Source organism: Serratia ficaria, from assembly GCF_900187015.1.
GTDB lineage: Bacteria > Pseudomonadota > Gammaproteobacteria > Enterobacterales > Enterobacteriaceae > Serratia > Serratia ficaria.
In genome coordinates this window covers 3,969,584-4,082,284 of sequence record NZ_LT906479.1, presented here as the reverse complement: position 1 = coordinate 4,082,284, position 112,701 = coordinate 3,969,584, and the positions used below count along the sequence as shown (strand labels likewise).

Sequence of the window (112,701 nt, the reverse complement as noted above, 5' to 3'; positions counted from 1 at the left end):
AGGGCGATGTTGGCCTGATACTGCTTGCTGTTGATGATCAGCTGGTGGGTCTGACGCACGCTGTTGGCCAGGCCGGTTTTGGCGCGCTCAAACGCCTGCTCGGCATCGGTCGGATCGAGCGTCAGCAGGACATCGCCCTGTTTGACGTAGTCGGTGTTATCGAAATTGACGCTGTTCACGCTGCCGGACACCTGGGCCATGATCTGCACCTGGTTGCCGGACACGTAGGCATCATCGGTTTCCTGATGATGACGCAGCACCAGGAACCAATACACTAAATAAGCCACCCCAATAACAATGAAAATAACCGTCAGCAACAGCAGCCAAAATTTGCGCTGCTTCTTTTTGCCGTTCGGCTGCTGCGGGTTTTGAGTCTCCGCGCTTGCGCTCATGGTGTTCTCCAAGCTCTCTATTTTATTATGCTTTTGAATCCGCTGCGGCCGGGGCCTGGTAGCCACCGCCCAGCGCGCGGATCAGTCCTATCTTCGCCTGCAGCAAGTTGCTGCTGGCATTCAACTCCGCCTGTTGCTGCTGCAATAGCTGCGTCTGGCTGGTCAACAACTCGTCGCGCCCGATAATCCCTGCCTGGTATCGGGCGTTAGCGACTCGGTACACCTGCTGCATCGATTGGGACGCGGATGCCGCCTGCAGCTGCTGTTGCGCAGTGCTCTGCTGGACGGTGATGGCATCGGCGGTCTCTTGTACGGCATTCAGGATGGTTTGGTTATAGGATTCCACCGCCTGGTCATACAGCGCGGACTCCTCGCCCAGCTTGCTGCGCAGCGCCCCGGCGTGGAAGATTGGCAGCGAGATCGCCGGCATCACGTTCCAGGCCTGGCTGGCCGCTTCAAACAGGTTCGGGCTGGTGCCACTGGTGTTGGTGGTCATCAGGCCGGCGAAGGCTGAAATGGTCAGGCTGGGGTAAAACTCTTTGCGTGCGGCGCTGACGCGCTGGCTGTAGGACTCCACCAGCTGTCGCTGCGCGGCGATGTCCGGGCGTTTGCCCAGCAGATCGGCCGTCAGTTCGCCTTGCGGCGCCATCAGGTTATCGGCGGGCAGGGCGACCGCCCGCAGGTGCTGCATGGCGTTCGGCCCCTGGCCCGCCAGCGCGGCGAGCTGGTGCCTGAGCTGTTCGATCTGCGACTGCAGCTGCAGGATCTGCTGTTTGGCCACGTCGGCCTGCGCCTGCGTTTGTTGCGGCACGTCAACGCCGGTAATGCCGGCCTGGTACTGCCGTTGGCGCAGGGAGGTCAGGCGCTGGTTGTTGTCCACCTCCTGCTGCAGCAGTTTCTCCAGCGCCAGGTTGCTTTGCAGCTGGTAGTAGGCGGACGCCACCGAACTGGTCAGCGTCAACGCCGCCTGTTCCTGATCGGCGCGCGCGGCATCGACCTGCGCTTTGGCGGCGTTCACCTGGTTGCGGTATTTGCCCCACCAGTCGAATTCGTAGGCCAGGTTCAGGCCCAGCGAGTTCGAGCTTTCGTAGATGGGCTTATGCGGATACCCCAGCCCCATATTGACGTTCTGCGGCACGCGCTGACGCTGGGTGCTGGCGTTCAGGTCCAGATTCGGCCCGTTGGCGGCATTGGCTTCGCCCACCACGCTTTGCGCTTCGCGCACCCGGGCGGCGGCCTGGCGCAGCGTCGGCGAGTTTTGCAGCGTTTGCGTCATCAGGGCGTCCAGCTGCGGATCCTTGAGTGAGCGCCACCACTGCGGGCTGACGGCCAGCGAACTTACGCGCGGCTGCGCCAGCTGCAGACTCTGCGAGTCCATCAGCGTGGATTGCGGAGCAATATTATCGGTAGAGGCACACCCGGCCAGCAGCAATACGGCGAACAGCGGGGTGAATCTCCGGTTAAATGGGGATCGCATAAGTAAGTACCTGAACAGAAATTGTGAATTAGGATAACTGTTCTGTGATTTCCATTTGATCCAGACGTGCCAACAGTTTGCGCGTCAGCTGCTCCAGCTGTTTTTGCTCATCGTCGTTCAGTGTGGACCACAGGAAATGCAGACATTTGTGCTGCGGCGGCAGCAGTTGACTGAGAAACTCTTCTCCCAGCGGCGTCAGGTGGAGATGCAGGCAGCGGCGATCGTTGTCGCTTTCCCGGCGTTCAATCCAGCCGCGTTTTTCCAGCTCGTCGGCGATGCGGGTGGCATTGGTGCGCGAAGAACCGAGGGCAGAGCTGAGCTCAGAAGGCTGGATGCTGTGACTTTCCTGCGCATCCAGGGTAATCAGCGCCATAAACAGTGTTTCGTTAATTCCCTGTGCTTTAAGCATTTTATTGCGATTTTCCAGCAGTTTGCCCTGCATGTGCATGCAAAGCCGGGTCAGCAGGATTTCCTGGTAAGGGAAGTCTTTCTGCCGCTTGGCGCGGAAATTCAGCATGTGTTCTATGGGAGTAAACGAGCTTTCCATAATTTAGGGCCTCATTAATTTCGTTCGAGATAGTAACGATAGTGACTAATAATGTAAATCTTCAGCCGTGCGAATAATTTAGCAATTCGTGTCATTTGTCAGTTGATTGTAAAGAGCCGGAGGCGGCTCCGGTTGGCGCGCCGCGGCGGCGAAACCGGTGGAAATCGCCCGCTCTCAGCCAAAAAATATTAATATTTTTAATGTGATGCCGAACGCGGTCGCACCGATCAGCGTGGACAAGATGATGCTTTTGCTGCGATAAAAACACAGCCCCAGCGCCGCGAAGCCGACCAGGGTCGGCAGCAGCTTGTCGGGCTCGCGCATCACCACCGGCGTGCTGGAGACCACCAGCAGGGCGCAGATTGAGGCGATGCCGATGCTGTCGAGCAGCAGGGCGGTTTTGCCGCGCTTGATGCCGGGCTGGGCGCGAGAGGGCGCCAGGCGCAGCGGCAGATAACGGAACAGATAATTCGCGCAGCCGACCACTAGGCCAATGATCACCACATCAGCGTTCATCGCGGGCCTCCGCGGCGGCGGGCTGGAACAGCGAGGCGACACAGCCTGCGCCGATACCGGCCAGGATGGCGACCGGAATGGAGAACAGCACCAGGCCGAGCAGCGCGCCGGCCAGGGCGGCGGCGATGGTCAGGCTCTGCGGGCGTCGGAACGCCGACAGCAGGAAGCTGAGAAACAGCGCCGGCAGCATAAAGGACAGCGACGCCTCGACAACCGGGAATTGCTCCAGCGGCCCGTTGCCGAACAGCGCGCCCAGGGCGGTGCCGGCCACCCAGGACAGCCAGGCGCACAGCGCGATGCCGAGCATCCAGTTTTCGCTCCAGCTGCGGTTATTGCGCATCAGCTTGGCGGTGGCGGCGGCGAACACTTCGTCGGTCAGGCCAAACGCCCAGATCGCCGTTTTGCCGGGCGACATGCGCGATACGATGCGGTGGCGCAGCGCCGGGCCGTACAACAGATGGCGCACGTCCATCGCCATCACCGTCAGCGCGGAGACCCACAGCGACATGCCGGCGCTCAGCAGGGCGGTAATCACGAACTGGCTGGCGCCCGCATAGATGATGCAGGAGAAGAAAATGCTCTCGATCGGGCTGAACCCCAGCTTGACTGCGCTGAGGCCGAAGGCGAACGCCACCGGCACATAGCCGATGACGATGGGTAAACTGTCGACGATGCCGTTGGCGAAAGTAGAACGGACGGCAGGGGGGTTGAGGCTATCTGCAGCTTGGCTTTGCATTTTTATTTGGGTCGCAGGGTAGATAGGACATCAATAGTTCATGGCCAGAACATTACCAGAGAGTGAGTAATGATTATACCCTGCGCGGCTAATAAATTTCTTAAGTTACTATTTGCACGATAATCAGATTGTCGCCGGTCCCTGCGGATCGTGGCGCTTGCCGAGCCACCAGGTCAGCAGGTTCAGCAGGCACAAAACGCCCCCCGCCGCGGCCACGCCGTACCATCCCGCATGCTGATAGGCAGAGGCGGAAAGCAGCGAACCGAGCGCGCCGCCGATAAAATAGCTGGTCATGTAACCGGCGGTCAGGCGGTTGCGCGCTTCCGGCATGATGCGGTAGATCACGCTCTGGTTGGTGACGTGCACCGCCTGCACCGCCAGATCGAGGATCAGAATGCCGACGATCAGCGCCCACAGCGACTGTTTAGCCAGCGCGATGGGCACCCACGACAGCAGCAGCAGCACCAGGCCGACGCTGGTGGTCAAACCGGCCTTGCCCTGGTCCGCCAGGTGGCCGGCGCGCGAGGCGGCCAGCGCCCCGGCGGCGCCCACCAGCCCGAACAGCCCGATCACCCCTTCGGAATAGTTGAAAGGCGGGGCGGCCAGCAGGAAAGCCATTGAAGTCCAGAGCACGCTGAAGTTGGCGAACGACAGCGCGCCGAGCATGGCGCGGGTGCGCAGCAGCGGCGTGCCGCAGAACAGGGTGAAAATCGACTTCAGCAGTTGCGGATAATTCAGCCCGGAATGCTGCTTATAACGCGGCAGCGCGCGCCACAGGATCAGCGCCATCAGGATCATCAGCGCGCTGGCGACCCAGTAAATGGTGCGCCAGCCGCCGATCGACGCCAGCGCGCCGGCGACGGTGCGCGCCAGCAGGATGCCGAGCAGCAGGCCGCTCATGATGACGCCGACGGTTTTGCCGCGTTTCTCCGGATGCGCCAGGGTGGCGGCCAGCGGCACCAGGATCTGCGCCACCACCGAGAACAGCCCGGTGAGGGCGGTGCCGAGGATCATCATCGGCAGGGTGGATGAACTGGCGGTGATCAGCATGCCGCCGGCGGCCAGCAGCGTCATGAAAACGATCAGCCCGCGGCGTTCGAACATATCGCCGAGCGGCACCAGCAGCAGCAGGCCCACGGCATAGCCCAGCTGTGCGGCGGTAACGATAAAGCCGGCCTGGTTGACCGACAGCGAGAAGCTGTTGGCGATGGTCTCCAGCAAGGGCTGGGCATAGTAGTTGCTGGCGACCGCCAGGCCGGTGGCGATGGCGATCAGGACAATCAGCGCCGGGCTGAGCCCAGGAGGCGAGTTTTGTTGGTTCATGGTTTTTCATCACGGAAAGAAGTGATGCAAAGTATCCGGCAACGCCGGGCGTTAAACCAATGTATAATTTTCATTTGATCAATCTCATTTCGCGATTAATTCCATGAACCTGAAACAGATCCGTTATGCGCTGGCGGTGGCCGAAGAGCAGAGCTTTACCCGGGCGGCGCAGCGTTGCCATACGGTGCAGTCGGCGCTCAGCCACCAAATCGCCAAGCTGGAAGAGGCGCTGGGCTGCACGCTGTTCGAACGCACCTCGCGGCGGGTCAGGCTGACGCCCGCCGGGCAGGCGTTCATTCCCCCGGCCCAGCGCCTGTTGGCGGCGCAGCAGGCGCTGGTGGAGGAGGTGACCGCGGCCGGCGGCACGGTGTCGGGCACGCTGACCATCGGCACCATATCAACCATAAACGCGATTGATCTGACCGAAAAACTCGACAAGTTCCACCGGCATTACCCGGCGGTGAATATCCGGCTGTACGTCGGCATGAGCGAGGCGCTGCTGGAGGATGTGCGCCAGCAGCAGTGCGATATGGCGTTTGTCGGCATCTGGCCCGGCGACATCGGCCTGCTGCCGGTCTCGCATCGCCAACTGACCGACGAGCCGCTGGTGGCGCTGGTGGCGCCGCAGCACCCGTTGGCCAGCCGCGAGCGGGTGAACCTGCAGGCGCTGTCGGCCGTGCCGCTGGTGGATTTCTACAGCGGCACCGGCGCGCGGCGCCAAACCGACCGCGCTTTTCAGGCGGCGGGCATCAAACGGCACGTCAGTTTTGAAATCGATCACATCGAATGGCTGGAGAATCTGGTGCGGCGGGGATTGGCGGCGGGCATCGTGCCGGTGTCGACCGCGCAGCGGCTGAGCGCGCTGGTGTCGATTCCGATTGAAGACGGTCCGCGGCGCCAGGTGTTTTGCGTCTGGCCGGAGACGCTGTCGAGAACCGCCGAGCGCTTTTTACAGTTCAGCGGCATCGAGAGGGGGCAATAGGGGGCGCAGCAGGCGCTGCGCCCCGGTCGGTTTACTTCTTCGCGGCGTCGGCGGCGGTTTTCACCCAGCCGTCGAAGGTCGCCTGGTGGGCTTTGATCCAGCCGTTGACGTGATTCTGGATATCCGCTTCCGAAGCCTGGCCTTCATGCATGCGCAGGTTCTGCGCATTCACGTCGGCGATCGGCAGCTTCATGATGGCAAACAGCTTGGCGGCCGCCGGATTGGCTTCGGCCCACTGCTTGTTGGCGGCGATGCGCATGGTATTGACCGGGAAACCATAGTTGGCGCCGTTAGGCAGCTTGGTGTCGACATTCTTTTGCTCGCCCGGCAGGGATGAGAACGGCACCTGCAGCCAGACCACATCGCGGCCAGGCACCAACACGTCGCTCACCCAGTACGGCGTCCAGGTATAGTACAGCACCGGTTTGCCTTCTTTATAGCGGGTGATGGTGTCGGCGATCATCGCCGCGTAGTTCCCCTGGTTGTGCTCAACGTTTTTACCCAGGCCGTAGGCGCCGATATGGTGGTTGATGACCGCTTCGCAGCCCCAACCCGGGGTGCAGCCGGTCAAATCGGCCTTGCCGTCGCCGTTGGTGTCGAACAGCTTGGCGATTTTGGGATCTTTCAATTGCTCAACGTTGGTGATGTGGTACTTGTCGGCGGTTTTCTTGTCGATCAGGTAGCCCTGCGCGGCGCCGTTGACGTACACGCCTTCGCGATAGAATTTGGCGTCGCCGCCGGCGGCTTTGTACTGGTCGGCGTGCAGCGGATCCCAGTTAACCGCGATAAAGGTGGCGTCGCCCGAGGCGATGGAGGTATAGGCGACGTTGTAATCCACTTCACGCGGGGCCTTGACGTCGTAACCCAGCTTCTCCAGCGCCTTGCTGACCAGCAGCGTCTGGAAGGTTTCTTCAGAAATGGTGCTTTGTACCGGTTGTACCGAGATGCCTTTTCCTGGCAAATCGGCCGCGGAAGCAACCTGTGAGCCAATCAGTGTCGTAAGGGCGAGAGCCCAGATTCCGGTGGTACGCATAGTGAAATACCTTTTTATGTTGTGAAGTCGGGGTTATTTCGCTGCCGCAGCAGCGGTGTTTACCCAGCCGTCAAAAGTGGCCTGATGGGCCTTTATCCAGCCGTCTACATGGCGCTGTATATCTTCCGCGCTGTTCTCGCCGCGGTGCATGCGCAAGTTCTGCGCGCTCACATCCGCCAACGGCAATTTCATGATGGCGAACAATTTTGCGGCGGCCGGATTGGCCTGAGCCCATGGCTTGTTGGCGACGATATGTTCGTTATTGACGGCGAAACCGTAGTTTTTGCCGTTCGGCAGCGCCGTATCCTGGCCTTTCAGCGAGCCGGGGCTGGCGGAGAACGGAACGGTCAGCCAGACCACGTCGCGGCCGGGCACCAGCACGTCGCTGACCCAGTAGGGCGTCCAGGTAAAGTACAGCACCGGTTTACCCTGTTTATAGCGGGCCAGAGTGTCAGCGATGATGGCCGAGTAGTTGCCTTGGTTTTGGGTAACGGTGTTGCTCAACCCATAGGCATCGATATGGGTAGCGATCAGGTTGCCGCATCCCCAGCCAGGTTCACAGCCGGCCAGGTCGGCCTTGCCGTCGCCGTCAGCGTCAAACAGCTTCGCCAGCTTGGGATCTTTCAACTGGGAAATGTCGCTGATGTGGTATTTGTCGGCGGTTTTTTTATCGATCAAATACCCCTGCGCCGCATTGGTGATATAGGCGCCCTGGCGATAAAACTTGCTGTCGCCGCCAGCGCTGTTGTACATATCGGTTTGCAGCGGATCCCAGTTTACCGCCATATAGGTGGCGTCGCCGGAAGCGATGGAGGTATAGGCGACATTGTAATCCACTTCATCGGTGGGCTGGACGTTGTAGCCCAGCTTTACCAACGCGCGGTTGACCAATTCAGTCTGAAAACTTTCTTCTGCGAGGGTGCTTTGCAGCGGTTTAACGGTGACGCCCTTGCCGGGAAGCTCGGCGGCGAACGTTTGTGTGCTTAGCAATGAAGTCAGGGCTAAAGCCCAAATTCCTGTCGAGCGCATAATGTTTCCTTCGGTTCTAGCAGGCTATCGGCGCCCCCGGCGGTTCCGCCGGGGGCTGCGCGATTAAGGCTTTTTGATGAAAGGGCGGGTGAGCAGCCCGATCGGGCCGTGGGCATACCAGCGGCCGATGCCCTTGCTGCGGCGATCGCGCCCCAGCGACTGGGTAAGGCGGTCGAGAATGATCGCCAGGATCACGATACCGACGCCGCCGACGGCGGCCAGGCCCATATCCAGCCGGCCAATGCCGCGCAGCACCATCTGCCCCAGGCCGCCGACGGCGATCATCGAGGCGATCACCACCATCGACAGCGCCAGCATCAGCGTTTGGTTAACGCCGGCCATAATGGTCGGCATCGCCAGCGGCAGCTGCACTTTGAACAGCAGCTGACGCGGGCTGGCGCCGAAGGATTCGGCGGCCTCGATCAGGTCTTCCGGCACCTGTTTGATGCCCAGAATGGTCAGACGCACGATCGGCGGCAGCGCAAAGATAATGGTGACCACCACGCCCGGCACGTTGCCGATGCCGAACAGCATGACGATCGGCACCAGATAGACGAAGGCCGGGGTGGTCTGCATGGCGTCGAGCAGCGGCCTGATCACCTTGGCGGCGTGCTTGCTGCGCGCCAGCCAGATGCCGAGCGGCAGCCCGATGACGATGCAGAAAAACAGCGCGGTCAACACCAGCGCCAGCGTCACCATCGCCTGTGACCAGGCGCCGATGGCGCCGATGGCGATCAACGACGCCAGCGTGGCGGCGCCCATGCCGAGGCTGGCTACCTGCCAGGCGATCAGCGAGAACAGCAGAATGGCGATCGGCGCCGGCATGCCCAGCAGCAATTGCTGAAAACCGCTGAGGATAAAGTCTACCGGCACGCGGATGCCCTGGAACAGCGGGCGGAAGTGCAACACCAGCCAGTCGATGCCCTGCGTCACCCAGGAGTCGAACGGCACCCAGGCTTTGTGGAACGGATCGAGCAGGCTGAAGTGTTCCGGCTGCGCCGGCGCGCTGTTGAGCCAGTCGGAGCCCTGTGCGGCCGCGTCATGGGTGGCAGGCGGCGGCGCGCTGGACCAGGCGTCGCCGGCGTTGGCTGCTGCGTCGGGAGCGGGCGCAGCGGCAGCGCTATCGGCGGGCGCGGTGGCCCAGGGATCTTGTGTTTGCGTCGTGTCACTCATGTGCAGGTGCCTCCTTGTCCAGGGCCTGCAGCAGCATGGCCTTGGAGATGATTCCGAGATAGTTATGTTCTTCGCAGACTACCGGCACCGCGCAGGGCGCCTGAGCCACCAGGGAAATCAGCTCGCTCAGCGGCATGTCGGCCGGCACCGGGGCGGGCGCCTCAAGCAGGGCGTCGTCCAGCGTCAGGTTGGCGGACAGCGCCTTCTTCAGCGAATCTATCGACACCACGCCGATAAATTTCTTTCCGCGTTCAATAACATAACCATAATCACGGTCCTCATCGCGCAGCAGCTGCAGCGCGGAGCGGGGGCCAAAGCCGGGGGTTTTGCGGATCAGCGTGACCGGACGGCGCTGGGCGATATCCTTGGCGCTGAATACGTGGCTGATATCCACGCCGCGGAAGAAGGTACGCACATAATCGTTGGCCGGATTATTCAGTATTTCGTCCGGCGTGCCGACCTGGATCACCTCGCCGCCCTGCATGATCGCAATGCGATCGCCAATGCGCATCGCCTCGTCCAAATCGTGGGAAATAAAGACGATGGTGCGTTGATGCTGGGCCTGCAATTTAACCAGTTCATCCTGCATTTCGGTGCGGATTAATGGATCGAGCGCCGAGAAGGCTTCGTCCATCAATAATATGTCCGGATTATTGGCCATCGCCCGGGCTAATCCCACGCGCTGACGCATGCCGCCGGACAATTCATCCGGATAAGAATGGGCATAATTCTCCAGGCCGACCTGACGCAGCGCCTCCAGGGCTTTTTCCTGGCGCTCCTGCGGCGCAATGCCGGCTAATTCCATGCCGAAAGCGGTGTTGTTCAGCACGTTCATGTGCGGCATCAGAGCGAATGACTGGAATACCATGCTGATCTTATTGCGCCGCACGGTGCGCAACGCGGTGTCGGATATTTTCGAGATATCCTCGCCGTCGATCAGCACCTGGCCGCGGGTGGGTTCTATCAGACGATTGAGAAGGCGTACCAGGGTGGATTTTCCGGAACCGGAGAGCCCCATGATGACAAAAATCTCGCCTTCTTCAATGGCCAGAGTGGCGTCTTTTACGCCAAGCGATAATCCGGTTTTTTCAAACAGCTGATCTTTTGTCAGACCTTTGTCTATCAGTTTAAAAGCGCGTTCCGGATGCTCGCCAAATATCTTATACAGATTCTTCACTTCGAGTTTAATTGCCATGCAATTTGTTGTTTCCTTTGGTGTAATTAAAACGATATGAAACTTCCTAATCGAAAATAATAGTGCTCTATACCCTAACACAGTGAATATCTGAGACAACCCTCAATGTCCGCCGATGCGGATATTAGTGGTTTACATCAAGTTTTTAATTGGTTATGGTAATTTGGCCGATGTTCAATTATCACCGCTGATTATTTGCCGTAATTGACTGGTTTTTAGTGGAAATATCGGCGATTGCGCATCGCTATTATTCCCCCCCGCCGGGCGGATCGCCGGCAATAAAAAACCCGACCATAGGCCGGGCAAAAGTCATCAGTATTTCATCAGTTTTAACGACAGGTGCCGATATCGAGGGGACATCGCCAACGGCATTTTATCCGGCCAATGTGACAGCCAGATGTCAGCCTCAGGCTTTGCGATACAGCCGCCGCGGATGGCCGATGTTGCCGTACAGCATCTCCACCTTGACGAATTGCGTCGCCACGCAGTATTCCAGGTAACGGCGGGCGGTGGTTTTGCTGACGCCGACCTGTTCGACCACCTCCTCCACCGCGTGCGCCTCCTCCGGCCGATTGACGAACAGCGCCTGCACCAGCTCCAGGGTATTGGTCTCGATACCCTTGGCGCTCGGCTCGCTGGAGAACTGCTTGGACTGCAGGTTATACAGCGCATCGACGCTGTTCTGGTCGATGACCTTGAAGGTGCGCTGGGTCTGCACGAACTGCATGAAACGCTCGAGCGAATTGCGCAGCCGCTTGTAGGACACCGGTTTGATGATGTAGTCGAAGGCGCCGTTGCGGATCGCCTGGCTGCAGGTATTCATGTCGCTGGCGGCGGTGATGAAGATCACCGAACAGGCCGGGTTCTTCACCGCCGGCTCTTCCATCAGCGCAATGCCCTGGCCGTCCGGCAGAAAGTTGTCCAGCAGGATCAGACGCGGCTGGTGCGCGTTGACCTTCGTCCGCGCTTCGGCCAGCGTGGCGGCGTAGGCCACCACCCGCAGGTTGAAGTTTTTCTCGATGAATTCCGCGTGCAGCGTGGCCAGCTGCGGCTCATCTTCCACGATCAGAACGTCCAGTGCTTCGTGTGACATTATTCGGGTGCTCAAAACTATAGGGTTTTAGGGATAAACAGGGAAAATATCGCACCGTGCGGCTCGTTGTCCGACACTTCTATGCTGCCATGCGCTTGCGCCACGTGGCTGGCGACCAGATGCAGGCCGATGCCGTGATCGCTTTTATCGTCTTTGGTGGTGATGCCCTGTTCGAACAGCGTATCACGAATTTCCTCCGCGATGCCGGTGCCGCGGTCCGCGACCTCGATCACCAGCTCGTTGCTGCCGTCACTGATATAAAGTTCCACCGCCTGGTGCGGCGCCGGGCAACGCAGCGTCGCGTCTACCGCATTGTCCAACAGGTTGCCGACGATCGACATCAGTTCGGTTTCGTTCAGCGCCGCCGGAATTTGCCGCAGCTGGCAAGCCGGATCGAAGCGCAGCTCTACGCCTTTTTCCCTGGCGCTGGAATATTTGCCCAGCAGCAGCCCGCACAGCGCGGCCGAGCCGAAGCGCTGCGAAATGAAATCGAGGATCTCCTGCGCGCCTTCCGACTGCGCTTCCACGTAGCGAATGGCCTCGTCGTAGCGCTGCATGTGCAGCAGCCCGGCCAGCGTCGCGGTCCAGTTCAGCTGCTCATGGCGCATGATGCGCAGGGTATCGGCGTAACGTTTCACCTGACTGAGCTGGCTGCTCAGGGTGTTGATGTCGTTTTTATCGCGGAAGCTGATCACCCAGCCCTGCAGCTCATCTTCCTGCATGATGCGCACCCGGCTGGCGATCACCCGCACGTGATTGAAACGGCACACCTCATCGTGGGTGTCCTGCCCCAGCTGAGCGGTGCCGAAGAAGTCCGGCTGCGCCTGGATCACCTCGCCGATCTCTCGGCCCATCAGCCCGCTGGCGGGCTGCCGCAGGTCGAGCAGCTCGCGCGCCGCATGGTTGATGGTGATGATGCGCAGCTGCGGGTCGACGGCGATCACCCCTTCATAAATGGCTTCGAGCAGGGCCTTTTGTTGCCGCACCAGCAGGGCGATTTCCTTGGGCTCCAGCCAGAACATCTGGCGCTTGAGGTTTTTTGACAGCAGCCACGAGAAAATAAACAGCGCCACCAGCAACAGAATAATGGATCCGATAATTTGCGTCAGGGTTCTGGCGTTTAAATTGTCAATATGCGATTTCAGATAACCGACCGAAACAATGCCGATAACCTGATTATTTTCATCCAGGATCGGCGCCTTGCTGCGTAATGAAACGCCGATGCCGCCCTTGCGGATGGAAATAATGCTTTTGCCTTCCAGAACGTCTTTATTATCTCCGCCGACCATCGGCGAGCCGAGGCGCACGTCGTATTCTGAATGATAAAGGTGTCTGGCGCGATTATCGCCAATGACGATATAGCTGGCATCGCTGCTGGCGCGGATCTTTTTCATCAGGGCGGCGATCTGGCCGGCATCGTTTTTTTCAACCGCGGCGGCCAGCGAGGGGATCAGGGCGATTTCCCGCGCCTGCACCTGCGCCCGGGCGCCGAGATCGCGGTGCAGCTGGGCATCCAGCTGATAGTAAGTGTAAGCGCCGATCGCGGTCAGCAGCAGGCAGGAGAAGGCGACCAGGCACAAGAACAGCTTGATTTGGAATGAGAGTTTTATGCGCATCGCCGAGCTTCACCTGAAGAAATCCTGAGGGCTTACCCTACCATGAGAACGGGTTAGTGTAATATTGCGCCCGATCAACTTGTGATCGGCAACACGGGATTATATTTAAGCGGGCTGGCTATTGGGCTGCTGCGATAAAGTTGATAAGCTTTAAAATAAAAACGCTATTAACACCATTAACGCCACGCCGTATTTTACATAATTTCCATTAACACCATAAAAACCATAACCACCATTAAAAACCCTTTTTAACTTTGAACAAAATCACAGCGGTTTATCCGTGCGTTTCTCTATTATGGCTGAACAAACTAATAAGAGGCCAGATTATGAGCACAACAGATGATTCTTACCTCGTCGCCAAAGACAAAGCCGCCGAAGTTCCCCTGCGGGAAAAATGGTGGCACATACTGGACAATTATAAAGTAGGGATTATTCCGTTACCGTTCTTTATTCTGGCCGGCGTACTTATTTTACTCGACTGCCTCGAAGGGAAATTGCCCAGCGATATCGTGGTGATGGTGGCCACGCTGGCGTTCTTCGGTTTTGCCTGCGGCGAATTCGGCAAACGTCTGCCGCTGATCGGTAAAATGGGCGCGGCGGCGATCTGCGCCACCTTTATTCCTTCCGCGCTGGTGCATTACGGCCTGCTGCCGGACGTGGTGGTGGAATCGACCACCAGGTTCTACAAGTCGACCAACATTCTGTACCTGTATATCTGCTGCATCATCGTCGGCAGTATCATGAGCATGAACCGTCAGGTGTTGGTCCAGGGCTTCCTGCGCATCTTCGTGCCGATGCTGTGCGGCGAGATCGCCGGCATGGTGGCGGGGATGGCGGTCGGCATGGCGTTGGGGCTGGAGCCGTTCCAAATCTTCTTCTTCCTGATCCTGCCGATCATGGCCGGCGGCGTGGGGGAAGGCGCAATACCGCTGTCGATGGGCTATGCGGCGATCCTGCATATGGAGCAGGGCGTGGCGCTGGGGCGCATCCTGCCGATCGTGATGCTGGGCAGCCTGACCGCCATCGTCATCGCCGGCTTGCTCAACCAGCTGGGTAAACGCTATCCGCACCTGACCGGCGAGGGCAGCCTGATGCCGAGCAAGCAGGGCGACAGCGATATGGCCGCGGTGGAAAAAACCAGCGGCAAGGTGGACGTCAGCACCCTCGCCTGCGGCGCGCTGTTGGCCATCCTGTTGTATATGGTCGGCATGCTGCTGCATCGCCTGGTGGGGCTGCCGGCGCCGGTGGGCATGCTGTTCGCCGCCGTGGCGGTGAAGCTGGCGCACGGGGTGTCTCCGCGCATTCAGGAAGGTTCCCAGGTGGTGTACAAGTTCTTCCGCACCGCGGTGACCTACCCGATCCTGTTCGCCGTCGGCGTGGCCATCACCCCATGGCAGGAGCTGGTGGACGCGTTCACCATTCAGAACCTGATCGTGATTGTCACCACCGTCTGCACGCTGGTGGCGACCGGTTTCTTCGTCGGCAAGAAAATCGGCATGCACCCGATCGACGTCGCCATCGTCTCCTGCTGTCAGAGCGGGCAGGGCGGCACCGGCGACGTGGCGATCCTCACCGCCGGCAACCGCATGTCGCTGATGCCGTTCGCCCAGATAGCGACCCGCATCGGCGGCGCGATTAACGTTTCGCTTTCGCTGCTGGTGCTGGCCAAGTTCTTCGTATAACTAAAAAATCCTTAGCATCACTTTGCCTTTCCCCGCCCCCGCGGGGATTTTTTTGCCTGCGGGAGCGGGTTAGCGCCGGTCAGGCCGCCCGTTTGGCCGCTGCATCGTACCAGGCGAAGTAACGCTCCACGCCCCGGCGGCCGGATTCGATCAGCGCGCGTTTTTTGGCTGCGCTGATGCCGAACTCCAGCGTGCTGACGTCGAGGGTGTCGACATACACGGTGCGCTTCCAGTCATCGCTGTCCAGATGCACTTTCGTCTGTATATCCAGCATCACGTTGGCCAGCGCCATGGAGAAGTCGAACAGGTTGTTGAGCGCGGTTTTATTGGCCGGCTGGCCCGCCGCCTGGGCGATTTCGCCGGCGGAGTCCAGCCGGATGCCGAGGGTGCGGGGGTTGATCCGTTGGCTGGCGGTGTCGATGTAAGGCGGGGTGGCGGAGAAGTCATAGTCAAACAGCCGCACCGGGTAGTTATCGATCATCCCGCCATCGATACAGATTTCGCCCAGGTCGTTATTCTTCGCCACGAAGGCGAAGGGGAACGACATCGAGATGCGCAGCCCGTCCGCCACCTTCATGCGCGGCGTGGTTTGGTGGGAATACACCTCGCGCAGCCCGCTATTCAGGTTGGCGCCGATAAAATAGAGGGATTTGAAGCCTTTTTTCGTCTTCATCGCCTCAAAATTTTCAAAGGTGATATCCGCATTGCCGGTATATTTTTTGATGATGCCGCGCGACCAGGAATAAAAATAATCGCCGGGGGCGATGCCATACTGATTAAACAGGCGATAGGCATCGTGCAGGGAACCCAAAAAGCCGCCGTTATAATCGAGGAATTTTTTAAAATCCATCTTCGAGAGGATGTTGGTCACCTCGGCGGCGTTGCAGCCCAGCCCCACCAGCAGCGCGGCGATGGCGCCAGCGGATGCGCCGGAGGCCCGTTTGATCCGCGGCATGACGCCTTTGGTTTCCAGCAGTTCCAATACGCCGCCATAGGCAATGCCTTTTACGCCGCCGCCTTCAAATACCAGATTTTCGAATGGATAGTTCATGGTGTTTCCTTACTCCTCGTTTGGTGGAGTAAGGAAAGTAACGGATTAAAACCCCGTTCAATATTGATTGGCGTTGTGCGATTGCGCAAACAAAACTATTCAGAGTAAATATATTTTTTAAATTTATATAATTTAAATTTATCCCAACGGCAGGCGCATTGACCCTTTTGCGCTAATACTTAGCGCTGTCTTATTATCGCAAGGAGTGATCATGTTCTGGAAACGCTATCTGTTGGCGGCAACCCTGGCCGTAACCGCATTGCAGGCCACGGCGGCCGCGCCGCAGGTGAAGACGCCGAACCCGGGTTTTTACCGCATCATGCTGGGCCATTATGAAGTGACCGCGCTGTCAGACGGCATTATCCGCCTGCCGGCGGACAAGCTGTTGTTGAACAGCACGCCGCAGCAGATTGGCGCCGGGCTGGCTGAGCATCATCAGAGCCTGCCGGTCGTCACCTCGGTCAATAGCTATCTGATCAACACCGGCGACAAGCTGATCATGATCGATACCGGTGCCGGAACGCTGCTGGGAGACGGCCTGGGCAAGCTGACGGCCAATCTCAACGCCGCCGGCTACCGGCCCGAGCAGGTGGATGAAATCTATCTGACCCACATGCATCCGGATCACCTGGGCGGCCTGACCCAAAATGGCCGGGCGCTGTTCCCCAATGCGCTGGTGCGCGCCTCGCAGCAGGACGCCGATTTTTGGCTAAGCGAAAGTCGGCTGAACCAGGCGAAGCCGGGCGAGCAAGCCAACTTCAAGCATGCGATGGCGGCGATCAAGCCCTATCAGGCCGCCGGCCATTTCAAGCCTTTCGCCAATGACGGCGAGCTTTCGCCGGGCATTACCGCCTTTGCGGCCCACGGCCATACGCCGGGCCACAGCGTTTATCAGGTGGAAAGCCAGGGCAAGAAGCTGCTGCTGATTGGCGATCTGATCCACGTGGCGGCGGTGCAGCTTGCCCATCCGCAGGTGGCGATACGCTTCGACAGCGACGCCAAGGCCGCCGTGGCGCAACGGCTGCGGGTGTTCGGCGACAGCGCCCGGCAGGCGGAGCTGGTGGGGGCCGCGCACCTGTCGTTCCCGGGGTTGGGTTACCTGAACCGGCAAGGGGAGGGCTATGGCTGGGTGCCGCTGAACTACGGCGCACTGTAATCCGCCGGGCCGCCGCCGCGGGCGGCCTTAGGCGTAGCCGCTTGCCATCATCAACGGTTGTGCCCGCAGTCAGTGCCGTTTTCTGCACATCGTCATCTGCAAATAACGGCATCTCATATCGAGATTAGCTGCAACAATGCTCAGATTAATTGCAACGTACCTGTAAACCGCCGCCCGCGGTCACATTAAGTGAGCGCGGGCCGGGCTCTCCGCTGTTGTATCCGCTACCACACGGCAAGTGATAATGATTTTCATTTGACTTCAGTTTCTGATGACGCCATTGTACTGTTTATGCATACAGTTATCTGTGTGTTTTTAGCGGCTTTGGGCACATTCGATGCGCAAATCACTATTTTTTGCCTGCTGTACGGGTGGAACCCGACGCCGTTTAACCGTCGGAAAGGATGTTAAAAAGAGGGAATTATCATGGCAGAACAACAGAAAACCGCTCAGGTGCTTAGCGGCGTCAATGACGACATTACCGAACTGAAAACGCTGACCACGCTGCGCAAACGCGTCGTCAGCGACGGCGAAATCGTCTCCAAATCGGCCAATGGCTTCCGCCTGGCCAATGGCAACACCGGCGTGATGTTGCGTAACGACGGCACCGACTTTTACGCCCTGACTACGCCGGCCGGTCAGGCACAAGACGGACAGTGGAATACCCTGCGCCCCTTCTCGTTCAATCTGGCCTCCGGTCGGGTTGCGTTGCGTAACGGCGTAGATATCGCCGGCGGGGCGATGGTCTCGCACAATGCCGGCATTTCCACCGCAACCACCGGCCCGACCTCGCTTATCAACGGACAGGTCTATGATGCCGCGGCCGTGCATACCGATTTCACCAGCGGTAACGTCACCACCACGATGTTGATGGGCGCACGGGCTGTCGCCGGCAAGGAAGACTTCGGCCTGCTTTCTTACCGCGACAGGCAAGGAAACTGGAACGAACTTCAGGTCAAAGCCAACGCCGAGCTTTCCGTGGGACAACTAAGCAAACGTAATACCGAGGGATGGATTACCGCGGCGGGTGTTCGCAATGTGAACAACAATGCGGACAGGAAAACCAATGGGGTATGGTTCCAGGGGCAGAGCGATTTATCTGCGGATTTTTACCATTATGAACGAATCGGCCAGCACCACTTCCTGGGGCTGCATGTTGCCAATGGTGGAGCGCAGGGCTGGTACGAATTCCGCAATGGCGGCAACGCCTATGCCAACGGCGCCTGGCTCAGCAGCTCCGATGTCCGGATGAAAACGGATATCACGAAAATCGGTGGTGCACTGGACAAGCTGGCCCATATCGGGGGTTACACCTACCTCAAACAGGGGGTGCCGGAAGCCGGCGTGATTGCCCAGGAAGTGGAAGGGGTCCTGCCACAATCGGTCTCCCAGACCGAGCTGAAACTCAATGACGGCAGCGTGCTGGAAGATGCCCGCAGCATCAATATCAACGGCGTGGTCGCGTTGTTGGTCGAAGCCCTCAAGGAAGAAAGGGAAGGTCGACTCGAATTAGAGTCCCGGCTGGATACGTTGGGAAAAATCATCTCCAGTAAATAATGATAATAAATCGGCGATTTATTAAAACTTTCTGAGACAGAAATTGGTGAGTGAAATTCAGAGCGTGGGAAGCCTTTCCTGCGTGCCGAGCCTGTTAGATAAGTAACAAGTCGCCTTCTTAGTATCTGGTGAAGTGATTATATGAAGGAATCAATATATGCCACAGGAACTGAATGGTCATGGCCCTACAGCCGGTGACCCCATGGGCGGAACCGGCGCTAACCTCAATGAACGACCCGATAGCTCTAAGCCTGGCGGAAATTCACAGGGTAATGGCGGCCGCGATAGCGGTAATGACAATTCTCAATCGGCCGCATTTCAGCGTCAGATGAACGCAGTCAGGAATGACCCGGCGATAAAAGAGATGTTGTTGGGTTTGCTAAAGCGTGCCCGAGCCATTAATCCGACAGCGAAAGTCAATTTACTAAGTTTAGATGCAAGCGGCGCATTGCAAATAGATATTTCGGGAATGCGTAGCGATCAGGTGGATGCTTTTGGCCAAGCGATGAAATCGGCAAGCCCGGCAATGAAAAATGTTCTTGGGATGGACTTTAAAAACATTGAGAACGGTGCGAGTGTTATCGGCACGTTTGAAACAGGTCATAAGCTAGGAAGTTATCAGAACTCACCTAATGGCAATAATAATGGGGAGGGTATTGCTGGGGAAAATAAAGTCTCGTTAGAGATATATTCCGCAGTCCTTAAAGGTGAAATACCAAGTGGCTTTTGGCTCGATAATAATAAAGTCATGACTGAAGTTGTTATTGAATATGAGATTAACGGTGGAGGGAAAGGAGATAGTCGGACGGGGTATAGAAAAAGCAACGTAGAAGTGACTTCTCTCACCAATGCCTATCAACAGTGGCAGAAAATAGTAAAAGAAGTCGCAGAAGATCAACGGAAAGCGGAGGAAGCGCGTAAGGCTGAAGAGGCCCTCAAAGCCGAAGAGGTTCGTAAAGCCGAGGAAGCACGCAGGGCCGAGCAAGCCCGCAAGGCCGAAGAGGCCAGAAAAGCCCTGTTTGCCATGGCAGGTATTTTGGACGCCCCTGTTTACACGCCTGAAAAGGCAAAAGCGGCCAATGCGGCACTGCGGGCCACAGGTGCCATGGTGCTCAACCGAGCCCCCGCAATGCTTCAAATGTCGACGGCCGGACAAGGCGTGATGACGACATCGAGTGAACTGGCCGGCTGGGCATCGAGCGCGTTGTGGCGGGGAGCTAATGAGGTTGGCAGTATACGTGCCGGTACCGCTGTCGCCGCAGGATCAGTGCTCGGTGCCTTTGCTCTCGGTTTGTACTCGAATGAAGCCGGAGCGGGAAGTAGCCAGGTTCCAGGGCGGGATGTCAATCTGTTTGCCCTCCAGGCGAGTCTGGCGGCGGCAGGTATGGCGACAATTCAGCCCGGTATGACGTCTGTAAATTTGCCGGTACGCGGGTTTATCACTACTGACGACGATGGCAAACAAAGTGTAAACTTTGTCAGGACAGGTGTCGGCGGCGTGTCGCCGAGCGTACCGGTATTTCGACCGGTTCGTGATGAGCTGACGGGGCTGGATAAAATCACGCTGCCCGCGATGGCGGGCGTGCCGGCCAGGACGATCTTGATCAACCCAGTGCCTACCGGGCCGGCGGCTCCATCGCATACCGGCAACGGTTCACCGGTGCCCAGCACTCCGGTACATACCGGCACCAACGTCAGGCAGGCGGACAGCATCGTGGTCACCACCTTCCCGGCGGATGTGGTGCAGGATTTGCAGGATTTTATCCTGTGGCAGCCGGATGCGACGGAAGTTGGCGTAGAAGCCATCTATGTGATGGTGAGTAAGCCTTATGGTGAGACTAACGCCAAAGGGAAATACAGTGGACGTGATTACAACACGGATAAGGCCGGCGGGCCTATTCAGAACCTGGATTGGAAAGGTGCCAGTATTGATCGCGCCGGCGTGGACAAGGTGAAACTGCATACGGGACGGTTTGGCGAATCCCCCGATAACAAGGTGATGATCGACCGTCTGGAAAAAATCCTGAAGGGGGAACTGCAGGCTACCGATACCGACAAGCGTTTTTATACCCATGAAATCAGGGAGCTGGAACGCTATCGGGCATTAGGTGTGTCAGATGGCGTATCTGATGATTCCGTATGGAATAGCGCGCATACAGCCACGCTTGAAGATTATAAAATTAATGAGAAAAATCAACCTATGTATACGCCTGAAGCTTTAGAGGCGTATCGCAAAGCTGAAGAGGGTAAATAATGATCGATTTTGAAGGTATTTACAAAAACGAAAGTGTAGAAGATGTTCTTTTGCATTTTGCTCCACGAACTCCATATCCCAACATTGATCGCATGTATGTACAGTATAATTTCGATGTTGTAGGAAAGGATCAGCTCTACCCAGCATTAGCGAAGTTATTGAGGGAAGGGAAATTAGTCAAAGACGATAAAGGACATACGCTTAAAGGCCCTAACTGGAAAGCCCCCGCTTTCGTGACCGAGAAAAAATACGGTATCGAATAATTACCGGAAATTTCCGAATAAGTGCAGTTATCGCAACGTCCAACAAACGAGGTTTTGTTGGACGTTTTCTTTGGTGACTAATTCCCAGACAGGTCCGTGGTATAGGGCGTTTTCTTACTCTGCCCATATTTTCATATCTATGTTTAGCATTGTTGATGAGATTGCTGGATACGGCCCAGGTGAAATAACGTAAGTTATAAATGAACGTACACACCATAAATAATCAACCATTTTCTTTTAAATAAAAATATTATTCTTATTTAATGTGAGCACGAATGGTTGATTGCAAGCGGCTACGCTCAGAGATTGTGCGCGGCGAACACCTTGCTGAACCAGTCGATAAACACCCGCACCCGCGGCGAAAGTTGGCGGTTGCGCGGGTACAGCAGCGAGACCGGCATCGGCGTGGAAGGGTACTGTGGCAGCAGCGGCAGCAGGCTGCCGTTCGCCAGATCCTCACGCAAATGATAGCGCGGCACCTGAATGATACCCAGGCCGATGCGCGCGGCGGCGACCAGGCTTTCCGCCGCGCTGACCGACACCGTGGCGGGCAGCGCGATTGGCTGCGGCCGGCCGTTGACGTTGAACTCCAGCGGCATCAGCGCGCCGGTAACCGAGGAACGAAAGCCCACCATGCGGTGAACCTGCAGATCCTCCAGGCAGTGCGGCGTGCCGAAACGCTGCAGATAGGCCGGCGCGGCGCAGGTCACCTCTTCCAACTCGCCCAGCCGTCGCGCCACCATGTCGCTGTCGCGCAGTTTGCCGACGCGCACCACGCAGTCGATGCCTTCCCGCAGCGCGTCAACCAACCGATCGCCTTCGCTCATATAAAGTTCGATATCCGGATATTGCGCCAAAAAGTCGGGCAGGCCCGGCAGCAGAAAATGGCGCGCCAGCGTGCCGTGCACCTCGATGCGCAACAGCCCGCGCGGTTTGGCGCCGGCAAACGCCATTTCGGCGTCCTCAATTTCCGCCAAAATGGCCAGACAACGTTGGTAATAGGCTTCGCCGTCCAGCGTCGGGCTGACGTGGCGGGTGGTGCGCTGCAACAGCCTGGCCTGCAGGCGGGCTTCGAGCTGTTTGATGGCGTCGGTGACGGTCGAGCGCGGCAGGTCCAGCGCCTGCGCCGCCCGAGTAAAGCTGCGCTGCTCCACCACGCGGGTGAACAGACGCATGGCGTCGATTCGGTCCATGGGTATTGTTCGCTAATTTCGGATGGTGATGACGAATAATAGGGGATTATTCGCAACGGCGAAAGGTGCATGATGTCAGCACATAAACCCGATGAGGACAGACCCATGAACCACAAAACTCGGCAAGTCGCTATTGTCACCGGCGCATCGCGCGGCATCGGCGCCGCCATCGCCGAACGCCTGGCGGCTGACGGCTTCACCGTGATTATCAACTATGCCGGCAATCAGGCGCTGGCCGATGAGCTGGTGCGTAAAATTGAGCAACGCGGCGGCCGCGCGTTGAGCGCCAGAGCCGACGTCAGCGATCCTGCCGCCGTCGCTCAGCTGTTTGAACGCGCCGAGCAGGCGTTCGGCGGCGTCGACGTGCTGGTCAACAACGCCGGGGTGATTGCCCTGGCGCCGGTAGCGGAAATGAGCGACGCCGAGGCGGATCGCCTGATCGACATCAACCTGAAGGGCAGCTTCAACACCCTGCGCGAGGCGGCTAAGCGCCTGCGCGCCAACGGCCGCATCATTAACTTCTCCTCCAGCGTGGTGGGGCTGCTGCAGCCGGGTTACGGCATGTACGCCGCCAGCAAGGCGGCGGTGGAGGCGCTGACCAGCGTGTTGGCGAAAGAGCTGCGCGGGCGCAATATCACGGTAAACGCCATCGCGCCGGGGCCGACCGCCACCAGCCTGTTCCTCGACGGCAAAACCCCGGAGCTGATCGAGCGCCTGGCGAAGATGGCGCCGCTGGAACGGCTGGGCGAACCTGAGGATATCGCCGCGGCGGTGTCATTCCTGGCCGGTGCGGACGGCGCCTGGATCAACGGGCAAACCCTGCGCGCCAACGGCGGCATCGTCTGATCCGCATTCGCCGCAGGATCGGGTATCCTGCGGCGAATGACATCATGCGGGAGCGTTTTATGGCGGGCGACAATCAGCAACCACATCACGGCGTGAGATCGCCCTGCGTCAGCCTGTGCCGGATTGACGGTGAGACGCAGCAGTGCCGGGGATGCCGACGTACGCTGGCGGAGATCGCCGCCTGGTCAGGCGCAAGCGACGAAGAAAAGCGCGCGATTTGGCGACGCATTCGGCAGCGGGCGGAACAGGGTGATAAGAGAATATTGTAGAGCGCGGCGAGCCGCGCTCCCGATGATCGGCTAAATCACGGAGGTGAACGAATCAGCCTCGATGCCTTCCTCAGAAATCCCAGTCTTCATCCTCGGTATTGACCGCTTTGCCAATCACGTAAGACGAGCCGGAACCGGAGAAGAAGTCGTGGTTTTCGTCGGCGTTCGGCGACAGCGCCGACAGGATCGCCGGGTTGACCTCGGCCATCGCCGGCGGGAACAACGCCTCGTAGCCCAGATTCATCAGCGCCTTGTTGGCGTTGTAGTGCAGGAAAGTTTTCACGTCCTCGGTCCAGCCCACGCCGTCGTACAGTTCCTCGGTATAGCGCACCTCGTTGTCGTACAGATCCTGCAGCAGATCGAAGGCGAAGTTTTTCACCTGCTGGCGGCGCGCGGCGTCCACTTGCTCCAGCCCTTTCTGGAACTTATAGCCGATGTAATAACCGTGCACCGCTTCGTCGCGGATGATCAGACGGATCAGATCGGCGGTGTTGGTCAGCTTGGCGCGGCTCGACCAGTACATCGGCAGATAGAAGCCCGAGTAGAACAGGAAAGACTCCAGGAATACGCTGGCGACCTTCTTCAGCAGCGGGTCGTCGCTGTGGTAGTGCGCCAGAATGATGCTGGCCTTCTTCTGCAGCGCGCGGTTTTCCTCGCTCCAGCGGTAGGCGTCGTCCACGTCCGGCGTTTGGCACAGCGTGGAGAAGATAGAGCTGTAGGAGCGGGCGTGCACCGCCTCCATAAAGCTGATGTTGGAGTACACCGCCTCCTCGTGCGGCGTCAGCGCATCGGCGATCAACGCCGGCGCGCCCACGGTGTTTTGAATGGTGTCCAGCAGCGTCAGCCCGGTGAACACGCGGATGGTCAGCTGCTGCTCCTTCGGCGTCAGCGTGGCCCAGGAAGGGATATCGTTCGACAGCGGCACCTTCTCCGGCAGCCAGAAGTTGGAGGTCAGGCGGTTCCATACCTCCAGATCCTTGTCGTCTTCGATGATGTTCCAGTTGATGGCGCGCACCAGCGGCGCCGGTTTAACGATGGTCATAATTTGCCTCACAGCGCGCAGGACACGCAGCCCTGCACCTCGGTGCCTTCCAGCGCCATCTGGCGCAGGCGGATGTAGTAGATGGTCTTGATGCCCTTGCGCCAGGCGTAGATCTGCGCGCGGTTGATATCGCGGGTGGTGGCGGTGTCGCGGAAGAACAGCGTCAGCGACAACCCCTGATCGACGTGCTGCGTAGCGGCGGCGTAGGTGTCGATGATCTTTTCCGGCCCGATGTCGTAGGCATCCTGGTAATACTCCAGGTTGTCGTTGGTCATGTAGGGCGCGGGGTAGTATACCCGGCCAATCTTGCCCTCCTTGCGGATCTCGATGCGCGAAACGATCGGGTGGATGCTGGAGGTGGAGTTGTTGATGTAGGAAATCGAACCGGTCGGCGGCACCGCCTGCAGGTTCTGATTATACAGGCCGTGCATCATCACCGACTGGCGCAGCGCCAGCCACTCTTCGCGGCCCGGAATGGCGATGTTGGCGGCGGCGAACAGCTCACGCACGCGTGCGGTCTGCGGCTGCCACTCCCGCTCGGTATACTTGCTGAAGTATTCGCCGCTGGCGTAGCGGGAATCCTCGAAGCCGCCAAAGCAGGCCCCGCGTTCGATCGCCAGCTGATTGGACGCGCGCAGCGCGTGGTAGGCCAGGGTATAGAAATAGATATTGGTAAAATCGACGCCTTCTTCCGAGCCGTAGAAGATGCGTTCGCGCGCCAGGTAGCCGTGCAGGTTCATCTGCCCCAGGCCGATGGCGTGCGAGCTGCGGTTGCCTTCGGCGATCGACGGCACCGAGCGAATGTCGCTCATGTCGGCCACCGCGGTCAGCGCGCGGATCGCGGTCTCCACCGCTTTGCCGAAGTCCGGCGCATCCATGGTTTTGGCGATGTTCAGCGAACCGAGGTTGCAGGAGATATCCTTGCCGATGCGATGGTAATTGAGATCTTCATGGTAGGTGCTGGCGCGGTTGACCTGCAGGATCTCCGAACACAGATTGCTCATGTTGATGCGCCCGGCGATCGGGTTTTCGCGGTTGACCGTATCCTCGAACATCATGTACGGGTAGCCGGACTCGAACTGGATCTCCGCCAGCACCTGGAAGAACTCGCGGGCGTTGATGCGCGATTTGCGGATGCGCTTGTCGTCCACCATCTCGCGGTATTTTTCGCTGACGCTAATCTCCGAGAACGGCACGCCGTAGACCTGTTCCACGTCGTAAGGCGAGAACAGATACATCTCCTCGTTATTTTTCGCCAGCTCAAAGGTGATGTCCGGGATCACCACCCCCAGCGACAGCGTCTTGATGCGGATTTTCTCGTCGGCGTTTTCGCGCTTGGTGTCGAGGAAGCGCAGAATGTCCGGGTGGTGGGCGTTGAGATACACCGCGCCGGCGCCCTGGCGCGCGCCCAGCTGGTTGGCGTAGGAGAAGGCGTCCTCAAGCATTTTCATGATCGGAATAACCCCGGAGGACTGATTCTCGATGCGTTTGATCGGCGCGCCCACTTCGCGGATGTTGGTCAGCAGGAAGGCCACGCCGCCGCCGCGTTTCGACAGCTGCAGCGCGGAGTTCACCGCCCGGCCGATCGACTCCATATTGTCTTCGATGCGCAGCAGGAAACAGGACACCAGCTCGCCGCGCTGCTGCTTGCCGCAGTTGAGGAAGGTCGGCGTCGCCGGCTGGAAGCGGCCGGAAATCATCTCTTCCACCAGATCCTGCGCAAGCCGGGTATCGCCCGCCGCCAGCGTCAGCGCCACCATGCACACCCGGTCTTCGTAGCGTTCGAGATAACGCTTGCCGTCGAAGGTTTTCAGCGTGTAGCTGGTGTAATACTTGAAGGCGCCGAGGAAGGTCTCGAAGCGGAATTTTTTGGCGTAGGCCTGCTGGAACAGCTGCTTGATAAACGGGAAATCATACTGCGCCAGCACCTGCGGCTCGTAATAGCCTTCCTCCACCAGATAGCGCAGCTTTTCCTCCAGGTTGTGGAAGAACACGGTGTTCTGATTGACGTGCTGCAGGAAATAATGCCGCGCCGCCAGCCGATCCTTGTCGAACTGGATCCGGCCTTCGGCATCGTAAAGATTGAGCATCGCGTTGAGCGAATGGTAGTCCAGCGCGCCGGCGGCGGGCCTGGTCAGTTCTGTCGTTGCCAAAATGCGGTTACTCCCTGTCTAACGTTTTCAACGTCTTGCACGGTGCCGAGCAGCTCGAAGCGGTAGAGAAAAGGCACCTGGCATTTTTTGGCGATGATATCGCCGGCAATGCCGTACGCTGCGCCGAAGTTGGTGTTCCCGGCGGCGATAACGCCGCGCAGGTATGAACGGTTCTGCGGATCGTTGAGAAAGCGGATCACCTGGATCGGCACGGCTCCCACGGCGCTGCCGCCGCCGTAGCTGGGCACGATCAATATGTAGGGGCGTTCCATCAGCAGCTTGCTGCGGGCGCCGGCGATCGGAATGCGCATCGCCGGCAATCCCAGCTTTTCAACGAACCTGTGGGTGTTCTCCGAACTGCTGGAGAAGTAAACCAGCGGATTCATGGCCGGCCTCAGGAAACGAGGGCCAGAGCGCCGATCTTGTCCGGCCGGAAGCCGGACCAATGGTCGTCACCGGCGATAATGACCGGAACCTGCTGATAACCTAACGATTTAACATGGTTCAGCGCCTGCTGATCCTGGGTGAGGTCGATCACCCGATAATCAATCCCCTGTTTATCGAATGCGCGATAGGTGGCGTTGCACTGGACACAGTCCGGCTTACTGTAAATAATAATGCTCATGATTCGCATTTACCTTTTAAGCTGAAGGAAAGGCGGACAAGTCAGATAACGGAGCATTGTTCGGCGTTTCTGACGGCGTTATCAGCCGCGCTGCTGTCCCTGCGGTCGATACAATGAATACTATATGTTGATATTTATTTTATCAACCACGCTATATATGGTGTTTTGGCGGTTTTTGCGCGCAGGCCGCGGCGGGGCTGGATAAAGCATGAGGAAAATTTTTTTGCGGGCGGTTTTCGGGGGAAAACCCCTCTCGCGGCGAGAGGGGGAAAGCGCGGTCGATCATTGGCGCATGCTGACCGCCAGCCGGTTGAAGGCGTTCATGATGCTGATGGCGAAGGTCAGATCGGCGATCTCGGCATCGCTAAAATGCGTTTTCAGCGCGTCGAATGCGCTGTCCGGCGCGCCGGTGGCGGCGATCAGCGTGACCGACTCCGCCCATGCCAGCGCGGCGCGCTCGCGCTCGCTGAACTCATGGCTGACGCGCCAGCCCGCCAGCGTATCCAGCCTGGCGTTGCTGAAGCCGCTTTCGCGCAGCGCCTTGCCGTGCATGTCCAGGCAGTAGGCGCAGCCGTTGATCTGCGAAACGCGCATGAACATCAGCTCGACGGTCGCCTTGTCCAGCGCCCCTTTTTCCAGCGCCATCAGCGCGTTTACCAGGCCTTTGTAGGGCGCGGGAGAGAGTTCGGCGTACTGCAAGCGTTGCTTAATCATGGTCAACCTCAGTCGGTGGATAACGAAATCATGCGGCTACTTTAGCGTTGATATGGTCTATGCTATAGGGCCATAAAATGATTATTTGACCGGGCCATGATGCGCCAATTCCTTTCCTCTCTGCGGCTGGACAGTCGGCTGGCCGAACCGCTGTACCGGCAGATTTATCTGCGGATAAAAGACGGCATCGAACGGGGCGCGCTGGCGGCGGGCAGCCGCCTGCCGTCGGTGCGCGGGTTGGCCAGCGATCTGGGCGTGGCGCGCGCCACGGTGGAAAGCGCTTACGGTCAGCTGATCGCCGAAGGTTTTTTGCAAAGCCGCGGGCAGGCGGGTACCTATGTCTCGCCGCAGCTGCGGCCTTTGCCGCAGGGCGGCGCGTCGCCGGCGCAGCCATTGCCGATGCCGGTGGCCGATCCGCTGCATCCCCAGGGTATGCTGCAGCCGTTCCAGCTGGGCCTGCCGGCGCTGGACGCCTTTCCGCGCGCGCAGTGGCAGCGTATCGTCTCCCGCCTGCTGCGCAGCGCCACCGCCGCCTCGCTGGCGCTGCCGCCGGCCAATGGCCAGCCGGAACTGCGCGAGGCGATCGCCAATTACCTGCACCTGTCGCGCGGCATTCGCTGTCAGCCGGAACAAGTCTTCATCTGCGCCGGTTACCCGGCCATGTTGGATCTGGTGCTCGACACCTTGCTGCAGCCGGGGGATGAGGCGTGGCTGGAGGATCCCGGCTACCCGGTGACGTTGCCGCTGTTGCGCGCCGCCGGCATGCGGGCGGTGGCGGTGCCGGTCGATGGGCAGGGGATGGCGGTTGCCGCCGGCATCGCCGCGGCGCCGCGGGCGCGCCTGGCGATAGTGACGCCGACTCACCAAAGCCCGCTCGGGGTGTCGCTCAGCCTGGCGCGGAGAATGGCGCTGCTGGACTGGGCGCAGCGGCGTTCGGCATGGATTTTCGAGGATGACTACGACAGCGAGTTCCGCTATCACGGGCGGCCGCTGCCGCCGCTGAAAAGCCTCGATCGCCAGGGGCGAGTGCTGTATGCCGGCACCTTCAGCAAAACCTTGTTCCCGGCGCTGCGCATGGCTTACCTGGTGGTGCCGGCCGGGCTGACGGAGGCGTTCGCCCGCACCAGCCGGCTGCGCGGCTGCGGCTGTTCGCCGCTGCTGCAGGCCGGCGTGGCGGATTTCATCAATCAGGGGCACTTCTACCGCCACCTCAAGCGCATGCGGCCGCTGTATCGGGAACGGCGTGAATGGCTGGCGCAGGCGCTGGAGCGGCAACTGGGCGCGCATTTGACGGTGGCGCCGCAACCCGGCGGCATTCAGCTGCTGGTGCGCCTGCGCGACGAGGGGCAGGATGCGCGGCTGGCGGCGCGGGCCTGGCGGCAGGGGTTGGCGGTGCAGGCGCTGTCGGACTGGCGGATAACCCCCGGGGCGGGGCAGGGGTTGTTGCTGGGGTTCGCCAATTTTACCAGGCGCGAAGAGGCCGAGCGGGCGGTGGCGCGTTTGCAAGCCCTGTTCGACGGCGCAAATTAAACGGCCCGCGGTTTCCCGCGGGCCAGACGCACATCTGTTTTATCTTTATGACTGCAAGGGGTGTTAACGCCGGGCCAGCAGCACGCCGAGCACGATGCCGACGGCGGCACCGATCCCCACGCCCTGCCAAGGTTTGTCGCGCACATAGCTGTCGGCATGTTCGACGGCATCTCGCGCGTGCTGTGTCAGGCTGCTGGAACCGTTGAAGCGCGCTCTGGCGTCACGCAGTACGCCTTTTGCTTTGTTATGCAGCTCCTTCAATTCCTCTTTGGTCTTGTCGCCGGACTCGCGCAGCACTTCATCCAGCGTATCAGCCAGCAGGGTAACGTCCTGATCGATATCGCGTTCTGTCTTTTCCGTTTTCTTAAACATTCGGCTCTCCATTTCGACACATGTCTGTTAAGCATAGACCAGTTTCCAAACTGTGTTGCCGATCACGGAAAAAACCGCACGTTCGGCATCGTTCGCGACGCCGGCCCCCGTTGTACATTTGGTTACTCGGCGAAACCAATCACTCACGGAAGGGCGTCGGCGATTCCTCTATTCTCTGTTCAACGGCTCCACCGGGGCTTACCGAAACAACACTCTGAGGAATTAAAAATGAAAAAAGTATTAGCGCTGATCGTCGCCGCCACTATGGGCCTGTCTTCCGTTGCTTTCGCTGCCGATACCGCGGCTTCCGCGCCGGCAACCACGGCGCCGGCTGCGACCACCACTGCCGCCGCGCCGGCTGCCGCCGCTGAGAAAGCGCCTGCCAAAGCGACTCACCACAAGAAAGCGCACAAGAAAGCCAGCAAAAAAGCCCCGGCTCAGAAAGCCCAGGCCGCTAAAAAGCACCACAAAAAAGCGCCGGTGCAGAAAGCCCAGGCCGCTAAGAAACACCACAAAAAAGCCGCTAAAAAAGCGTAATCAGCTGAAGCGTGCGGGCCAGCCGGCTCCGCATGGTCTAGCCAGTGCTCAAACACCCGGTCCCCCCGGGTGTTTTCTTTTGAGGCCACGTCGGGATGATCAATCGCTATCTGTTCGAAGTGATTTTCAGCGCCGTCACCCTGTGCGGGCTGATCGTCGGCTGGGAACTGTTTTTGGCCGACGGCTTCCGGTGATTATGGTGCAATGGCGGTCTCATGCAGATGCCGCCAGCCCAGGCCGCCTGGCCGCTGTTCAAATACCACCGTGGAATGGCGCAGCGTCGGCGCCTGCCCGGGCAGGCTCTGCCTTTCCCGGTAGCTGACCACCGCCCCCGTCGGCCATTCGGCCACCAGCACCATCTCTTCAATGGCAATGGCCAATCCCGGTTTGGCGGCGCGATGCGCGCGGAAAAAGGCGCTCAGCGCGGCGAAGTTCAGCCTGCCGCCGTTCAGCGCAATCATGCTGAAGTCCGGTTCGAAGCGCGCCAGCAGCGCGTGTTCATCTCCCTGGCCCTTTTCCAGCCAGTTTTCAATCGCGAGATGGGCGTCGATCACTTCGGTAAAATAACGGTTCATCACTTTTCCTGTTGAGCATGAAGGTGGCGCACGATGGCGCGGTTGGCGATGCGCAGGCACAGCAGCATCGGGATCAGCGTGCTGGCGGCGGCGAGGTAAAAACAGTATCGATAGGCGGCGGCCGGCGGCAAGCCGCCCAGCAGCAGGTTCAGCAGCAGGCTGAGCAGCGCGACGCCCAGGCAAAAGCTCAGCTGACGGTTGATATTCCACAGCGCGCTGGCGTCGGCCAGCTGGCCGTCGGGGATGTGCAGAAAGGCGCTGCTTTGCGCGGTGCTGCTGCACAGGCTGCCGCCCAACCCCATCAGCGCGAAGGCGGCCAGCTGCAGCGCCCGTTGGTCGGCCGCGGTGATTTGCGCCAGCGCCAGGATGCCCAGCCCCTGCAGCAGGCAGCCGATCAGCAATAGCGGGCGCGGGCCGAGGCGGTTGAAGGTTTTGCCGGTCAGGGCGATGGCCAGAAACGACGCCAGCGACCAGGGCAACATCAGGGCGCCGACCTGGGCGGCAGGCATGCCGAGCTGGTTTTGCAGGTACAGCATCGCCACCAGGCTGACGCCGATAAACAACCCGGGAATGCACTGATAAATCATCATGGCGCTGCGCAGCAGCGGATCGCCCATCAGGCGCAGGTTCAGCAGCGGCTGCGGGATGCGCAGGCTGCGGCGCAGATAATAGCCGAACGTCAGCGCGCCGATCGCCAGCAGCAAGGCGCCGGAGCCCTGATGGCCTGATTCGCTCAGCCGGGTCAGGCCGAGCAGCAGCAGCGTCAGGGCGATGCAGGCGCTGAACAACCCGCCGGCGTCGAGCGGCTTGCGCTCCGCGGCCGGGGCGTCGGCGCGCAGCCACAGCGCGGCCAGCAGCAGCGCCAGCGCCGCCAGCGGCAGGTTGGCGAAGAACACCCAGCGCCAGTCCAGCCGATCGACGATCCAGCCGCCCAGCGCCGGCGACAGCGCCGGTGCCAGCAGGCCGACCAGCATAATGGCGGCCGAGAGCCCGGCGCGCTCATGGCTGCGGTACAGCCGGTAGGTCAGCGTCTGGCCGATGGGGATCAGCAAGCCGCCGCCCATGCCCTGCAATACCCGCCAGCCAATCAGCGCGCCGAGGGAGCCGGCGTTGCCCGCCGCCGCAGTAGCCAGCATAAAGAGGGCCAGCGACAGCAGGAACACCCGGCGTCCGCCGATGCGCTGCGCCAGCCAGGCGCTGAGCGGGATCACCAGCGTCAGGCCGAGGATATAGCCGTTGCTGACCCAGGCCAGTTGGCTGACCGACGCGCGCAGGGCCTGGCCGATGGCCGGGTAGGCGACGTTGGCGATAAACATGTTGATCAGATCGACAAAAAAGCCGAGCAGATAGACGATTGCCACTTTGCTGCGATAGGACATGAAGCCTCCGGTTGAAGGCGTGCAGTGTAGCGGCGGAAAAAGTGCGGATAAATCGGTTGCCGGCGATTACACTGTCAAAATAATTTTGACAATCAGGGCGAATGATATGCTGAATCTGCAGCGTCTGGCGATCTTTGTGGCGGTGGTGGACGCCGGGAGCTTTACCGCGGCGGCGGTGACGCTGGGGCAAACCAAGGCGGTGGTGAGCTTCAACGTCAAACAGCTGGAGAACGAGCTGGGGGTATCATTGCTGGCGCGCAGTACCCGGCGGCTGTCGCTGACCGACGCCGGCGCGCGTTTCTATCAGCGCAGCCTGCAGCTGCTGCAGGAGGCGGAAAATGCGCTGGACGACGTGCGACGCGATCACCGGGGCTTGAGCGGCGTGCTGCGCATCACCAGCACCCCCGAATACGGCGCGCGAACGGTGGTGCCGGCGCTGGCGGCATTCTCTCAGCTGCATCCGCGCCTGCGCATTCAGCATGTTTCTTCTTCTTATCATGCCGATTTGATCGCGGAGCGTTTCGACGTCGCCATTCGTTTGGGGCAGCTGGCGGACTCCAGCCATCGGGCGGCGCTGCTCGACAGCTTCGCTATTTTGCCGGTGGCTTCGCCGGCCTATCTGGCCCGACGGCCGATCGATTCTTTGCCGCAGCTGGCGCTGGCGCAATGGATCGCCCACAGCCGCCTCAGTTCGCCGCTCAGTTGGCAGGTGATTACCCCGCAGCGGCAGGCGGTACTGTTCAAGGTGGAGGGCGCCGCCATGCTGATGGGCGACAGCGCGGCGGCGCTGCTGGCGTTCGCCCTGCACGGCGCCGGCGTGGCGCTGCTGCCGGAGTGGCTGGTGCGGGCGGACATCGCCGCAGGCAGGCTGTGCCTGCTGTTGCCGGATCACCAGTTCCCCGCGCAGAGCATTTACGCGCTGTATCCGAATACCCGCCACGTGCCGGAAAAGGTGCGGGCGTTCATTGACTTTCTGCGCGAGCGGGCCGCCAGGGGCGAATAAACGCCGCCGTTTGCCGGCGCCGGCAACAAACTCTTAGTTAAATAATAATTCGTTATAATTCTCACGTTTATCATCGAATCTCCTCGGGGTATGCTGAACGCTGTTGCCTACCCCGTTCGATGCGAGCCCTCTGTAATGACCGCCATCGGTGCCAAAGAAAACCCCTTTCAGCTGAATAAACGCATTCTGTCGGTGGTGATGTTCACCTTCGTTTGCTATCTGACCATTGGCCTGCCGCTGGCGGTGCTGCCGGGATTTGTGCATAACCACCTGGGCTATAACTCGGTGCTGGCCGGGCTGATCATCAGCGCGCAGTACTTCGCCACGCTGTTCAGCCGCCCGCATGCCGGGCGCTACGCCGATCAGCTGGGGCCGAAAAAGGTGGTGTTGTTCGGGCTGGCCTGCTGTGGCGCCAGCGGCGTGTTTTACGCCCTGGCGTTCTGGTTCGACGCGTTGCCCTGGTTGAGTTTGCTGCTGCTGTGCCTCGGCCGGGTATTGCTCGGCATCGGGGAAAGCTTCGCCAGCACCGGCTCCACCCTATGGGGCATTGGGCTGGTAGGGCCGCTGCACACCGCGCGAGTGATTTCGTGGAACGGCGTGGCTACCTATGGCGCGATGGCCGCCGGCGCGCCGCTCGGCGTTTATCTGAACCAACATTGGGGATTGGCGGGCGTGGCGGCCCTGATCGCGCTGGCGGTGGCGCTTTCGCTGCTGCTGGCCAGCGGCAAGCCGAGCGTGTCGATCTCCGCCGGCCGGCGCATCGCCTTCAGCGCGGTGTTCGGCCGCATCTGGGCCTACGGCCTGGGGCTGGCGCTGGGTACCGTCGGCTTTGGCGTCATCGCCACGTTCATTACGCTTTACTATGCTGATAAAGGCTGGAGCGGGGCGGCGTTTTCGCTGACGCTGTTCAGCTGCGCTTTCGTCGGCATCCGTTTGATTTTCAGCAATAGCATCAACCGCCACGGCGGGCTGAAGGTGACGCTGGCGTCGTTTTTGGTCGAGATCCTCGGGCTGTTGCTGATCTGGCAGGCCGGCGATCCGCTGCTGGCGCAGGCCGGGGCGCTGCTGGCCGGCGCCGGTTTCTCGTTGGTGTTCCCGGCGCTCGGCGTGGAGGCGGTGAAACAGGTGCCGCAGCAGAATCAGGGCACTGCCCTCGGCACCTATTCGGCGTTTCTCGATCTGGCGTTGGGGATCACCGGGCCGTTGGCCGGCCTGATGATGAGCCACATGGGCGTGCCGTCGATCTATCTGGCCGCGGCGTTGTGGGTGGCGATGGGCGCATTGCTGACCCTGCGGCTGCTGCAGCGCGGCCGGGCATAGCCCCGGAATATTCCGAAACCCAGAGGCTTACCCAGAAAATTATTGTTTCGGCGAATGATTACGGTAAGGTCGCTCAGCGGTCCAGAATGAGAGGAGGAATCGATGTATTTACGGCCGGATGAAGTGGCTAGAGTGTTGGAGAATACCGGCTTTGAACGTGATTATGTCACCGATCAGGCCTATGGTTACCGCAAGGGTGAACACTATGTGTATGTGAACCGCGAAGCGCGAATGGGCAGAACCGCGCTGGTGATCCACCCGGCGTTGAAAGAGCGGAGCGTGCATTTCGCCACGCCGACTTCGCCGATACGCGTCAGCGAGCAGTATCTTGAGTTTCCCCTGGATTTGAGCGGCGATGCCGCCAGCGCCCGTTACGGCATTCCGCACGGCTTCAGCTCGCGCGAAGCGCTGTCGCGCTACCTCTACAGCATGTTCCTGTAATCGGTCCCCCGTCTGAGGGGGACGTCTTCAGCCGCGGGCGATCGCCTCGCGGTTAAAACGCTCGTTGTATGCGCGGCGGAATTGCGCCAGCTCGAACGCATCGATATCCAATTCGGCAAAATAGAACAGCGCCGCCTCGGTGTGTTCGGCGTGCAGCTCCGGCGACAAGCCGGCGCGCAGCAGCACGGTGCGCCATTGGCCAATACGTTCGTCGTCCGCCTGTTTGATGAAGGTGAGGTAGATGAACAACAGGTAGGCCGCCTGATGCATCTCTTCGGTGTAGCCGTTGTTCAGCATGCGGATGAAGGTCTGGCTATGGCGGCCGCCCATTTCCTGGATCATCGACTCGATCAGCATAGGTTTGACTTTCAGCAGCTGCGCCAGCGAGTCGATGGCTTTGCGGGTGTCTGAGGTCAGAATGCGGTAACCAACAATAAATACGACGATCAGGGCGGCGATGATGATCCAGGTCATTTAGGCTTTATTACACTCTCATATCGCCAGGCTTCGGCGGGAGGCGCTGTGCGGCAGCGCCCGCTATCAATGCTGTTCGCCGCTGAAATTATCGGCTGCCCGCTGCTGATGACGCAGGTGGTGGTTGAAGGTCGCGGCGTCTTTGGCCAGCGCATCCAAATGGGCGCCGAGCATTTTGATCTGCTTCACCAGCGCATGCTGTTCCGGTACGGAACTTGCGGTGCTCAGCTTGCGCGCCAGCTGTTCGTTTTGCGCCCGCAGCGCGGCCTCGCGCTGTTTGGCCTCTGCCAGAAGAGCGGCTTCACGCTGTTTGGCCTCTTCCAGCAGCTGTTGCAGAGCCTGATAGCTGTGCTGCCATTCGCGGTGTTGCCGTTCGAAGCTGGCCTGCAACTCATTCATTGCATTTTGAAACTGGATTTCCAGCTCGCGCATTGTCATGGGATCGATCCTCTGCGGCACTCAATAATGGCTAAGCAGTATAGCGAAAACTGTGCGGAAGCTCACCCGTTGACGACGATTGCAGACAAACTCCACTGACAATTCCAGGCTTGCAACCGCGCCGGGGCGTCTTACAATCATCGGCATCCCCAGTCATATCAGGCTCCCGGTTCAAGAGTGGCGGTGAAATGAACAATCAGGAAAAAGACTTTTTTGAACGGGCGATGGCGGATGTCACCCCGTTGGCGAGTGGGCGGCAGACGCTGTATCTCAAGCCGCAGGAGAGCGTCGACAAAAGCGCGCGCCGCGAAGCGCAGCGGCTGCGGCAGGAAAACTTTCTCAGCACCGGCTTTCTTGAGGTGATCCCCTGCGAACAGCCGCTGGAGTTCAAGGGCGAAGGCATTCAGCAGGGCGTGCTGGATAAGCTGCGTCATGGCCGCTATCCGCCGCAGGCCTCGTTGAACCTGCTGAAGCAGTCGGTCGAGGCCAGCCGGCAGGCGCTGTTTCGTTTTATTCTGCAGGCCGAAGCGCAAAACCTGCGTTCGCTGCTGATCGTACACGGCCGCGGGCGCGGCAACGAGAGCCACCCGAATATCGTGCGCAGCTACGTCGCCAAGTGGCTGGTGCAGTTCGAACAGGTGCAGGCGTTTTGCCGCGCCTTGCCGCGCGACGGCGGCGAGGGGGCTTGCTACGTCACGCTGCGCAAATCGGCGCAGGCCAAAGCCGACAACTTCGAGCGCCACGCCAAGCGCAGCCGCTAATCCGGCAGCGAATTGGCAATCTCGATCAGGTTGTTGTCCGGATCGCGCAGATACACCGAGACGATCGGCCCGCCGGCGCCGGTGCGCTCAACCGGGCCTTCTTCGATGATCACCCCGAGATCGTTCAGTTCCTCGATCACCTCCGCCAGCGGCGTGGCGGCGAGAAAGCAGAGATCGGCGGAGCCGGGCGTAGGCTGGTGGGCTTTGGGTTCAAATTCGTGTCCGGCCTGATGCAGGTTGATCTTCTGGTGGCCGAACGCCAGCGCTTTGCGATCGTCGCGAAAGGTGACGACGTCGAAACCCAGCACCTGCTGGTAAAACCGGCAGCTGCGTTCGATATCCGTCACGGTCAGCACCAGATGATCCAATCGCTCTATGTTCATTATTCCCCCTGTGCGGTCTGAAAGGCAGATTGCCACAAGGCGGCGGGACATGTCGATGCGGGAATGCGCGGGGAAAGCGGCCGGCGATGCCCCGCCGGCTGCAAGGCATTATTTATTGAAGAATTTATAATCCAGCGAGTAGCGCCCGGCGCCGGTGACCGCCAGCAGCAGCAGCCCGCCAATGATGCTGATGTTTTTGAAGAAGTTGATTTCGTTGCCCATCATTTCCATGCCGGTCATTTTCCAGAACTGATGGCCGATAAATGCGGTGCCCAGAACGTAGAGGGCGAAAATAACCGCGATAGGGCGAGTAAATATCCCGAGAATAAGTGCGATGCCAAAAAAGAACTCGACAACCACGGCGATAATTGCCGCTAAATAAGGCATCGGCGTGCCATAGCCTTCCATTGCCGTTACGGTCGCGCCAAAGTTTGCCAATTTCATCCAGCCGAAAATGATAAACAGAATCATCAGCAATATTCTGGACAGCAGAATAACGCCGTCTTTTGAGCTATCACCCATTTTAAACTCCTTAGCCACTGCCGGGATCGGATTGCATTACTGATTAAAGATTAGAACAACCTCAGGTTTTTTCTAGCACTGGCAGGCGGTTGCGCATCTTTTGCCGGAGAATGGCTATCTTCAGCAGGTTACCTATACTGGAGAGTGGAACAAAAACAACACAATAGGCGGCAATGGACAATGAATTGAGCCGGGCCGGCTAGCGTTGTTATTCCGGCGAAAGAATTGATGTTTATTTTAATGGTGCGATTTGCCAAGGTAAAACGCGTGATTGATACCTGCCCCAGCGGGCGCTTAAATATCGGGATAAATAACATGGATCTTAAAATTTTGGCGGATGAAAAGCGTTTCTATATAAACGACGAACAGGGCAAGTTGATCGCCGAGATCTCTTTCGTGCCGAGCGGCGACCAGTTGACCATTATCGATCACACCTGGGTGGATGAGGTGCTGAAAGGCCAGGGCGTGGGCAAAAAGCTGGTGGCGTTGGTGGTGGAAAAAATGCGCGCGGAAAACCGCAAAATCATTCCGCTGTGCCCGTTCGCCAAGCATGAATTCGACACCACGCCGGCGTATCAGGACATCCGCGCCTGAAGGCATCGCGGGGGAGGCGGCCTCCCCATTCATTTGGCGGTTAAGGTTTTGCTGCGGGTAATGGTCAGGCCGGCTTATGGGCGGCGAGAATAAAGATCATCGGGCGCTCTTTTTCTTCGTCCAACGCCGGGATGGCCGCAATTTGCTGCGGGGTGGGGCCCCATTCGTTCAGGTGGGTGATGATAAAACCCTGCTGCACCAGCAGATTGATGTAGGTGCCGAGCATGCGGTGCTGCTTGATTACCCCTTCCGCCAGCCAGTTGGAAACGCGCTCGCCTTCCCGCTGATAGCCGTTTACCGGCCAGGATTTTTGCCCGTTGCCGTCGACCAGCCAGCCCTGTTGCTGCGGCGCGGTGTAGATCGGGTGTTCGGCGGTGAAGATAAACTGCCCGCCGCTAACCAGCGCGCGATGCACCGTGGCGAACAGCCCGGCCAGATCCTCGATATAGTGCAGGGTCAGCGAGCTGTAGGCCAGATCGTAGCCGGCGGCCGGCAACTGCAGCCGGGCCAAATCCTGCTGCCGATACTCGATGCCCGCATCCTGCGTCATTTCCCGCGCCCGATTGAGCATCTTCTCTGAGAGATCTACCCCCAGCACGCTGGCGGCGCCCTGTTCGCGCGCGCTGCGGCAGAACCACCCGTAGCCGCAGCCGAGATCGAGCACTTTTTTACCCCGCAGCTCGGGCAGAATGCGGCGAATGGCGGGCCATTCCGGCGCGCCGTCGAGCCCGTTCACCGAACGGCCGAGCTGTGCATAGCCGTCGAAAAAGGCCTGGTTGTCATAGATATTTTGCGACATGAATGCTCCTGATTTTTGCGTTGGCCGCTCACTTTCGGCGAGAAAGCTGAGCTGGGATCATCATAGGCAAGCCATGCGCCGCTTTCTATAGCTATAGCAGCCTTTTCTGAAGGGGGCAGGCAAACCGGCGCGGTAGCCGTTGGGACGGGGGCGATGACGGGCATCAATTCCCGGCGATGGGGCGGATAAGAAAAGCCCGCAATGCGAATTGCGGGCTTTGAGCAGTATCCATTCGAACGATGTTATGCCAGATGCTGACCGTTAGGCGACAGCCAGGTCTGCAGATGAGGTATTGGCAACGCCGTTCACGCTGACTTCGGTATAGTGCAGGGTATCAATCAGGTTCTGGTGATTCTGATTGGTCAGGTAGATGACGCTGTCAGCGCTATCGAGAGCGCCGTTGTCGTTGTTATCGATAATGACATAGCTGGCGTCAGTGCCGTTATCGAATGCCACCGAGGCGACACCGACTTTCGAGGTCAACGAGTTGCTGTTGCTCAGGCCCAGAATGCCGCCCAGCAGGCCGACAACGCCGTTGGTTAATCCGCCCACCAGTGAACCCAGCAGACCGTCCATGATATCGGCTGAACGCAGGCCGTAGTTAGCGACAGAGCTGCTGGCGTCGCCGGCGATGGTCACGCCGGATACGCTATCAACGATGCTGTCTTTGGCGCTGCTAAAGTCGGTGATGGTAACGCCGGCCTGGCTGGTGCTGCCTTTCAACTCATAGGTATTGCTGCCCGCGCCACCGGTAATGGTGGAGTTGGCCGCCACGTTGAAGGTGTCGTCAGCCGCGGTACCGGTGATGTTCAGCTGGTAGCCGTTCAGGCCGAGGGTATTCAGCAACGGCGTCAGCAGCGTGGTGGTTACTGCGCTCAGCGGCAGAATATTCAGCAGCTGCACCAGGATGCCGTCGCCGGTACCGGCATGCGCAGAATCCAAATCGATGCCGGCGGTGTTGCTGGAGGCGTCGATGGTGCGAACGTTGCTGTAACCGCTGCCCAGCGTCAGATCCATCTTGTTGTCGCCAGTTACGTTGAGGGTGGTGATCTGAGCATTGGTGCCAATGAGGTTCAGAATGTTGGTGAAGTCACCGTTGCCGTCAGAAGCGATATTGACGTTGGCCAACGCTGTCCCGGCCAGCACGCTGCTGCTGCTGATCAGGCTCAGAGAGCCCGCATCGATATTGCCGGTGCTGGTGGCATCGAAGTGAATATCGAATTTGTTGGTGGCATTCTGGCGGAACGTGATTTCCAGGTTGCTGTCGGCGGTGGCATTGCCGGTGACGGTGAGCGCTGCGGCATCGCCGCCGGCGGCGTTGATCACTTTCACGTTATCGGCTTTGCTGGACAGCGCGAAACCGAGCGAACCCAGCCCGCTCTGAGCGGTCTGAGTGATGGTGCCGCCGGTCGTGCCTTCAACGGTAGAAGTGCCGTTCAGCACGCCGAAGTCAAAGGTGTGCGCGCCGGTAGTGACTGCCTGACCATTCAGCGTGCCGACGGATTTCCCGACATATCCCCCCAGATCGATTTTTTCAAAACCGCTGAACTGGCTGGCGTTGGTGGTGACGGTGCTGCTGCGCACGCCCAGCAGGCCGCTGGTTGTTGCGACGTTCTTGGTGATGAAGTTGGCTGAAATGCTGTCGGTGCCATCTCCGCCGTTGGCGGTGAAGGTGCTGGCGATGCTGTTGGCGCCGGTCGTGGCGTTACCCGCCCAAATCAGTGCGTCATCGCCTTTGCCCAGGTTAAACGTCCCGGTAGCGGTGGCGATATCGGCAGCGGAAGTGATCGTAGTGACATCGTCGCCTGAACCGCCGTTTAATACGATGTTGGCGTTGTTTGTGGTGATGTTCACACCGCTGTTCGCGCCGTTGTCGGACAGGTTAATCGTCGCGGCGGCGCTGCCGTTGATCGTCAACGCACTCAGGCTGTCGGCAAATTTCAGGTCCACGTTGCCGGCGCTGCTGGCGTCGAGCTGGACATTTTTCAGCACGGCGGTTTCAGCATTGCTCAGTTGGTGGCTGCTTTGCGTATTCACCGTGCCGGTTGCGTTGCCGCCACCTTCAGTAACGCTCAGCTTGGCGGCGGTTTTGTACAGCAGGTTTTCACCGACGCGGGCTTCAAAGGCGTGTTGCTGAGTGACTGATGTATCGTCAGTGCCGGTCGAGGTGCGCAGATCGTTGATAATGGCTTCAATGATGCTCTGCTTGTTTGGCAGCGCGCTGTAGGTGGCCAATTGCTCGGCGGTAGCGGCCGTGCCGTGCACGGTGGTAAAGACTTGTTGGATCAGCGCATCGCCTTCCAGTTGCCCAACGGTGCGCTGGAACTCAGGGTATGCAAGCAGCTTTTGGGTCAGGTAATTAAGGCTGCTCCCTTCGGATAACGATTTGCTCCAGGCTTCCAGCGAAATGGAGTAAACGCCGCGATCCGCAATACCCAGCGCCAGGGAAACCGCCTGTTCGCGGAGCTCTTGGGACGCCAGATTTTCAGGGTCCAGATACAGCAATTTATTGACGTTGCTTTCAAAAGCAACTTGCTGGGTCAGAGTGGCGTCGTCAAAACCCTGATAGTTCAGAAGGTTGCTGCTGATGGATGCCAGCGCTTGAGCAAGGGTGCCCGTGCCAATAAGCTGGGTGATTTGTTCTGCTGACGGGGTTTCACCATAGACGCGTTCATAAACCTGAGAGACGATTTGCTCATTACTCTGGCCGGCATACAGCTGCTGCCCTTTCGCCGAGTTCAAAAACTCCGCGGCCAGACTTTCCACCGTTTTCGCGCCGCTTTCCAGCTGTGTCGCATAAGAATTAAATGCGCTGTATGTCGTAACCGGTCCCAGGAGTGAGTAGTAAATAGACGCAGCTTGCTGCTGTGATGGTAAAGAAGCCATAATAAAATTACCTCATGTCAGTCAAATGGATACAAACTATCGTTACTTCAGTCACGCTGTTACATTTGCAACTTCCCGACGAGTTGCTCACCCCGAGATAGTGAAATTCTCAGAGCAACGAGTGGCAAAGGCGCACAAATGGCGTTATGGCCACTATGTAAAAGAAAGTTCAACTAATACGAACTGTCAATGTCAGTGTTAAAACTTATTTTTTCTATTGACGATATTGCACTGATGATGCAAGGGGTAGTGAAAAATTCCTTTTTATAAATAAGATAAGAGCCATTAGGAATAATGTTATTAAAATAGTTTCTGCTATGGGGTTGAAGGAGGAGAGTAGCCGGAAGGCACTGACTGACTGGGTTGTTGTTTTGTTATGTGGTTGTTTCTTAATGAAAAAAAATTTATTTTTACCAAGATGGTAAATCAAGTTAATAGTTGCAATTAAAATGGTTCGCATGTTTACCATTTCGCTGGTGTAATAAAACGCCGGTTATTACCATTTATTTAATGTGGTTAATGCGCTGTGTTGCCGTTTATAAATAATCCCATCGGTGGTAAAGACACATTTTGAACGGTGTTTTTATCCTGAAGGCGTCTTTCGCTAATTTCCCTTGTGATTTCAAGCTAAATAATAATTAATCTGATGGTTTGTAAAAATGCAATATAAGGTTTTTCTGATTCTGGCATTTCGCTGAAAGAGAAACGCGCCGGCTTAGAAAAATAACATCCTCATTGTTCAGACGGCGGTTTTCGCCCGGAAGCGGCGAAATGGAAGCGCATGAGACATGCCATAGCCGGCCTCTTTCATCCTGTTCCGCTCTCTATGCTGCGGCGTCGTTGAACCCGCGGGGGTCAGGGGCCTGGCTGCAACCGCCAGGCGTTTTTCCACCTAAAGGTGGCGAGATGCGGCATAATTTCACGCTGGCGGAAAACGAAAATAAACAGGAACGAATATGGACATTATTTCAGTGCGTCAGTCACCCGAGCTCGCCTCGCGAGCCATTGGCTACTTCCAGCAGCAGTGGGCTTCGCCGGAGTCCCTGATGGTGTATCAAGATGCCATCACCCGCTGTATCGATGCGGCTAATCCGCTGCCGCAGTGGTACCTGCTGATGGCCGGCGACCACATTCTCGGCTGCGCGGGCCTGATCACCAACGACTTTATCAGCCGCGGCGAGCTGTATCCCTGGTTGTGCGCATTGTACGTGGAGGAAGCGCACCGCGGCCGCGGCTATGGTGCGCTGCTGATCGAGCATGTGGCGCAAGCCACGCGGCAAATGGGCTTCCCGCAGTTGCATTTATGTACCGATCTGGAAGGTTACTACGAGCGGCGGGGCTTTGCCTTTAACGGGCTGGGCTATCATCCCTGGGGCGAGGCTTCGCGAGTGTATACGCGCACGCTGTAACCGCCCGATGCAGATTGAGCGTGGCGCATTCGTCCGCCCTGGCGGCGCTACAGCCGGCGGCGAGGGTAGCCGCCGCCGAGGGCGTGCCCCGCGCCCCAGGCATGATTCAGCGCGGTGGAAAAGCCCGCGTGAGAGGCGGCGAATGGCCGCGCATCGCGCTCCGTCTGGAACCGCGGCTGACGTACGGACGGCAACCGCGCCGGGCCGGGGGCCAGATGGCGTTCTCGCGGCGGCAGCGCATGCGCGACGCGGCGCTCCGGCCGTTTTGATGCGGTGCGGGTTGGCCCGGCGTAACGTGCGGCGTTGCGCTGCGGGCTGAAGGCCGGCGTCGCCGCGGCCCGCGGGGTAAAGTTGCTGCGCGCCGGGGCGAAGTGCGGTTCGCTGAAAGGGGCGCGCGGCGCATAGGCGGTGTGGCGCCAGTCGTGGCGCTGAATCTGAACGTTGCCGACGAAGGTGCGGTTGTTGTACACCACCGCCGGGCTGCCGCCCCAGCGCACCCCCCAGCTGTTATCGAACAGCGATCCCACCATCACGCCGGCGGTAAAGCCGATTAACCCGGTCGCCAGCCTGTCGCCGGAGCCGTAGGCCGGCGGCGGCGTATAGCCGGGATAGTAGGCCACCGGCGGGTTGCCGTAAACGGCGGCGCCGTAGCTGGGAACGTACACCACGTTGGGCTGCGCGGGTTTGATGACGATGGTCTGCGCCGGCGCCGCGCCGCTAACGATCACCTGCTGCTGCGCGTTGCTTTTCAGCGCGCCGCTGTTGCCGGCGCGTTGGCGCAGCAGCTGCACGGCGTTCATTACCTCACCCGGCGCTCGCGTGTAGGCGGCGCCAAGCGCCTGAGTCCAGCCCGGGTTCTGCGCCATTTGCTGCAGCACATCGGGGAAGCGGGTCAGGGATTTTACCGCCGGCGCCCAGGGCTGAGCGTTCGCCGCCTGCGCCAGCGCATCGCCGGTCAGGGTTCGGTGTTGCAACAGCCAGGCGTTGGCGGCGCTGACCTGTTCGGGCGCAGTACTGGCGGCCAGCACCTGCGCCAGCAGGCCGTCCGGAAACAGGGCGATCGGGCCGAGCAGCTGATCCAAGGGTTGCGCGTTGCCCCCGTCCGGCTGGCGGCCGCCAAACGGCGCCGTCGGCGTTTGCGCGGCGGAGGATGCCGGCGGCGCAGGGTTCTCCTGCGCGCGATCGCAGCCGCTCAACGCTAACAGCATCATCAAAACCCAGGGTAATTTCTTCATGTTGAACATGCTATTTTCCTCTCGTTGAACCGAGGAACGCCTGAGGCTGACAGGGGAGCCGCGCCGATGGGGGAAATAACGCCGCTCCCGCGCTCAGTTTTCTCGGATGCGTTCAGGATCCCATGTTCACCGCAGCGATAACACGCAAACCGGGTCCGGAATCGGACCGCGGTGATTCAGAAGCGATAAAGTTGGAGAATGCCTTTTTGATGGCGGGGCCCGAACGGCCCGCCAGGGTTAATCGGGCCGCTTGCCGCCGAAGCGGCGCAGCACCACGACAAAGAACACCGGCACCAGGAAAATGGCCAGCAGGGTGGCGCTGATCATGCCGCACATCACGCCGGTGCCGACCGCATTCTGCGCGCCGGAACCGGCGCCGCTGCCGATCACCAGCGGCAGCACGCCGAGAATAAACGCCAGCGAGGTCATCAGGATCGGCCGCAGGCGCATGCGCGTTGCCTCCAGCGTGGCGGCCAACAGGGGCTTGCCTTCTTTCTCCATCAGCGCCTTGGCGAACTCGACGATCAAAATGGCGTTTTTGGCCGACAGGCCGATGGTGGTCAGCAGGCCCACCTGGAAGTAAACGTCGTTGTCGAGGCCGCGCAGGGTGGTGCCCAGCAGCGCTCCGACCACGCCGAGCGGCACCACCAGCATCACGGCGAACGGGATCGACCAGCTTTCATACAGCGCCGCCAGGCACAGGAACACCACCGCCAGCGAGATGGCATACAGCGCCGGCGCCTGATTGCCGGCAAGCCGTTCCTGATAGGACATGCCGGTCCAGTCGTAGCCGATACCCTTCGGCAGCCTGGCCGCCAGCTTCTCCATCAGCATCATCGCCTGGCCCGAGCTGCGCCCCGGCGCCGGCTCCCCGAGGATTTCCATCGAAGGCAGGCCGTTATAACGCTCCAGCCGCGGCGAGCCGTATTGCCAGTGGGCGCTGGCGAAGGCGGAGAACGGCACCATTTGGCCGCGGTTGCCCTTCACGTACCACTGGTTGAGATCGTCGGGCAGCATGCGGTAGCGGGCGTCGGCCTGCACATACACCTTCTTCACCCGGCCGCGGTCGATAAAGTCGTTGACGTAGGTGCCGCCCCAGGCAGTGGACAGCGTCTGGTTGATGTCGTTGACTGAAACCCCCAGCGCTTCGGCCTTGGCCTGATCGACGTCCACCTTGAACTGCGGGGTATCCTCCAGGCCGTTGGGGCGGATCCTGGTCACCACGTCGGGGAATTTGCCGGCCATGAACAGCAGCTGGTTGCGCGCCTTGGTCAGTGCCGCATGGCCGAGGCCGCCGTTGTCGATCAGTTCGAAGTCGAAGCCGGTGGCGGTGCCGAGATCGGTAATGGCCGGCAGGTTAAAGGCGAAGGCGACGCCCTCCCTGATGGTATGGGCAAAGGCCATGTTGGCGCGTTTAATGATTGCCTCGACCTTGTTTTTCTCCCCTGGGCGGCGGCTCCAGTCCTTGAGGCTGACGAACGCCAGCCCGTTGTTTTGGCCGTTGCCGTTGAAGCCGAATCCGGCGACGGTAAAGACCGAGTTGACGTTGGCCTTTTCACCGTTCAGGTAGTAATGGGTCACCTTGTCCAGTACCGCTTCGGTGCGCTGCTGGGTGGCGCCGGCCGGCAGCTGGATCATGTTCATGAACACGCCCTGATCCTCGTCGGGCAGAAAGGCGCTGGGCAAGCGGATGAACAGCAGCGCCATGCCGATGACAATCAACAGGTAAATCAGCAACATGCGGCCGGTATGGTTGAGAATGTTGCCGACGCTGTTTTGATAATGCCGGGTGCTGCGGTCGAACAGGCGATTAAACCAGGCGAAAAAGCCGGTTTTAGGCGCGTGCACGCCGGGTTTCAGCAGGGTGACGCACAGCGCCGGCGTCAGGATCATCGCCACCAGCACCGACAGCACCATGGCGGAAACGATGGTGACCGAGAACTGGCGATAGATGGCGCCGGTGGCGCCGCCGAAAAACGCCATCGGGATAAATACCGCCGACAGCACCATGGCGATGCCGACCAGCGCGCCCTGTATCTGCCCCATCGATTTGCGGGTGGCCTCTTTCGGCGGCAGCCCCTCTGCGGACATGACCCGTTCGACGTTCTCCACCACCACGATGGCGTCGTCCACCAGCAGGCCGATCGCCAGCACCATGCCGAACATCGTCAGGGTGTTGATCGAAAAGCCGCAGGCAGCCAACACCGCAAAAGTGCCGAGCAGCACCACCGGCACCGCGATGGTGGGGATCAGCGTGGCGCGGAAGTTTTGCAGGAACAGATACATCACCAGGAACACCAGGATGATGGCCTCGAACAGCGTTTTCACCACTTCACTGATGGAGATTTTGACGAACGGCGTGGTGTCGTATGGGTACACCACCCGCATGCCGGCGGGGAAGTAGGGCTCCAGCCGCGAGATTTCGGCCTTCACCGCGTTGGCGGTATCCAGCGCGTTGGCGCCGGTCGCCAGCTTGATGCCCAGGCCGGCGGCGGGTTTGCCGTTGTATTCCGCGCCGGTGGTGTAGTTTTCGCTGCCGAGCACAATGCGCGCGACGTCGCGCAGGCGCACCTGCGAACCATCCTGATTGACGCGCAGCAAAATATTGCCGAACTGCTGCGGCGAACCGAGGCGGGTTTGGGCGATGATCGAGGCGTTGAGCTGCTGTCCGGGCACCGCGGGCAGGGCGCCGAGCTGGCCGCCGGCGATCTGGTTGTTCTGCGCCTTGATGGCGCGCACCACGTCTTCGCTGGTTAGCCGATAATTATCGAGCTTGGTGGGATCCAGCCACACGCGCATGGCGTACTGAGCGCCGAACAGCTGCACCTGGCCGACGCCGCTGGTGCGGCCGATCGGATCCTTGATATTGGCGACCGTATAGTCCGCCAAATCCGCCTGCGTCATGGCGCCGCTGTCGGAGGTGAAGGCGGCCACCATCAGGAAGCTGCTGGAGGCCTTCTGCACGTTGATGCCCTGGTTCTGCACCGCCTGCGGCAGCAGCGGCATCGCCAGCTGCAGTTTGTTTTGCACCTGCACCTGGGCGATGTCCGGATCGGTGCCGGTCGCGAAGGTGAGGGTGACGGTGGCGTTGCCGGCGGCGTCGCTGTTGGATGACATGTACATCAGGCCGTCCAGGCCGTTCATGTTCTGTTCAATCACCTGGGTGACCGTGTCCTGCACCGTCCTGGCGTCGGCCCCCGGATAGCTGGCGCTGATGCTGACCGCCGGCGGCGCGATGGTGGGGTACTGGGCGATCGGCAGTTTGATGATGGCCAAGGCGCCGGCCATCATGACGATGATGGCGACCACCCAGGCGAATATCGGCCGATTGATAAAGAAATCAGACATGCTTCAGCGCCCCTTAACCGTGATAGACGTCGGACAGGGCTTCGGCGGTGGCCGGAGTCTCTTCCGTCGGCCGTACCTTCATCCCCGGTTTCAGGCGCATCAGGCCGCTGACGATCACCCGGTCGCCGGCCTTCAGCCCCGAGGTTACCCGCCATTTGTCGCCAATCGCCTGAGCTGCGGTCACCCGGCGCAGCTGCGCCCTATCGTGGGCGTCGGCGATCAGCGCCGTCGCTTCGCCGCGCGGGTTGCGGGTGATGCCTTGCTGCGGCACCAGCAGCGCGTTTTGCTGCACGCCCTGATCAATCTCGGCGCGAACATACATGCCGGGCAGCAGGATGTGCTGCGGATTGGGGATGATGGCGCGCAGGGTGATGGAGCCGGTGGTTTGATCGACGGTGACATCGGAGAATTCCAGCGTGCCGACCGGCCGATAGGGTTGGCCGTTGCCCAGGATCAGGCTGACCGGTACGTTACCGGCGCGATGGGTGATGGCGCCGGAGGCGATGGCCTGCTTCAGCTTGAGAAAGTCGTCGCTCGACTGGGTGACGTCGACATACATCGGATCCAGCTGCTGCACCGTGGCCAGCGCGCTGCCCTGGCCGGCGTCGACCAGCGCCCCTTCGGTAACGCTCGACTTGCCGATGCGCCCGGCAATCGGCGCCAGCACCCGGGTGTAGCGCAGGTTGATGCGGGCGCTTTCCAGCGCGGCGCGGGCGGCGGCAACCTCGGCCTCGGCCTGCCTGGCCTTGGCCACGCGGGTATCGAACTCTTGCGGACTGACGTAATTTTTCGCCCGCAGCGGCCGTTCGCGCTGCACCGTCAGGCGAGCGATGTCGCTGTTGGCCAGCGCCTTCTGCAGCTCGCCCTGCGCGCTGTCGCAGGCAGCCTGGTAGGTGGCGGGGTCAATCTGGTACAGCGACTGCCCGGCCTGAACGTCGCTGCCTTCGACAAACTGACGTTTGAGGATGATGCCGCTCACCTGCGGTCGCACTTCCGCGGTACGGTAGGCGCTGGTGCGCCCCGGCAGCTCGGTTTTGACCGCCAGCGGCTGCGGCCGCAGGGTCACCACGCCAACCGGGTGCGGCCGAACCTGCGCGCTGGAGGTGGATGGGTCCTTGCAGCCGGTAAGCAACAGACCGCCGCACAGCAGCAGGCTGCCGGTTAAGCATAGTGGTTTTCTTTTCATGGTTATCCCGTTGGCCAAACAATATCGCAAGGCAGTCTGGCGGCTGATTAATTGCAGAAAGGTATTGCGGTGTATTTTACGGAATAATCAGCGCGGGAAGAGTCCGAATTCGGACCGAATAACGGTAGGTTTTAAATTCAATGCATTTATTATGGTCGGCGTGTGTGTGAACACGAATAAAGCAAGAAAGACCATATCAGTAGTGTCCGTTGCCGCTGGCGAAACCAGCGGCATTTTTTTAATATCTTTGCGGCAGGTTGAATACTTGCGTGAGATGTCCTTTCTCCATGGCGATATAACCGCCGGTCTTCAAGTCGCTAAGGCATTTTAATATGGTGCTGCGTGCCAGCGTGGTGCGCTCCTGAATATAACGCAGCGCCGAATATTGGCTGCGGGTGCTGGCCGGCGCATTCATCAACTCCAACAGCTTGCCGCGGATGGCGTCATAGGCATGGTTATTCAACAGGTGCAGGTCGCGCAGGCTGGCGAAATGCAGCTGATAGGCCAAAATGCGCGCGACGTCGGCCCACAGCCTCGGCTGCTCGTTGAGCTTTTGCAGCACTTTGGCGCCGGCCACGGCGTGGATCTCGCAGTCTTTGTCCAGATGCAGGTAGGTTTTCCCCACCGGATGCAGCAGCTCGGCCAGGCCGATGATGTGCGGCGCGTAGATGGTGGTCATCAGCAGATCGTCCGACTGGCGATGCAGATGAACCGCGCCGCGCAACAGCAGGTAAACCTGCGGATTTTTGCCGCTGAACTGGCGTGAGCGCCGGGCGGTGATCGCGCTGGCCTCCGGCTGCAGCGCCGCCATCAAGTCGGCGATGATGTCGTGGGGCTTGTGCGGCAGAATTTTTTGCAACGCGTCGTTGAAGTGGTCGTTAGCCTGGCCATTGCCGGTTGCTTGCGGATTGTCTGTCACCTTGATTCCCCATTAATCAGCGCGTTAGCCCGCCAGTTTATGCGTATTGCACCGGCTGAGTATAGAGGATTGGCGACGGATTGCGTGGAGCGGCCGCGCCGCCGAGGGTGCGGCGGCGCGGCCGGGCGGCGGGGATGGGGTTATTTGATTATTTTCTGCAGTTTGCCTTTTTGATCTGGCGTCAGGGTTTGCATCACGTCAAACAAGTAGCGGTAGCGGATATAGTCGGCCTGCTGCTGGTAAATGCCCATTTCTGCAATGCGCTTTTTTACCGTCGGTTCATCCCACTGCCCCGACTTCAGCACTTTCAGGATCGCGCCGCGGTCGTCTTTATCGGTTTTGATGCTGTCCAGCTGCAGCTGGGCCTTGTCGCGAATAACGTGAATTTCCTGGCGCTGCGTTTGGCTCAAATCAAGAACGCCGGCCAGGCGACTGGCGCTCTGCAGACCTTCGGCGGCGAAAACCGAGCTGGCGGAAAATAAACACATGCCGGCGATCAGCACTTTTATTCTATTTCTCATCATGCACTCCTTATATTTGTCTCAAGCCAATATTACGCATGGTTTAAAGCCGAGTGCACGGATGAAAATGTCCAAAATTGGACGACTGGCCGCTTTGCATTGCCTTTTTATGGTGCTAGGAGACGGAGAAAATAAGTTTTTCACCGGCCGGCGGTCATTCGCCGAATATTAACGGCGAGCAATGTTCCGCTGCAGTTTCCTATATGCGTAATCAGACAAGGGCGTCCAGCGCCCGGCCGATATCTTCCGTCCAGGGGAGCGTCGGCACCGCCAGATTTTCCCGCAAATGAGCCACGGAAGAGGTGCCGGGGATCAGCAAAATATTCGGCGAGCGGTGATACAGCCAGGCCAATGCGGTTTGCAGCGGCGTGGCGCCCAGGCGCAGGGCGATCGCGGACAGCGCCTGGGATTGAATCGGGCTGAAGCCGCCGAGCGGGAAGAACGGCACGTAGGCGATCCCGGCGCGGGCCAGATCGTCGATCAGATCGTCGTCGCCGCGATTGATCAGGTTGTAGTGGTTCTGCACGCAAACGATGCGGCACATTGCACGCGCCTCGGCGACCTGGGCCGGGGTCGCATTGCTCAGGCCGATATGCCGCACCCATCCTTGTCGCTGCAATTCCACGAGCGGCGCCAGCAGAGCCTCTATCGAGCCTTCCGCCGGGCGGTGCGTATCAAACATGATCCTGAGGTTTACCACGTCCAGCCTTTCGAGGCCGAGATTGCGCAGGTTGTCATGCACCGCGCCGGTCAGCTCCGCGGCGGAGAACGCCGGCAGCCATGAGGCGTCGCTTCCCCGACGGGCGCCGATTTTGGTGACCAGGGTCAGATCTTCGGGGTAAGGCGCCAGCGCCTGACGGATCAGCCGGTTGGTGATGTGCGGGCCATAGAAGTCGCTGGTGTCGATATGGTTGACGCCGGAGGCGACGGCCTCCCGCAGCACCGTCAGCGCCGCCTGCCGATCCTTTGGCGGCCCGAATACGCCCGGCCCGGCCAGCTGCATGGCGCCGTAGCCGAGCCGCTTGACGTTTCGGCCGCCGAGGTTGAATGTGGGATGCGTAGAGTGATTGGACATAGCCTGTTTCCTTTGAAGGTCGTGAACGGGTCAACTGCACGGGGCTATGATAGGCGCGGCTTTCGGTGGCGATAAGCCGGGTGACGCTGGACAGGTTGTACGGGGTGACGGACAATGAATACTGATTTAGAGGATCTGCACGCCTTTCTGGCCGTGGCGCGCGCAGGGGGATTCCGCGAAGGCGCCAGAACCCTGGGGCGCAGCGCTTCCGGCGTGAGCGATGCCATCCGGCGCCTGGAGAAACAGCTTGGCGTTCGGCTGTTTAACCGCACTACGCGCAGCGTGACGCCGACCGCCGCCGGCTATAGCCTGCTGGAGCGGCTGGGGCCGGCGCTGGATGAGGTGCGAAGCGCGCTCGACGTGGTGAACGGTTTTCGCGACAAGCCCGCCGGCACGCTGAGGCTGAACGTGCCGGTGAGCGTCGCGCGCCTGGCGCTGCCCGCGCTGATACCGGCATTTCTCGCCGCCTACCCGGATATCAAACTGGAAATACAGACCGAAGAAAGCTTCGTCGACGTATTGGCCGCCGGCTGCGACGCCGGCATTCGTTATGAAGAACGCCTGGAAAAGGACATGATTGCGGTGCCCATCGGGCCCAGAGTGCAGCGCTTTGCCGCGGCGGCATCGCCGGCTTATCTCGCCCGGTGCGGGCGACCCGCCCATCCCCAAGAGCTGCTTACCCACGCCTGCCTGCTGGGCCGTTTCCCCAGCGGAAAAATTTATCCCTGGGAATTCGAAAGGCGGGGAGAGACGCTGGAAATATATCCCGATGGACCGTTAATGGTGCAGGCCGGCGGCGCGACCGATCTGGCCGTCGCGGCGGCGATAGCCGGCGTCGGCATTATCTATTTGTTCGAAGACTGGTTAGCGCCCAGCCTGGCCAGCGGCGAACTGGAGCCGGTGCTCGAAGCCTGGTGGCCGCAATTTTCCGGCCCGTTTCTCTACTATTCCGATCGACGCTTTATCCCCTCGCCGCTGCGGGCGTTCATCGATTTCATCCGGCAGGCGCCGAAGGCCACGGCTTAAACCAGCCGATGCGCATGCAATTTGATGTTGGCCATGATGCTGTCCATCATCACCTGGACCCGATGAGGCAGCACGCCGCGCTGAGGATAAATGAGGTAGGCCTGCATATCGATGCAGCGTTCGCGCTCAATGCATGGCAGCAGCGAGCCGGACTCCAGCGCCGACGCGACCGAATAATAGGGCGCGTAGACAATCCCCAGCCCCTGCTTGGCCAGCTCGATGGCCGGCAATATATTGTCGCAGATGCTGGTTCCGGTGACCGCCATTTGCATCTGCTGCCCCTGCCGATCGTAGCAACTCCAGGTGTTGCGGCTGCCTCCCAGCATGCGCAGGGTAATGCAGCGATGCCGGTGCAGCTCCTCCGGTTCCGCCAGCGGGGTGCGGGCGATGTAATCCGGTGAGGCGAACAGCCCGACGCGAAAGCGGGTAAAGGGCCTGGCGATCAGGCTTTCGTTTTGCGGCTGGAAGAAGCTGATCAGCAGATCGCAGTCAGTGTCGAAAACCGCGCCATATTTTTTCTCTCGTTCGTCCGGATTGCGGGTAAGCAAATCGACGGTCAGCTCGGGCGCCTGATGCAGCAGCGGCGGCAGCAGATAATGCGCCAGGAATGAGTGGATGCCGATTGGCGCGCCGAGGGTGACCATGCCGTTCAGGCTGCGCTTGTAGGTGCCCGACATGTCCAGCAGGTCGCTATGCTCATCCAACAGCAGGGCGGCGCGGCGCAAAAACTGCGCGCCAAATTCGGTCAATGCCAACGCGCGCGGGCTGCGGATGAAGAGCTCCAGCCCGAGTCGCCGCTCCAGCGCGGTGAGGGCGCGCGACACGTTCGACTGCGGCATATCCAGCAGCTGCGCCGCCTTACTGACGCTGGCCGTTTCGGCGATCGCGCGCACTATCCTGAGCTCTTCGATGCGGAAGTCTTTTGGTTTCATCACGGCAGACAATATGGTTTTACATATCAAAAATGATATACCTGTTTGATATAATTGTCATATGACTTATCCCTGCCTGATGGGTATTATTTCGGCTGATTATTTGATATCAACTGCAAAATAAAGAGAAATAATTCAATGAAAGTGACAAGGGCAGCCGTTTTACCTGCGATGTTGCTGCTGGCGTCGTGCTCGTCTGCGGTAACCGAAAAAGAAAAATACGCCAAATTTCTTAATAACTACCAGGATATTACCAAAGGCGAATCCGCATCAGGCAGAGACGTATTGTATTGGAAAGATCCGAAGGCGGATTTTACGCGTTATCAATATCTGGTCTACCAGCCGATGATCTATTTCCCGCGGCCACAACCGAGCGAAATGGTGAGCCAGCGCGCACTTGATAATATCCTCAGCTATACCAATCGGCAGTTCAAACAGGCGATGGGCTCCCATTTCACCCTGGTGGATATGCCGCGCGAGAACACGCTGATTTTCCGCGGGGCGATCACGGCGATCGATACGCATAAAAAGGGGCTGCAGGTTTACGAAGTGCTGCCGATTACCCTGCTGATCGCCGCAACCCAGAGCGTGACCGGGCACCGCACCATGGAAAGCGCGGTGTATATGGAAGGGGAGTTTATCGATGCTTCAACCCATCAGCCGGTGATCAAGGTGGTGAGAAAGGCGTCCGGCGAAAACCTCAATAATGAGAAAACGCAGCTGACAGTGGGCGATGTGAAAAACGCCATCGATATTATTGCCAGCGATATAAAGCAATATAATACGCACCAGGCATAATGCAGCTGCCTGCGACTAATAACCAGGGTTTTACATGTTTCTTAATTACTTCGCCTTAGGCGTGTTGATTGCCGTATTTTTGATTTTATTTTACGGCGTTATCATTATCCACGATATTCCTTACCTGTTAGCCAAAAAACGCCGGCATCCTCATCAGGATGCCATTCATGTCGCCGGCTGGGTCAGCCTGTTTACGCTGCATGCCATTTGGCCGCTGCTGTGGATCTGGGCCACGTTATACCGGCCCGATCGCGGGTGGGGCATGGCGGAGCAAGCCGCCGAACCCGCCGCGCTGCAGGCGCGTATCGAGCAACTCGAAGCCGAACTGCAGCGGAAATCTGCAACCGCCGCCATGACGCCAAATATAGGTTGAGAAAAGGGTATGGACTTATTAATTATTCTCAGCTACGTTGCGCTGACCTACGGCATATTCAAACTGTTTCGCATCCCGGTTAATAAATGGACGGTGCCCACCGCGGTGCTGGGGGGGATTTTTATTGTCGGGGCTCTGATTCTGGCAATGAATTACAACCATCCTTATACCGATCGGGCGCAGAAGATTGCGATTTCCGTCCCCATCGTGCCCCAGGTATCGGGAGTGATTGTCGAGGTAACGGATAAAACCAATGTGTTACTGCGCCAGGGGGAGCTGCTGTTTCGTCTCGACGATACTCGCTACCGAGCCAGGCTGAATAAACTGCAGGCGGATCTTGCCGGCGCAGAGGCGGACGTACGCGCGCGGCAGGCGACGCTGGATGAGTCCGCGGCTAATGTGCAGCGGGTGAACGCCGAATATCAACGCGCGAGCAAAGATTACCAGCGCTATGCGAAAGGCGCGGCGATGGCGGTGAATCCTTTCTCGGAGCAGGATGTCAGCCATGCGCATCAGCAATATTTGGCGCAGTCCGCCGCGCTGCAGGCCGCCAGGGCGCAGCATCAACAGGCGCAGGAACGGCTTTCCGGCCATTACAACGGCGAAGACGCCCACATCGCCAGCCTGAAATCGCAGATCGCCGAGGCCGGCTACAACCTGGAACAAACCCTGGTGCGCGCGCCGAGCGACGGTTATGTCACCCAGGTGCTGGCGCGGCCTGGCACCACGGCGGTTCGCCTGCCTTTCAAGCCGGTGATGATTTTTATTCCTCAGCAGAAACGCCAGGTTGTGGCGGCGTTTCGTCAAAACTCGATCCTGCGCTTGGCGCAGGGTGACCAAGCTGAAGTGGTGTTCAACGGCCTGCCGGGGCAGGTTTATACCGGCGCGGTAACGCGGGTGCTGCCGGTAGTGCCCGGCGGCAGCTATCAGGCCAGCGGCGCATTGCAGGGGCTGAATACCGGTGCGGCTCAGGAGGGGGTTTATGCCGTGATCGATCTGGCGCCGAACCCGGAGCTGGATCGGCTGCCCGACGGCGTTACCGCACAAACGGCGGTATACACCGAGCACTTCGAACACCTCTCCATCATGCGCAAAGTGCTGCTGCGCATGACCAGCTGGCTGCATTATCTGTATTTGGATCACTGACGCCGTGCGGCCCGGGAGCACCGGGGCAGAAACCGCAGACACAAAAAAGCCCGCAACCGAAGTTGCGGGCTTTTTCGCTATTATCGCCGGATCTATCTGGTATCACCGGTGACCTATTTGGTGGAGCTGGGGGGATTTGAACCCCCGTCCGAAATTACTACACCGTCGGCACTACATGCTTAGTCCAATCTTTACATTCGCCGGTCAGCTGCGGATGGACACGCCACTAACAAACTAGCCTGATTGGATTTAACGCTTCAGCCCCAGGCAGGACATCCACGCGATCTCTTTTGGGTTTGACCTCTCTTGATCCCCGTCCTAAGAGCGGAGGCTAGGGAGAGAGGGCTCTTAGCAGGGTATTAAGCTGCTAGGGCGTAGTTTTCGTCGTTTGCGACTATTTTTTTGCGGCTTTTTACGAGGCCAACCGCCCCTCGGCATGCTCCTAGGGCTTCGCAAATCCCGTCGAATCCAGAATCAGCCCCAAGTAACTTTGTGCAGTATACCAGAAGATTACCTCGTTAAGCCAGAGGCTTATCGGTTGGCGTGCTTCATGATACGGGCTTTCGCCGTCTGCCATTCACGATCTTTGATGTCATCGCGCTTATCGTGTTCTTTCTTACCCTTGGCCACGCCGATTTTCACCTTGCTCCAGGCATTTTTCCAATACATGGACAGGGCGACAACGGTATAGCCTTCGCGGTTGACGCGGCCGAGCAGCGTGTCCAGCTCGCGCCTTTTCAGCAGCAGTTTGCGGGTACGTGTCGGATCGCACACCACGTGCGTCGAGGCTACGTTAAGCGGGCTGATGGTGGCGCCAAACAGATAGGCTTCGCCATCACGGAACGTCACGTAGCTGTCACTGAGGTTGGCTTTGCCGGCACGCAGCGATTTTACTTCCCACCCTTGCAGCGACAGGCCCGCCTCGAACTCTTCCTCGATGGAGTATTCGAAACGCGCGCGCTTGTTTTGAGCAATGGTGGCGGAACCGGGTTTGTGTGCTTTTTTCTTTGTCATAGTGCGTTCATTATACTGGATGCGTCAGCGAAAGAAATCCTTTCCCGTTCAGCACCTGCGCAATTTTCCGCATTTTTGATCTATCCGCTGCGTAGCAGATTTTTTGTTTGCCGATAGATAAATGGTATTATCTGTACGTTTTGTGTCTTACAGGAAATGATATGCCCCAGATCAGTAGGTCTGCGTTAGTGCCGTTCAGCGCCGAGCAGATGTATCAGTTGGTTAACGATGTTCATTCTTACCCCGATTTTCTGCCTGGTTGTACCGGCAGCAGGGTGATTAACGCATCCAACAACGAAATGACCGCCGCGGTAGACGTCGCCAAGGCCGGTATCAGCAAAACCTTTACCACGCGCAACACGCTGCTGGATAACCAGAGCATCAACATGCAGCTGGTTGACGGCCCGTTCCGCAAGCTGATGGGCGGCTGGCAGTTTACGCCGCTGAGCGAAGAAGCCTGCAAGGTTGAGCTGCATCTGGATTTTGAGTTCACCAATAAATTGATTGAGCTGGCGTTCGGCAAGGTATTCAAAGAGCTGGCGGGCAACATGGTGCAGGCTTTCACCCAACGGGCGAAAGAGGTTTACAGTGTCTGAGATCCAGGTCGAGGTGGTGTACGCCTTGCCGGAACGCCAATATCTGCGCAAGGTCAAACTGCCGGAAGGCAGCAGCGTTGAGCAGGCTATTCAGGCCTCCGGCTTGCTGGAGCTGCGTCAGGATATCGATCTGCAAAGCAACAAACTGGGGATCTACAGCCGTCCGGCCAAGCTGGGCGACCTGTTGAACGATGGCGATCGAGTGGAGATATATCGCCCGCTGATCGCCGACCCTAAAGAGCTGCGCCGCCAACGTGCGGAGAAGGCAAAAAAATAAGGCGCATTCAGCGCCTTATTTTTTATCAGAATTTTATCTTCCGAGTTGCAGCCTGTGACTGTCATGAAGAACCTGATTCGTCCCTCAGGGGCCGGACGATAGTTCCTGCGCCGATTACTTGGTCAGCGCCGGCTTGTTCTGAATATCGGTCAACACGCCCGCGCTGTCGAAGGTCAACGTCAGGGTTTGCTGAGTAATATCTTCATGGCCAGGTTGCTGGCGGAACACATAGAACCACGTCTGAGTACCGAACGGATCCTGCAGCATTGGAGTACCCAATGTATAAGCGACCTGTTGCTGGGTCATACCTTTTTGAATTTTCGCCACGTCGGTCGACGTCAGGTAGTTCCCCTGATTGATGTCAGGCCGATAAACCACCTTCTCAAAAGTAGAACAGCCTGCAGTCAGCATCACAAGAACCACAGCGGCAGCAGTCAGCGTTTTACAGCGCATAGTAATCACATTCCTTTAGGGCATAGGATGCCGATGATAATAGACCTTGCAGCCGTTGGAAACCTTTATACCCTTCATCTTTCAAGTTGTAGCGGCGTTGGCTTCTCTCGCTCACCCCCGTCACTTAGTTGACTAAGCTCCAGAGGATTCTCTCGATTGCCGCCTTGCTACAGCTTGAAATCTATTGGGTAGACCCTTCATCTTTCAAGTTGTAGCGGCGTTAGCTTCTCTCTGCCGCCGCGTTGGCGCACCTTGAAATCTATCGGGTAAACAGCGCCAAAGTCAGACCTCAGGAAAGTGAAAAAGTTGAGCTTTTTTATGCGGCAAGCAGTTCTTTTGCGTTTGCCAGGGTGTTTCGGGTGACTTCGCTGCCGCCGAGCAGGCGCGCCAATTCTTGCAAGCGGGCGCGTTTATCCAGCGGCGCCATCTGCGTTTCGGTTTCGGTGCCGTCGGTTTGCTTGCTGACAAACAGATGCTGGTGCCCGCAGCCCGCCACCTGCGGCAGGTGCGTCACGCACATCACCTGGGTCGATTCGCCAAGCTGGCGCAGCAGGCGGCCGACAATCGCCGCGGTGGGCCCGCTGATGCCCACGTCCACCTCGTCGAAAATCAGCGCCGGCGTTTCCATCTTGCGGGCGGTGATCACCTGAATGGCCAGCGCGATGCGCGACAGCTCACCGCCGGACGCCACCTTCGCCAGCGGTTGCAGCGGCTGACCCGGGTTGGTGGATACGCAGAACTCGGTGCGGCTGGCGCCTTCGGCGCTCAGGTGCTGCGGTTCGAAGCGTACGTCGATGTTGAACTTGCCGTGCGGCATGGACAGCGCCTGCATGCTGTCGGTGATAAGCAGGGTCAGCTCGGCCGCGTACTGCCGGCGCTTCTGATGCAGCCGTTCCGCCAGCGTCAGCGCCTGCTGGTGGTGCAAGGCGACCGCTTCGCTCAGGTGCTCGTGATCGCTTTCCTGCTGCGACAGCAGCTGCTGCTCATCCAGCAATTGCCGGTGCAGCTGCGGCAGCTCTTCCGGCGCCACCTGGTGCTTGCGCGCCAGGTTGATCTGGCGCGACAGGCGCTGTTCCAGCTCCTGCAGGCGGTTGGGATCCAAATCCATGCGATCGGCGTAGTGGCGCAGCTCGTCGCTGGCTTCGCTGATCTGAATGGAGGCTTCTTCCAGCATCTCCAGCAGGCCGTTCAGTTTGTCGTCTATGCCGATCAGCTCAATCAGCAGGTGCTTGGCGCTGTTGAGTTGGCTGAGCATGTTGTGTTCTTCGTCGTCGGCCAGCAGCTGCAGGGTTTGCTGGCTGAGGGTCAGCAGCTGGCCGCTGTTGGCCTGGCGCTTGTATTCGGCGTCGATTTGCTCGAACTCTCCGGCCTGCGGCGCAAATTCGTTCAGCTCTTTGAGCTGATACTGCAGCAGCTGCTTGCGCGCTTCACGTTCGACGGACTGCTGCTGATGGTGCGCCAGCTCGCGGCAGCTCTGGTGCCAGCGGTGGTAGGCCTGGCGCATCTCCGCCTGCAGAGCGGGTTCGTCGGCATAGGCGTCGAGCAGCGTTTTCTGGTGCTCCGGCTTGAGCAACAGCTGGTGGGCGTGTTGACCGTGGATCTGGATCAGGCGCTGGCCCAGCTCGCGCAGCTGCGACAGGGGCACCGAGGTGCCGTTGATAAAGCCGCGGGAGCGGCCGTCGGCGTTGATCACGCGGCGCAGCAGGCATTCGCTGCCGTCGTCGAGCTGGTTGTGCTCCAGCCACTCGCGGGCGGACGGGGTGTCCGCCAGCGAGAAGCGGGCGCAGATGTCGGCGCGGGAGGCCCCCAGGCGCACCACGTTGCCGTCGGCGCGGTTGCCGAGGCACAGCCCCAACGCGTCGATGGCGATGGATTTGCCGGCACCGGTTTCACCGGTAATCGCCGTCATACCCGGTTGAAAATCTATTTCCAACTCACGAACGATAGCAAAATTGCTGATGGTCAATTGCGCCAGCATGGGAACCTTCCTGTGCATAAACACATAACTGTAGTTTCATACAGTATAAACTGGTTTTATATACAGTAAAGTGGCTGGCGCGCTTTTTAGAACAATTTTTTTGACCAGCCCAGCTTGGTGCTTAACGTATTGAAATAGCTGTAGTCCTTCGGGTGAATAAGATTCAGGTGGAAATCACTGCGGCGTATCAATACTTCTTCGCCTTCCTGGATCGGCAGTGCGATCTGGCTGTCGCAGCTGATCTCCAGATCGCTGCCGATATGCGAAAACTTCAGCCGGATGGTGCTGTCGCCGTTGATCACCAGCGGGCGGGCGGAAAGGGTATGCGGGAACATCGGCACCAGCGCGATGGCTTCCAGCGACGGGGTGAGGATCGGCCCGCCGGCGGAGAGCGAATAGGCGGTGGAGCCGGTCGGGGTGGCGATAATCAGGCCGTCGGAGCGCTGGGAGAAGGCGAAGCGATCGTCGATATACACTTCGAATTCGATCATGTGCGCCACTTTGCCGGGGTGCAGCACCACTTCGTTGATGGCGGTGCTGATGCGGCATTGCTGGTGTTCTTTGTGCACGATGGTTTCCAGCAGGAAGCGCTGCTCATCGATGTATTCGCCTTCCAGCACGTCCGCCAGCTGCTGCAGCGCGTTGTCGGGATCGAGGTCGGTAAGGAAGCCGAGGTTGCCGCGGTTCACCCCGATCACCTTGATGTCGTAACGCGCCAGCACGCGCGCGGCGCCGAGCATGTTGCCGTCGCCGCCGACCACCACCGCCAGGTCGGCCCGCTGGCCGATGTCCGCCAGGCTGCCGGTCACGGCGTCTTTCAGCCCCAGATCCTGGGCGATTTGTCGCTCAATCATCACCGAATAGCCGCGGGCGACCAACCAGTGAAACAGCATCTCGTGCGTTGCCAGCGCTGAAGGGTGACGCGGGTGGCCAACAATGCCGATACAGGCGAATTTTTTATTCATTGTTGTGATTTTCCTCACCGGGGCCAGTTTATGCCCCACATTGTGACCGGTTGACTTGAAACCCCGGTTTTGATCCCCATAATAAGCCAAGTTGCGAGATTAATGCTAAAACGCGGAGATATTCATGAGTAGTAAAGAACAGAAGACGCCAAACGAGCAAGTCTCGGAAGAAATGGAACAGCAGGCCCAGCACGGAGAAGTGCTGCCGGAAGCGGCGGAGGGCGTCGATCTGCGTGATGAGCGCATTGTCGAGCTGGAAGCTCAACTGGCTGAAGCTCAGCAACATGAACGCGACAGCCTGCTGCGCGCCAAGGCGGAGATGGAAAACGTCCGTCGCCGCACCGAGCTGGATATCGAGAAAGCGCACAAGTTCGCGCTGGAAAAATTCTCCGGCGATCTGCTGCCGGTGCTCGACAACCTGGAGCGCGCGCTGGAGCTGGCCGATAAGAACAACCCTGAGCTGGCGGCGATGATCGAAGGCATCGAGCTGACGCTGAAGTCCCTGCAGGACGTGGTGCGCAAGTATGGCATCGAGATCGTCGGCGACGTCAACGTGCCGTTCAACCCGGACGTGCACCAGGCGATGAGCCTGATGGAATCCGCCGATCACCAACCGAACCACGTAATGATGGTGATGCAGAAAGGCTATACGCTGAATGGCCGCCTGCTGCGCCCGGCGATGGTCGCGGTTTCCAAAGCCAAGGCTTAATCGCCCCGGCAGCATCGTAAAGAAAGGCACCTCAGGGTGCCTTTTTTGCGTCTGTGTTATTCCTGTGGCAGCTGCGGCAGCCAGTCGATCGGCTTCAGCCCCTGCTGTTCCAGCAGCTGATTGGCCTGGGAGAAATGGCGGCAGCCGAGGAAGCCGCGGTGCGCGGACAGCGGCGAAGGGTGCGGCGCTTTCAGCACGTGATGGCGCTGGCGGTCGATAAAGTTGCCTTTCTTCTGCGCATGCGAGCCCCACAGCAGGAACACTACGCCTTCGCGGTTCTCATTCAGCGCGGCGATCACTTTATCGGTGAAGGTTTCCCAGCCCAGGTTGGCGTGCGAATGCGCGCGGCCGCCTTCGACGGTCAGCACCGTGTTGAGCAGCAGCACGCCCTGTTCGGCCCAGCTTTGCAGGCAGCCGTGGTTTGGGCGCTCAAAGCCGGGAATGTCGGTCGCCAGCTCTTTGTACATGTTCACCAGCGAAGGCGGCGCCGGCACGCCGGGGCGCACCGAGAAAGACAGGCCGTGGGCCTGATTGGGGCCGTGATAAGGATCCTGACCGAGGATCACCACCTTGACGTCCGCCAGCTCGGTGAAACGGAAGGCGTTGAACACGTCTTTCTGCGGTGGATAAATGGTCTTGCCGGCCTGGCGTTCAGCGGCAACAAAGGCGAGCGTTTCAACAAAATAGGGCTGCTCTTTTTCTTTGCCGATAACGTCATGCCAGGTGAGGGAGGTGGACATAAACGCTCTCCTTTGTTTTCGTTAGCAATTCATCGGGCATAGCTTACCGTTTCGCTCCGCGCAGCGAAACCCGCTTTTGACGTTGTCGCCGTGCGCGATATGCAATTATTTTTGAAAATTTACAAAAATAATTGCTGCAGCCCTGCAGGGGAAAATTGATATAAAACAGAAATTTGCCCCGGCCATCATCATGCCTGCCTCGAAAAAATTGATTTTAATCAAAGAATTGACCCGGTCAGGCTGGTATACAGAACAACAAGACAACAATGGTTTTACCAAATGGCCGAAACCAGAATTGGGTTTTCTCACGAAGTGGAATTTTCGCCCTTGTACGGAGGCAACAAAATGATTACCGGTATTCAAATTACCCAAGCGAAGGACCAGGCGCTGGTGAATTCTTTCTGGCTGCTGGATGACGAAAAAGCAGAGGCCCGTTGCGTTTGCGCCAAGGCGAACTATGCGGAAGATCAGGTGGTGCCGGTGAGCGAACTGGGCCAGATAGAATACCGCGAAGTGCCGCTGGAAATGCAGCCGACGGTACGCGTGGAAGGCGGCCAGCACCTGAACGTCAACGTGCTGCGTCGCGAAACGCTGGAAGATGCGGTGAAGCATCCGGAAAAATACCCGCAGCTGACCATTCGCGTGTCCGGCTATGCGGTGCGTTTCAATTCGCTGACGCCAGAGCAGCAGCGTGACGTTATCGCCCGTACCTTTACCGAAAGCCTGTAAGCGGCGGCGCAGTCAATCAGGGGAGCTTCGGCTCCCTTTTTCGTGGCCGACGATTGAAAATCGAACCCGGATCACATTCCGCGCAAAGATAATCCCCCGCATTACAGAACTCCTCCGACCTGCCGATAGCTACAGCAGCATCCATTTGGTTGCTGAGTAGATCAAGTCTATCGACAAGGAGTCGGCATGAGTATGTCTTTAAGCTTTACCTCGGCGGTATCCCCGGCGGCAATGCCGCCTGCAGCAGCGCGTACGCAGCCCGAAGCGGCAAGGCCCGCACCGGCCGTTGAAACGCCAGGGGAACAAGCGCCGGCGGCCACGCTTTCACAGAACAGCCTGAACGCACGCAACCTGTTCGATTCGCTGGTCGGCGATATCTCGGCGGCCAGCCAGGGCGTGAGCCGCGGGCAGCAATCGCAGCCGGGGGATTACACCCTGGCGCTGCTGGCGAAGGACGTTTATTCCCCGAACGGCCAGGGCGCGGCCGGGTTCAGCCGTTTGAGCGACAACGCGTTGCTTGGCGCGGGTATCGATCCGGCCAGCCTGCACGATGCGGCCTCGGGCTTCCAGGCCGGTATCTACAGCGATGACCAACAGTATGTGCTGGCCTTCGCCGGCACCAACGACTGGCGCGACTGGCTGAGCAACGTGCGCCAGGCGACCGGTTATGACGATGTGCAGTACAATCAGGCGGTGGCGGTGGCCAAAAGCGCCAAGGCGGCGTTTGGCGATGCGCTGGCGATCGCCGGCCACTCGCTTGGCGGTGGCCTGGCGGCCACGGCGGCGCTGGCGACCGGCAGCGTGGCGGTGACGTTTAATGCCGCGGGCGTATCCGATTACACGCTGAACCGGCTGGGCATCGATCCCGCCGCCGCCAAGCGGGATGCGGAAGCGGGCGGCATCCGCCGCTACAGCGAACAATATGACATGCTGACCGGCACCCAGGAATCGACCTCGCTGATCCCGGACGCCATCGGCCACAACATCACGCTGGCCAACGGTGATACCCTGAGCGGCATCGACGACTGGCGGCCGAGCAAGCATGTGGATCGCAGCCTGACGGCGCACGGTATCGACAAGGTCATCAGTTCGATGGCGGAGCAAAAACCGTGGGAGGCGCAGGCCAATGCCTGAGCGGCGACGCCTGCGGCAGGGGCTGGCGGCCGCTCTGCTGGCGCTGATCGCGGTCGCCGGTTTGCTGATGATGGCTAAGGAGCAACAGATGAAACAGGAAGTATCGCCGTTCGACGGCCGAATCAATCAGGCGCTGGCCCAGGCGGTGGCGCGGGGCGACGTAGCGGAGATTGTCGCGCAGGCCACGCAGGCGCGTTTGCGCGAGCGGGGCGACCGCCAGGTCACGCTGCTGCAATGGGCGATGCTGTCGCAGCGGCCGCAGAGCCTGCAGGCGCTGCTTGAGCTCGGGGCCGATGCCGGCGCCGGGCTGGACGGCAACGGCGCGTTGCACACCGCCGCCGCGCTGCGGGATGCGCAATGCCTGCGGATGCTGCTGGCTGCCGGGGCGCCGGTGAATGCGCGCAATGCCGTCACCGGCGCTACGCCGTTGGCGGCGGCGGTGCTGGCCGGGCGCGAAGAGCAGCTGCGCTTGCTGTTGGCGGCGGGGGCGGACGCCACCCTGAGCGATCGGTTGGGCGATACGCCATTGCATCTGGCGGCGAAAATCAATGCGCCGCGTCTGGCGTTGATGCTGTTGCAGGCCGGGGCGGACGCCCGCGCGCGCAACCGGCAGGGGATGACCTTCCAGTTTTATTTCTCGCAGACGCCGGCGCATCTGCAGAATGAAGAGCTGAAGGCGGGCTACCGCGAGCTGGACGCCTGGCTGAAGGGGCAGCGCCTGGCGACGCGCTACGCGCAGCGGTAAGCGGCCATAAGAAAACCGCCTGAAAAGGCGGTTTTCTTCATGCGGGCCGGGGTTATTCCGCGCCGTTGCCTTCCGGTTTGGCCTTGGCTTGCCGACGTTTGCCGACGTTTTTGGCATCGCGATGACGCACTTTCACCTTGGCTTTTTCCTTGTTCTTCACCTTGTCTTCCGCGCGCTTGGCCAGCACCTTCTTCGAAGGCTTGCCGTTGCTCTTCTCGCTCGGCACCTTGGTTTTCGGCCGCAGCTCGTCGATCACCCGCGGCTTCAGCGGTTCGTTCAGGTAACGGCCCACTTTGCCCAGCAGCAGGTGGTCGTGCGCCTCAACCAGCGAGATGGCGGTGCCTTTGCGCCCGGCGCGGCCGGTACGGCCAATGCGGTGCAGGTAGGTGTCCGCGGTGCGCGGCATGTCGAAGTTGAATACGTGGGTGATATCGAGGATATCCAGACCGCGGGCGGCGACGTCGGTGGCGACCAGCACGTTGACCCGGCCGTCCATCATGCGTTTAACCGCTTCGTTGCGCTTGGCCTGCACCATTTCGCCTTCGAGATAGCAGGTATTGATGCCCGCTTCGCGCAGCCAGGTGGCCAGCTCATGCACGCGCTCGCGCTTGCGCACGAAGATCACCGATTTCTGCACGTCCGGCTGTTTCAGCAGGTGCACCAGCAGGGCGGTTTTGTGCTGCACGTCGTCGGCGCGGTAGTACCACTGCAGGATTTTCTTGCGTTCGCGGCGCGACGGATCGGCTTCCACTTCCACCGGCTCTTTCAGAATGCGCTCGGCGAATTCGCGGATCGCTTCGCCTTCCAGCGTGGCGGAGAACAACAGCGTCTGGTTGCGCCAGCGGGTTTCGGCGGAGATGGTTTCGATGTCCTGCGCGAAGCCCATGTCGAGCATGCGGTCGGCTTCGTCGAGGATCAGGGTCTCCACCGCGCGGCAGTCGAAGTTCTCTTCTTTAATGTATTGCAGCAGGCGACCGGTGGTGGCGACCACCACGTCCTGGTTTTCGCTGAACACTTCCGCGTGGTTCATATAAGCCACGCCGCCGGTGATGGTGGCGATATCCAACGAGGTATGAGCAGCCAATTCACGCGCCTGATCGGCCACCTGCATCGCCAGCTCACGCGTTGGGGTAAGGATCAGAACGCGCGGTGGGCCGGACTTCTTACGTGGGAAATCCAGCAGATGCTGCAAAACGGGCAGCAAGAATGCGGCGGTTTTGCCGGTGCCGGTCGGAGCCGAACCTAATACGTCGCGCCCGTCCATCGCCGGCGGGATAGCTTCGGCCTGAATAGCGGTGGGGCGATCGTAGCCTTTATCGCGCAGTGCGAGGATCAGGCGTTCATCGAGTTCGAGTTCGGAAAAATTGGTTGCTGTCATGGTCTACCTCTACTTGGGGCGCCGATTATAGACGGGTTGGCCGCGTTCTTCACCTATTTAAGCGGAAAGCATCTCTTTTCCCATAAATCAGATTGCCTTATGCTACGCCAGTTTTGTAGCCAGGTGGTCATTGTGAGCAATCAATCGAAAGCGAATTTTACCCCGCGTCGCGGCGGTTTTACCTTTAAACAATTCTTTGTCGCTCACGATCGTTGCGCCATGAAAGTGGGCACCGACGGCGTGCTGCTCGGCGCCTGGGCGCCGCTGGCGCAGGCGCGGCGCGTGCTGGATATCGGCAGCGGCAGCGGGCTGATCGCGCTGATGCTGGCGCAGCGTTCGGGCGACGCGGTGACCATCGACGCGGTGGAACTGGACGCCGCCGCCGCCGCCCAGGCGCGCGAAAACGTGGCGGCATCCCCGTGGCCGCAGCGCATTGAGGTGCATGCGCAGGATATCCATCATTATGCCGAACGGCACGCCGCTCAGTATGATCTGATCGTCAGCAACCCGCCTTATTTCGAACCGGCGGTGGCCTGCCGCGACCGGGCGCGCCACAATGCGCGCTATACCGAAACCCTGACTCACGACGCCCTGCTGGCCTGCGCCGCGCAGCTGATCGCGGCGCAGGGGACCTTCTGCGTGGTGCTGCCCTACGACATCGGCGCAGCGTTTGAACGCCAGGCGCATCAGAGCGGCTGGCACACCGCCGCCAGGCTGAACGTCAGCGATCGCGCCGACACTCCTTTGCACCGGGTGCTGCTGGCGTTGACGCGCCAACCGGCGCAGCTGCAGGAGCAGCGGTTGGCGATCAAACAGGCCGACGGCGGCTATACCCAGGGTTTCCGCCGGCTGATTACCGAGTTCTATCTGTTTCACTGATATAAAAAGGGCGCCTTGTCGGCGCCCGCGCTGCATTTATCAGGGTTGCAGGATAGTGGGCAGCGCCTGCGGCAGCAGATCCGGGTAGTCCAGCGTATAGTGCAGGCCGCGGCTCTCCTTGCGCGCCATGGCGCTGCGCACGATCAGCTCCGCCACCTGCACCAGGTTGCGCAGCTCCAGCAGGTTGTTGGAGATGCGGAAGTTGGCGTAATACTCGTCGATTTCCGCCTGCAGGGTGTTGATGCGCCGCAGCGCGCGCTCCAGCCGCTTGGTGGTGCGCACGATGCCGACGTAATCCCACATGAACAGCCGCAGCTCGTGCCAGTTGTGCTGGATCACCACCCGCTCGTCCGCATCGTCTACCCGGCTTTCATCCCAGTGCGGCAACGGCTTGGCCAACTGCACGAACGGCAGGCGCTTGACGATGTCCTCCGCCGCCGACCAGCCGTAGACCAGGCATTCCAGCAGCGAATTCGACGCCATGCGATTCGCGCCGTGCAGGCCGGTGTAGCTGACTTCGCCGATGGCGTACAGCCCGTCCAGGTCGGTGCGGCCGTGCTGATCGACCATCACGCCGCCGCAGGTGTAGTGCGCCGCCGGCACGATGGGGATCGGCTGCCGGGTAAGATCGAAGCCCAGCGTCAGCAGTTTTTCGTGGATCATCGGGAAGTGCTGGGTAATGAACTCGGCCGGCTTGTGGCTGATGTCCAGATACATGCAGTCGGCGCCGAGGCGTTTCATTTCGTGATCGATGGCGCGGGCGACGATATCGCGCGGGGCCAGTTCGCCGCGCGGATCGAAATCCGGCATGAAGCGGCTGCCGTCCGGCCGCAGCAACCAGGCGCCTTCGCCGCGCAGCGCTTCGGTCAGCAGGAAGTTGCGCGCCTGCGGATGGAACAGGCAGGTCGGATGGAACTGGTTGAATTCGAGGTTGGCGACCCGGCAGCCGGCGCGCCAGGCCATGGCGATGCCGTCGCCGGAAGAGATGTCCGGGTTGGTGGTGTATTGATACACCTTGGCCGCGCCGCCGGTGGCCAGCACCACCGTTTTGGCGCGGTAGGTCTCCACCCGCTCCAGTTCGCGGTTCCAGACGTAGGCGCCGACCACCCTGCGGGTGCCCGGCAGGCCGACCTTGTTCGAGGTGATCAGATCGACCGCGTTGCGGCGTTCCATCACGCAAATATTGGGGTGGGCGCTTGCTTTCCCCACCAGCGTAGTCTCTACTTCCTTACCGGTGGCATCGGCGGCGTGCAGAATGCGGCGATGGCTGTGGCCGCCTTCTCGCGTCAGGTGATAATGCTGTTCGCCCTGGGCATTGACCTCGGTATCGAACAACACGCCCTGATCGATCAGCCACTGCACGCAATGGCGCGCGTTGCCGGCGATAAACTCGACGGCCTCCCGGTCGCACAGGCCGGCTCCGGCAATCAAAGTGTCATCAACGTGTGAGGCAATGCTGTCCGTTTCATCGAAAACCGCGGCGATCCCGCCTTGGGCGTAAAAGGTGGCGCCTTCGTTGAGCGGCCCCTTGCTGAGTACGGTAACCTTGCAATGCTGCGCCAGACGCAGGGCCAGTGACAGGCCCGCGGCGCCGCTGCCGACAATCAGTACATCGCTAACATGTTCAGATGATGGTTGCATAACGTATGATGTGTGCAGAAGAAGAGTGAAAATCATGTTAGCCTAATTGTCCGGGCAAAAGCCACGGATGGGACGACATCGACAGAAAAAACAATGGCGATATGGAACTTCAGGTTCCATATGAACTCCAAGCGAGTGCTTGCTCAGGAAAATAAAGTATGGCTGGCAGTACAATTTTACGCGTGGAGACAGATTTGGGGAGAATTTACCTCGGATGAGCGAGCAGTTAACGGATCAAGTTCTGGTAGAGCGGGTCCAAAAGGGCGATCAGAAATCGTTTAACTTACTGGTAGTTCGTTACCAGCATAAGGTTGCGAGCCTCGTTTCCCGCTATGTGCCGCAGGGCGACGTGCCCGATGTGGTGCAGGAGTCGTTTATCAAGGCCTATCGCGCACTGGAATCATTCCGTGGGGATAGCGCTTTTTATACCTGGTTGTATCGGATCGCCGTGAATACGGCAAAGAATTATTTGGTCGCTCAGGGGCGCCGCCCGCCATCCAGTGATGTGGATGCCAACGATGCGGAAAATTACGAAAGTGCGGGCGCGCTGAAAGAAATTTCGAACCCTGAGAACTTAATGTTGTCAGAAGAGCTGAGACAGATAGTTTTCCGTACCATTGAGTCTCTCCCAGAGGATCTTCGCATGGCGATTACCCTGCGGGAGTTGGATGGTCTAAGCTACGAAGAGATAGCTGCCATCATGGATTGCCCGGTCGGAACCGTACGCTCGCGTATTTTCCGCGCCCGGGAGGCTATCGATAATAAAGTTCAACCGCTGATCCAGCGTTAGCAATGGCGGGCACAGGAAGGGTACTTAAGCATGCAGAAAGAAAAGCTTTCCGCTCTGATGGATGGGGAATCGTTCGATAGCGAGCTGATGAGTTCGCTGTCACAAGATCGGACGCTTCAACAAAGCTGGCAGAGCTATCACCTGATACGTGACACACTACGGGGTGATATCGGACAAGTAATGCATCTCGATATCGCAGATCGTGTTGCCGCTGCACTTGAGAAAGAACCCGCACGCCTGGTTCCTTCTGCAGTTCCGGAGTCTCAGCCGCAACCTCACACCTGGCAGAAAATGCCGTTCTGGGACAAAGTGCGTCCCTGGGCGAGTCAGATTACCCAGATTGGCATGGCGGCCTGCGTTTCGCTGGCGGTGATCGTCGGCGTGCAGCATTACAATCAGCCGACCACGCAGCAGGGCGCAGCCGAATCGCCGGCGTTTATGACGCTGCCGATCATGGGGCAGGCCTCACCGGTCAGCCTGGGCGTGCCGGCCGACAGTTTCTCCACCGGCAGCGGCCAACAGCAGCAGGTGCAGGAACAGCGTAAGCGCATCAATGCGATGCTGCAGGATTACGAACTGCAGCGTCGTCTGCATTCAGATCAGCTGCAGCTTGAACAAAGCAACCCTCAACAGGCTGCGGTTCAGGTTCCCGGAACTCAGTCCTTAGGAATGCAACAGCAGTAATGAAGCAAATTTGGTTCTCCGTCTGTCTATTGACGGGCAGCCTGCTCTACTCAAACATCGCCCCGGCGCAGCAGACTGCGTCCGGGGCGTTGTTGCAACAGATGAGCAGCGCCAGCCGTTCCCTCAGCTATGAACTCGCCTATATCAGCATCAGCAAGCAGGGCATCGAGTCGCTGCGCTATCGCCATGCGGTGATCGACAAACTGCCGCTCGGCCAGTTGCTGCATATGGATGGGCCGCGCCGCGAAGTGCTGCAGCGCGGCGGCGGGATCAGCTATTTCGAGCCCGGCCTCGAGCCTTTCACCCTGACCGGCGATCACATCGTCGACGCGCTGCCGGCGATCGTTTACGCTGATTTTGATCGTCTGGCCAAATACTACGATTTCATTTCCGCAGGCAGCACCCGCATTTCGGATCGCCCCTGCGAGGTGATCCGCGTGGTGGCGCGTGACGGTTCGCGCTACAGCTATATCGTCTGGATGGATGTCGACACCAAGCTGCCGCTGCGGGTGGATTTGCTCGATCGCGACGGCGAAACGCTGGAGCAGTACCGGGTGATTTCGTTTGTGGTGGGTGCGGACGTGCAGAACGTGATGCAGGGGTTGATCAAAGCCAATCTGCCGCCATTGTTGTCGCTTCCGGCGGCGGATAATGTCAAACTGAGCTGGAGCACCGGCTGGTTGCCCGCCGGGGTGGATGAAGTGGCGCGCAATCGCCGCAAGTTGCCTAACGTCTCGGTGCCGGTCGAATCGCGGCTCTACAGCGACGGCCTGTTCAGTTTCTCGGTCAACGTCAGCCCTGCGGGCAGCGGCGCCGGGCAGCAGTACTACCGCCAGGGGCGGCGCACCATTCAAACCGAGGTGCGCAACGGCAACGAAATTACCATCGTTGGCGAACTGCCGCCGGCCACGGCCAAGCGCATCGCCGACAGCATTTCCTTCAAGGTGTCACCCTAATGATGAAAGAGTGGGCCACGGTGGTTTCGTGGCAACAGGGCGTAGCCTTGCTGCGCTGTGAACCTAAAGCCGGCTGCGGCAGCTGCAATGCGCGCTCCGGCTGCGGCGCGCGCGCGTTGAACGAGCTGGTGCCGGAAACCGAGCACCAACTGCAGGTGCGCATCGAACAGCCGCTTGAACCGGGGCAGCGTGTTGAGGTCGGCATCGCCGAAGGCAGCCTGCTGCGTTCCGCGATGTTGGTTTACCTGACGCCGCTGCTGGGAATGATGCTCGGCGGCAGCCTGCTGCAATACTGGCTGGGCACCGACGCCTCGGCGGCGCTTGGCGCGCTGCTGGGCGGCGGCGCGGCCTTTATGCTGGCGCGCAGCCTGGCCCATCGTCTGGGTGAGCAGGCCGATTACCAACCGATCGTGTTGCAGATTGGTTTGCCCCCGACCGCTCTGCGCGTGCAGGCGGAAAACTCCCCTCTGCTTTAAAACTGCTGCCGCGTCATCGCCGGGGTGTGATAGGCGGGGATGCGGTTGTAGATCATGTGCTCGAGCAGTGCGATGAACAGATCCGCGCTGAGCAGCGAATAATAGCCGATGGTAAACAGCGCATTGCCCTGGCCGTCCAGCAACCGGATGGTGCCGTGCTGCGGCTGGTTTTCCAGCGCCCGGATCCGCTCGATAGGTATGGCGCCCTGCGGCGTGCTCAGCAGGGTGGCGCTCAGGCGCAGCGTATCGGTGGGGGTGCCTTTACGATCGCCCAGCAGCAGCTGCCACAGCCAGCGGGCGCCGCAGCCCAGGCAGTTGAACGACAGCACGTCGCCCTGATAGAGCGCGTTTAGCGCCTGCGGCCCGCGCTGCTGGATCTGCTGATCGATGATCACATCGGCCAGCCGCCAGGAGTTGGCGACGTTGCTGAACACCGTACACCAGGGCTGGTCCGGCGAGGTGCGAAACGCCGTTACGTCAAACAGCCCGCCAAACCAGCGCCCGCCGCGAAAACGGTAAATATCGCCAATTTTCTCAAAGGGGATAAACCGCTCTTTATGACTGTGGTCATCGAACACCCGCACGCCGTGCTCATATAGACGATAGGTCAGCGTTGGCCGCAAATAGTGACGCAGCGCCAGTAGAGTACAGCCGAGTAAAATCGTGGCCGCGCCGGTTTGCAGCAAGGTCAGCACCGCGTTTTCGTCCATGTTGCTCAGCAGCGGCAGCAAAAGCAGCGCCGCGCCGGCGGTAAACAGCAGCGCCGCCGCTGCCAGAATGCCCCAGTTGACCTTAGAAAAATCGTGCCGGCTCAGCATTTGCCCTTTATCGATCATTACGCACCTTCCAATCAACGTACAGAGATATGCTGTGAACCCCGGTGGGCTGCCGATGTAGTGCCCTGAATAATATTTTGTCGCGGAGTTCACCTCCATTTCTATAGGGGGCCGGTGGCGGCGTATATGGGTTTTTTCCTAAAGCCCCGGAAGGAAAATGTAATTATAAGACCTTGATCTAAATATTATTTCGAAGCGATTTAGGAGAGGGTTTATTGCGTTATTCGGCATTATGTATTAGCGCCTTCGCCGTTGGCGAAGCGGCCGGGCGATTTCCCCCCTTCGCGCCGCCACCGCCGGCGGTTTCGGCTTTGCCGGGTTTTGTTAACATCTGCTTTCATAACCCCGGGCGCCCTGTAATACCAAACTGCGCATAATAGAATGCCTTCACTGCACCGATCGCTAGGTTTTCAGTGTTGTGGCATGTAGAATGCTGCGATTCAGGCGGAACACGGCCGAACCCATTCACTGTCGCTTTAGGTCCATGCGGGTTTCCATAGGCGAGTAATTCAGAAATACCAAGGCAGAAAAACTTTTATAATGAAGCATATACGAAATTTCTCCATTATTGCCCATATTGACCACGGTAAGTCGACGCTGTCCGACCGTATTATCCAAATCTGCGGCGGCTTGACTGAACGTGAAATGGCCGCGCAGGTGCTTGATTCAATGGATCTGGAGCGCGAGCGCGGCATTACCATCAAAGCGCAAAGCGTCACGCTGGATTACAAGGCGCCGGACGGCCAGACCTACCAGCTCAACTTTATCGACACCCCTGGCCACGTTGACTTCTCCTATGAAGTTTCGCGTTCGCTGGCGGCCTGCGAGGGCGCCTTGCTGGTGGTCGACGCCGGGCAGGGCGTGGAAGCCCAGACGCTGGCCAACTGCTACACCGCGCTGGACATGGATCTGGAAGTGGTGCCGGTGCTGAACAAGATTGACCTGCCGGCCGCCGATCCCGATCGCGCAGCGCAGGAAATCGAAGACATCGTCGGCATCGACGCCACCGATGCGGTGCGCTGCTCGGCCAAAACCGGCGTAGGCGTTCCCGAGGTGCTCGAGCGCCTGGTGCGCGACATCCCGCCGCCGGAAGGCGACCCGGAAGCGCCGCTGCAGGCGTTGATCATCGACTCCTGGTTCGACAATTATCTGGGCGTGGTTTCCCTGGTGCGCGTCAAAAACGGCACGCTGCGCAAGGGCGACAAGATCAAGGTGATGAGCACCGGTCAGACCTATAACGCCGATCGCCTGGGCATCTTCACGCCGAAACGCGTCGATCGCGACGCGCTGAACTGCGGCGAAGTGGGCTGGCTGGTGTGCGCGATTAAAGACATCCTCGGCGCGCCGGTGGGCGATACCCTGACGCTGGCGCGTCAGCCGGCGGAGAAGGCCCTGCCGGGCTTCAAAAAAGTGAAGCCGCAGGTTTACGCCGGCCTGTTCCCGATCAGTTCCGACGACTATGAAGGCTTCCGCGACGCGCTGGGCAAGCTGAGCCTCAACGACGCCTCCCTGTTCTATGAGCCGGAGAGTTCGACCGCGCTGGGCTTCGGCTTCCGCTGCGGCTTCCTCGGCCTGCTGCACATGGAGATCATTCAGGAGCGTCTGGAGCGTGAATACGATCTGGAGCTGATCACCACGGCGCCGACGGTCGTTTACGAAGTGGAAACCACCGGCAAAGAAACCATCTACGTCGACAGCCCGTCCAAGCTGCCGCCGCTGAACAACATTCAGGAACTGCGCGAGCCGATCGCCGAGTGTCACATGCTGATGCCGCAGGAATACCTGGGTAACGTCATCACCCTGTGCATCGAAAAACGCGGCGTGCAGACCAACATGGTCTATCACGGCAACCAGGTGGCGCTGACCTATGAAATTCCGATGGCGGAAGTGGTGCTCGACTTCTTCGACCGCCTGAAGTCCACCTCGCGCGGCTATGCGTCGCTGGATTACAACTTCAAGCGCTTCCAGACTTCGGACATGGTGCGCGTCGACGTGCTGATCAACAACGAGCGCGTGGATGCGCTGGCGCTGATCACCCACCGCGACAACGCGCAGTACCGCGGCCGCGAGCTGGTGGAGAAAATGAAAGAGCTGATCCCGCGCCAGCAGTTCGATATTGCGATTCAGGCGGCGATCGGCACGCACATCATCGCGCGCTCCACCGTGAAACAGCTGCGTAAGAACGTTCTGGCGAAGTGCTACGGCGGCGACGTCAGCCGTAAGAAAAAGCTGCTGCAGAAACAGAAAGACGGTAAGAAACGCATGAAGCAGGTGGGTAACGTCGAACTGCCGCAAGAGGCGTTCCTGGCCATCCTGCACGTCGGTAAAGACAGCAAGTAACAGCGATAAGTTCGCGTAACTAGGGAGTTTGCATGGCGAATATGTTTGCCCTGATCCTGGCATTGGCAACGCTGATAACCGGGATCATCTGGTGCTTCGAGCGCTTCAAATGGGCGCCGGCCCGCCGGGAGAAAATCGCGGCGGTCAATGCACAGACCGCGGGCGCTGTAGACGATAAAACGCTGGCGAAAGTGGCGAAGCAGCCGGGTTGGGTAGAAACCGGCGCCTCGGTTTTCCCGGTCTTGCTGCTGGTGTTTGTGGTGCGTTCGTTTATTTACGAACCCTTCCAGATCCCGTCCGGCTCAATGATGCCGACGCTGCTGATTGGCGATTTTATTCTGGTGGAGAAATATGCCTACGGCATTAAAGATCCCATTACCCAGACCACGCTGATTGAAACCGGTCATCCTAAGCGCGGCGATATTGCGGTATTTAAATATCCGCTGGATCCGAAGCTGGATTATATCAAGCGCGTAATTGGCCTGCCGGGCGACCGGGTGACTTACGATCCGGTGAACAAGCGCGTGACCGTGCAGCCGTCCTGCGACGGCAGCCAGTCTTGCGATAAAGCGCTGGCGGTGACGTATAACGATGCGCAGCCAAGCGACTTTGTGCAGCAGTTCAGCCGCAGCGGCGCGGGCGAGGCCAGCAACGGCTTCTACCCGATCCCGCTGAGCGACAACGTACCGCAGGGCGGCATCCGCCTGCGCGAGCGCCAGGAAACCCTGGGCAACGTCACGCACCGTATCCTGACCGTGCCGGGCACGCAGGATCAGGTGGGCGCTTACTACCAACAGCCGGGCAAACAGCTGGCGGAGTGGGTGGTGCCGGCCGGCCATTATTTCATGATGGGCGACAACCGCGATAACAGCGCCGACAGCCGTTATTGGGGCTTCGTGCCGGAGAAGAATCTGGTGGGTAAAGCCACGGCTATCTGGATGAGTTTTGAAAAGCAGGAAGGTGAATGGCCTACCGGCGTAAGATTCAGCCGGATCGGTGGAATTCATTAATAGCGCCTTTATACCCAATGGATTTCGCGCTGCGGCGAGGCGGCAGCCGAGTGGAGCTCCGGCCGCCTGGATAACCCAGGCGGCCGGGGTGAAACGGCAAAGCCAACGCCGTCGCAACGTGAAAGAGGAAGGGTATATAAACGCAGCATTATGTTTCCACTCGTTGTAGAATACCTTCTCGAGCGATAAAAAGTTGGCTCCCTGTTGGGAGCCACTGCAAACGAAACAGCTTTGGATTGGCTTTCGGCGAAGCAGGCCTGTTCCGTATGCTGCAAGTTTTTGACGCATTCTTGATCTATTGGTAACTCATGAACCCCATCGTAATAAACAGGCTGCAGCGGAAGCTGGGCTACACTTTTCAACAGCAGGAGCTCTTACTGCAGGCTTTGACTCACCGCAGCGCCAGCAGTAAACACAATGAACGTCTTGAGTTTCTGGGTGACTCTATTCTTAGTTTTGTCATCGCCAATGCGCTCTATCATCGTTTTCCTCGCGTAGACGAGGGCGATATGAGCCGCATGCGCGCCACTTTGGTGCGCGGTAATACGCTGGCGGAGATGGCGCGCGAGTTTGATCTGGGCGAATGCCTGCGTCTCGGGCCGGGCGAGTTGAAAAGTGGTGGATTCCGCCGCGAGTCAATCCTGGCGGATACGGTGGAGGCATTGATTGGCGGCGTGTTCCTGGATAGCGATATTCAGACCGTCGAACGCCTGATTTTGGACTGGTATCGCAGCCGGTTGGACGAAATCAGCCCCGGTGATAAGCAGAAAGACCCGAAAACCCGCTTGCAGGAGTTTTTACAAGGTCGTCATCTGCCGTTGCCTTCTTATCTGGTGGTGCAGGTTCGCGGTGAAGCGCACGATCAGGAGTTTACCATCCACTGCCAGGTGAGCGGTTTGAACGAGCCCGTGGTGGGCACCGGTTCAAGCCGCCGTAAAGCCGAGCAGGCGGCAGCGGAACAAGCGCTGAAAAAGCTGGAGCTTGAATGAGCGAAGAAAAACAATACTGCGGTTTTATTGCGATAGTCGGTCGCCCCAACGTGGGCAAATCCACGTTGCTGAACCAGCTGCTGGGGCAAAAAGTCTCCATCACCTCGCGTAAACCGCAGACCACCCGTCACCGCATCATGGGGATCGACACCGAAGGGGCTTACCAGGCCATCTACGTCGACACCCCAGGGCTGCACATCGAAGAAAAACGCGCCATCAACCGTTTGATGAACCGCGCGGCCAGCAGCTCTATCGGCGACGTCGAGCTGGTTATCTTCGTGGTCGAAGGCACCAACTGGACCGCCGACGACGAAATGGTGGTCAATAAGCTGCGCAGCCTGAAATGCCCGGTGCTGCTGGCGATCAACAAGGTCGACAACGTTACCGACAAATCCAAGCTGCTGCCGCATATCGCATTCCTCAGCCAGCAGATGAACTTCCTCGACGTGGTGCCTATCTCCGCCGAGAAGGGGATGAACGTCGATACCATCGCCGGCATCGTGCGCAAACTGCTGCCGGAAGCGGAACACCACTTCCCGGACGATTACATTACCGACCGCTCCCAGCGCTTTATGGCGTCGGAAATCATCCGCGAGAAACTGATGCGTTTCCTGGGCGAAGAGCTGCCTTACTCGGTAACGGTCGAGATCGAGCAGTTTGTGCCGAACGAACGCGGCGGTTACAACGTGCACGGTCTGATCCTGGTCGAACGCGAAGGCCAGAAAAAAATGGTCATCGGCAATAAAGGCGCGAAGATCAAGACCATCGGCATCGAAGCCCGTCAGGACATGGAACAGATGTTTGAAGCCAAAGTGCATCTGGAACTGTGGGTGAAAGTGAAATCCGGCTGGGCGGACGACGAACGTGCGTTGCGCAGCCTGGGCTATGTCGACGATCTGAAGTAACAGATCCCATGGAAGGCTGGGAGCGCGCTTTCGTCCTGCATGGGCGACCGTACAGTGAGACCAGCCTGATGCTGGATCTGTTTACCGAAGGTCATGGGCGGGTGCGTTTGCTGGCAAAAGGCGCGCGCAGCCGCCGCTCCAATCTGAAGGGTTGCCTGCAGCCCTTTACCCCTCTGTTAGTGCGCTGGGGCGGCCGTGGCGAAGTGAAAACGCTGCGCAACGCCGAAGCGGTTTCCTTGGGCTTGCCTCTCAGCGGCATGATGCTGTACAGCGGCCTGTACGTGAATGAGCTGCTGTCGCGGGTGCTGGAGCAGGAAGCCAACTATTCGGTGCTGTTCTTCGATTATCTGCAATGCCTGCAGGCGCTGGCGGCGGAAGACAGTTCGCCGGAGCATGCGCTGCGCCAGTTCGAACTCGCATTGTTGCATCATCTGGGATACGGCCTCGACTTTCTGCACTGCGCCGGCAGCGGCCTGCCGGTGGATGACGGCATGACCTACCGCTACCGCGAAGAAAAAGGCTTCATCGCCAGCCTGGTGGTGGACCACTACAGCTTCACCGGCCGTGAGCTGCGCGCCCTGGCGGAACGCCAGTTCCCCGATGCCGACACGCTGCGCGCCGCCAAACGCTTCACCCGCATGGCGTTAAAACCCTATCTCGGCGGCAAGCCGCTGAAGAGCCGCGAACTGTTTCGGCAGTTTGTGCGCAAACGGCCGGATACGCCGGTCGACGACGCCTGACCTTTTCCTCTTTTGCCGCTCTGCGCCCGCGTGTAAACTGCTGACACTGAAAATCGTTTTTAGAGGTTGTGATGGCTGATTTGCTGCTGGGCGTCAATATCGATCATATCGCCACGTTACGTAACGCGCGCGGAACCCAATACCCGGATCCGGTTCAGGCGGCATTCATTGCCGAGCAGGCGGGGGCCGACGGCATTACCGTACACCTGCGCGAGGACCGCCGCCATATCACCGACCGCGACGTGCGCATTCTGCGCCAGACCATTCAGACGCGAATGAATCTGGAGATGGCGGTAACCGACGAAATGCTGGATATCGCCATCGGGCTGAAACCGCATTTTTGCTGCCTGGTGCCGGAAAAGCGTGAAGAGGTGACCACCGAGGGCGGCCTGGACGTCGCCGGCCAGCAGGAGAAAATGAGCGTGGCGGTTGAGCGCCTGGCGCAGGCGGGCATTTTGGTGTCGCTGTTTATCGACCCGGATCATCGCCAGATTGACGCGGCGGTGGCGGTTGGCGCGCCCTATATCGAAATTCACACCGGCGCCTACGCCGAGGCGCAGGGCGAGCTGGCGCAGAAAGCCGAGCTGCATCGCATCGCGGTGGCCGCGACCTATGCGGCGCAAAAAGGCCTGAAGGTCAATGCCGGCCACGGCCTGACCTACCATAACGTGCAGCCGATCGCTGCGCTGCCGGAAATGCACGAGCTGAATATCGGCCACGCGATTATCGGCCAGGCGGTGATGAGCGGGTTGCCGGCGGCGGTCGCCGACATGAAGCTGCTGATGCGGGAAGCGCGCCGTTAATGGCGGTGCTCGGCCTGGGTACCGACATCGTCGAGATGGCGCGTATCGAAGCGGTGGTGGATCGCAGTGGCGACCGTTTGGCGCGCCGCGTGCTGAGCGACGCCGAATGGGCGCTGTATCAGCAGCATCAGCAGCCGGTGCGCTTTCTCGCCAAGCGTTTTGCGGTCAAGGAAGCGGCCGCCAAAGCGTTCGGCACCGGCATTCGCAACGGCCTGGCGTTCAATCAGTTTGAAGTGTTCAACGACGGGCTGGGCAAGCCGAATATTCGCCTGCATGGCCGCGCCGCCGAACTGGCGCAGGAAATGGGGGTCAGCGCGATCCACGTTTCGCTGGCCGATGAGCGGCGCTATGCCTGCGCGACGGTGATTATCGAAAGCTGAAAAAGCGAAGGGCGCCCCAGGGCGCCCTTGTTGATCCTGCCGTGGTTACAGCCGATCGGCGTGGTGCAGCACCACGAATTTATCCCACAGCTGCTCGTTGGTTTCGCGCTGTTGCGGATCGATGATGATGGTATTGTCGATCGGGCAAACCTGCTGGCAGGTCGGCGTATCATAGTGGCCGACGCATTCGGTGCAGCGATCGGTATCGATCTGGTAAATATCATTCCCCATCGAAATCGCCTGGTTTGGGCATTCCGGCTCGCACATATCGCAGTTGATGCACCGCTTTGTTATTAGTAAAGCCATATCAATCACTTATGTATTTAATTTATTAAAATCATGCGGTTATCAATATTTATTACCGCGCACTGTAACACAGAAGCAGAGTAACCCCAATAATGACGAGATTTTAGCAAGGCGGCGAAGGGGGCGTCCGGACAAAGGTTTGCCGAGGTACGGACATATTGCTCCTGCACAACGCAGATTGTTGTCGGGGTGGGGAATTTAAGGTTTCAGGGATCAAAGCGCGCGGTTTCTCATGCCTATCGGATGGGATACTTGCTCGGGAAATGATGCGTAAGCGACCCGCGGCTCCGGGCGCGGGGAAACCGGCTACTTCCGATACCAGTCCCATTCCGCATGCAGCCAAACGATCAGCATCACGCAACTGGAGATGAACATGACGTCAGGCCAGCGAGTGAAACCGGTAAAGATGGAGGCGGCTGAGACCAGCGCCGCAAATCGGATAAACATCCTGTTTATGTTCATAAGCTCCCTGATCTATTTATCTATACGAAAATTCTTATTGCTGCTATGTTAAGAAAAGGTGAATATTCTTTTTATTTAAGATTGGTAACGCAATGAATCTGCTGAGGATAGCATTAGCCCTGTTTGTCATCATTGGTCACATTTTTTTGCTATCCTACCACTAAACCCTGCTCTGGCTGTAGTCATAAGCTGCCATGCACGCATCCCATGGCGCGCCATAAACGGCGCTTTGCATGCCGTGTGGTGAAGCGAGCGAGCCGGGGTTTAGGCGCAGGATTCAGATATCGGTTACCAGCCACTGATCGGCTTCTTCGAACATTTCTTCCAGCAGCCGGTTTAGCTTCTCACGTTCGCTCTTGTTTGCATCGGTGTTCAGGCCGTTGGCTTGCATCGGCTTCACCTTTACGTCCGCATCGGGAAAAATCCGCCGTACCCGCTTGGTCAGTTCCGCCTTGATTATCTCTGCCGCATCAGGCAGGCCACTCACATTCCGCCGGTCAAAAATCAGTTCTACAAACATTCCTAATCTCCAATGAATATGTATGCATGTACAGTATTATCGGCTTGAATGGCGGTTTTGATCAAGCACTAAACCCGTGGCGTCGGTGGGCTCGCCGCAGGCGTGATTTATCAGCGCTGTCGATTTGAAATAATTGAATGCGGCAGTTGTCAGCTTTTTTGCATGCTGCGCTTCAGACCAGCTTCTTCATCAACTGTTCGCTGTGTTTGATGCGGTCGCGCGCGTGATCGAGATCGTGCTGGATCAGCGCCATGAACAGCAGGTCGGTGAGGGCGAACTGGGCGGTGCTGGAGGAAATGGCCGCGCTGCGGGTAGTCGGCTCTTCGGCGATGGTATACAGGCAGTGGTCGGCGCGCTGCTGCAGGCCGTTGGGCGAGAAGCTGGTCAGGGCCAGCACCTTGGCGCCGGCCAGGCGGGCTTCCTCCGCCGCCAGGTTGATTTCACGCCTTTCGCCGCTGAACGAGACGGCCAGCAGCAGATCGCGTTTGTCCAGCGCTTGCACCGCCGCCAGCTGAACGTGCATATCCGGCTCTGCCACCGCCATCACGCCGATTTTCAGCAGCTTATAGGAGAAGTCCTTGGCCACCAGGCCGGAGGCGCCGATGCCGACCAGCATCACCCGGCGCGCCTGGCGCAGCATATCCAGCGCCTGGTGCAGCCGATCTTCGCTGTTGATGTCCAGCGTGGCGCGCAGCGCCGCCTGTTTCTCTACCAGCAGCTTTTCGCCGACGGTTTTCAGCGCATCGCTGCTGAGGATCTGATTATGCACGGTGACCGCGGGCTCGGCCTGCGGCTGCGCCAGCGTTTCGCTCAGCGCCAGCTTCAGGGCCGGAAAGCCTTTGTAGCCCATCTTCTGGGCAAACTTCACCACGCTCGACTGGCTGATGCCGGCCAACTGCGCCAGTTTTTGCGAGCTGAGATGGCGCGCCTGCTCGGCGTTATGCAACAGAAAATCCGCCAGCTTACGGTCGTTTTGAGCCAGCGTCGGGTACATCTGGCGAATACGCAGAAGGGTACTCATTGATTATTCCCTGGAAACCAGCGCTCATTCTGCCACGGCGGTGGCGAAAACGCGCGATGAAAATTTTTGTGAGCTCGCCTTTAAAATAGCAAATAGTGCTCGCTTTGTTGAATTAAATATTCAAATAATGGTTTCATGTTGTGAATTAAAAATTCAAAGGTGAGAAAATGAACTTAGGCGCACTGGTATCCGAAACCCGCAACCCGGCCACCCTGGAATTAGACCGAATGTCGACGCTGGAGATGGTCCGCTGCTTCAACCAGGAAGACCGCAAGGTGCCGGAGGCGATCGAAAAGGTGCTGCCGGAAGTCGCCGCGGCGGTCGATCTGGCCGCCGCGGCATTGAAGGCCGGCGGGCGTTTGATCTATCTGGGGGCCGGCACCAGCGGCCGCCTCGGCGTGCTGGATGCGTCCGAGTGTCCGCCGACCTTCGGCGTGCCGCACGGCGTGGTGGTGGGCCTGATCGCCGGCGGCCCGGGTGCGCTGCTGAAAGCGGTGGAAGGGGCCGAGGATGACGAGGCGCTGGGCGCCGCCGATCTGCAGGCGCTGAACCTGACCGCCACCGACATGGTGGTGGGATTGGCGGCGTCCGGCCGCACGCCCTACGTGATCGGCGCGCTGCGCTATGCCCGCCAATTGGGGTGCCCGACGGCGGCGATCTCCTGCAACCCCGATTCGCCGATCGCCCATGAGGCGCAGGTGGCAATCTCGCCGGTAGTCGGCCCCGAAGCGCTGACCGGCTCGACGCGCCTGAAGTCCGGCACCGCGCAGAAGCTGGTGTTGAACATGCTGTCTACCGGCGCGATGGTCAGGCTGGGCAAGGTCTATCAGAACCTGATGGTGGACGTGAAGGCCACCAACGTGAAGCTGGTGGATCGCGCCTGCCGCATCGTGGTGGAAGCCACCGGCGCCGATCGCGGCCAGGCCGAGGCGGCGCTGGCGCAGACCGGTTTCGAGGTCAAGCCGGCGATCCTGATGATTCTGGCCGGCGTCAGCGCCGAAGAGGCGCAGCAGCGGCTGCAGCGGCACGACGGTTATTTGCGTGCGGCGTTAACGCGTTAATCCATATTTGGGGCGGGCGATGGACAAGACAACGGCACTGGCGACACAAATTGTAGCGGGCGTGGGCGGCGAGGGGAACATCCTCAAACTGGAAAATTGCATGACGCGGGTGCGCGTTGAGGTCAGCGACGAACGGCGTCTCGACCTGCCGGCGCTCAAACAGCTGCCCGGCGTGAAGGGCTATATCAAACAGGGCGAACAGCATCAGTTTATCGTCGGCCCGGGGGCCGCCGCCAAAGTGGTGGACGCCATGCGCGAGCTGTTCGACGGCGCCGCTCCGGCCGTTGCCGTAGGGGACATCGCCCGCACCAAGGCGCAGGCCAAGCAGAAGTATGCCGCGCCGATGAGCGGCGCGCTGAAAAAACTGGCCGACATTTTTATTCCGCTGATCCCGGCGTTTATCGCCTCGGGGCTGATCACCGGCATCATCAACCTGCTGAAACGGCCGGACATCGCCGGCGATCTGGCGCTGAACTACCCCAATCTGCTGGGGCTGCTGGCGATTTTCGGCAGCGCGGTGTTCGCCATCATGAATATTCTGGTCGGGGTCAATGCCGCGCGGGTGTTCGGCGGTTCCCAGGCGATGGGCGGCGTGATGGCCGGCATTCTCTCCAGCCCGGCGCTGGCGCAGATCAGCCTGTTCGGCGAGGCGCTGCAGCCAGGGCGCGGCGGGGTGATTGCGGTGCTGCTGGTGGTGGCGCTGATGTGCTGGGTGGAGAAACGCCTGCGCAGGCTGCTGCCGGAATCGATTGAACTGATCCTCAACCCGCTGCTGACTACGCTGGTGACCGCCTCGCTGGCGATCCTTATCCTGCAGCCGCTGGGCGGCTATATCTCCGACGCCATCGCCCACGGTGCCAATCTGGCGATCGACAAAGGCGGCCTGTGGGTGGGGGCGGTGCTGTCCGGGCTGTTCCTGCCGCTGGTGCTGTCCGGCCTGCATCAGGGGCTGGTGCCGATCCACGTCGAACTGGTGCAGGCGCATGGCGCCAACCCGCTGCTGCCGATCCTGGCGATGGCCGGGGTCGGCCAGGTGGGCGCGGCGCTGGCGGTGTTGATGAAAACCCGCAATGCGCGTTTGAAAAAGGTGATCAAGGGCGCGCTGCCGGTCGGCATTCTCGGCATCGGCGAACCGTTGATCTTCGGGGTGACGCTGCCCTTGGGCAAACCCTTTATCGCCGCCTGCCTCGGCGGCGCGGTGGGCGGCGCGTTGATCAGCTACTGGAAGGTGGCGACGGTCATTACCTTCGGCATTTCGGGTTTGCCTTTGGCGTTAACCATCGTCTCAGGTAAGGTGATGTTGTATCTGGCGGGTATGGTGATTACGATTATCGCCGGGTTCTTGTTCACCTGGATAATGGGATTCAACGATCCTGAGGAGTAGCGTTTGAGCGACAAGCAGAGCCAACAGGCAGAGGAAAGCCGCCGCGTGGTGTTCTTTGATTTGGACGGCACGCTGCATCAGGAAGATATGTTCGGCAGTTTCTTGCGCTTTTTACTGCGGCGCCTGCCGCTGAATTTATTGCTGGTGGTTCCTTTATTGCCGGTGGTCGGCCTGGCGATGCTGATCTTGGGGCGCGCGGCGCGCTGGCCGATGAGCCTGCTGCTGTGGTCGATCACCTTCGGCCGGCCCGAGGCGAAGCTCAAGGCGCTGGAGCAGCAGTTTGTCGGCTATTTTCGCCAGAAGGTGACGGCGTTTCCGGTGGTGCAGATGCGCCTGCGCCAGTATCTCGACGTGCACGACGCCCAGGTGTGGCTGATCACCGGCTCGCCGGAGCGGCTGGTGGCGCAGGTGTATCAGGATTCGCCGTTTCTGCCGCGGGTGCGGTTGGTCGGCAGCCGGATGGCGCGCCGCTACGGCGGCTGGGTGCTGGCCATGCGTTGCCTGGGGATCCAGAAGGTGGCCCAGCTGGAGCAGCGGCTCGGCGCGCCGCTGAAACTGTACAGCGGCTACAGCGACAGCAAGCAGGACAACCCGCTGCTGTTTTTCTGCGAACATCGCTGGCGGGTCAGCAAGCAGGGCGAGCTGCAGCAGCTGGAATAAAGCAAGGGCGGGCTATCCGCCCTTATTGCGGCTAACGGTCGTCGGTCACATCGTGCGGCCCGCGCCCCAGCTGCCAGATTTTCTCGGCGTAGCGCCCCAGCGCCCACAGGCTCAGGCCGAGCAGCACGAAGAAAATCGCCTTCGGCATGCTGTCCCAGAAGAATTCGAACAGCCGGGTATAGAGGTTGATGGCGAGGAAGGTCAGGCCGAACCCGCGCAGCATGGCGTCGTCGCGCTTCAGCCCCAGCCAGATGGCGGCCGCGGCGACCAGGCCGAACAGCAGGCTCCAGTGGAACAGCTCGATTTGCCGCACGCGGTACCAGCCGTCGAGATCGCCGTAGTTGCCGAAAATCGACAGCAGCCACAGGGCGATAAACAGATACAGCAGCCCCATCGCCAGCGAAACCCGGTCCAGAGCGCGGCGGGCCAGCGGCGGTTGCAGCAGCAGCGCGGCGGCGATCAGGATCGCGCCGAAGGCGATAAAGCGGATCGGGTAGCTCATGCCGAGCCAATAGGCCCCCCAACCGGACAGATAACCGGTTTCCGCTCCGAAGGCGTTGCCGAGCGACAGCAACGCAAACCCCCATACCAGCCCGGATCTGCCGAACCAGCCGATCAGGCCGTACAGCAGCGCGGCGAAGATCAGCAGCACGGAAACCCGGCCGCTGCCGTTATCCAGCCATACGCCCAACTGCCACAGGGCGCAGGCGGTGAGCAGTACGGCGATAAACAGCGCCGCCTCATTGCCGTAGCGTTTTTCCGGATGCCGGCGGCGGCGGCGCAGCGCCCAGGCGTAGGCCAGCGCCGCCAGCGCCCCGGTAATCACCGTGCGCGCCGGCGCATCGAAGCGGAACAGTTCGCTTAACCAGGCGAGCAGGCCGCTGTCGGCGAACAGGCTGGCGATGGCGATGACCAGCGAAGCCAGCGCGGCGAGAAACGCATAGCGCGCCAGCCGCCGCCAGTCGAAAGGCTGGATTTCCACATGCTGCAGCAACTGCTGCTGCTGTTGCGGCGTCAGCGCGCCTTCCCCGACCCAGCCGTTCAGCGCTTTTCGCACCACGGCGGCGTTCTTTTTACTGAGCTTCATGTTTCCTGTCCCTGAATAGCAGCGGTTTGCGCCAGTATAGTCGAGTGGCTGCGACAAAAGAGGACTAGTGTGTATAATGCCCGCCGCAAAAGCGCACGAGGATTTATGCGATGACTGAATATAATGATGACTACTGGATGCGTCAGGCATTGCGGTTGGCCCTGCGCGCGCAGGAAGAGGGCGAGGTGCCGGTGGGTGCGCTGCTGGTGCTCGACAATCAGGTGATTGGCGAAGGCTGGAACCGGCCGATTGGCCGCCACGACCCAACCGCCCATGCGGAAATCATGGCGCTGCGCCAGGGCGGCGCGGTACTGCAAAACTACCGTTTGCTGAACGCCACGCTGTACGTCACGCTGGAGCCCTGCGTGATGTGCGCCGGCGCGATGGTGCACAGCCGCATCCGCCGACTGGTGTACGGCGCGGCCGACGAGAAAACCGGCGCGGCCGGCTCGCTGGTGGACATCCTGCGCCATCCGGGGATGAATCATCAGGTGGAGATCGTTTCGGGGGTGCTGGCGGACGAGTGCGCCGCAACGCTGAGCCACTTTTTCCGCCTGCGCCGCGCGCAAAAAAAGGCGCTGAAGCTGGCGCAACGCGTAGAGAATAAACCAGACTAATCAGTAGTTAAGCGCCAGTTCCGGCATCACCGCCGGATAGCCTTTCCCCCGCGCTTCCCGCTCGGCGGTTTCCTGCGCCGCCTTCCTCTCTTTTTCCTGCAGATAGCCGACCAGGCTGACCTGATAGCGGCGGATGTTTTCCACGTAGTTATAGGCTTCGCGTCCGCGCGCATAGCCGTAGGTCAGCTGCGGGTAGTAGCGTTTTTGGCTGAGCATCGGCAGGCGCTGTTTGACGTCCACCCAGCTGTCCGGGTTGCCCTTTTGCGTTTTGGTCAGCTTGCGGGCGTCCAGCATATGCCCCCAGCCCATGTTGTAGGCCGCCAGCGAGAACCAGATGCGTTCGTCTTCGGGCACGCTGTCCGGCACCTTGGCCATCAGCCGCTGCAGATAGAGCGCGCCGCCCTGGATGCTTTCTTCCGGATCGAGGCGGTCGTTGACGCCCAGGCCGTCGGCGGTGGCGCGGGTCAGCATCATCAGGCCGCGAACCCCGGTGGGGGAGGTGGCCTGCGGATTCCAGTGCGATTCCTGATAGGCGATGGCCGCCAGCAGCTTCCAGTCGATCTCGCTGGCGTATTTCTCGAACAGCGGGCGGAAGTTGGGCAGCACCGAATCGATGGCCGACAGGAAGGTTTTGGTGTCGACGTAGTCGAAGCTGCCGACGTGGCCGAGGTATTTCTCCTCCAGCCGCGCCAGGGTGCCGTCGTCCACCATCTGGCTGTAGAAATCCAGCATCGCCGCATACAGGCTGTCGTCGTTGCCGCGCTTCATATACCAGGTCACCGGCTCTTCGTCGGTGACGTCGAACGCCACCGCCAGCTGCGGATGGATGCGCTGCAGCAGGGCGATGGTCACCGAGTCGCCGAGGGTATAGTCCAGCTTGCCGTCGGCGACCTGTTCCAGCAGCTCTTTGGAGGTGAGATCGCTGGAGGCTTCCCAACTGAGATCCGGGTATTTATCCTGCTTGAGCTGTTTCAGCGCGCTGACGTGCGCGGAGCCGGAGGCCACCGCCAGCTTGCCTTTGATGTCGGCAAAGCTTTTTGGCCGCGGGGTGCCCAGGCGGTATACCAGCTGCTGGGAAACGGAATAGTAGGCCGGGCCGGTGCGCGCGCGGCTGAGGCGCTCCCGATTGTAGATCAGGCCGGCCGCCAGCAGATCGGCGTCGTTATCGTCCAGATCGTCAAACAGATCGTTGATATTCTGATGGGGGATCACCACCAGTTTCACCCCCAGGTAGTTGGCGAAGCGTTTCGCCAGCTCGTAGTCGAGCCCACCCGGCCCCTGTTTGGTGGTGAAATAGGTGAGCGGCGAGTTCAGGGTGCTGATTCGCAACTCTCCGCGGGATTTGATCTCTTCGAGCTGCCCTTGCTGACCACTGCGCCAGGCAATGTTGGGCCACAGGGCGAGCGCCAGAAGCAGGGTGACAACACCGATTAGAATGTAGTTTATTTTAAGGCGTTTCAAATAGTTATCCAGTGGTGGCACAGGCGCGCCGGCGATGACAACCCAGTTTTTTCTTATGGTTAAATCACCAGTGCCGGGGCATTTTGCGCAACAAAACGCCAGCGTGCAACTTTATTGACACGTTATGACAATTCGATGGCGCGGAAAGCTTTTATCAATAATAGCTACGCAAACGGTTTCGTCGGCGGCGCGGATTCTCTATAATGACGCGCGTTTTCCCCTGTTGCGCCCAATGAAGCGCTGAAGTCAGTCGCTTCGAAGACGAGAGAACTTTGATTATGGAAATACTGCGTGGTTCGCCCGCTTTGTCGGCTTTTCGCATTACCAAACTGCTGTCCCGCTGCCAGGACGCTCAACTTCCGGTCAGTGATATCTACGCCGAGTACGTCCACTTTGCCGATGTTAGCGCACCGCTAAGTGCCGAAGAACACGCCAAGCTTCAGCGCCTGCTCAAGTATGGCCCCTCTCTCGCCGAACACGCCCCCGAAGGCCGCCTGCTGTTGGTGACGCCGCGTCCGGGCACCATTTCACCCTGGTCCTCCAAAGCCAGCGACATCGCCCACAACTGCGGCCTGAAGCAGGTGGTGCGGCTCGAGCGCGGCCTGGCGTTTTACGTCAAGGCGCCGGCGCTGACCGAATCCCAGTGGCAACAGTTGGCCGCCTTGCTGCATGACCGCATGATGGAAACCGTCTTCGGCGAGCTGCAGCAGGCCGAACAGCTGTTCGCGCATCACCAACCGGCGCCGTATCAGGCGGTGGACGTGCTGGGTGAAGGGCGCGGCGCGCTGGAACAGGCCAACGTCAGGCTAGGTCTGGCGCTGGCGCAGGATGAAATCGACTATCTGCTGAATGCCTTTACCGGGCTGGGGCGCAACCCGACGGATATCGAACTTTATATGTTCGCGCAGGCCAACTCCGAGCACTGCCGCCACAAGATTTTCAACGCCGACTGGGTCATCGACGGCCAACAGCAGCCGAAGTCGCTGTTCAAAATGATCAAGAACACCTTCGAGCAGACGCCGGACTACGTGCTGTCGGCGTATAAGGACAACGCCGCGGTCATGGAAGGCTCGCCGGTCGGCCGCTTCTTCGCCGAGCCGGACAACGGCAAATATGATTACCATCAGGAAGACGCGCATATCCTGATGAAGGTGGAGACCCACAACCACCCGACGGCCATTTCCCCTTGGCCGGGCGCCGCGACCGGCTCCGGCGGCGAGATCCGCGACGAAGGCGCCACCGGCCGCGGCGCCAAGCCGAAGGCCGGCCTGGTGGGCTTCTCGGTATCCAACCTGCGCATTCCCGGCTTTGAACAGCCGTGGGAGCAGGATTTCGGCAAGCCGGATCGCATCGTCACCGCGCTGGACATCATGACCGAAGGCCCATTGGGCGGCGCGGCGTTCAACAACGAATTCGGCCGCCCGGCGCTGGTCGGCTACTTCCGCACCTATGAAGAGCAGGTCAACAGCCACAACGGCGTCGAACTGCGCGGCTATCACAAACCCATTATGCTGGCGGGCGGCATCGGCAACATTCGCGCCGACCACGTGCAGAAAGGCGAAATCACCGTCGGCGCCAAGCTGGTGGTGCTGGGCGGCCCGGCGATGAATATCGGCCTGGGCGGCGGCGCGGCGTCTTCGATGGCCTCCGGCCAGTCGGACGCCGATCTGGACTTCGCCTCGGTACAGCGCGACAACCCGGAAATGGAACGCCGCTGCCAGGAAGTGATCGACCGCTGCTGGCAGCTGGGCGAACAAAACCCGATCCTGTTCATTCACGACGTCGGCGCCGGCGGCCTGTCCAACGCCATGCCTGAGCTGGTGAGCGACGGCGGCCGCGGCGGCCGTTTCGAACTGCGCGACATCCTCAACGACGAGCCGGGCATGAGCCCGCTGGAAGTGTGGTGCAACGAGTCGCAGGAACGCTACGTGATGGCGATCGCCCCGGCGCAGATGGCGCAGTTTGACGAAATCTGCCGCCGCGAGCGCGCGCCTTATGCGGTGATCGGTGAAGCCACCGAAGAACGGCATTTGACGCTGAACGACAGCCACTTCGACAACCAACCGATCGATATGCCGCTGGACGTGCTGCTGGGCAAAACGCCGAAGATGACGCGCGACGTCACCAGCCTGCAGGCCCAGGGCCAGCCGGTGCAGCGGGAGGGCATCACCCTGGCCGACGCGGTCAAACGCGTGCTGCATCTGCCGGCGGTCGCGGAAAAAACCTTCCTGATCACCATCGGCGATCGTACGGTAACCGGCATGGTGGCGCGCGATCAGATGGTCGGCCCATGGCAGATCCCGGTGGCCGACTGCGCGGTGACTACCGCCAGCCTGGACAGCTACTACGGTGAAGCGATGTCGATCGGCGAACGCGCGCCGGTGGCGCTGCTGGACTTCGCCGCTTCTGGCCGCCTGGCGGTAGGGGAAGCCCTGACCAACCTGGCCGCCACCGAAATCGGCGAGCTGAAGCGCGTGAAGCTTTCCGCCAACTGGATGGCCGCCGCCGGCCACCCGGGCGAAGACGCCGGCCTGTACGCGGCGGTGAAAGCGGTGGGCGAAGAACTCTGCCCGGCGCTGGGCATCACCATCCCGGTGGGCAAAGACTCGATGTCGATGAAAACCCGCTGGCAGGAAGGCAACGAACAGCGCGAAATGACCTCGCCGCTGTCGCTGGTGATCACCGCCTTTGCCCGCGTGGAAGACGTGCGCCATACCGTGACGCCGCAGCTGCGCACCGACAAGGGCGATAGCGCGCTGCTGTTGATCGATCTGGGCAACGGCCACAACGCATTGGGCGCCACCGCGCTGGCGCAGGTTTACCGCCAGCTGGGCGACCGGCCGGCCGACGTGCGCAACGTCGGGCAGCTGGCGGGCTTCTTCAACGCCATGCAGCAGCTGGTGGCGGATCGCGCGCTGCTGGCCTACCACGACCGCTCCGACGGTGGCCTGCTGGTCACGCTGGCGGAGATGGCGTTTGCCGGCCATTGCGGCCTCGATGTTGATATCCGAGGCCTGGGCGACGACGCGCTGGCGGCGCTGTTCAATGAAGAGCTGGGCGCGGTGATCCAGGTTACCGCCGACCGGCTCGACGCGGTGCGGCAGGTGTTCGCCCGGCATGGCCTGAGCGACAACGTGCACCACATCGGCAGCGCCCAGGCCGGCGATCGCTTCGTGATTAGCCAGAACGGCAAGGCGCTGTACAGCGAGAGCCGCAATACGCTGCGCACCTGGTGGGCGGAAACCACCTGGCAGATGCAACGCCTGCGCGACAACCCGGAGTGCGCCGATCAGGAACATCGGGCCAAGCAAGATGAGCAGGATCCTGGCCTGAACGTGAAGCTGACCTTCGCGCCGCAGGAAGACATCGCCGCGCCTTATATCGCCACGGGCGCCCGTCCGAAAGTGGCGGTGCTGCGCGAGCAGGGGGTGAACTCCCACGTCGAGATGGCGGCGGCGTTCCACCGCGCCGGCTTCGACGCGCTGGACGTGCACATGAGCGACCTGCTGGAAGGGCGACGCGACCTGCAGGACTTCCATACCCTGGTGGCCTGCGGCGGCTTCTCCTACGGCGACGTGTTGGGCGCCGGCGAAGGCTGGGCGAAATCGATTCTGTTCAACGAACGGGTGCGCGACGAGTTCGAGTCCTTCTTCCATCGTCCGCAAACCCTGGCGTTGGGCGTGTGCAACGGTTGCCAGATGATGTCCAACCTGCGCGAGCTGATCCCGGGCGCCGAACACTGGCCGCGCTTCGTGCGCAACCTGTCGGACCGGTTTGAAGCCCGCTTCAGCCTGGTGGAAGTGGCGGCCAGTCCGTCGCTGTTCATGCAGGGCATGGCCGGTTCGCGCATGCCGATCGCCGTTTCCCACGGCGAAGGCCATGTCGAAGTGCGCGACGCGGCGCACCTGGCGGCGCTGGAAAGCAACGGCCTGGTGGCGCTGCGCTTCGTCAATAACGCCGGCCAGGTCACGGAAAGCTACCCGGCCAACCCGAACGGCTCGCCGAACGGCATTACCGCCGTCACCAGCGCCAGCGGCCGCGCGACGGTGATGATGCCGCATCCGGAGCGCGTATTCCGCACCGTCAGCAACTCCTGGCACCCGGAAGAGTGGGGCGAAGACAGCCCGTGGATGCGCATGTTCCGCAACGCCCGCAAGCAACTGGGCTAAGCGGCGGTAAAGGGCGGTGACTTGACAGGGCGCAAGAGATTGCGCCCTTTTTAATGCCCGTTCTCGGGCTGTCTGCTTTTTGCGACAGAGGCTGTTTTTCATGTCGCCAAAAGGAGACATATAACTCATTGATTTTATTGTGCGTTACCAGGTTTGACTTTAGTTGTCGGGTTTTGGAGACAGGATGGCGTTTTTTTCAACGCCTGACGTCGGGGTATTTTTACTCGGTAACGTGGTTTGTGTTTTATTCTTTTTTAAAATCAATCTGTTGATTTTTAAATTGCAAAGTTGGCACGCTGCGTGCATTATTATCTGCAGTTGCTCATTCACCTTTTTATGATGGCCCCGTATTTAGACGGATCAGTCGCCTCATAAGCCTCCGAATGATGCCAAAGAAATGGTGCCTATCGTCCAACCAAACCGATAACGGCTCGCGCAAGCGGCTTTATCAAGCATCGGGCGACACGTGGAGTGAGGCACCGCCTGTATCCAACTGTGATGAAAGGTTCATCAATCCCGGATACTTATGGATGCTATTCGTCCCGTTCGATGCCAGCCTTGGCGCTACATCACCCTGGGGACGAGATTCAAGGGCATCCACTCTTTCTTGCGGTGGGGCAGTTTTGCCCCAACGTCAATTCCCGATATCGCGCTTACCTTGTGTTTATCCATGCTTGGTCATCGAGTCGATCACACGCAGACGCCCCCGAACAAAAATATCGACCCAGCCTTGGCGCGCAGCCTGATGGCCCGCCTCTCGCCGGCCGGCCCCCTGAACAATCCGCTTTCCCCTTTGACGACAGCATCGCGCCACGGCCGGTGCTTTTTTTTGGGCCTTTTCCCGCCGAGGGCCGGGATTATCCGCTGCCGGGCTTTTTTCTTACCGGCGACTCGGTTAGCATCGTGACAGACTAGAGAAAATGAGATGATTTCGTTGAAAAAATGGCGTTTATTCCCTCGCTCGCTGCGGCAACTGGTACTGATGGCGTTTCTGCTGGTGCTGTTGCCGCTGCTGGTGTTGGCGTATCAGGCCTATCAGAGCCTGGATCACCTCAGCGCGCAGGCGGCGGACATCAACCGCACCACGCTGGTGGATGCGCGCCGCAGCGAGGCGATGACCAGCGTGGCGCTGGAGATGGAGCGCAGCTATCGGCAGTACTGCGTGCTGGTCGATCCCACGCTGCAGCGGCTGTACCAGAATCAGCGCAAACAATATTCGCAGATGCTGGACGCCCACGCGCCCATTTTACCGGATGAACGCTATTATCAGACGCTGCGCGATCTGCTGACCCAGCTGGCGGCGATCAAATGCCAAAGCAGCGGGCCGGACAAGGACGCCTCGGCGCTGCTCGAGTCCTTCTCCCGCTCCAACGCCGAGATGGTGCAGGCCACGCGCGCCGTGGTGTTCTCGCGTGGTCAGCAGCTGCAGCAGGCCATCGCCGAACGCGGTCAGTTCTTTGGCTGGCAGGCGCTGCTGCTGTTCCTGGTCAGCGTGTTGCTGGTGGTGCTGTTCACCCGCATGATTATCGGCCCGGTAAAGGCGGTGGAGCGGATGATAAACCGGCTGGGGGAGGGGCGCGCGCTGGGCAATACCGCCTCGTTCAAGGGGCCGCGCGAACTGCGCTCGCTGGCGCAGCGCATCATCTGGCTGAGCGAACGGCTGGCGTGGCTGGAGTCGCAGCGCCATGAGTTTCTGCGCCATATCTCGCACGAGCTGAAGACGCCGCTGGCCAGCATGCGCGAAGGCACCGAATTGCTGGCCGACGAGGTGGCGGGGCCGCTGACTTCCGATCAAAAAGAAGTGGTGACCATTCTCGACCACAGCAGCCGTCATCTGCAGCAGCTGATCGAGCAACTGCTGGATTATAACCGCAAGCTGGCCGACGGCCCGTCCGAACACGAAAACGTCGCGCTGCGGCAGATGGTCGAGATGGTGGTCGCCGCGCACAGTTTGCCGGCGCGGGCAAAAATGATCGGCACCGAGATCGCGCTGGATGCGGAAATCTGCTGGGCAGAGCCTACGCTATTAATGCGCGTGCTGGATAATCTCTACTCCAATGCGGTGCACTACGGCAAGGAATCCGGTAACATTTGGATCCGCAGCCGTCAGGTTGGGCAACGGGTGCAGATTGATGTCGCGAATACCGGCACGCCGATCCCCGAAGCCGAAAGAACCATGATTTTCGAGCCTTTTTTCCAGGGTAGTCACCAGCGAAAAGGGGCGGTAAAAGGAAGCGGGCTGGGGCTGAGCATCGCTCAGGACTGTATCCGCCGCATGCGCGGTGAACTGCAGCTGGTCACGGTCGCCGGTGCAGACGTCTGCTTCCGCATTGAATTGCCATTAACCGCCGAGAATGAATAAATAATGTACACATGGTCTAAACGCCTTCGTCTCTCACAGACCGAACGTTCACCGCGTGCCACGCAGAGAGCGCCGCTCGGCAAGCGCCCAATTTCCTTTTTGGGCACCGTTTTCTTTATGCCGTTTCTGCTGGCGGGCTGCGTCGATCGCGCCGTCAGCGGCGGCCTGAGCCAGCAGCAACAGGAAGCGATCCCGGACAGCAAAGTGGTGGATTACCGCATTGCGGCCTGCGATACCCTGTGGCAGCTGGACGAAAAGGACGCGCTGGACAACTCGCTGTACTGGCTGCGCGCCATGGACTGCGCCGATCGCATCGGCTCCACCCAGGCGCGCGCGCTGGCGAAAAACCTGCCGGGCGACAGCTGGTCCGGCATTTTCAAGCAAAGCATTCTGCTGGGCAGCGCCGAACCGACCTCCGGCGAACGCCGGCAAATTGTCGATCGCCTGAACAGTTATCGAATGGAGTTCCCCAGCTCGCTGCGGCCGCTGTTGCAGCTGTGGCGCCAGCAGCAGGCGCTGCAGATTGCCCTGTTCGACGAAAAAGCGCGCTACCAGCACCTGCAGGAGAGCGCCGACGGCCAGATCGATACGCTGCGCCAGGGGCAGATTCGCCTGCAGGCTCAGCTGCAGGACACCTCGCGCAAGCTGGAAAACCTGACCGATATCGAGCGTCAGCTCTCGTCGCGCAAGCAGCTGCAGGGTGAAATCCCGGAAGGCGGCGCGGCCCAGCAAAAAAATGACGCCGCAGGGAAAACCGGTGCGCCGGCCAGGGCTGCGGAACCGGAGCCGGTGCCGGAAAAGGGCACCGCTCTGCCGGTGGATCCGGAAGATACCTACACGCCGCCCCCGGCTAACAAGGAGTCCCACGCGCGATGACAGCACGCAAACCGGCCAACCTGTTGTTGGTTGACGACGATCCCAGCCTGCTCAAGCTGCTGGGCATGCGCCTGACCAGCGAAGGTTTTCACGTCACCACGGCCGAAAGCGGCCAGGAAGCGCTGCGCCTGTTGGCGCGCGAACAGATTGATTTGGTGATAAGCGATTTGCGGATGGACGAGATGGACGGCATGGCGCTGTTTGCCGAGATCCAGAAGCATCAGCCGGGCATGCCGGTGATCATTCTCACCGCCCACGGTTCCATCCCGGATGCGGTGGCCGCCACGCAGCAGGGGGTGTTCAGCTTCCTGACCAAGCCGGTCGACCGCGATGCGCTGTATAAGGCGATTGAAGAAGCGCTGTCGCTGTCGGCGCCGGCCGGCGACGACAGCTGGCGCGAAGACATCGTCACCCGCAGCCCGCTGATGCTGCGCCTGCTGGAACAGGCGAAAATGGTGGCGCAGTCCGACGTCAGCGTACTGATCAACGGCCAGAGCGGCACCGGCAAAGAGGTGCTGGCGCAGGCCATTCACGGCGCCAGCCCGCGCGCCAAGAAAGCCTTTATCGCCATCAACTGCGGCGCCTTGCCGGAGCAACTGCTGGAATCGGAGCTGTTTGGCCATGCCAAGGGCGCCTTTACCGGGGCGGTCAGCAGCCGCGAGGGGTTGTTCCAGGCGGCGGCGGGCGGCACGCTGTTCCTCGATGAGATCGGCGACATGCCGCTGTCGCTGCAGGTGAAGCTGCTGCGGGTGCTGCAGGAGCGCAAGGTGCGCCCGCTGGGCAGTAACCGCGACCTCGACATCGACGTGCGCATTATCTCCGCCACCCACCGCGATCTGCAGAAGGCGATGGCGAAGAACGAATTCCGCGAAGATCTTTACTACCGTTTGAACGTGGTCAATCTGAAGATCCCGGCGTTGAATGAGCGCGCCGAAGATATTCCGCTGCTGGCCAACCATCTGCTGCGCGGATCCGCCCAGCGGCACAAGCCGTTTGTGCGCAGCTTCTCTTCCGACGCCATGAAGCGGCTGATGACCGCCAGCTGGCCGGGCAACGTTCGCCAGCTGGTCAACGTTATCGAACAGTGCGTGGCGCTGACCTCCGCGCCGGTGATCGGCGAGGCGCTGGTGGAGCAGGCGCTGGAAGGGGAAAATACCGCGCTGCCGACCTTCGTCGAGGCGCGCAACCAGTTTGAGTTGCACTATCTGCGCAAGCTGCTGCAGATCACCAAGGGTAACGTGACCCAGGCCGCGCGCATGGCGGGCCGCAACCGTACGGAGTTCTATAAATTGCTGTCGCGCCATGAATTGGACGCCAACGATTTTAAAGAATGATTTTCTTGCAGGCGTCGGCGCACGCAGGCGTCTCAACAAAACGGGCGGAATGATTTACACTCCGCTCACTTTGTTGTGGCATGGCCAAACCGTAGAGAACTATGGAACGTATTAAGCGGGATCCCAAACAATGAGCAGATCACTTTCCATCGCCCTGGCCCAGCTGAATCTGCTGGTCGGCGACATTGAAGGCAACACCGAACGCATGTTGCAAATCGTGCAAGAGCAGCAGAAGGCGGGAGCCGATCTGGTCATGTTCACCGAGCTGGCGCTGTCCGGTTATCCGCCGGAAGACCTGCTGTATCGCAACGATTTCTATCAGCGCTGCGATGTGCAGCTGCAGCGCCTGCAGCAGGCCTCCGGCGAGGTGGCGATCCTGGTCGGCCACCCGTGGCGCGAAGGCGACAAGCTGTACAACGCGCTGTCGCTGTTCGCCGAAGGCCGCCTGCTGACCCGTTACTTCAAGCAACAGCTGCCCAACTACGGCGTGTTCGATGAGAAACGCTACTTCCACGCCGGCAGCGAAACCTGCGTGGTGGACCTGAAAGGCTATCGCCTGGGCCTGCTGATCTGCGAAGACCTGTGGTTCCCTGAACCGATCGACGCCGCGAAAGCCGCCGGCGCCGAACTGATCCTGTCGATCAACGCCTCGCCGTACAACCGCGAGAAACCGTATATCCGTAAAACGCTGATGGCCGGCCACTGCCAGCGCACCCGGTTGCCGCTGGTGTACCTCAATCAGGTCGGCGGCCAGGACGAGCTGATTTTCGACGGCTGCTCCAAGGCGTTCGACGCGGCGGGCAACATGACGCACCGCCTGGCCGCCTTTGCCGAACAGGTGACCCTGCTCGAGTTCAACGAGCTGGAAGTGGTGCCGATGGCCGAACCGGCCGCCGAGCTGCCGCAGCTGGCGCAGGTGTATGAAGCGCTGGTGCTGGCGGTGCGCGACTACGTGACCAAAAACGGCTTTAAAGGCGCGGTGCTGGGCCTGTCCGGCGGCATCGACTCGGCGCTGACGCTGGCTATCGCCGTGGACGCCCTGGGCAAAGACAAGGTGCAGGCGCTGATGATGCCGTTCCGTTACACCGCGGACATCAGCATCGCCGACGCCAAAGAGGAAGCCGAAATCCTCGGCGTGGAATTCGACATCGTCTCCATCGAGCCGATGTTCGACGCCTTTATGGGCCAGCTGACGCCGATGTTCGCCGGCACCGAACGCGACACCACCGAAGAAAACCTGCAGGCGCGCTGCCGCGGCGTGGTATTGATGGCGCTGTCCAACAAGCGCCGCAGCATCGTGCTGACCACCGGCAACAAAAGCGAGATGGCCGTAGGCTACGCCACGCTGTATGGTGATATGGCCGGCGGCTTCGACGTGCTGAAAGACGTGCCGAAAACGCTGGTGTTCAAGCTGTCCGAATACCGCAATACCGTCTCCTACGTGATCCCGCAGCGGGTGATCGATCGCCCGCCGTCCGCCGAGCTGGCGCCGGATCAGGTCGATCAGGACAGCCTGCCGCCGTACGATATTCTGGACGCGATCCTCGAAGGCTACGTCGAGCGCGACAAATCGGTCGCCGATCTGGTGGCCGAAGGCTTCGACGAAGCCATCGTCCGCAAGGTGATCCGCCTGGTGGACATCAACGAATACAAGCGGCGTCAGGCCGCCGTCGGGCCGCGCATCACCGCCCGTAACTTCGGCAAAGACCGCCGCTACCCCATCACATCCGGTTTTGGCCGCAAAAATTGGTAAAGGAAAGAAGATGAAAAAGATCGACGCTATTATCAAACCGTTCAAACTGGATGACGTCCGCGAAGCGCTGGCCGAAGTGGGCATCACCGGCATGACGGTGACCGAAGTGAAAGGCTTCGGCCGCCAGAAGGGCCATACCGAGCTGTACCGCGGCGCCGAATACATGGTCGATTTTTTGCCTAAGGTGAAAATCGAGATCGTGGTGGCCGACGATATCGTCGATACCTGCGTGGAAACCATCATGCAGACGGCCCAAACCGGCAAGATCGGCGACGGCAAAATCTTCGTCTTCGACGTGGCGCGCGTGGTGCGGATCAGGACCGGCGAGCAGGACGAAGAAGCGATCTGATCCTCCGTCAGGCCATCCGTCATCAGGGCGCAGCGTGCTGCGCCCTTGTCATTTCTGTTCCCCGTACATTGCACTTCATCGCCTCGCCGTTTCCCCCATTTTTGCCTGCCGGCATTCTAAAAAAGCGAACGCTATCGCGTTTTTGACACTTTTCCCGATCGCTTAATGGCCGGCGTCTACACTCAACGCAATGTTTTTGTTTGAGGAATCATTCCCCATGATGACGTTACGCCAGATCCGCCACTTTATCGCCGTGGCGGAAACCGGCTCGATTTCCGCCGGCGCCCAAGCGGTGTTCGTATCCCAGTCTTCGCTGACGCTGGCTATCCAGCAGTTGGAAACCGAAATCGGCGTGCGGCTGTTCGATCGTCACGCCAAGGGAATGAACCTGACCCATCAGGGCCATCAGTTTTTGCGCCAGTCCTATCTGATCCTGGCGACGGTGGACAACGCCAAGCGCAGCCTGCAGATCGGCACCGAGAGCCTGACCGGCAGGCTGACCATCGGCGTCACCAGCCTGGTGGCCGGCTACTTTCTGGTGGAACTGCTGACGCGCTTCAAGTCGGCCTATCCCAACGTCACCATCCAGGTGGTGGAAGACGAACGCCCCTATATCGAGCATCTGCTGGTCAGCGGGGAGATCGACATCGGCGTGCTGATCCTGTCGAACATCGAGGATCGCGACGCGCTGCAGACCGAGGTGCTGATGCACTCGCCGTATCGTCTGTGGCTGCCGCCGCTGCATCCGCTGCTGGATCACGAAAGCATCAGCCTGGCGGACGTAGCCAAACAGCCTCTTATTCAGCTCAACGCCGACGAAATGGACGTACACGCGCGGCGTATCTGGGCGCGCGCCGGGCTGAAGCCGGAAATCGCCATGAAAACCGCCTCGACCGAGGCGGTGCGCAGCCTGGTGGCGGCGGGAATGGGGGTTTCCATCCAGCCAGACATGGCGTACCGCGCTTGGTCGCTGGAGGGCAATATGATCGAGGCGCGCAAGCTGGTGGATCTGCCGGAGCCGTTGGACATCGGGCTGGCGTGGCGACGCGGCAGCGCGCGGCCGGAGTTGGTAACGCCGTTCCTCACCATTGCGCGGGAGAATGGTACCATGCACGCCGCCGGCCTCAAGCATTCGATTTAATCGAACGCGGCCTTCAGTATTTAGAATTTGTTGCCTGCCAGAGGCTCGCTTAGTCTGATTGATAATAACCCATTCACATTTGGTTAACGTTTTTGTCACTCAGGGGCGATACGCGATGGCAGATGTGCAGTTCCTCTCAGGCTTGTCCTGTCGGCAATTCATTAACGGTCAATCGGTCGAAGGCGAGGGCCAGCAAGAGTGCATCGTTAATCCTGCCAACGGCGAAACGCTGGTTTCCATCAGGGAAGCCTCCTCGGTGCAGGTCGGCAATGCGGTAAAAGCCGCGCAACAGGCGTTTGGCCACTGGTCGCGCACCACGCCGGCCTACCGCGCCGCCATTTTGCTGCGCATCGCCGACGCCATCGAACGCCAGGCGGCGCAGCTGGCCCAATTGGAGGCGCTGAACTGCGGCAAGCCGCTGCATCAGGCGCTCAATGACGATCTGCCGGCCGCGATCGACGTGTTTCGCTTTTTCGCCGGCGCGGTGCGCACCCAGCAGGGGCAGCTGGCCGGAGAATATGTCGAAGGGCATACCTCGATGATCCGTCGCGATCCGGTCGGCGTGGTGGCCTCGATCGCCCCCTGGAATTACCCGCTGATGATGGCGGCCTGGAAGATAGCCCCAGCGCTGGCGGCGGGCAACACCGTGGTGTTCAAACCCTCCGAGCATACGCCGCTGACCATTCTGGCGCTGGTGCCGGCGCTGCAGGACATTCTGCCGCCGGGGGTGCTGAACATCGTTTATGGCGGCGGCGAGGGGGTAGGCAGCCAGTTGGTGGGCCACCCGCTGGTGCGTCTGGTGTCGGTGACCGGCGATATCGTCACCGGCCAGAAAATCCTGCAGGCGGCGGCCAAAAGCGTCAAGCGTACCCATCTGGAACTCGGCGGCAAGGCGCCGGTGATCGTCTGTGACGACGCCGATCTGGACGAAGTGGTCAACAGCATTCGCACCTACGGCTATTACAACGCCGGCCAGGACTGCACCGCCGCCTGTCGCATCTACGCGCAGGCGGGCATTTACCCCAGGCTGGTCGAGGCGCTGGGTGAGGCGGTGGCCAGCCTGCGCTTCGCCCGCAAGCGCGATCAGGACAACGAGATCGGGCCCTTAATCAGCGCCAGGCAGCGCGACCGCGTCGCCAGCTTCGTCGAACGCGCGCTCAGCCAGCCGCATATCGAATTGATCACCGGCGCCGCCGCGCATTCCGGGCCGGGATTCTATTACCAGCCGACCCTGCTGGCCGGCTGTCTGCAAAGCGACGAAATAGTCCAGCGCGAGGTGTTTGGCCCGGTGGTCAGCGTCACCCGCTTTGAGCAGTTGGAGCAGGCGGTCACCTGGGCCAACGATTCCGAATACGGCCTGGCCTCGTCGGTGTGGACGCAGAATATCGACCGGGCGCTGCACATCGCCGCCCACCTGCAATATGGCAGCACCTGGATCAACACCCATTTCACGTTGGCGAGCGAAATGCCGCACGGAGGCCTAAAGCGCTCCGGCTACGGCAAGGATCTGTCCAGCGATTCTTTGCAGGACTACAGCGTAGTCAGGCACGTCATGGCGAAGTTCAAAGCCAGTTTTTAGCGTTTCCATAAAGCAAAAAATCAGCGCGGCAGCCGTTCCCTGCCGCACACAGACACGCAACACAGGGGTAATTACGATGGGAAAAACTACCGCAGTCACCACAGTCTCCGCGCTCTGTATCGCCGTGCTTTGCGGCCTGGCCCAGGCGGCCGATTTGCCGCAGGCGTTGGGCAAGGGCGAAGGGCGGCTGGATATCATCGCCTGGCCCGGCTACATCGAACGCGGCCAGTCCGACAAAAATTACGATTGGGTCACTCAGTTTGAAAAACAGACCGGCTGTGCGGTGAACGTGAAAACCGCCGCCACCTCCGATGAAATGGTCAGCCTGATGGCCAAGGGCGGCTACGATCTGGTCACCGCCTCTGGCGACGCTTCGCTGCGGTTGATCCTCGGCAAACGGGTACAGCCGATCAACACCGCGCTGATCCCCAACTGGAAAAACATCGACCCGCGCCTGCTGAACGGCGCCTGGTACACCGTCGCGGGGAAAACCTACGGCACGCCGTATCAGTGGGGGCCAAACCTGCTGATGTACAACACCAAAACCTTCCCGACGCCGCCGGACAGCTGGGCGGTGGTGTTCCAGCAACAGAACCTGGCGGACGGCAAGAGCAACCAGGGCCGGGTGCAGGCCTACGATGGCCCGATCTACATCGCCGATGCGGCGTTGTTCCTGAAGGCCACCCAGCCGCAGCTCGGCATCAGCGATCCCTACCAGCTGAACGAAGAACAGTATCAGGCGGCGCTGAAGCTGCTGCGCACCCAGCACGCGCTGATCCACCGCTACTGGCATGACACCTCGGTGCAAATGAGCGACTTCAAGAATGAGGGCGTGGTTGCCTCCAGCGCCTGGCCGTATCAGGCCAACGCGCTGAAAGGAGAAGGCCAGCCGATCGCCACCGTATTCCCGAAAGAGGGCGTCACCGGCTGGGCGGACACCACCATGCTGCACGCCGAAGCCAAACACCCGAACTGCGCCTATCAGTGGATGAACTGGTCGCTGGAGCCGAAGGTACAGGGCGACGTGGCCGCCTGGTTCGGCTCGGTGCCGGCTTCGCCGGCGGGCTGCAAGGCCAGTGCGCTGCTGGGCGAGAAGGGCTGTGAAACCAATGGTTTCAATCAGTTCGACAAAATCGCCTTCTGGAAAACGCCGCAGGCGCAGGGCGGCAAGTTCGTGCCCTACAGCCGCTGGACGCAGGACTATATCGCCATTATGGGTGGCCGCTAATATCCCCTTCATACTTCAAGCCGCCTCTTTGTTGGCTGCCCGCACTTACCCCGGTCACGTACGATTTGTACGCTCCCGGGGATGCGTTCGGTTGCCGCCTCGATGCAGCTCGAATTATTTTGCGGATAGGTCTGGCTAGGTTACGGGTTGTCGCCCAACCCGCCGAAGTCATTTGATTTTTTGGAGCACAGATCATGACCATTGCCGTGCAATTCATCGATGTTTCGCGGACCTTCGGCGATATTCGCGCCGTGGATCGGGTCTCTATCGACATCCAGGACGGGGAATTCTTCTCCATGCTCGGGCCGTCCGGTTCGGGCAAAACCACCTGCCTGCGGCTGATCGCCGGTTTTGAGCAGCTCAGCTCCGGTTCGATCCGCATTCACGGCCAGGAAGCCGCCAACCTGCCGCCCTATCAGCGCGACGTGAACACCGTGTTTCAGGACTATGCCCTGTTCCCGCACATGTCGGTGCTGGAAAATGTCGCCTACGGGCTGATGGTGAAAGGCGTCGCCAAACGCGAGCGGCTGGCGCGAGCGCAGGAGGCGCTGGAAAGCGTGGCGCTCGGCTTCGTCGCCGAACGTAAACCGGCGCACCTGTCCGGCGGGCAGCGGCAGCGCGTGGCGTTGGCGCGCGCGCTGGTCAACCGGCCGCGGGTGCTGCTGCTGGATGAGCCGCTGGGCGCGCTGGATCTCAAGCTGCGCGAGCAGATGCAGGGCGAGCTGAAAAAGCTGCAGCGTCAGCTGGGCATCACCTTTATTTTCGTCACCCACGATCAGAGCGAGGCGCTGTCGATGTCTGACCGGGTGGCGGTGTTCAACAATGGCCGCATCGAACAGGTAGACACGCCGCGCGAGCTGTATATGAGGCCGAAAACGTCGTTTGTCGCCGAGTTCGTCGGTACCTCCAACGTGGTGCGCAATGAGCTGGCGCAACGCTTGCTCGGCGAGAGCGCCGCCTTCTCGATCCGGCCGGAGCATATCCGTCTGCTGGAACAGGAGGGCGCGGCGCGGAATGACATTCAGGTGCAGGGCACGCTGCAGGAAATACATTATCAGGGAGCGGCCACGCGCTACGAAATCACGCTGAACAGCGGCGAGAAACTGCTGGTCAGCCAGGCCAACCCACAGTGGCACGCCGCCGGCCAACAGCGCCTGATTGGCCAGCCGGTCACCGCCTGCTGGCCGCGCGAGGCGATGGTGCCGCTGCGGGAGGAAAGGTGAGATGGAAATGAGCATCGAATATCCTGCGGCGCGCCGCGGTAAAGTGCGCGCACTCTCGACCTGGCTTTATCGCCGCCCGACGTTGTATCTGCTGCTGTTGCTGGTGCCGCCGCTGCTGTGGTTCGGCGCGGTGTACCTCGGTTCGCTGCTGACGCTGCTGTGGCAGGGGTTCTACACCTTCGACGATTTCACTATGGCGGTGACGCCTGATCTGACCCTGGCGAACCTCAGCGCGCTGTTCAACCCGGCCAACTATGACATCATTCTGCGCACCCTCACCATGGCGGTGCTGGTATCGCTGGCCAGCGCGGTGCTGGCGTTCCCGATCGCTTACTACATGGCGCGTTACACCAGCGGCCGCACCAAGGCGTTTTTTTACATCGCGGTGATGATGCCGATGTGGGCCAGCTATATCGTCAAAGCCTATGCCTGGACGTTGCTGCTGGCGAAGGATGGCGTGGCGCAGTGGTTCTTGCAGCACCTTGGTTTGGAACCGTTGCTGGCGGCCGTCCTGACGCTGCCCGGCCTCGGCGGCAATACCCTGTCGACCTCGGGGCTGGGGCGTTTTCTGGTGTTCGTCTACATCTGGCTGCCGTTCATGATCCTGCCGATCCAGGCGGCGCTGGAACGCCTGCCGCCTTCGCTGCTGCATGCCTCTGCGGATCTGGGCGCCCGCCCGGCGCAGACCTTCCGCCATGTGATCCTGCCGCTGGCGGTTCCTGGCATTGCCGCCGGTTCGATCTTCACCTTCTCGCTGACGCTGGGCGACTTTATCGTGCCGCAGCTGGTGGGGCCGCCGGGTTACTTTATCGGCAGCATGGTGTATGCCCAGCAGGGGGCGATCGGCAACATGCCGATGGCGGCCGCCTTTACCCTGGTGCCGATCGTCCTGATCGCTATCTATCTTGCCATCGTGAAACGTCTGGGGGCCTTCGATGCACTCTGAACGCGCGCCCTTTGGGCTGAAGCTGGCCGCCTGGGGCGGACTGATCTTCCTGCACTTCCCGCTGGCGATTATCGCCATCTACGCCTTCAACACCGAGGATGCGGCCTTCAGCTTCCCGCCGAAGGGCTTTACGCTGCACTGGTTCAGCGTGGCCGCCGGGCGGCGGGACATTATTGACGCGGTACTGCTGTCGGCGCAGATAGCCTGCCTGGCGACCGCCGTGGCGCTGGTGCTCGGCACCCTGGCGGCGGCGGCGCTGTACCGGCGGGATTTCTTCGGCAAAGACGGCATTTCTCTGCTGCTGCTGCTGCCGATCGCGCTGCCGGGCATCGTCACCGGCCTGGCGCTGTTGGCGGCCTTCAAGGCGTTGAACATCGAGCCGGGGATCCTGACCATCGTCATCGGCCACGCCACCTTCTGCGTGGTGATCGTGTTCAACAACGTGATCGCCCGTTTCCGCCGCACCTCCTACAGCCTGATCGAGGCCTCGATGGATCTCGGCGCCGACGGCTGGCAAACCTTCCGCTACGTGATCCTGCCGAACCTCGGCTCGGCGCTGCTGGCGGGCGGCATGCTGGCGTTCGCGCTGTCGTTCGATGAAATCATCGTCACGACCTTTACCGCCGGCCATGAGCGCACGCTGCCGCTGTGGCTGCTGAACCAGCTTGGCCGCCCGCGCGATGTGCCGATCACCAACGTGGTGGCGCTGTCGGTGATGTTGTTGACCATGCTGCCGATCCTGGGCGCTTATTACCTGACCAAGGGCGGCGAAAGCGTTGCCGGCAGCGGCAAATAATTTCCTTACCCGACCTCTGATAAAAGGATAACCCTATGCAAAGCCAACTGTTGATTAACGGCCAACTGGTGAATGGCCAGGGCGAAACCCAGTCGGTGTATAACCCGGCGACCGGTGAAGTGATCGTTCAGGTGGCCGAGGCCAGCGCGGAACAGGTCGAGCAGGCGGTGCTGGCGGCGGACGCCGCGTTTGCCGCCTGGGGGCAAACCACGCCGAAAGAGCGAGCAGAACACCTGCTGAAGCTGGCGGACCTGATCGACAGCCATGCCGAAATCTTCGCCCGCCTGGAGTCGCTTAACTGCGGCAAACCCTACCACTGCGTGCTGAACGACGAACTGCCGGCGGTGGCGGACGTGTTCCGCTTCTTCGCCGGCGCCAGCCGCTGCCTGAGCGGCCTGGCGGCCGGAGAATATCTGGCCGGCCATACCTCGATGATCCGCCGCGATCCGCTTGGCGTAGTCGCCTCTATCGCCCCGTGGAACTACCCGCTGATGATGGCGGCCTGGAAGCTGGCCCCGGCGCTGGCGGCGGGCAACTGCGTGGTGATCAAGCCTTCCGAGCAGACGCCATTGACCGCCTTCAAGCTGGCAGAGTTGGCCGCCGGGCTGTTCCCGCCGGGCGTGCTTAACGTGCTGTTCGGCCGCGGCGCCAGCGTCGGCGATCGGCTGACCGGCCACGAGAAGGTGCGGATGGTGTCGCTCACCGGCTCGATCGCCACCGGCGAACACATCATCGCCCACACCGCCGCCGGCATTAAGCGCACCCATATGGAGCTGGGCGGCAAGGCGCCGGTGCTGGTGTTCGACGACGCCGATCTGCAGCAGGTGGTGGACGGCATCCGCGGCTTCGGTTTCTACAATGCCGGGCAGGACTGCACCGCCGCCTGCCGCATCTATGCGCATAAAAATATTTACCCTGAGCTGGTGAAGAAGCTGGGCGAAGCGGTGGCCAGCCTGAAAATCGGCCCGCCGGAGGATGAAAGCACCGAGCTGGGGCCGCTGATCACCGCTCAGCACCTGGAGCGGGTGAGCGGCTTTGTCGAGCGGGCCAAGGCACTGCCGCACGTGCAGGTGGTGACCGGCGGTGAGAAGGTGAACGGCCCCGGTTATTACTTCCAGCCGACGCTGCTGGCCGGTGCGCGCCAGGAGGATGAAATCGTCCAGCGCGAAGTGTTCGGCCCGGTGGTTACCGTAACCGCCTTCGACGACGAAGAACAAGTGCTGGCCTGGGCCAATGAGTCCAATTATGGGCTGGCTTCGTCGCTGTGGACCCGCGACGTGGGCCGGGCGCACCGCCTGAGCGCTCGTCTGCAATATGGCTGCACCTGGGTGAATACCCACTTTATGCTGGTGAGCGAAATGCCGCACGGCGGCCAGAAGCTCTCGGGCTACGGCAAGGATATGTCGATGTACGGGCTGGAGGATTACACGACTATCCGGCATGTGATGTTCAAACATTGATTTTACTGTGTTTATCCGCAAAATAGCGCGCCTTCAGACCGGTTTGTCACCGGTCTGATTGATAATAAGGATTGATAAGGAAGCCAATTATGGGCATCACCAGACGCGATTTTCTTAATGGGGTAGCGATTACCATCGCCGCCGGGCTGACGCCGATGCAGATCCTGCGCGCGTCGCCGCAAACCGCCAATCAAACCCTGTACTATCCGCCGGCGCTGACCGGGCTGCGGGGCAACCATCCGGGCTCTTTCGAACATGCGCATCAGCTGGGGCGCGACGGCAAAGCGTTTGATTTCGGCGCGGTGCCCGCCGGCGAAGAGTTCGATCTGGTGGTGGTGGGCGCCGGCATCAGCGGGCTGGCCGCCGCCTGCTTCTGGCAGCAGATGAAGGGAACGCAGCAACGCATCCTGTTGATCGACAACCACGACGATTTCGGCGGCCACGCCAAGCGCAACGAATTCAGCGGCGAAAACGGCACCATTCTCGGCTACGGCGGCAGCGAGTCGCTGCAGTCGCCGCGCTCCAATTTCAGCCCGGTGGCGATGGGGCTGCTGCAGAAGCTGGGCGTGAGCATCGACAAGCTGGAACAGGCCTTCGACAAAACCTTCTACCCGGACCTGAACCTCAGCCGCGGCGTGTATTTCGATCGCAAAAACTTCGGCGTCGACAAGGTGGTGAGCGGCGATCCGGGCCGCATGGTGGCGGACGACATCCCGCACGATCGCCTGAACGGCCGCTCTTACGAGGCGTTTATCGGCGATTTTCCGCTGCCGGAAAGCGACCGCCAGGCGCTGATCGCGCTGCATACGCTGGATAAGGACTACCTGCCGGAGATGAGCCGGGAACAGAAGGTCGAGTGGCTCGACACCCACAGCTATACCCAGTTCCTGCGGGAGAAGGTCGGCCTGAGCGAGATGGCGATCCGCTATTTCCAGCAGACCACCAGCGATTTCCAGGCGGTGGGTATCGACGCCACCTCCTGCAGCGATGCGCGCATCTGCGATCTGCCCGGGCTGAACGGCATGAACCTGCCGCCGCTGGACGAAGAGTCGCAGGCCGATCTCGACGATCCTTACGTGTTCCACTTCCCGGACGGCAACGCCACGCTGGCGCGCCTGATGGTGCGCCATCTGATCCCGGCGGTGGCGCCGGGCGGCAAGGACATGAACGACATCGTGCTGGCGAAGTTCGATTACAGCCAGCTCGATCGCCCGGGATCGCCGGTGAAGCTGCGCCTGAACAGCACCGGCCTGCACGTGGCCAACGTCGGCGACCAGGCGGAGGTCAGCTATATGACCGGCGAGAAAATGACCAAGGTGCGCGCCGGGCAGGTGGTGATGGCCGGTTACAACATGATGATCCCGTATCTGGTGCCGGAAATGCCGCATGCGCAGCAGGAGGCGCTGAAACAGAACGTCAAGTCGCCGCTGGTGTACAGCAAGGTGGTGATCCGCAACTGGCAGCCGTTCATCAAGCTGGGGGTGCACGAGGTGTATTCACCGACCGCGCCGTATTGCCGGGTGAAGCTGGACTACCCGGTCAGCATGGGGGGGTACCAGCACCCGCGCGACCCGAATCAGCCGATCGGCCTGCACATGGTATATGTGCCGACGCTGCCGGGCAGCGGGCTGAGCCCGCGCGAGCAGTCGCGCAAGGGGCGCGCATTGCTGCTGGGCACGCCGTTCGAGGTGCATGAGCAGATGATCCGCGAACAGCTGCAGGGCATGCTGGGGTCGGCCGGTTTCGATCACCGGCGCGACATTGAGGCGATCACCGTCAACCGCTGGTCGCACGGCTATTCCTATTTCCTCAACGGACTGTTCGACGATGAGGATGAAGCGCAGAAAATTATCGAAGCGGCGCGGCAGCCGATCGGCAAGATCGCCATCGCCAACTCGGATGCCGACTGGAGCCCCTACGCCAACTCGGCGATCGATCAGGCGTGGCGCGCGGTTAACGAGCTGGCCTACGGCAAGGTCGCCGCCAGGGAGGGAGTATGAGCATGCGTTCGCTGTATCTGTTGAGCCTGCTGGCGGCCGGCGGTTCGGCCCAGGCGATGTCCGCCGGGGAATACGTGGCCAAAGCCGCTGACTGCACCGCCTGCCACACCGCGCCGGGCGGCGCCGAGCTGGCGGGCGGCATGAGGTTCCCGACCCCGCTGGGGGATATTTACGCCACCAACATCACGCCGGATAAAGAGCACGGCATCGGCGGCTATTCGTTCGACGAGTTCGATCGCGCCATGCGCCAGGGCGTCGCCAAAGACGGCCACCGGCTGTACCCGGCGATGCCTTACACCTCGTACGCCAAAATGAGCGCGGAGGATATGCGCGCACTGTACCGTTACCTGATGAACGAAGTGCCGGCGCAGAGCGCCGCCAACCGCGCCAGCGACATCAGCTGGCCGCTGTCGATGCGCTGGCCGCTGGCGGTGTGGAACCGGTTGTTCCACGACGACCAGGTTTATCGGCCGGATCCGCAGCGGAGCGCCGAGTGGAACCGCGGCGCCTATCTGGTGCAGGGCGCGGGGCACTGCGGCAGCTGCCATACGCCGCGCGGCTGGGCCATGCAGGAGCGAGGGTTGGACGGTAAAGAACCGGCCTTCCTGAGCGGCGCCGAGCTGGACGGCTGGTACGCCTCGGATCTGCGCGGCATGCCGCCGAACGAGGTCATGGCGCTGCTGAAAACCGGCCGCAGCCAACACGCGGCGGTGGCCGGGCCGATGGGCGAGGTGGTGACCCACAGCACCCAGTACCTGAGCGATGCGGATCTGCAGGCCATCGGCAATTATCTGCACAGCCTGGCGGCGGAACCGGCTTCGGCGGCGGCCGTCTCGGCGCAGGCCGACAATCAGCGCGGGCGGGCCAGCTACGCGATGTACTGCTCGACCTGTCACGGCAATCAGGGGGAGGGGAGCGACAATACCATTCCGGCGCTGGCGGGCAACGCGACGGTGACGGCGGACAACCCATTGACCGCGCTGCGGGTGGTGCTGGAAGGGGCGCAAACGCCGACCACGCGACACGCCGCGGCGATCGCCATGCCGGGTTACGCCTGGACGCTGAACGACCGGCAGGCCGCCGATCTGATGAGCTATTTGCGGGGAAGTTGGGGCAACCGGGCGGCGCCGGTCAGCGAACAGCAGGTGCAGGAGGCGCGCAAGCTGCGGGCTAAATAACGGCGGGGCGCGGCTTTTCCACGCAGGAAAGGAGCGCGCCCCGATCGATTACAGCACCTTATGCGGGCCGAAACATTCGTAGTGGATGCGCTCGGCCTCCACCCCCATCGCCAGCAGCTGTTTACCCACGTGCTGCATGAACGGCACCGGGCCGCAGAAGTAATAGTGCATCTGCGGGTCGCTCAACGCCGCGCTCAGCGCGCCAAGATCCATCAGCCCGCGGCTTTGGTAGTCGCGGCCTGCCACATCCCCGGCGCCCGGCTCGCGGTACCAGACGTGGCGGTTCAGGTTCGGCATGCGCCCGGCGATGTCCGCCACTTCGTCGGCAAAGGCGTGAACGGCGCCGTTTTCCGCCGCGTGCAGCCAGTGAATTTCCGCCTGATGTTGACTGTCGTGCAGGCTGTTCAACATACCGAGCATCGGCGTTTGGCCAACGCCGGCGGAGATCAGCGCCACCGGGGTGTTCGGCTCCGCCTCGAGGAAGAAGTCGCCGTGCGGCGGGGCGATATAAATCACGTCGCCTTCCTGCGCCTGCTGATGCAGATAGTTGGACACTTTGCCCTGATCTTCCCGCTTGACCGCGATGCGGTAGAACTCGCCGTTCGGCGCGGCAGTCAGTGAATATTGGCGAATTTCCTGATGCTCCAGGCTGTCGTGCCTGATGTAGACCGCCAGATACTGCCCCGGCTTGAAGTCGGCCACCCGGCCGCCGTCGACCGGCGCCAGCACGAAGCTGCAGATCACCTCGCTCTGCGGCTGCTTTTTGAGGATGCGGAAAGCGCGCAGGTCGCGCCAGCCGCCGTCGTCGGTTTCGCTTTGTTGATAAATCTGCTCTTCACGCTGGATAAACACGTTGGCCAGCACGCCATAGGCTTTGCCCCAGGCGTCCAGCACTGCCTGGCCCGGGCTGAACATTTCGTCCAGCGTCGCCAGCAGGTGGCCGCCGACAATCTGATACTGATCGGGCCGAATGTTGAAGCTGGTGTGTTTCTGCGCAATGCGCTCTACCGCCGGCAACAGCGCCGCCAGGTTCTCGATGTTGGCGGCATAGGCGCAGATGGCGTCGAACAGCGCCTGACGCTGATCGCCGTTGCGCTGGTTGCTCATATTGAAAATATCTTTCAATTCAGGGTTGTGCGCGAACATCCGATCGTAGAAGTGGGCGGTCAACTTCGGCCCGATAGCGGCCAGCAGCGGGATGGTGGATTTGACGGTGGCGATGGTTTGGCTGTCCAGCATGGAAGCGCTCCTTAGTGGGTTGTCCTTGAGACGATTTCTAATGATGTATTTTAAATGCATCTTATTGGCTTCCGTCGCGCTTGTAAATACCCTTGTTTTTGCTGCGGTGTTGTTGAGCGGACGATCGCGCTCACAGAACATGAAAAAACCGCATCGCCGGCATGAGGAAAAGTCCGTTGCCGAACGGGATGAATTATCGGATCAAAGCCTTGTGGAATCTTATGCCAATCGTTTGCGTAAAAACCTCTGTCAAGACCTATCCTCGGTGGGGGAAAACAGTTTACACTGTGGCCCAGAACCCAAACGGGTAGTTATTTGGTGATTTTTTAGTTAGCCGATTTAAGTCAGGAGATGCCGGATGTTAAAGCGTGAAATGAACATTGCCGATTACGATGCCGAACTGTGGCGTGCAATGGAGCAAGAAGTGGTGCGTCAGGAAGAGC

At 60.2% G+C, this 112,701-nt stretch carries 107 protein-coding genes and 1 other RNA gene (2 of these 108 only partly in view); 58 read left to right on the top strand and 50 right to left on the bottom strand.

From position 1 onward, the window contains the following. The 6 genes from emrA to CKW09_RS19265 form a co-directional block, all read right to left on the bottom strand. On the bottom strand, positions 1-392 hold the beginning of the coding sequence (gene emrA, locus CKW09_RS19290; protein WP_061800388.1) for a multidrug efflux MFS transporter periplasmic adaptor subunit EmrA. It extends 781 nt beyond the left edge of the window; the window shows 392 of its 1,173 coding nt (coding positions 1-392); its start codon is at positions 390-392; its stop codon lies beyond the left edge, outside the window. Between the two features lie 25 nt (positions 393-417). Further along, positions 418-1,869, bottom strand: a complete 1,452-nt coding sequence (locus tag CKW09_RS19285; RefSeq protein WP_061800390.1) for an efflux transporter outer membrane subunit — start codon at positions 1,867-1,869, stop codon at positions 418-420. Positions 1,870-1,897: 28 nt separating this feature from the next. Continuing rightward, the gene (mprA, locus tag CKW09_RS19280; protein WP_061800392.1) at positions 1,898-2,416 is read right to left on the bottom strand and encodes a transcriptional repressor MprA; all 519 of its coding nucleotides are present in this window, start codon (positions 2,414-2,416) and stop codon (positions 1,898-1,900) included. A 174-nt stretch (positions 2,417-2,590) separates the two neighbouring features. Beyond that, positions 2,591-2,932 (bottom strand): L-valine transporter subunit YgaH, encoded by a 342-nt coding sequence (gene ygaH, locus CKW09_RS19275; RefSeq protein ID WP_061800394.1) that lies wholly within the window; start codon positions 2,930-2,932, stop codon positions 2,591-2,593. Continuing rightward, the gene (locus CKW09_RS19270) at positions 2,922-3,668 is read right to left on the bottom strand and encodes an AzlC family ABC transporter permease (RefSeq protein ID WP_095098947.1); all 747 of its coding nucleotides are present in this window, start codon (positions 3,666-3,668) and stop codon (positions 2,922-2,924) included. Before CKW09_RS19270 ends, ygaH begins: the two co-directional genes overlap by 11 nt. Positions 3,669-3,791: 123 nt before the next feature. Beyond that, on the bottom strand, positions 3,792-4,991 hold the full coding sequence (locus CKW09_RS19265) for an MFS transporter (protein WP_061800398.1): 1,200 nt from the start codon (positions 4,989-4,991) through the stop codon (positions 3,792-3,794). A 103-nt stretch (positions 4,992-5,094) separates the two neighbouring features. Here CKW09_RS19265 and CKW09_RS19260 point away from each other — a divergent pair, with 103 nt between their 5' ends. Further along, entirely contained in the window at positions 5,095-5,973 is an 879-nt protein-coding gene (locus tag CKW09_RS19260; RefSeq protein WP_061800400.1) for a LysR family transcriptional regulator, read from the top strand. A gap of 31 nt (positions 5,974-6,004) precedes the next feature. On the opposite strand, the gene proX (CKW09_RS19255) is transcribed toward CKW09_RS19260, so the two are convergent. From proX (CKW09_RS19255) to CKW09_RS19230, 6 genes are all read right to left on the bottom strand, one after another. Continuing rightward, on the bottom strand, positions 6,005-7,006 hold the full coding sequence (gene proX / locus CKW09_RS19255) for a glycine betaine/L-proline ABC transporter substrate-binding protein ProX (RefSeq protein ID WP_095098942.1): 1,002 nt from the start codon (positions 7,004-7,006) through the stop codon (positions 6,005-6,007). A gap of 33 nt (positions 7,007-7,039) precedes the next feature. After that, complete coding sequence (proX, locus tag CKW09_RS19250; protein ID WP_095098939.1) at positions 7,040-8,035, bottom strand: glycine betaine/L-proline ABC transporter substrate-binding protein ProX; 996 nt, start codon at positions 8,033-8,035, stop codon at positions 7,040-7,042. A gap of 63 nt (positions 8,036-8,098) precedes the next feature. Then, the gene (gene proW / locus CKW09_RS19245; RefSeq protein ID WP_095098935.1) at positions 8,099-9,208 is read right to left on the bottom strand and encodes a glycine betaine/L-proline ABC transporter permease ProW; all 1,110 of its coding nucleotides are present in this window, start codon (positions 9,206-9,208) and stop codon (positions 8,099-8,101) included. Beyond that, on the bottom strand, positions 9,201-10,403 hold the full coding sequence (gene proV, locus CKW09_RS19240; RefSeq protein ID WP_061800406.1) for a glycine betaine/L-proline ABC transporter ATP-binding protein ProV: 1,203 nt from the start codon (positions 10,401-10,403) through the stop codon (positions 9,201-9,203). Before proV ends, proW begins: the two co-directional genes overlap by 8 nt. Positions 10,404-10,809: 406 nt before the next feature. Continuing rightward, positions 10,810-11,496 carry a response regulator gene (locus tag CKW09_RS19235; RefSeq protein ID WP_061800408.1) on the bottom strand — a complete coding sequence of 229 codons (687 nt, stop codon included), beginning with the start codon at positions 11,494-11,496 and terminating at the stop codon, positions 10,810-10,812. Between the two features lie 17 nt (positions 11,497-11,513). Beyond that, positions 11,514-13,112, bottom strand: a complete 1,599-nt coding sequence (locus tag CKW09_RS19230) for an ATP-binding protein (RefSeq protein WP_061800410.1) — start codon at positions 13,110-13,112, stop codon at positions 11,514-11,516. Between the two features lie 326 nt (positions 13,113-13,438). On the opposite strand from CKW09_RS19230, the gene CKW09_RS19225 reads away from it, so the two are divergent. Then, complete coding sequence (locus CKW09_RS19225; RefSeq protein ID WP_061800412.1) at positions 13,439-14,794, top strand: 2-hydroxycarboxylate transporter family protein; 1,356 nt, start codon at positions 13,439-13,441, stop codon at positions 14,792-14,794. A gap of 79 nt (positions 14,795-14,873) precedes the next feature. On the opposite strand, the gene CKW09_RS19220 is transcribed toward CKW09_RS19225, so the two are convergent. Beyond that, the gene (locus CKW09_RS19220) at positions 14,874-15,845 is read right to left on the bottom strand and encodes a patatin-like phospholipase family protein (RefSeq protein ID WP_095098934.1); all 972 of its coding nucleotides are present in this window, start codon (positions 15,843-15,845) and stop codon (positions 14,874-14,876) included. 211 nt (positions 15,846-16,056) lie between these two features. Between CKW09_RS19220 and CKW09_RS19215 the strand changes: the two genes are divergently transcribed. The 4 genes from CKW09_RS19215 (at position 16,057) to CKW09_RS19200 (ending at position 21,075) form a co-directional block, all read left to right on the top strand. Next, positions 16,057-17,001: an MBL fold metallo-hydrolase gene (locus CKW09_RS19215; protein ID WP_095098931.1), complete on the top strand. Its 945-nt coding sequence runs from the start codon at positions 16,057-16,059 to the stop codon at positions 16,999-17,001. Positions 17,002-17,427: 426 nt separating this feature from the next. Continuing rightward, positions 17,428-18,558, top strand: coding sequence for a tail fiber domain-containing protein (locus CKW09_RS19210; protein ID WP_095098929.1), 1,131 nt, complete (start codon positions 17,428-17,430; stop codon positions 18,556-18,558). Positions 18,559-18,715: 157 nt separating this feature from the next. Continuing rightward, positions 18,716-20,812, top strand: coding sequence for an S-type pyocin domain-containing protein (locus CKW09_RS24805; protein ID WP_231922092.1), 2,097 nt, complete (start codon positions 18,716-18,718; stop codon positions 20,810-20,812). After that, complete coding sequence (locus tag CKW09_RS19200) at positions 20,812-21,075, top strand: hypothetical protein (protein WP_061800186.1); 264 nt, start codon at positions 20,812-20,814, stop codon at positions 21,073-21,075. Before CKW09_RS24805 ends, CKW09_RS19200 begins: the two co-directional genes overlap by 1 nt. A 299-nt stretch (positions 21,076-21,374) precedes the next feature. On the opposite strand, the gene CKW09_RS19195 is transcribed toward CKW09_RS19200, so the two are convergent. Next, positions 21,375-22,268 carry a LysR family transcriptional regulator gene (locus CKW09_RS19195; RefSeq protein WP_061800187.1) on the bottom strand — a complete coding sequence of 298 codons (894 nt, stop codon included), beginning with the start codon at positions 22,266-22,268 and terminating at the stop codon, positions 21,375-21,377. Positions 22,269-22,373: 105 nt separating this feature from the next. Here CKW09_RS19195 and CKW09_RS19190 point away from each other — a divergent pair, with 105 nt between their 5' ends. Then, a complete protein-coding gene (locus CKW09_RS19190; RefSeq protein WP_061800188.1) occupies positions 22,374-23,114 on the top strand; it encodes an SDR family oxidoreductase in 741 nt (246 codons plus the stop codon). A gap of 59 nt (positions 23,115-23,173) precedes the next feature. Then, the gene (locus CKW09_RS19185) at positions 23,174-23,383 is read left to right on the top strand and encodes a DUF1289 domain-containing protein (protein WP_073970383.1); all 210 of its coding nucleotides are present in this window, start codon (positions 23,174-23,176) and stop codon (positions 23,381-23,383) included. Positions 23,384-23,453: 70 nt separating this feature from the next. Here CKW09_RS19185 and nrdF read toward each other — a convergent pair whose 3' ends face one another. From nrdF to CKW09_RS19160, 5 genes are all read right to left on the bottom strand, one after another. Then, the gene (nrdF, locus tag CKW09_RS19180; RefSeq protein WP_061800190.1) at positions 23,454-24,425 is read right to left on the bottom strand and encodes a class 1b ribonucleoside-diphosphate reductase subunit beta; all 972 of its coding nucleotides are present in this window, start codon (positions 24,423-24,425) and stop codon (positions 23,454-23,456) included. 8 nt (positions 24,426-24,433) lie between these two features. Continuing rightward, on the bottom strand, positions 24,434-26,578 hold the full coding sequence (gene nrdE / locus CKW09_RS19175; RefSeq protein WP_073970380.1) for a class 1b ribonucleoside-diphosphate reductase subunit alpha: 2,145 nt from the start codon (positions 26,576-26,578) through the stop codon (positions 24,434-24,436). Next, entirely contained in the window at positions 26,560-26,964 is a 405-nt protein-coding gene (gene nrdI / locus CKW09_RS19170; RefSeq protein WP_061800191.1) for a class Ib ribonucleoside-diphosphate reductase assembly flavoprotein NrdI, read from the bottom strand. The genes nrdE and nrdI overlap by 19 nt, the downstream gene beginning before the upstream one ends. 8 nt (positions 26,965-26,972) lie before the next feature. Further along, positions 26,973-27,203, bottom strand: coding sequence for a glutaredoxin-like protein NrdH (nrdH, locus tag CKW09_RS19165; protein WP_061800192.1), 231 nt, complete (start codon positions 27,201-27,203; stop codon positions 26,973-26,975). Between the two features lie 282 nt (positions 27,204-27,485). Then, positions 27,486-27,917 carry a carboxymuconolactone decarboxylase family protein gene (locus tag CKW09_RS19160; RefSeq protein WP_061800193.1) on the bottom strand — a complete coding sequence of 144 codons (432 nt, stop codon included), beginning with the start codon at positions 27,915-27,917 and terminating at the stop codon, positions 27,486-27,488. Between the two features lie 96 nt (positions 27,918-28,013). Here CKW09_RS19160 and pdxR point away from each other — a divergent pair, with 96 nt between their 5' ends. Then, the gene (gene pdxR / locus CKW09_RS19155; RefSeq protein WP_095098926.1) at positions 28,014-29,447 is read left to right on the top strand and encodes a MocR-like pyridoxine biosynthesis transcription factor PdxR; all 1,434 of its coding nucleotides are present in this window, start codon (positions 28,014-28,016) and stop codon (positions 29,445-29,447) included. 63 nt (positions 29,448-29,510) lie between these two features. On the opposite strand, the gene CKW09_RS19150 is transcribed toward pdxR, so the two are convergent. Further along, on the bottom strand, positions 29,511-29,819 hold the full coding sequence (locus CKW09_RS19150; RefSeq protein ID WP_095098923.1) for a DUF883 family protein: 309 nt from the start codon (positions 29,817-29,819) through the stop codon (positions 29,511-29,513). 228 nt (positions 29,820-30,047) lie between these two features. Between CKW09_RS19150 and asr the strand changes: the two genes are divergently transcribed. Next, entirely contained in the window at positions 30,048-30,356 is a 309-nt protein-coding gene (gene asr, locus CKW09_RS19145) for an acid resistance repetitive basic protein Asr (RefSeq protein ID WP_061800197.1), read from the top strand. 194 nt (positions 30,357-30,550) lie between these two features. Here the strand turns inward: asr and CKW09_RS19140 are convergent, their stop codons facing one another. Continuing rightward, a complete protein-coding gene (locus tag CKW09_RS19140; protein ID WP_095098920.1) occupies positions 30,551-30,931 on the bottom strand; it encodes a DUF4440 domain-containing protein in 381 nt (126 codons plus the stop codon). Continuing rightward, the gene (locus CKW09_RS19135) at positions 30,931-32,310 is read right to left on the bottom strand and encodes an MFS transporter (protein ID WP_061800199.1); all 1,380 of its coding nucleotides are present in this window, start codon (positions 32,308-32,310) and stop codon (positions 30,931-30,933) included. Before CKW09_RS19135 ends, CKW09_RS19140 begins: the two co-directional genes overlap by 1 nt. A gap of 106 nt (positions 32,311-32,416) precedes the next feature. On the opposite strand from CKW09_RS19135, the gene CKW09_RS19130 reads away from it, so the two are divergent. The 3 genes from CKW09_RS19130 to CKW09_RS19120 all read left to right on the top strand — a co-directional run bounded on the left by CKW09_RS19130 (position 32,417) and on the right by CKW09_RS19120 (position 35,074). Further along, positions 32,417-33,313, top strand: a complete 897-nt coding sequence (locus CKW09_RS19130) for a LysR family transcriptional regulator (protein ID WP_061800200.1) — start codon at positions 32,417-32,419, stop codon at positions 33,311-33,313. A gap of 135 nt (positions 33,314-33,448) precedes the next feature. After that, positions 33,449-34,633 carry an MFS transporter gene (locus CKW09_RS19125; RefSeq protein WP_095098917.1) on the top strand — a complete coding sequence of 395 codons (1,185 nt, stop codon included), beginning with the start codon at positions 33,449-33,451 and terminating at the stop codon, positions 34,631-34,633. Between the two features lie 102 nt (positions 34,634-34,735). Next, positions 34,736-35,074, top strand: coding sequence for a DUF2002 family protein (locus CKW09_RS19120; protein ID WP_061800203.1), 339 nt, complete (start codon positions 34,736-34,738; stop codon positions 35,072-35,074). 27 nt (positions 35,075-35,101) lie between these two features. On the opposite strand, the gene CKW09_RS19115 is transcribed toward CKW09_RS19120, so the two are convergent. Both CKW09_RS19115 and CKW09_RS19110 read right to left on the bottom strand, forming a co-directional pair. Further along, positions 35,102-35,548, bottom strand: coding sequence for a DUF1198 family protein (locus tag CKW09_RS19115; protein WP_095098914.1), 447 nt, complete (start codon positions 35,546-35,548; stop codon positions 35,102-35,104). Positions 35,549-35,614: 66 nt separating this feature from the next. Further along, positions 35,615-35,986 (bottom strand): MbeD/MobD family mobilization/exclusion protein, encoded by a 372-nt coding sequence (locus tag CKW09_RS19110; RefSeq protein WP_061800205.1) that lies wholly within the window; start codon positions 35,984-35,986, stop codon positions 35,615-35,617. A 188-nt stretch (positions 35,987-36,174) separates the two neighbouring features. On the opposite strand from CKW09_RS19110, the gene smrA reads away from it, so the two are divergent. After that, complete coding sequence (gene smrA / locus CKW09_RS19105) at positions 36,175-36,747, top strand: DNA endonuclease SmrA (protein WP_095098912.1); 573 nt, start codon at positions 36,175-36,177, stop codon at positions 36,745-36,747. Here the strand turns inward: smrA and CKW09_RS19100 are convergent. Both CKW09_RS19100 and CKW09_RS19095 read right to left on the bottom strand, forming a co-directional pair. Further along, on the bottom strand, positions 36,744-37,130 hold the full coding sequence (locus CKW09_RS19100) for a VOC family protein (protein WP_061800208.1): 387 nt from the start codon (positions 37,128-37,130) through the stop codon (positions 36,744-36,746). The genes smrA and CKW09_RS19100 overlap by 4 nt on opposite strands. A gap of 108 nt (positions 37,131-37,238) precedes the next feature. Then, a complete protein-coding gene (locus CKW09_RS19095) occupies positions 37,239-37,652 on the bottom strand; it encodes a DoxX family protein (RefSeq protein WP_061800209.1) in 414 nt (137 codons plus the stop codon). Positions 37,653-37,967: 315 nt separating this feature from the next. On the opposite strand from CKW09_RS19095, the gene CKW09_RS19090 reads away from it, so the two are divergent. Then, positions 37,968-38,246 carry a GNAT family N-acetyltransferase gene (locus CKW09_RS19090; RefSeq protein WP_061800238.1) on the top strand — a complete coding sequence of 93 codons (279 nt, stop codon included), beginning with the start codon at positions 37,968-37,970 and terminating at the stop codon, positions 38,244-38,246. A 64-nt stretch (positions 38,247-38,310) separates the two neighbouring features. On the opposite strand, the gene CKW09_RS19085 is transcribed toward CKW09_RS19090, so the two are convergent. Together CKW09_RS19085 and CKW09_RS19080 are read right to left on the bottom strand one after the other, a co-directional pair. Continuing rightward, on the bottom strand, positions 38,311-39,045 hold the full coding sequence (locus CKW09_RS19085) for a class I SAM-dependent methyltransferase (RefSeq protein WP_061800210.1): 735 nt from the start codon (positions 39,043-39,045) through the stop codon (positions 38,311-38,313). A gap of 261 nt (positions 39,046-39,306) precedes the next feature. After that, positions 39,307-41,931: a beta strand repeat-containing protein gene (locus tag CKW09_RS19080; RefSeq protein WP_061800211.1), complete on the bottom strand. Its 2,625-nt coding sequence runs from the start codon at positions 41,929-41,931 to the stop codon at positions 39,307-39,309. Positions 41,932-42,887: 956 nt separating this feature from the next. Between CKW09_RS19080 and CKW09_RS19075 the strand changes: the two genes are divergently transcribed. Next, positions 42,888-43,340 carry a GNAT family N-acetyltransferase gene (locus CKW09_RS19075; RefSeq protein WP_095098909.1) on the top strand — a complete coding sequence of 151 codons (453 nt, stop codon included), beginning with the start codon at positions 42,888-42,890 and terminating at the stop codon, positions 43,338-43,340. A gap of 47 nt (positions 43,341-43,387) precedes the next feature. On the opposite strand, the gene CKW09_RS19070 is transcribed toward CKW09_RS19075, so the two are convergent. The 6 genes from CKW09_RS19070 to CKW09_RS19045 all read right to left on the bottom strand — a co-directional run bounded on the left by CKW09_RS19070 (position 43,388) and on the right by CKW09_RS19045 (position 51,624). Next, a complete protein-coding gene (locus CKW09_RS19070) occupies positions 43,388-44,584 on the bottom strand; it encodes a DUF3300 domain-containing protein (protein ID WP_061800212.1) in 1,197 nt (398 codons plus the stop codon). A gap of 228 nt (positions 44,585-44,812) precedes the next feature. Next, the gene (locus tag CKW09_RS19065) at positions 44,813-47,923 is read right to left on the bottom strand and encodes an efflux RND transporter permease subunit (RefSeq protein ID WP_095098906.1); all 3,111 of its coding nucleotides are present in this window, start codon (positions 47,921-47,923) and stop codon (positions 44,813-44,815) included. A 13-nt stretch (positions 47,924-47,936) separates the two neighbouring features. Beyond that, the gene (locus CKW09_RS19060; RefSeq protein WP_061800215.1) at positions 47,937-49,109 is read right to left on the bottom strand and encodes an efflux RND transporter periplasmic adaptor subunit; all 1,173 of its coding nucleotides are present in this window, start codon (positions 49,107-49,109) and stop codon (positions 47,937-47,939) included. A gap of 238 nt (positions 49,110-49,347) precedes the next feature. Beyond that, positions 49,348-50,028 (bottom strand): helix-turn-helix domain-containing protein, encoded by a 681-nt coding sequence (locus CKW09_RS19055; protein ID WP_061800216.1) that lies wholly within the window; start codon positions 50,026-50,028, stop codon positions 49,348-49,350. A gap of 140 nt (positions 50,029-50,168) precedes the next feature. Beyond that, entirely contained in the window at positions 50,169-50,552 is a 384-nt protein-coding gene (locus CKW09_RS19050) for a Spy/CpxP family protein refolding chaperone (RefSeq protein WP_231922091.1), read from the bottom strand. Between the two features lie 208 nt (positions 50,553-50,760). Next, positions 50,761-51,624 (bottom strand): aldo/keto reductase family oxidoreductase, encoded by an 864-nt coding sequence (locus CKW09_RS19045; RefSeq protein ID WP_061800218.1) that lies wholly within the window; start codon positions 51,622-51,624, stop codon positions 50,761-50,763. A gap of 114 nt (positions 51,625-51,738) precedes the next feature. On the opposite strand from CKW09_RS19045, the gene CKW09_RS19040 reads away from it, so the two are divergent. Continuing rightward, a complete protein-coding gene (locus CKW09_RS19040; protein WP_061800220.1) occupies positions 51,739-52,650 on the top strand; it encodes a LysR family transcriptional regulator in 912 nt (303 codons plus the stop codon). Here CKW09_RS19040 and CKW09_RS19035 read toward each other — a convergent pair. After that, positions 52,647-53,582: a LysR family transcriptional regulator gene (locus CKW09_RS19035; protein ID WP_095098904.1), complete on the bottom strand. Its 936-nt coding sequence runs from the start codon at positions 53,580-53,582 to the stop codon at positions 52,647-52,649. The two genes, CKW09_RS19040 and CKW09_RS19035, sit on opposite strands and share 4 nt — an antisense overlap. 138 nt (positions 53,583-53,720) lie before the next feature. On the opposite strand from CKW09_RS19035, the gene CKW09_RS19030 reads away from it, so the two are divergent. Genes CKW09_RS19030 through CKW09_RS19020 form a run of 3 tightly spaced genes read left to right on the top strand, consistent with a single transcriptional unit; the run spans position 53,721 to position 55,899 of the window. Next, positions 53,721-54,380 (top strand): DUF3313 domain-containing protein, encoded by a 660-nt coding sequence (locus CKW09_RS19030; protein WP_061800222.1) that lies wholly within the window; start codon positions 53,721-53,723, stop codon positions 54,378-54,380. Between the two features lie 34 nt (positions 54,381-54,414). Continuing rightward, on the top strand, positions 54,415-54,753 hold the full coding sequence (locus CKW09_RS19025) for a DUF3302 domain-containing protein (RefSeq protein ID WP_061800224.1): 339 nt from the start codon (positions 54,415-54,417) through the stop codon (positions 54,751-54,753). A 9-nt stretch (positions 54,754-54,762) separates the two neighbouring features. Further along, positions 54,763-55,899, top strand: a complete 1,137-nt coding sequence (locus CKW09_RS19020; RefSeq protein ID WP_095098901.1) for an HlyD family secretion protein — start codon at positions 54,763-54,765, stop codon at positions 55,897-55,899. Between the two features lie 118 nt (positions 55,900-56,017). Here the strand turns inward: CKW09_RS19020 and ssrA are convergent. Next, positions 56,018-56,381: a transfer-messenger RNA gene (gene ssrA / locus CKW09_RS19015) on the bottom strand. Positions 56,382-56,430: 49 nt separating this feature from the next. Beyond that, on the bottom strand, positions 56,431-56,913 hold the full coding sequence (gene smpB, locus CKW09_RS19010) for an SsrA-binding protein SmpB (RefSeq protein ID WP_061796396.1): 483 nt from the start codon (positions 56,911-56,913) through the stop codon (positions 56,431-56,433). 161 nt (positions 56,914-57,074) lie between these two features. Here smpB and CKW09_RS19005 point away from each other — a divergent pair, with 161 nt between their 5' ends. Next, on the top strand, positions 57,075-57,509 hold the full coding sequence (locus CKW09_RS19005; RefSeq protein WP_061796397.1) for a type II toxin-antitoxin system RatA family toxin: 435 nt from the start codon (positions 57,075-57,077) through the stop codon (positions 57,507-57,509). Further along, positions 57,502-57,786, top strand: a complete 285-nt coding sequence (locus tag CKW09_RS19000; RefSeq protein WP_061796398.1) for an RnfH family protein — start codon at positions 57,502-57,504, stop codon at positions 57,784-57,786. The genes CKW09_RS19005 and CKW09_RS19000 overlap by 8 nt, the downstream gene beginning before the upstream one ends. 114 nt (positions 57,787-57,900) lie before the next feature. Here the strand turns inward: CKW09_RS19000 and bamE are convergent, their stop codons facing one another. The 3 genes from bamE to nadK form a co-directional block, all read right to left on the bottom strand. Next, entirely contained in the window at positions 57,901-58,239 is a 339-nt protein-coding gene (gene bamE, locus CKW09_RS18995; RefSeq protein ID WP_004929101.1) for an outer membrane protein assembly factor BamE, read from the bottom strand. Positions 58,240-58,555: 316 nt separating this feature from the next. After that, a complete protein-coding gene (gene recN, locus CKW09_RS18990; RefSeq protein WP_167387256.1) occupies positions 58,556-60,217 on the bottom strand; it encodes a DNA repair protein RecN in 1,662 nt (553 codons plus the stop codon). Between the two features lie 86 nt (positions 60,218-60,303). Continuing rightward, a complete protein-coding gene (nadK, locus tag CKW09_RS18985) occupies positions 60,304-61,182 on the bottom strand; it encodes an NAD(+) kinase (RefSeq protein WP_061796401.1) in 879 nt (292 codons plus the stop codon). Positions 61,183-61,306: 124 nt separating this feature from the next. On the opposite strand from nadK, the gene grpE reads away from it, so the two are divergent. Next, on the top strand, positions 61,307-61,891 hold the full coding sequence (grpE, locus tag CKW09_RS18980) for a nucleotide exchange factor GrpE (protein ID WP_095098896.1): 585 nt from the start codon (positions 61,307-61,309) through the stop codon (positions 61,889-61,891). Positions 61,892-61,947: 56 nt separating this feature from the next. Here the strand turns inward: grpE and ung are convergent, their stop codons facing one another. Beyond that, positions 61,948-62,631 (bottom strand): uracil-DNA glycosylase, encoded by a 684-nt coding sequence (ung, locus tag CKW09_RS18975; protein WP_095098893.1) that lies wholly within the window; start codon positions 62,629-62,631, stop codon positions 61,948-61,950. A 345-nt stretch (positions 62,632-62,976) separates the two neighbouring features. On the opposite strand from ung, the gene grcA reads away from it, so the two are divergent. From grcA to CKW09_RS18960, 3 genes are all read left to right on the top strand, one after another. Further along, on the top strand, positions 62,977-63,360 hold the full coding sequence (gene grcA / locus CKW09_RS18970; RefSeq protein ID WP_095098890.1) for an autonomous glycyl radical cofactor GrcA: 384 nt from the start codon (positions 62,977-62,979) through the stop codon (positions 63,358-63,360). A 186-nt stretch (positions 63,361-63,546) separates the two neighbouring features. Continuing rightward, entirely contained in the window at positions 63,547-64,494 is a 948-nt protein-coding gene (locus tag CKW09_RS18965) for a DUF2974 domain-containing protein (RefSeq protein ID WP_095098889.1), read from the top strand. After that, the gene (locus CKW09_RS18960) at positions 64,487-65,239 is read left to right on the top strand and encodes an ankyrin repeat domain-containing protein (protein WP_095098887.1); all 753 of its coding nucleotides are present in this window, start codon (positions 64,487-64,489) and stop codon (positions 65,237-65,239) included. Before CKW09_RS18965 ends, CKW09_RS18960 begins: the two co-directional genes overlap by 8 nt. 52 nt (positions 65,240-65,291) lie before the next feature. Here CKW09_RS18960 and srmB read toward each other — a convergent pair whose 3' ends face one another. Next, on the bottom strand, positions 65,292-66,617 hold the full coding sequence (gene srmB / locus CKW09_RS18955; protein WP_061796409.1) for an ATP-dependent RNA helicase SrmB: 1,326 nt from the start codon (positions 66,615-66,617) through the stop codon (positions 65,292-65,294). A 99-nt stretch (positions 66,618-66,716) separates the two neighbouring features. Between srmB and trmN the strand changes: the two genes are divergently transcribed. Then, positions 66,717-67,496, top strand: coding sequence for a tRNA(1)(Val) (adenine(37)-N(6))-methyltransferase TrmN (gene trmN / locus CKW09_RS18950; RefSeq protein WP_095098885.1), 780 nt, complete (start codon positions 66,717-66,719; stop codon positions 67,494-67,496). Between the two features lie 39 nt (positions 67,497-67,535). On the opposite strand, the gene nadB is transcribed toward trmN, so the two are convergent. Further along, a complete protein-coding gene (gene nadB / locus CKW09_RS18945) occupies positions 67,536-69,137 on the bottom strand; it encodes an L-aspartate oxidase (RefSeq protein WP_174524348.1) in 1,602 nt (533 codons plus the stop codon). Between the two features lie 214 nt (positions 69,138-69,351). On the opposite strand from nadB, the gene rpoE reads away from it, so the two are divergent. From rpoE to rseC, 4 genes are read left to right on the top strand one after another with little or no spacing between them, the layout of a single operon-like run. Then, positions 69,352-69,927 (top strand): RNA polymerase sigma factor RpoE, encoded by a 576-nt coding sequence (gene rpoE, locus CKW09_RS18940; RefSeq protein WP_004929136.1) that lies wholly within the window; start codon positions 69,352-69,354, stop codon positions 69,925-69,927. 30 nt (positions 69,928-69,957) lie between these two features. After that, complete coding sequence (gene rseA / locus CKW09_RS18935) at positions 69,958-70,611, top strand: anti-sigma-E factor RseA (protein WP_061796413.1); 654 nt, start codon at positions 69,958-69,960, stop codon at positions 70,609-70,611. Further along, a complete protein-coding gene (rseB, locus tag CKW09_RS18930; protein ID WP_061796415.1) occupies positions 70,611-71,567 on the top strand; it encodes a sigma-E factor regulatory protein RseB in 957 nt (318 codons plus the stop codon). Before rseA ends, rseB begins: the two co-directional genes overlap by 1 nt. Then, on the top strand, positions 71,567-72,043 hold the full coding sequence (rseC, locus tag CKW09_RS18925) for a SoxR-reducing system protein RseC (RefSeq protein WP_061796416.1): 477 nt from the start codon (positions 71,567-71,569) through the stop codon (positions 72,041-72,043). The genes rseB and rseC overlap by 1 nt, the downstream gene beginning before the upstream one ends. On the opposite strand, the gene CKW09_RS18920 is transcribed toward rseC, so the two are convergent. Continuing rightward, positions 72,040-72,879: a hypothetical protein gene (locus tag CKW09_RS18920; RefSeq protein WP_061796417.1), complete on the bottom strand. Its 840-nt coding sequence runs from the start codon at positions 72,877-72,879 to the stop codon at positions 72,040-72,042. The genes rseC and CKW09_RS18920 overlap by 4 nt on opposite strands. Before the next feature lie 540 nt (positions 72,880-73,419). On the opposite strand from CKW09_RS18920, the gene lepA reads away from it, so the two are divergent. The 7 genes from lepA to acpS all read left to right on the top strand — a co-directional run bounded on the left by lepA (position 73,420) and on the right by acpS (position 80,046). Continuing rightward, positions 73,420-75,219, top strand: a complete 1,800-nt coding sequence (gene lepA, locus CKW09_RS18915) for a translation elongation factor 4 (RefSeq protein ID WP_061796419.1) — start codon at positions 73,420-73,422, stop codon at positions 75,217-75,219. Between the two features lie 32 nt (positions 75,220-75,251). Then, positions 75,252-76,229 (top strand): signal peptidase I, encoded by a 978-nt coding sequence (gene lepB, locus CKW09_RS18910; RefSeq protein WP_061796420.1) that lies wholly within the window; start codon positions 75,252-75,254, stop codon positions 76,227-76,229. 308 nt (positions 76,230-76,537) lie between these two features. Beyond that, positions 76,538-77,218, top strand: a complete 681-nt coding sequence (gene rnc, locus CKW09_RS18905; protein WP_061796421.1) for a ribonuclease III — start codon at positions 76,538-76,540, stop codon at positions 77,216-77,218. Then, complete coding sequence (gene era / locus CKW09_RS18900) at positions 77,215-78,123, top strand: GTPase Era (protein WP_061796422.1); 909 nt, start codon at positions 77,215-77,217, stop codon at positions 78,121-78,123. Before rnc ends, era begins: the two co-directional genes overlap by 4 nt. An 8-nt stretch (positions 78,124-78,131) precedes the next feature. Next, on the top strand, positions 78,132-78,863 hold the full coding sequence (recO, locus tag CKW09_RS18895) for a DNA repair protein RecO (RefSeq protein ID WP_061796424.1): 732 nt from the start codon (positions 78,132-78,134) through the stop codon (positions 78,861-78,863). 71 nt (positions 78,864-78,934) lie between these two features. Continuing rightward, entirely contained in the window at positions 78,935-79,666 is a 732-nt protein-coding gene (gene pdxJ / locus CKW09_RS18890; RefSeq protein WP_061796425.1) for a pyridoxine 5'-phosphate synthase, read from the top strand. Further along, complete coding sequence (acpS, locus tag CKW09_RS18885; RefSeq protein WP_061796426.1) at positions 79,666-80,046, top strand: holo-ACP synthase; 381 nt, start codon at positions 79,666-79,668, stop codon at positions 80,044-80,046. The genes pdxJ and acpS overlap by 1 nt, the downstream gene beginning before the upstream one ends. 45 nt (positions 80,047-80,091) lie before the next feature. On the opposite strand, the gene CKW09_RS18880 is transcribed toward acpS, so the two are convergent. The 3 genes from CKW09_RS18880 to CKW09_RS18870 all read right to left on the bottom strand — a co-directional run bounded on the left by CKW09_RS18880 (position 80,092) and on the right by CKW09_RS18870 (position 82,355). After that, on the bottom strand, positions 80,092-80,352 hold the full coding sequence (locus CKW09_RS18880; protein ID WP_061796521.1) for a YfhL family 4Fe-4S dicluster ferredoxin: 261 nt from the start codon (positions 80,350-80,352) through the stop codon (positions 80,092-80,094). A 739-nt stretch (positions 80,353-81,091) separates the two neighbouring features. Next, the gene (locus tag CKW09_RS18875; RefSeq protein ID WP_061796427.1) at positions 81,092-81,334 is read right to left on the bottom strand and encodes a DinI family protein; all 243 of its coding nucleotides are present in this window, start codon (positions 81,332-81,334) and stop codon (positions 81,092-81,094) included. Between the two features lie 172 nt (positions 81,335-81,506). After that, positions 81,507-82,355 carry a MurR/RpiR family transcriptional regulator gene (locus tag CKW09_RS18870; protein ID WP_095098882.1) on the bottom strand — a complete coding sequence of 283 codons (849 nt, stop codon included), beginning with the start codon at positions 82,353-82,355 and terminating at the stop codon, positions 81,507-81,509. Between the two features lie 167 nt (positions 82,356-82,522). Here CKW09_RS18870 and murQ point away from each other — a divergent pair, with 167 nt between their 5' ends. From murQ to yfhb, 3 genes are read left to right on the top strand one after another with little or no spacing between them, the layout of a single operon-like run. Beyond that, complete coding sequence (murQ, locus tag CKW09_RS18865) at positions 82,523-83,416, top strand: N-acetylmuramic acid 6-phosphate etherase (RefSeq protein WP_061796430.1); 894 nt, start codon at positions 82,523-82,525, stop codon at positions 83,414-83,416. A 19-nt stretch (positions 83,417-83,435) separates the two neighbouring features. Next, positions 83,436-84,800, top strand: a complete 1,365-nt coding sequence (locus CKW09_RS18860) for a PTS transporter subunit EIIC (RefSeq protein ID WP_061796431.1) — start codon at positions 83,436-83,438, stop codon at positions 84,798-84,800. A gap of 3 nt (positions 84,801-84,803) precedes the next feature. Further along, positions 84,804-85,460, top strand: a complete 657-nt coding sequence (gene yfhb / locus CKW09_RS18855; RefSeq protein WP_061796432.1) for a phosphatidylglycerophosphatase C — start codon at positions 84,804-84,806, stop codon at positions 85,458-85,460. A gap of 31 nt (positions 85,461-85,491) precedes the next feature. Here yfhb and CKW09_RS18850 read toward each other — a convergent pair whose 3' ends face one another. Beyond that, positions 85,492-86,547, bottom strand: coding sequence for a DUF2157 domain-containing protein (locus CKW09_RS18850; protein WP_095098879.1), 1,056 nt, complete (start codon positions 86,545-86,547; stop codon positions 85,492-85,494). A gap of 110 nt (positions 86,548-86,657) precedes the next feature. Between CKW09_RS18850 and tadA the strand changes: the two genes are divergently transcribed. Continuing rightward, entirely contained in the window at positions 86,658-87,164 is a 507-nt protein-coding gene (gene tadA, locus CKW09_RS18845) for a tRNA adenosine(34) deaminase TadA (protein WP_061796434.1), read from the top strand. Here tadA and mltF read toward each other — a convergent pair whose 3' ends face one another. Further along, entirely contained in the window at positions 87,165-88,625 is a 1,461-nt protein-coding gene (gene mltF, locus CKW09_RS18840) for a membrane-bound lytic murein transglycosylase MltF (protein WP_061796436.1), read from the bottom strand. A 278-nt stretch (positions 88,626-88,903) separates the two neighbouring features. On the opposite strand from mltF, the gene purL reads away from it, so the two are divergent. From purL to CKW09_RS18765, 15 genes are all read left to right on the top strand, one after another. Further along, positions 88,904-92,794 (top strand): phosphoribosylformylglycinamidine synthase, encoded by a 3,891-nt coding sequence (gene purL / locus CKW09_RS18835; RefSeq protein WP_095098876.1) that lies wholly within the window; start codon positions 88,904-88,906, stop codon positions 92,792-92,794. A gap of 925 nt (positions 92,795-93,719) precedes the next feature. Next, on the top strand, positions 93,720-95,156 hold the full coding sequence (locus CKW09_RS18830) for a sensor histidine kinase (RefSeq protein WP_095098873.1): 1,437 nt from the start codon (positions 93,720-93,722) through the stop codon (positions 95,154-95,156). Positions 95,157-95,159: 3 nt separating this feature from the next. Continuing rightward, the gene (qseG, locus tag CKW09_RS18825) at positions 95,160-96,032 is read left to right on the top strand and encodes a two-component system QseEF-associated lipoprotein QseG (RefSeq protein WP_073970266.1); all 873 of its coding nucleotides are present in this window, start codon (positions 95,160-95,162) and stop codon (positions 96,030-96,032) included. Next, the gene (gene glrR / locus CKW09_RS18820; RefSeq protein WP_061796441.1) at positions 96,029-97,366 is read left to right on the top strand and encodes a two-component system response regulator GlrR; all 1,338 of its coding nucleotides are present in this window, start codon (positions 96,029-96,031) and stop codon (positions 97,364-97,366) included. The genes qseG and glrR overlap by 4 nt, the downstream gene beginning before the upstream one ends. A gap of 130 nt (positions 97,367-97,496) precedes the next feature. Further along, entirely contained in the window at positions 97,497-99,119 is a 1,623-nt protein-coding gene (locus tag CKW09_RS18815) for an NAD+ synthase (protein ID WP_095098870.1), read from the top strand. Between the two features lie 10 nt (positions 99,120-99,129). After that, a complete protein-coding gene (glnB, locus tag CKW09_RS18810) occupies positions 99,130-99,468 on the top strand; it encodes a nitrogen regulatory protein P-II (RefSeq protein WP_004847623.1) in 339 nt (112 codons plus the stop codon). 217 nt (positions 99,469-99,685) lie between these two features. Next, a complete protein-coding gene (locus CKW09_RS18805) occupies positions 99,686-100,609 on the top strand; it encodes a LysR substrate-binding domain-containing protein (protein WP_061796445.1) in 924 nt (307 codons plus the stop codon). A 115-nt stretch (positions 100,610-100,724) separates the two neighbouring features. Then, positions 100,725-102,188 (top strand): gamma-aminobutyraldehyde dehydrogenase, encoded by a 1,464-nt coding sequence (locus CKW09_RS18800; RefSeq protein ID WP_095098868.1) that lies wholly within the window; start codon positions 100,725-100,727, stop codon positions 102,186-102,188. A gap of 76 nt (positions 102,189-102,264) precedes the next feature. Then, positions 102,265-103,416, top strand: coding sequence for a putative ABC transporter substrate-binding protein YdcS (ydcS, locus tag CKW09_RS18795; protein ID WP_095098861.1), 1,152 nt, complete (start codon positions 102,265-102,267; stop codon positions 103,414-103,416). Between the two features lie 194 nt (positions 103,417-103,610). Next, a complete protein-coding gene (locus CKW09_RS18790; protein ID WP_061796450.1) occupies positions 103,611-104,639 on the top strand; it encodes an ABC transporter ATP-binding protein in 1,029 nt (342 codons plus the stop codon). 1 nt (position 104,640) lies between these two features. Then, complete coding sequence (locus CKW09_RS18785) at positions 104,641-105,585, top strand: ABC transporter permease (RefSeq protein ID WP_061796451.1); 945 nt, start codon at positions 104,641-104,643, stop codon at positions 105,583-105,585. Next, entirely contained in the window at positions 105,575-106,381 is an 807-nt protein-coding gene (locus CKW09_RS18780) for an ABC transporter permease (RefSeq protein WP_061796452.1), read from the top strand. Before CKW09_RS18785 ends, CKW09_RS18780 begins: the two co-directional genes overlap by 11 nt. A 35-nt stretch (positions 106,382-106,416) precedes the next feature. Beyond that, positions 106,417-107,841 carry an aminobutyraldehyde dehydrogenase gene (gene patD / locus CKW09_RS18775; RefSeq protein ID WP_095098855.1) on the top strand — a complete coding sequence of 475 codons (1,425 nt, stop codon included), beginning with the start codon at positions 106,417-106,419 and terminating at the stop codon, positions 107,839-107,841. An 89-nt stretch (positions 107,842-107,930) separates the two neighbouring features. Beyond that, a complete protein-coding gene (locus tag CKW09_RS18770) occupies positions 107,931-109,841 on the top strand; it encodes an NAD(P)-binding protein (RefSeq protein ID WP_095098852.1) in 1,911 nt (636 codons plus the stop codon). After that, on the top strand, positions 109,838-111,019 hold the full coding sequence (locus CKW09_RS18765; RefSeq protein ID WP_061796456.1) for a c-type cytochrome: 1,182 nt from the start codon (positions 109,838-109,840) through the stop codon (positions 111,017-111,019). Before CKW09_RS18770 ends, CKW09_RS18765 begins: the two co-directional genes overlap by 4 nt. A gap of 48 nt (positions 111,020-111,067) precedes the next feature. Here CKW09_RS18765 and hmpA read toward each other — a convergent pair whose 3' ends face one another. Continuing rightward, complete coding sequence (gene hmpA, locus CKW09_RS18760) at positions 111,068-112,258, bottom strand: NO-inducible flavohemoprotein (RefSeq protein ID WP_095098846.1); 1,191 nt, start codon at positions 112,256-112,258, stop codon at positions 111,068-111,070. 358 nt (positions 112,259-112,616) lie between these two features. Here hmpA and glyA point away from each other — a divergent pair, with 358 nt between their 5' ends. Further along, positions 112,617-112,701, top strand: the beginning of a protein-coding gene (gene glyA, locus CKW09_RS18755) for a serine hydroxymethyltransferase (protein WP_061796459.1). 1,169 nt of this gene lie beyond the right edge of the window; 85 of the gene's 1,254 nt are visible here — the first part of the coding sequence; it begins with the start codon at positions 112,617-112,619; its stop codon lies beyond the right edge, outside the window.

Excerpts from the sequence above, each read along its gene's own strand:
- nrdH (WP_061800192.1), bottom strand. The coding sequence starts at position 27,203 with ATGAGCATTATTATTTACAGTAAGCCGGACTGTGTCCAGTGCAACGCC.
- CKW09_RS19285 (WP_061800390.1), bottom strand. The coding sequence starts at position 1,869 with ATGCGATCCCCATTTAACCGGAGATTCACCCCGCTGTTCGCCGTATTG.
- CKW09_RS19025 (WP_061800224.1), top strand. The coding sequence starts at position 54,415 with ATGTTTCTTAATTACTTCGCCTTAGGCGTGTTGATTGCCGTATTTTTG.
- tadA (WP_061796434.1), top strand. The coding sequence starts at position 86,658 with ATGACTGAATATAATGATGACTACTGGATGCGTCAGGCATTGCGGTTG.
- qseG (WP_073970266.1), top strand. The coding sequence starts at position 95,160 with ATGTACACATGGTCTAAACGCCTTCGTCTCTCACAGACCGAACGTTCA.
- CKW09_RS18860 (WP_061796431.1), top strand. The coding sequence starts at position 83,436 with ATGGACAAGACAACGGCACTGGCGACACAAATTGTAGCGGGCGTGGGC.
- nadK (WP_061796401.1), bottom strand. The coding sequence starts at position 61,182 with ATGAATAAAAAATTCGCCTGTATCGGCATTGTTGGCCACCCGCGTCAC.
- grcA (WP_095098890.1), top strand. The coding sequence starts at position 62,977 with ATGATTACCGGTATTCAAATTACCCAAGCGAAGGACCAGGCGCTGGTG.
- CKW09_RS19265 (WP_061800398.1), bottom strand. The coding sequence starts at position 4,991 with ATGAACCAACAAAACTCGCCTCCTGGGCTCAGCCCGGCGCTGATTGTC.
- lepB (WP_061796420.1), top strand. The coding sequence starts at position 75,252 with ATGGCGAATATGTTTGCCCTGATCCTGGCATTGGCAACGCTGATAACC.
- smrA (WP_095098912.1), top strand. The coding sequence starts at position 36,175 with ATGAACAATCAGGAAAAAGACTTTTTTGAACGGGCGATGGCGGATGTC.
- CKW09_RS19270 (WP_095098947.1), bottom strand. The coding sequence starts at position 3,668 with ATGCAAAGCCAAGCTGCAGATAGCCTCAACCCCCCTGCCGTCCGTTCT.
- nrdI (WP_061800191.1), bottom strand. The coding sequence starts at position 26,964 with ATGAATCCGCTGGTTTACTTCTCCAGCAGTTCGGAGAACACCCACAGG.
- CKW09_RS19040 (WP_061800220.1), top strand. The coding sequence starts at position 51,739 with ATGAATACTGATTTAGAGGATCTGCACGCCTTTCTGGCCGTGGCGCGC.
- CKW09_RS19125 (WP_095098917.1), top strand. The coding sequence starts at position 33,449 with ATGACCGCCATCGGTGCCAAAGAAAACCCCTTTCAGCTGAATAAACGC.
- era (WP_061796422.1), top strand. The coding sequence starts at position 77,215 with ATGAGCGAAGAAAAACAATACTGCGGTTTTATTGCGATAGTCGGTCGC.
- CKW09_RS19135 (WP_061800199.1), bottom strand. The coding sequence starts at position 32,310 with ATGTCCTATCGCAGCAAAGTGGCAATCGTCTATCTGCTCGGCTTTTTT.
- CKW09_RS19160 (WP_061800193.1), bottom strand. The coding sequence starts at position 27,917 with ATGATTAAGCAACGCTTGCAGTACGCCGAACTCTCTCCCGCGCCCTAC.
- patD (WP_095098855.1), top strand. The coding sequence starts at position 106,417 with ATGCAAAGCCAACTGTTGATTAACGGCCAACTGGTGAATGGCCAGGGC.
- bamE (WP_004929101.1), bottom strand. The coding sequence starts at position 58,239 with ATGCGCTGTAAAACGCTGACTGCTGCCGCTGTGGTTCTTGTGATGCTG.
- CKW09_RS19060 (WP_061800215.1), bottom strand. The coding sequence starts at position 49,109 with ATGAAAAGAAAACCACTATGCTTAACCGGCAGCCTGCTGCTGTGCGGC.
- glrR (WP_061796441.1), top strand. The coding sequence starts at position 96,029 with ATGACAGCACGCAAACCGGCCAACCTGTTGTTGGTTGACGACGATCCC.
- proX (WP_095098942.1), bottom strand. The coding sequence starts at position 7,006 with ATGCGTACCACCGGAATCTGGGCTCTCGCCCTTACGACACTGATTGGC.
- CKW09_RS19035 (WP_095098904.1), bottom strand. The coding sequence starts at position 53,582 with ATGAAACCAAAAGACTTCCGCATCGAAGAGCTCAGGATAGTGCGCGCG.
- CKW09_RS19050 (WP_231922091.1), bottom strand. The coding sequence starts at position 50,552 with ATGATGAGAAATAGAATAAAAGTGCTGATCGCCGGCATGTGTTTATTT.
- glnB (WP_004847623.1), top strand. The coding sequence starts at position 99,130 with ATGAAAAAGATCGACGCTATTATCAAACCGTTCAAACTGGATGACGTC.
- CKW09_RS19220 (WP_095098934.1), bottom strand. The coding sequence starts at position 15,845 with ATGAACTATCCATTCGAAAATCTGGTATTTGAAGGCGGCGGCGTAAAA.
- CKW09_RS18805 (WP_061796445.1), top strand. The coding sequence starts at position 99,686 with ATGATGACGTTACGCCAGATCCGCCACTTTATCGCCGTGGCGGAAACC.
- CKW09_RS18875 (WP_061796427.1), bottom strand. The coding sequence starts at position 81,334 with ATGTTTGTAGAACTGATTTTTGACCGGCGGAATGTGAGTGGCCTGCCT.
- acpS (WP_061796426.1), top strand. The coding sequence starts at position 79,666 with ATGGCGGTGCTCGGCCTGGGTACCGACATCGTCGAGATGGCGCGTATC.
- CKW09_RS19185 (WP_073970383.1), top strand. The coding sequence starts at position 23,174 with ATGGCGGGCGACAATCAGCAACCACATCACGGCGTGAGATCGCCCTGC.
- nadB (WP_174524348.1), bottom strand. The coding sequence starts at position 69,137 with ATGCAACCATCATCTGAACATGTTAGCGATGTACTGATTGTCGGCAGC.
- CKW09_RS18780 (WP_061796452.1), top strand. The coding sequence starts at position 105,575 with ATGCACTCTGAACGCGCGCCCTTTGGGCTGAAGCTGGCCGCCTGGGGC.
- CKW09_RS19090 (WP_061800238.1), top strand. The coding sequence starts at position 37,968 with ATGGATCTTAAAATTTTGGCGGATGAAAAGCGTTTCTATATAAACGAC.
- CKW09_RS19020 (WP_095098901.1), top strand. The coding sequence starts at position 54,763 with ATGGACTTATTAATTATTCTCAGCTACGTTGCGCTGACCTACGGCATA.
- CKW09_RS18960 (WP_095098887.1), top strand. The coding sequence starts at position 64,487 with ATGCCTGAGCGGCGACGCCTGCGGCAGGGGCTGGCGGCCGCTCTGCTG.
- smpB (WP_061796396.1), bottom strand. The coding sequence starts at position 56,913 with ATGACAAAGAAAAAAGCACACAAACCCGGTTCCGCCACCATTGCTCAA.
- CKW09_RS18850 (WP_095098879.1), bottom strand. The coding sequence starts at position 86,547 with ATGAAGCTCAGTAAAAAGAACGCCGCCGTGGTGCGAAAAGCGCTGAAC.
- CKW09_RS19100 (WP_061800208.1), bottom strand. The coding sequence starts at position 37,130 with ATGAACATAGAGCGATTGGATCATCTGGTGCTGACCGTGACGGATATC.
- rseB (WP_061796415.1), top strand. The coding sequence starts at position 70,611 with ATGAAGCAAATTTGGTTCTCCGTCTGTCTATTGACGGGCAGCCTGCTC.
- proV (WP_061800406.1), bottom strand. The coding sequence starts at position 10,403 with ATGGCAATTAAACTCGAAGTGAAGAATCTGTATAAGATATTTGGCGAG.
- CKW09_RS19195 (WP_061800187.1), bottom strand. The coding sequence starts at position 22,268 with ATGGACCGAATCGACGCCATGCGTCTGTTCACCCGCGTGGTGGAGCAG.
- asr (WP_061800197.1), top strand. The coding sequence starts at position 30,048 with ATGAAAAAAGTATTAGCGCTGATCGTCGCCGCCACTATGGGCCTGTCT.
- trmN (WP_095098885.1), top strand. The coding sequence starts at position 66,717 with ATGCTACGCCAGTTTTGTAGCCAGGTGGTCATTGTGAGCAATCAATCG.
- CKW09_RS19110 (WP_061800205.1), bottom strand. The coding sequence starts at position 35,986 with ATGACAATGCGCGAGCTGGAAATCCAGTTTCAAAATGCAATGAATGAG.
- CKW09_RS19045 (WP_061800218.1), bottom strand. The coding sequence starts at position 51,624 with ATGTCCAATCACTCTACGCATCCCACATTCAACCTCGGCGGCCGAAAC.
- CKW09_RS18815 (WP_095098870.1), top strand. The coding sequence starts at position 97,497 with ATGAGCAGATCACTTTCCATCGCCCTGGCCCAGCTGAATCTGCTGGTC.
- pdxR (WP_095098926.1), top strand. The coding sequence starts at position 28,014 with ATGATGCGCCAATTCCTTTCCTCTCTGCGGCTGGACAGTCGGCTGGCC.
- CKW09_RS18790 (WP_061796450.1), top strand. The coding sequence starts at position 103,611 with ATGACCATTGCCGTGCAATTCATCGATGTTTCGCGGACCTTCGGCGAT.
- rseA (WP_061796413.1), top strand. The coding sequence starts at position 69,958 with ATGCAGAAAGAAAAGCTTTCCGCTCTGATGGATGGGGAATCGTTCGAT.
- recN (WP_167387256.1), bottom strand. The coding sequence starts at position 60,217 with ATGCTGGCGCAATTGACCATCAGCAATTTTGCTATCGTTCGTGAGTTG.
- CKW09_RS19070 (WP_061800212.1), bottom strand. The coding sequence starts at position 44,584 with ATGTTCAACATGAAGAAATTACCCTGGGTTTTGATGATGCTGTTAGCG.
- CKW09_RS18785 (WP_061796451.1), top strand. The coding sequence starts at position 104,641 with ATGGAAATGAGCATCGAATATCCTGCGGCGCGCCGCGGTAAAGTGCGC.
- CKW09_RS19030 (WP_061800222.1), top strand. The coding sequence starts at position 53,721 with ATGAAAGTGACAAGGGCAGCCGTTTTACCTGCGATGTTGCTGCTGGCG.
- CKW09_RS18800 (WP_095098868.1), top strand. The coding sequence starts at position 100,725 with ATGGCAGATGTGCAGTTCCTCTCAGGCTTGTCCTGTCGGCAATTCATT.
- rnc (WP_061796421.1), top strand. The coding sequence starts at position 76,538 with ATGAACCCCATCGTAATAAACAGGCTGCAGCGGAAGCTGGGCTACACT.
- srmB (WP_061796409.1), bottom strand. The coding sequence starts at position 66,617 with ATGACAGCAACCAATTTTTCCGAACTCGAACTCGATGAACGCCTGATC.
- mprA (WP_061800392.1), bottom strand. The coding sequence starts at position 2,416 with ATGGAAAGCTCGTTTACTCCCATAGAACACATGCTGAATTTCCGCGCC.
- CKW09_RS24805 (WP_231922092.1), top strand. The coding sequence starts at position 18,716 with ATGCCACAGGAACTGAATGGTCATGGCCCTACAGCCGGTGACCCCATG.
- CKW09_RS19140 (WP_095098920.1), bottom strand. The coding sequence starts at position 30,931 with ATGAACCGTTATTTTACCGAAGTGATCGACGCCCATCTCGCGATTGAA.
- CKW09_RS19005 (WP_061796397.1), top strand. The coding sequence starts at position 57,075 with ATGCCCCAGATCAGTAGGTCTGCGTTAGTGCCGTTCAGCGCCGAGCAG.
- rpoE (WP_004929136.1), top strand. The coding sequence starts at position 69,352 with ATGAGCGAGCAGTTAACGGATCAAGTTCTGGTAGAGCGGGTCCAAAAG.
- CKW09_RS18830 (WP_095098873.1), top strand. The coding sequence starts at position 93,720 with ATGATTTCGTTGAAAAAATGGCGTTTATTCCCTCGCTCGCTGCGGCAA.
- CKW09_RS18920 (WP_061796417.1), bottom strand. The coding sequence starts at position 72,879 with ATGATCGATAAAGGGCAAATGCTGAGCCGGCACGATTTTTCTAAGGTC.
- pdxJ (WP_061796425.1), top strand. The coding sequence starts at position 78,935 with ATGGCTGATTTGCTGCTGGGCGTCAATATCGATCATATCGCCACGTTA.
- CKW09_RS19075 (WP_095098909.1), top strand. The coding sequence starts at position 42,888 with ATGGACATTATTTCAGTGCGTCAGTCACCCGAGCTCGCCTCGCGAGCC.
- proW (WP_095098935.1), bottom strand. The coding sequence starts at position 9,208 with ATGAGTGACACGACGCAAACACAAGATCCCTGGGCCACCGCGCCCGCC.
- CKW09_RS19210 (WP_095098929.1), top strand. The coding sequence starts at position 17,428 with ATGGCAGAACAACAGAAAACCGCTCAGGTGCTTAGCGGCGTCAATGAC.
- nrdF (WP_061800190.1), bottom strand. The coding sequence starts at position 24,425 with ATGACCATCGTTAAACCGGCGCCGCTGGTGCGCGCCATCAACTGGAAC.
- CKW09_RS19190 (WP_061800188.1), top strand. The coding sequence starts at position 22,374 with ATGAACCACAAAACTCGGCAAGTCGCTATTGTCACCGGCGCATCGCGC.
- CKW09_RS18765 (WP_061796456.1), top strand. The coding sequence starts at position 109,838 with ATGAGCATGCGTTCGCTGTATCTGTTGAGCCTGCTGGCGGCCGGCGGT.
- CKW09_RS19215 (WP_095098931.1), top strand. The coding sequence starts at position 16,057 with ATGTTCTGGAAACGCTATCTGTTGGCGGCAACCCTGGCCGTAACCGCA.
- CKW09_RS18770 (WP_095098852.1), top strand. The coding sequence starts at position 107,931 with ATGGGCATCACCAGACGCGATTTTCTTAATGGGGTAGCGATTACCATC.
- CKW09_RS19120 (WP_061800203.1), top strand. The coding sequence starts at position 34,736 with ATGTATTTACGGCCGGATGAAGTGGCTAGAGTGTTGGAGAATACCGGC.
- ung (WP_095098893.1), bottom strand. The coding sequence starts at position 62,631 with ATGTCCACCTCCCTCACCTGGCATGACGTTATCGGCAAAGAAAAAGAG.
- murQ (WP_061796430.1), top strand. The coding sequence starts at position 82,523 with ATGAACTTAGGCGCACTGGTATCCGAAACCCGCAACCCGGCCACCCTG.
- CKW09_RS19080 (WP_061800211.1), bottom strand. The coding sequence starts at position 41,931 with ATGGCTTCTTTACCATCACAGCAGCAAGCTGCGTCTATTTACTACTCA.
- CKW09_RS19115 (WP_095098914.1), bottom strand. The coding sequence starts at position 35,548 with ATGACCTGGATCATCATCGCCGCCCTGATCGTCGTATTTATTGTTGGT.
- rseC (WP_061796416.1), top strand. The coding sequence starts at position 71,567 with ATGATGAAAGAGTGGGCCACGGTGGTTTCGTGGCAACAGGGCGTAGCC.
- CKW09_RS19095 (WP_061800209.1), bottom strand. The coding sequence starts at position 37,652 with ATGGGTGATAGCTCAAAAGACGGCGTTATTCTGCTGTCCAGAATATTG.
- CKW09_RS19230 (WP_061800410.1), bottom strand. The coding sequence starts at position 13,112 with ATGCGCATAAAACTCTCATTCCAAATCAAGCTGTTCTTGTGCCTGGTC.
- CKW09_RS19260 (WP_061800400.1), top strand. The coding sequence starts at position 5,095 with ATGAACCTGAAACAGATCCGTTATGCGCTGGCGGTGGCCGAAGAGCAG.
- CKW09_RS19235 (WP_061800408.1), bottom strand. The coding sequence starts at position 11,496 with ATGTCACACGAAGCACTGGACGTTCTGATCGTGGAAGATGAGCCGCAG.
- CKW09_RS18870 (WP_095098882.1), bottom strand. The coding sequence starts at position 82,355 with ATGAGTACCCTTCTGCGTATTCGCCAGATGTACCCGACGCTGGCTCAA.
- recO (WP_061796424.1), top strand. The coding sequence starts at position 78,132 with ATGGAAGGCTGGGAGCGCGCTTTCGTCCTGCATGGGCGACCGTACAGT.
- ydcS (WP_095098861.1), top strand. The coding sequence starts at position 102,265 with ATGGGAAAAACTACCGCAGTCACCACAGTCTCCGCGCTCTGTATCGCC.
- CKW09_RS19085 (WP_061800210.1), bottom strand. The coding sequence starts at position 39,045 with ATGTCGCAAAATATCTATGACAACCAGGCCTTTTTCGACGGCTATGCA.
- CKW09_RS19225 (WP_061800412.1), top strand. The coding sequence starts at position 13,439 with ATGAGCACAACAGATGATTCTTACCTCGTCGCCAAAGACAAAGCCGCC.
- proX (WP_095098939.1), bottom strand. The coding sequence starts at position 8,035 with ATGCGCTCGACAGGAATTTGGGCTTTAGCCCTGACTTCATTGCTAAGC.
- CKW09_RS19200 (WP_061800186.1), top strand. The coding sequence starts at position 20,812 with ATGATCGATTTTGAAGGTATTTACAAAAACGAAAGTGTAGAAGATGTT.
- purL (WP_095098876.1), top strand. The coding sequence starts at position 88,904 with ATGGAAATACTGCGTGGTTCGCCCGCTTTGTCGGCTTTTCGCATTACC.
- lepA (WP_061796419.1), top strand. The coding sequence starts at position 73,420 with ATGAAGCATATACGAAATTTCTCCATTATTGCCCATATTGACCACGGT.
- CKW09_RS19065 (WP_095098906.1), bottom strand. The coding sequence starts at position 47,923 with ATGTCTGATTTCTTTATCAATCGGCCGATATTCGCCTGGGTGGTCGCC.
- CKW09_RS18965 (WP_095098889.1), top strand. The coding sequence starts at position 63,547 with ATGAGTATGTCTTTAAGCTTTACCTCGGCGGTATCCCCGGCGGCAATG.
- CKW09_RS19150 (WP_095098923.1), bottom strand. The coding sequence starts at position 29,819 with ATGTTTAAGAAAACGGAAAAGACAGAACGCGATATCGATCAGGACGTT.
- CKW09_RS18880 (WP_061796521.1), bottom strand. The coding sequence starts at position 80,352 with ATGGCTTTACTAATAACAAAGCGGTGCATCAACTGCGATATGTGCGAG.
- ygaH (WP_061800394.1), bottom strand. The coding sequence starts at position 2,932 with ATGAACGCTGATGTGGTGATCATTGGCCTAGTGGTCGGCTGCGCGAAT.
- grpE (WP_095098896.1), top strand. The coding sequence starts at position 61,307 with ATGAGTAGTAAAGAACAGAAGACGCCAAACGAGCAAGTCTCGGAAGAA.
- hmpA (WP_095098846.1), bottom strand. The coding sequence starts at position 112,258 with ATGCTGGACAGCCAAACCATCGCCACCGTCAAATCCACCATCCCGCTG.
- CKW09_RS19130 (WP_061800200.1), top strand. The coding sequence starts at position 32,417 with ATGCTGAATCTGCAGCGTCTGGCGATCTTTGTGGCGGTGGTGGACGCC.